Origin of the sequence: Paenibacillus paludis (assembly GCF_042610515.1) — a bacterium.
In the GTDB taxonomy this organism is placed as follows: Bacteria; Bacillota; Bacilli; order Paenibacillales; family Paenibacillaceae; genus Paenibacillus_AQ.
On record NZ_JBGJZP010000001.1, the window covers coordinates 57,672 to 173,014 of the forward strand.

Genomic DNA, 115,343 nt, shown 5'->3' on the forward strand with positions numbered 1-115,343 from the left:
TAATCAAGCAGCCAGATCTGCACAATGATGCCTATAACTGCACCTACCGTAATTATAATTGAGATTTTAGCGGCATCAAAACCGTACTTTTGTTCCACAAATAAGGCATACACCGTTTCATAATTCATCAAACCAAATGTCATGATCAGAATGAGTAGGAGATAGCGGAAATACGAAGTCCGGAATGAATTTAGGATCAGGTTGCGAAGGGGCTCCCGGCGTACCCGTTTACTAACGGATTTCCGTCTTTCCTTGGGAAGTGTCTCTGGCATAAAGATACTAAGCAGCGTCGCTGCAAGTCCAAGCCCACCCGCAAAAAAATAGGGGACACGTATGCCGAATTCAGCGATAATCCCCCCTAACCCTGGACCAAGTACCATACCCAAATTCATGGAAGCCCCCAATAATCCCATTCCTTTAGCGCGGGTTTCCTGTGTGGTAATATCAGCGACATAGGCCATATTGGAAGGAACCATTAATCCAATACCTATTCCCCCGATAAATCGGGCAATATACAGAAGCGGCAATGTCGCAGATACAGCAAACAGCAGATCCGCAATGACCGTTAAAAACAGACCGGATATGATCATTGATTTTCGGCCCCACCGATCCGAAAGCTGCCCGCCTATAGGTGAAAAAATAAACTGTGCGGCTCCAAAAGCAGCAATAAGATACCCGGCTGCAGCCCCTGAGGCATTAAATTGTTTTAAGTATTCAGGAAGAATGGGGATGACCATACCTTGTCCCAATAAAGCGATAAACAGATTCAGCATTAGAATGAAAAGTGGAAATCTGGCAGACTTAGGTAAGCTGCTCATATCAAAGCCCTCCCGCGAATGGTTTACACTAAGTAAATATTAACACAATGTAAATCATTCTAATTGAAAGAGAGAACATTGTAAATGATAAATGCAACTCTTTTAACTTGAATGAATAGTTGAGAAATTAGAAATTACCATATGACTCCGATGGGTACTTAAGCTATAATGAGTTCTAAAAAAAAGAAAATGGGGCGTTATGAAATGAATCAGTATAAAGGTGAAAAGAGCCTGCTCTCGGAGAAAAAGGAACGTTTCTCCTCCAGCGGCTTTATTTTCGCGGCCATCGGCAGCTCGGTGGGTCTAGGAAATATGTGGAAATTTCCTTATATTACAGGAGAAAATGGCGGAGCGGCTTTCTTCCTGCTCTTCATCGTCTGTCTGGTGCTGATCGGCTTGCCTGTGCTATTGGCCGAACTCGCCATCGGACGCAGTGGCCGCGGAAGCGCGGCGACGTCGTTCATCCGTGCCGGAGGCGGAAAAGGCTGGAAGGCAGCTGGAATACTGCAAGTGATTGCGCCTTTTCTAATCCTCTCCTTTTATATTATTGTTGCAGGTTGGACGCTGCACTATGCAATGATTGCCTTCAATGGACAACTGTTCAGCACGACTGATTATGCAGGTGAATTTGGTTCATTTATCTCAGGGTCCTTGCCGATTGTCTGGCAGGGTGTAGCCATCCTGATTACTGCGGGAGTAGTTATCCTGGGGGTATCGGGCGGGATTGAGAAATTTAATAAAGTATTGATTCCCGGCCTGGTTGTACTCCTTATTGTATTGATGATTCGTGCGCTAACCTTGCCGGGTGCAGATAAAGGGGTTTCCTTCTTCCTCAAACCGGACTTCTCGGTACTGACGGCAGAATCCGCACTGGTCGCCTTGGGACATGCCTTCTTCTCGTTATCACTCGGAATGGGGATTCTTTTGACTTACGGTTCATATGTGGATAAAAATCAGTCGCTTGGCACCGCTACACTTGCGATAGGAGCCGGAGATTTGATCTATGCGTTTATCGCCGGATTGATTATTTTCCCGACTACGTTCTCGTTTGGCATTGCGCCTGACCAAGGACCTTCGCTGATATTCATCGCTCTGCCGGCGGCTTTCTCGGCTATGCCGTTAGGTTCGTTCTTCGGCGGTCTGTTCTTCATCCTGCTGGCGATTGCCGCCTTGACCTCAGCTGTATCCCTGCTTGAAGTGCCTGTATCCTTCGCGATGGAACGCTGGAACTGGAGCCGTCAACGTTCGGTTTGGGTATTGTCTCTGGTCTGTTTTCTGCTCGGTATTCCTTCAGCAATGTCGCTGGGAATGTTCCCTGAACTTACGTTTGGCGGCAAAGCCCTGTTCGACTGGATGGATTTCATTACCTCCAACATTATGCTGCCGCTTGGCGGTCTGCTGATCACCATTTTTGCCGGTTATTTCTGGAAGGGGGCAGCAGAAGCGGCTGGACTACAGGCGCGCTGGTTCCGCATCTGGTTATTCATGCTCCGGTATATTGCGCCTATTCTGGTATTCCTGGTGTTGCTGCATACCTCGGGAATCCTTAAATTCTAATTCAATAACCATTCATTGCAGAATGAACAAAAGAACTCTACAACCCATGTGGTTGTAGAGTTTCTTTGTTTAGAGCATCACCTAAGACTCTTCCAGTTGTCGTGAGTTCCTGTGCCGCCAACTCATGCATACCAAAGACAATGCAATGACCGAGAGGATCAAACCAAGCAGTCGAAATCCCCCAGCGCTGAACTTACCTCCCATTATGATGCCCAGCAATAAGGAAGAGAGAATGGTTCCCAGATATCTTGATGTCATAAATACGCCGGATGCTACACCGATCATTTCTTTTGGCGAGCTTTTGAACAGAGCCACTTGCATACCGACATTGTTTAACCCGTTCCCAACACCGAATGCAGCCAACGACACACATACACTGATAACCGGTGAAGTTGGACTCATGGTCACCATCCATACCGATCCTAGTGTCATTAGTATTCCGGATGTCAGCAATGCGGGCCCTGGTCCTGATTTATCTATCCATCGTCCGGCTAGTGGAGAAACAATGAGCGAGCATAAGCCTAAGCTTAACATCAGAATCCCTGTATGGGATTCGCTGACATGACGTACCATTTGCAAGTAGGACGGAAGCCCGAAAAAGAGTGAGTAATAAAGTACGTTAACGAGCATGAATTCGATATTAACCCAAGTCATCTCAGGATATTTGGCGAATGTGCGCAAAGGAATAAAGGGTGATGCCGCTTTTAACTCATGGCGTACGAAAGCCCCCAGTGCAAAAAGGCCAATCAGTCCGATAATGACAGGACCCAACGAGACATAGCCAGATGATTTTGCTGACAGTAATCCCACCAGCAAGGCGACCAGACCCACGATAAAGAGCAGAATCCCTGTCGCATCAATCAAAGCACACCATTTACGGAACGACATCTGGGATGAAACGGATGTTGGCGGTTCGTCCTTAGGAATCATCCTCCAAGCTAACACAAAGCTCGTAACCACGAACGGAATATTAACGAGAAAAATCGCAGACCAATCCCACCATTGAATCAAAACTCCGCCTATAAAGGGGCCGATAGCTGCCGCACCGGATAGGAAAATGGACATCATGGACAGCGCAGCCGCCTGTTTCTCCGTAATATGAATTCGCACAATGGCCATTCCAACTGCCACCATCATGCTTGTTCCGATGGATTGCACAATGCGGAACACAATGAGCCACCCAAAGGTGGGGGATAGCGGAGCTAATAATGATGCAACGAAGGCTACAACAAGACCGGTTAGAAAGATCCTTCTGCGCCCGAATAGATCACTGGCCTTCCCCATGACAGGTTGAGCGATAGCACTCGCAATATAGAATGAGAAAATGATCCAGGATACCTCTGTAAAATCAAGCTGATACACCTTTTGCAGCCTTGCTATAGCCACGGAAATCATCGAAGAATTTAATGGGTTCAATAGGATCCCCAGACCCACGGAGATCATCAGCCACCTGCTGCGAGCATTCATTTTTGGTCCTCCCCAAGTGTATTGATATTATCGTACTTGAGATTTATTATTTATTCCAACGCCTTTTATGTTATGATTTCATAGACTAGAAGGAATGAGAGGGGTATGAAATGGAACTTCTTCAACTGCAGTATTTTCTCGTAGTAGCCCGGCTGGAGCATGTGACCGAAGCAGCACGTACTCTGCACGTTACCCAATCCTCACTAAGCAAAACAATTCAACGTCTGGAAGAAGATCTGGGAGTCCCGCTATTCGACCGGATAGGAAGGAAGCTACGCTTGAATGAGTTCGGAAGCCAATTCCTCCGCAGGGCAGAAAGGGCTTTGTTTGAACTGGAACAGGGAAAGCAGGAGCTGCGTGATTTATCCTCCCCGGAACAAGGCACACTTGAACTTGCGGTGACTGCCGCGAGCACGTTACCAAATATCCTTCGGGAGTTTCGAAAAAAGCGGCCTAATGTCCAATTTCATGTGCAAATGCTGACCACGCATGAAATGGTTAAGCTTCTTCACAGCGGAGAAGTCGATTTCTGCTTGTCCTCACCTGCCATAGAGGAGGAGGATATTGAATGCCAAATAGTCTTCATTGACCCCATTCTTGTAGCGGTTCCCAAAGGGCATCGGCTGGCAGGCCGAAGCAGTATTTCCTTGACAGAATTGAGGGATGAAGAGTTTATTGGTGTAAAGAGAGGTTATGGTACCCGCGATTTAGTGGACAATGTATGCAAATCTGTTGGCTTTGAACCTAGATATGTGTACGAGGGGGATGAACCAGCAAGGCTAAGTGCCCTTGTGGAGGCAGAAATCGGCATCGCTTTTATACCTAGCACGGCAAGGAATTCTAGGGAACAGATTCACTATCTCCAAGTGGAAAATCATGACTTGGCGCGTGAGATCGCATTATTGTGGCACAAAAGCCGCTACATTTCGCCGGCTGCTCTGGAATTCCGTGAAGTCGTTTTAAACTATTTTAAGCCATTGACCTGAAAAAACAGGCGATGGCTTTTTTTAAAATATAAAAATTTATATGCTTCAGGGTATAAATCATCCTTCTATTTCTCGCTGAAACGGAAACCGTCCTTTTGAGGACGGTTTCCGTTTCACTTGTTTGACACAGAAGTGTTTCTCTTCTCTATCGACGCCGCTCAGATGATATGTTATCATGATAAACTGATAACGTGTTAATGAGCTAAAGCGTAGCATACAGTGTGTCATTTACTAGGGGGATTAGAGAGATGAAGAGAAAAGGATTATTAATTTTATTCGTAGCTATGGCAATTGCAGTGATCGCAGGCTGCTCCGGTTCAAAAGGTGATGACGGCAAACTGGTGATCGGTATAGATGATAAGTTTGCTCCGATGGGCTTCAGAGATGACAACAATGAAATTGTCGGTTTTGATATTGACTATGCGAAAGCAGCAGCCGGGAAAATGGGCAAAGAGATCACCTTCCAGCCAATTGACTGGTCGGCCAAGGAATCGGAGCTGAACAGCGGACGCATTGATATGATATGGAACGGGTACACCATAACAGACGAGCGTAAAGAGAAGGTGTTGTTTACCAAGCCTTATCTGGAGAACAGCCAGGTTGTAGTCGTGCTGGCGGATTCGGCGCTGTCGAAGCTGAATGATCTGGCCGGAAAAGAAGTCGGACTGCAGAGTCTTTCGTCGGCTGCCGATGCCTTGAATGCCAGTCCAATCAAAGCAGAGATTGACAAGGTATCCGAATTTCCGGACAATGTGCTTGCCCTGACGGACCTGAAGTCGAAACGCCTGGATGGAGTGGTTATTGACGAAGTGGTGGCAAGATATTACATGTCTAAGGAGACTGGTACTTACAAGCTTCTGGATGAATCACTGGCTCCGGAGCAATACGGTATCGGGATTAAGAAAGGCAATGAAGCACTGCTTACTGAGCTGCAAAAGGCTCTGGATGAACTAAGCAGTGATGGAACGGCTGCCGAAATTTCAACGAAGTGGTTTGGCGAGAACAAAGTACTGAACTAGATTGTTTCCTTTAGGAGTCGGTTGAAGATATGAATATAGATTACATTATAAAAATTGCCGGGCCGATGCTTGAAGGTGCGCGGACGACCGCCTTGCTGTTTCTGATTGTCATCGTGCTGTCCATTCCGCTAGGGATGCTGGTCACACTGATGGCCAAGAGCTCAATTAAACCGCTAGCTTGGCTTGCGCACACTTATATTTACGTCATGCGCGGAACTCCGCTACTGCTGCAGCTGCTATTCTTCTGCTTCGGCTTGCCGCAGATTCCGGTCATTGGGGAATATCTGGTCATGGACCGCTTCGTTGCGGCCAGTCTTGGCTTTATCCTTAATTATGGTGCTTATTTTGCCGAGATCTTCCGTGGCGGGATGCTCTCGATTGATAAAGGACAACATGAGGCGGCTAAGGTTCTCGGGCTCAGCAAATGGCAGACCCTGCGCAAGGTAATTCTTGCCCAGATGTTCCGGGTTGCATTACCAGCGGTAGCCAATGAGTCCATTACTCTGGTCAAGGATACTGCGTTGCTCTATGCTGTAGCTGTACCAGAGCTGCTGAATTACGCAAAGACGGCGGTGAACCGCGATTTTACGGTGACCCCATTTGTAGTTGCCGGCGTTATTTATTTGCTGATGACATTAATACTAACGCTGTTCTTCAAGGCACTTGAGAAACGTTTCAAATTTGAGTAGAAGGGCTGTCCAATTATGAGTAGTATGATTGAAGTTAAGCAATTGCAGAAATCTTTTGGCAGTCTCGATGTGCTGAAGAAGATTACCTTTGATGTGAAACCGGGAGAAGTCGTGGCAGTGATCGGTCCTTCCGGTTCCGGAAAAAGTACGATGCTCCGCAGTCTTGTTCATCTGGAGGAGGTTACCGGCGGAAGTATCCTTATCCATGGCAAACCGTTGGTAGAGAACGGCAAATACGCCAGCAATGCAGATATTAGGGAGATTACCGCGACCATGGGCATGGTGTTTCAGCACTTTAATCTGTTCCCTCACCTTAGCGTACGGGGGAATCTGGAGCTTGCTCCACGAACGCTGAAGCGGGAGGGCACTCAGGATATTGCCGCCAAAAGTAAGGAATTACTCTCCAAAGTAGGCCTTGCCGATAAAGCGGAGGTGTACCCTTCCATGCTGTCAGGTGGACAGAAGCAGCGGGTAGCTATCGCCAGAGCGCTGATGCTGAACCCGGACATCCTATTGTTTGACGAGCCGACTTCGGCACTTGATCCCGAGCTGACCGGCGAGGTGCTGCGTGTCATCCGCCAGCTTGCGGACGAGAACATGACGATGATTATCGTCACGCATGAGATGAACTTTGCCCGCGATGTGGCGGACCGTGTATTCTTCATGGATAACGGGGAAATTGCCGAATCGGGAACACCGGAGCAGATCTTTGGCAGCCCGCAGCTGGAGCGGACCCGGACGTTTTTGAATCAGGATTAACAAGAGTATCAAACATGAAAGCAAACTAACACGTATGAATAAACGCAATATACAGCATCCTATTACTGTAGTATACATGATGCATTTCCAGAGGAGGCTACCCGAGATGAGCCAGCAGAAGCAAAGAAAAGAAGCTGGGTGGAAATCCCGAAAGCAGGACCAGCACCCCCATGGTAAAATCAAGTCGCTGAAAGAGCTTTCCAGCGAGTATGATGCGGAACATACTACGTCGTAATCTAGCACAAGGCGGTAGGTTGCCGATTCCCTTCGGCAGCCTATTCGGACCGCCCGCTGATCTGGAACATTTGCCAGAATACATAGTTCCAGACTGGGCTATTTTCTTCCTTTGCCTGGGATTGGAATATGCCTAATGGACTCAATGGGGTGGTACAGCAGCATCCATGGACCTGAGTAACGCATTACATCCTTAATTTTTTGACGGTAATCCTGTTTGTAACAGTGGATTGGGCACTTTGCGCAAGCTGTTTTCTCCTCACCGAATCGACAGAGCGATAGTCTGTTCCTCGCATATACATTTAACTCCTGACATTCCTCGCAGAAGGCTGTTTGATGATGTTTTTTCCTGCAATAGATATGAATCATTTTTGATACCAATTCTTGTTCTCTTCGAATTCTAGGACCCTCATTTAATTCCCGTTTCACTTCTCTTGTCATGTGTGAAAGATTCCTTTCAGTGTTATAAGAATACATTAACTCTATTTATTAATGAAAACGGGTATTACTCTTTACATTTTCAAGGCATTTTGCGAAGGCCAACATGCATTTGTCCTACTCAGGACAGGTGCTCAAGCAGGAAGTTAGAGAGAACGTGAGTGGCTATGGAAAAACGGGCTAAAGGTATACGATCATTACGGCATCAAACGAACGGACACCAAACCGGCTCCCGCGGAGGAGTTCAAAGTGAAGGGGATTCCGTATTTATGAAAAGGATGATAAAATCAGCAGGTATTGGAGCCTTTATGTGCCGGTAAAGCCGGGAACGACGCAATATAGCACCGTTATCGAGCATTTAAATCCAGAGCTCCAATTGCATTTATTTTGTTTGTTCATACTCCGTTCATATTACCGTTACAAGGAGTACATATTTGTCATGTAAACTTTGCAATAACGGCCCGCTTAAGGCAGTCCAATACACAGATAAGGACAGGAGAAGATGAGTATGAAACGACAAGAAGAGGGTATAAAAAAAAGGATGCGCAAACCACTTCGCATAATCCTTAAATCTATAGGAGCTTTAGCAGGATTAATGGTACTTTTTCTAGCCATTGTTTTTATTGTTAATCTGGTTTGCAACAAGGTGGAGCAGGGTAAAATAGAACCCTATGGCCAGTTAGTATCTGTAGACGGAAAACATATGAATGTGCTGATCCAAGGGGAAGGCGAAGAAACAGTCGTGCTCCTGCCAGGTTTTGGAACAGCATCTCCAGCACTTGATTTTAAGATGCTGGTAGATGAACTATCTCCGTTCTACAAAGTTGTCGTGGTTGAGCCGTTCGGCTATGGATTAAGTGATGAAACCGATAAGGAGCGGACCGCAGACAATATGGTAACTGAAGTCCATGAAGCTTTGCAGCAGCTCAATATTGACCGCTTCACGCTAATGGGCCATTCCATTGCAGGTATCTACGGATTGAATTATGTTAACAAATATCCAAACGAAGTAAATGCATTTATCGGAATCGACAGCAGTGTGCCAACCCAAGGCGGAATGAATGATGGATTCCCATTAAAAACGTTCAAATTCCTAAATAAATCAGGTCTCTTAAGATTGATCAAAAAAGTAGGGGAGGACCCCTATGCTTCGTTAGCATTTGATGCTCACACCGTAGAGCAATCGAAAATGATTGCAAATAAAAATAATAATAATGACACTACTTTAAATGAAATGAAGAATATTTCTTCTAATTTTAAAGCGGCTCAACAGTTGAAGTTCCCAAAAAATCTTCCTGTTCTATTGTTTATCCAAGCGGATAATAAATCTGTTGAAGGTTGGATACCACTGCATGAAGCGCAGGCCAAAGACTCTGTACGTGGAAAAGTCATAAAACTTGATGCAGATCATTATTTACACCACACCAAATCCAAAGAAATCGTTGAAGACTTCAGGGAGTTCATGGAGCAAGCAAGCTGAGACAAGTAGGGGGAACGGACATTTAGCGTAGATGCAAACCGAGATCACAAAATAATAACGGTCTTAAGTAAAGCTTCCCGCCGCAAGACGGGAAGCTTTTTAATTTGCCCATGAGCTAACCTGGGTAATCCCGATAAAACTTCCTGGGCAAATGAGCAGATATTTGGTGCATATAAAAAAATAAAATACCCTATTGAAACGTTTCCAAAATGGTGATAGAATAAATCCAACAAGTGAATGAAACGTTTCATTTAATAAATGAAACGTTTCCAAATAGAAAGGCAGGTGCAACATGGCTAGTATTAAGGAGGTTGCTGATATTGCCGGCGTTGCAGTTGGGACCGTTTCCAGAGTCATTAACAACCACCCTTCAGTAAAACAGGAGACTCGCGAGAAGGTACTAGCTGCGATCAAAGAAATAAATTATGTACCGAATGAGGTGGCAAGAAATTTTAAGATGCAGAAGTCTATGATGATTGCACTTTTGCTTCCTACAATAAGGCATCCCTTCTTTTCCGAGCTTGCCTACTATATTGAAGATGAATTGGATCGTCATGACTACAAATTGATTCTGTGCAACAGCAAAGGCAAGCCCGAAAAAGAACTATATTATTTTGATATCCTGAACCAGAATAAGGTCGCAGGGATCATAGCTATTACTTACAACGATATCGAACATAGTGTTGTGAAAGACATCCCGCTGGTTTCAATAGACCGCCATTTCAAAGATGAGATTTCCTGTGTCACCTCGGATAACTATAACGGCGGACGTATCGCGTTACAAGAGTTGCACAAGGCAGGGGTACGGCATCCGGCCTACCTAGGTTATATCGCGACGTCGATCCGGGGCGAAGTGGATTTGAGAAAAGTCGGTTTTATGGATGCTGCCAAGGAGTTGGGACTGCCCCAAGCCGATTATGAAATTCCTGATCTCGACGAGGATTTATTGAACCCCCATCTTGATCAGATCTTAACGGCTGCACAGTATAAAGAAGTTGACGGGGTGTTTGTGAATGGTGACATGCTGGCAGCTCGATATATTAAGCGGGCACGAGAACACGGAATCCAGGTTCCGGAAGACGTGAAGGTAGTAGGTTATGACGGAATTCAGAAAGATGATTTGTTTCATCCTTTCTTATCCACCATTGTACAACCTGTTGAAGAAATGGCCCGGACGGCAGTACGTCTACTAATCCAAAAAGTAGAGGGCGTGGAGCTTCATAAAGATCTCTACCGCCTACCGGTAACATTCAGACAAGGCGGGACCACTTAAGGTTACAACATTCGCTATAGAACTTTGTTCTTATGGCGAATGCAACAATAATTGTAAGTGCTTTATATGTTAAATATGCATAAAGGAGGAAACTTAGTGGTGGGGTCTAAACTGAAAAATATGCCATTAAGGCTAAAGAAAAATTCAGAGATTAAGCATTATTGGTTCATGCTCATTCCGGCTTTGGTTTGGTTGATCATGTTTCAAATCGTTCCTATGTTCGGTGTTGTAATGGCTTTCCAGGATTATAATCCGGGTGCCGGCTTTCTTCATTCAGAATTTGTTGGATTAGAGAATTTTCGGTACATGCTTGAGTTAGACGATGTGCGTCAGGCCTTAATCAATACGCTTATCATAGCACTGGGGAAAATTTCAGGGAATTTGCTCATTCCTCTCATTTTCGCTCTTATGCTTAATGAACTTCGCCAAAAATACATGGTTAAATTCGTTCAAACAAGCGTCTACTTGCCGCACTTCTTATCATGGGTTATTTTGTCAGGGATTATGATTCAAATCTTTGGCTTCAACGGCCCGTTCAACCGGGTATTGGAAATGTTCGGGTTTGAACCGGTTCAATTTTTCCAACAGGCTGGTTTGTTCAGAGGATTTATTATTGGTTCGGATGTGTGGAAAAACTTCGGCTACAACTCCATCATTTATTTGGCTGCCTTAGCGGGCATTGACGGTACTCTCTATGAAGCTGCAGGTATTGATGGGGCAAGCCGCTGGAGAAAATTATGGCATATTACTTTGCCGGGAATCCGCACAACTGTCGTTCTATTAGCCATTTTGTCACTCGGCAGCGTTCTTGATGCTGGTTTCGATCAAGTGTTTAACTTATATAATCCGCTAGTGTACAGTACGGGTGACATTATCGACACTTATGTATATCGCGCCGGTTTACAAGATTTGGACTTCAGCTTGGGTACAGCAGTCGGATTATTGAAATCGGTCGTCAGCTTTATTCTTATTGTTAACGGTTACTTGTTAGCCAAGAAGCTTTTAGGGTATCGGATATTCTAATTTAGGAGGGAGAAAGTTGGTAGAGAACAGATCACTGGGGTCGAGGGCGTTCGACATTTTCAATCTAGTATTCCTTTTGTTAATGACACTGCTTTGCCTGGTTCCCATATGGTATTGCTTAATGATCGCTCTGAGTGACAAGGCGGCGGTCCAGGCAGGCAATGTGTTTTTTTATCCTATCGGATTCAACTTGTATTCATTTCAAGTGATTCTGTCCGAAGCTAAGTTTTTTAGAGCGATATTTGTATCGTTCGAACGCGTTATTTTGGGCTCCGCTTTCACGATGCTGGCATTAGTACTTGCTGCCTATCCTTTATCAAAGTCGGGCAAGCTTTTTCCGGGACGCAATCTTCTAATGTGGCTATTCGTATTCTGCATGCTCTTTAACGGTGGGTTGATTCCTTGGTTCATTACTCTGAAAACATATAATCTGATCGATAACATCTGGGGATTAGTGTTATGTGGGGGAGTCCCGATATTCAACTTGATCCTGATTATGAACTTCGTTAAGAATTTGCCGGAGGAGCTGGAAGAAGCAGCCAAGATAGACGGGTCTGGTCCTTGGAGATACCTGTTCAGCATATTATTACCTCTCTTAAAACCCGTACTGGCTACCGTTGTTTTGTTTACCATAGTGGGATACTGGAATGACTTCTTCCAAGGCATGGTTCTCTCCACCCGGGAGGAAAGTTATCCGTTACAAACCTATATCCAGCAACTCGTAGTTTCCACAAATCTGCAGCAAATGGCTTCCATGTCTCTTGAGCAAATGAATCGTTTGTCCAAATTGAATAACGACTCGTTGAATGCCGCCAAAATTTTCGTAGCGATGATTCCGGTACTGATTATCTACCCGTTCTTGCAGAGATATTTCGTGAAAGGCATCACGCTTGGTTCCGTAAAAGGTTAACTTGTAGTCTAAGGATGTTGTCCGAGGAGGAATCCTTGAACATAAAAAACAAAAGGGGAGTTATATGCAGATGAAAAACAAAAAGGTTTATGCTGCAACTTTGTCGTTCGCTTTGCTACTCATGGGGTCACTCACGGCGTGTACTGGAAATGCTGACAATGGCAAGTCTTCTTCGGAAAACAGTTCTAATCCTGCTTCCAACAATAGCGCTGCAGAAGTACCGGCAGATCCGCTTGGAAAACAACCTCAGTTAACCACGCTTACAAGAGGAGTCCCGCTCGATCCGAACCAGAAGTACCCTGATGGCCAAGACGTAGATGACAATGCGTATACAAGAATGCTGAAGACAAAATTCAACATTGAAATTAAAAATGCTTTTACCGCATCCAATTCAGGCACGGATTATCACCAAAAGGTTGATCTTGGGATCGCTACCGGAGAAATTCCGGATTACTTGACTGAACTGACTTATACAGAATACAAAGCGATTGTTAAAGCAGGCTTGGCAATGGACATTTCCGAAGTCTGGGAAAAATATGCGAGCACGAAAACAAAAGAAGTGTACAAGTCTAACCAAGAACTCTTTGACAGCTTAGTAAAAGAAGATGGTAAAATGTATGCCATTCCTTCCTCGAATCCAATGCCGGATTTCCTGTCCGTGATGTGGGTTCGCCAAGACTGGTTGGATAAATTGAAATTGAAAGCGCCTACGAATTTGCAAGAGCTGGAAGCCGTTGCAAAAGCATTCGTTGAGCAAGATCCAGACGGAAACGGAAAGGCAGATTCGGTTGGACTTGCAGGACCTTCGATTGACGGTAAATTATATCAAGACATGACGAATTCCAACTTCGCTTATCACTTTGATCAAATTTTCGCTGCGTTCAATTCCTTCCCAGGCATCTGGGTCAAAGACAGTGAAGGTAAGGCCGTCTATGGATCCATCGTGCCTGAAACTAAAACAGCGCTGCAGAAATTAGCCGATATGTACAAGGCAGGGTTGATTTCACAAGGCATGCTCACTTCGAAGACGGAAGAATTGGTGTCGAACAATAAGGCAGGGTTGTTCTTTGGTCCTTGGTGGTTCCCGTTCGGGGATCTTGGAAACAGCTGGAAGAATGACAAAACCGCGAACTGGCAGCCTTATTCACTGGCTTCCGGTACTGATGGGATCTACTTGGCGAAGGGAGGCAACGCAGCCCGAACCTTCACGGTCATCAGCAAGGATAACAAAAACCCTGAAGCCGTCATCAAAATGCTTAACATTTATAAAGATGGTCTCTACAAACATGTTGATCCGGCAGAGCAAAAGGTACTAGGAGATGCTTCATTCCCGATGTACCAAACCTTCTCTATGGCTGATGGTCCTGCCATGGTCCTAAAAGAGACAACCAATTATCTCGAAGGCAAAAAGACAGCGGATGAGATTCATACGTATTTCCAAGACTTCGATGCTTACACAGATGATGCATTCAGTAAGATCATCGCTTCCAAAACGGAACCTTTTGATAATATGAGCATCTCGGGCTGGGATTTCTCCGGAACAAAAGCGGACGATTTCGGTACGGTTTGGGCATTTGGCGTAGGCTTGAAGCCGTACGTGGAAGGTAAATTCCAGTTCGTGAACACCTTGACCTATGAGCAAACCAAAACAATGGAAAAACGCTGGTCGAATCTAAGCAAGCTGGAGTATGAAACCTTTTCCAAAATTATCGTAGGACAAGCTCCAATCAGCGCATTTGATGAGTTCGTAAGCAAGTGGAAATCTCAAGGCGGCGATCAAGTCACGAAAGAGATCCAGCAATCGTTAGATAAGTAACACATTAAGAGAATATTGAACAACAATGAGTTCTGTCAAAAACAGAACTCATTGTTTCGATAAGACCCAGTACACTATAGAGATAAAACTAAGATGTGAGGAGAGAAGAGATGTCATCTGAAGTTATACAAGCAGAGAAATACAGACCCAAGTTCCATTTTAGTCCACCAGCGAATTGGATGAACGATCCGAATGGCTTGGTTTATTTTAAGGGGGAATACCACCTCTTCTATCAGCATCACCCTCATGGAACCAGCTGGGGGCCGATGCACTGGGGACATGCAGTGAGTAAAGACCTGGTCACTTGGGAGCATCTCCCTATTGCACTTGCTTCCGACGGGCTGGGAATGATTTTTTCGGGTAGTGCAGTGGTGGACTGGAACGATTCAACCGGTTTTTTCGACGGGGAACCCGGTCTTGTCGCTATTTTCACGCATCACGCCCATTCACCTGGAGGGATTTCAATAGAGAAACAAAGTATTGCCTTCAGTAGCGATGAAGGAAGGACTTGGATTAAGTATGAAGGGAATCCCGTCCTTACTTCGGATAAGCATACTGATTTCCGGGATCCTAAGGTGTTCTGGCACAAAGAAACTGAGCAGTGGGTGATGATTGTTGCCAGTGGTCAAACCGTTTGTTTATACCGTTCTCCGAACCTGAAAGAATGGAGCTTCAGCAGCGAGTTTGGGCAAGGGATGGGTTCGCATGACGGCGTTTGGGAGTGCCCGGATTTATTTGCATTACCCGTTGACGGAGAGGAGACGGCATTGAAATGGGTCATGTTCGTGAGTATTGGAAATGAGCCACATATTCCGGAAGGGTCTAGAACCCAGTATTTCACCGGACGCTTTGACGGGTTAGCTTTCATACCGGATCAATCCTCTCAAATGACTCGTTGGATCGATTATGGTAAGGACAATTACGCTGGCGTGAGCTGGTCTGACGTCTCTGCTAAAGATGGACGCCGGATTTATATCGGCTGGATGAACAATTGGAAATATGCAGGCGAAACTCCAACTGAAGGATGGAGGGGGGCCATGACATTTCCAAGGGTACTGACTTTGGAAACGAGGAACGGCGACATTGCATTGATTCAGCATCCCGTCAATGAATTGGAATCCATCCGAGTGCCTCAGATTGAATCGGAAGGGAATTCCTCTGCTATGCTCGATTCAATTTGCGAAGGTATGGAATTAGAAACCTATGAGCTTGTTGCCGAATTCAAATGGACTGAGACCGTGGATTCTATAGGCTTCAAGATCAGAGCCTCGGACCAGGAGGCAACAGTCGTCGGTTACTCCGTTAAAGATGAAAGCTTATTTATCGATCGTACCCGTTCCGGAAATATTGATTTTCATGATGATTTTTCGGGTAGACATCAAGCAAAATTACAGTCCAGCCAGCAGTGCGTGAAATTCCAACTTATAGTGGACCGGACATCCGTCGAAGTCTTTGCCAACGATGGAATCCTCGCGATGACGGATCTGATTTATCCTTCCTCCGACTCATTGGGTTTATCGTTCTTTTGTGATGGCGGGGAGTTACTGTCCTATAAAATTGCAATCCATAAATTAGGCTGAAAATTAGAACAAGGCGAACTCACAGGAGTTCGCCTTGTTCTGTTTCTAAGAGGAAAGCCATCGTTACATGACAGTTAGCATCGCAGGTCGATTTCAAAGGTTTTAATCTCATAAGGTTCAAGGACGAAGCAGATGCCAGCATCGTTATGCATTTCGCCATCTGGTTGTTCCATCAAGTTCGTTTCTCTCCATCCATGAATCTGCAGGCTGCTCGTTAGCTCCAGCATGTTGGAGCTTCCGGAGTAATCGTGAATACGCACGATGAGGCAGTCCGAATCCTCTGCTTTTTTGACAGCAGAGATCATAGCCGTATCGCCGGACAAGGCGAACATGGAGCGGCTTAGCTGCTCTGCATGTCCCTTCGTATAGCGAATCGGGGCATTCAGGAACCAGGCTTGCTTCACGGTCTGAGCGGTCAGCCAATCCCCTTGATGCGGTAGAAGGGCATAGGTGAAGCGATGCAGCCCCTGATCGGCATGCGGATCAGGATGTGTAGCGCTTTTGATCAACGTGAGCCGCAGGACATTGTTTTTAATATCATAACCGTATTTGGAGTCGTTCAACAGGCTGACACCATAACCCTTGTCGGACAAATCTGCCCATTGATGCCCGACAGACTCGAAGCGCGCCCAATCCCAGCTCGTATTCCAATGTGTCGGCCGTTTCACGTTGCCGAACTGAATGTCATAGGTTGCCTCAGTAGAGCGGATGCCGACGGGGAAAGCCACCTTCAGCAATTGCTGCTTCTCGTGCCAATCCACTTCGGTCACATAGTCGATGCGCCGTTTCCCGGCATAGACGATCAGGTTCTGCGTAATTGTAGAATTACGGTACTGCCAATTGAAGCGGATGACGGCCCGAAGCGGACCGGTCTCAATCACTTCGATTGCTGTGCAATCTCGAATCTCAGTCATTTTTTCCTGATAGAAGATATCAATATCCCAAGCTTCATGTGCCAGAGGTTTATCTTCAAACACCTGCAATAGATTGCCGTTAGCACCCTTGGCCAGTACTTCCCGTCGTGCTGCTTTATCGTAAATGCGGGTCAACTGCCCGGCTTCGTTCCATGCCAATTGATAAAAAGGGGTTTCGATTCCAAGTTCTGTATGGCTGAATGGAGACAACTCCGAATTGATAGATTCAGCTTCGCCATGGAAATGTATGGTTGTATACCCGAGCGAAGGAATATCTTGCACCTCAATATACCAAATGCCTGTATCCAGCTGTGCATTCAAGCGCAGCCCTGCATCGCTTAACCAATATCCCTGCTCCATCCCCGCAGAAGCGGGAATAGCGACTAGCTCCGTAATACTCCATGGTGAGGAATTCCACACCGAGAAACTGCCTGCCGTTTTTCCTGCTGCGATCGCAGTCCGGGCTTGTGTGTCGACTTGACTGCCGATCTGCCACGCTTCCTCGTATTCGACTGTACTGTCTTCGTACACCTCACGGATGGAGGAGCCTGGAATGATGTCATGGAACTGGTTGCGCAGAATGATTTTCCATCCTGAGGTCAGCGGTTTGGCTTGATACAGATTCCAGTCTTCCTGCACAATGCTTTGCAGGGCATTCAGCCACTCGGCTTCACGATAGGCCAGTTCGAGTTTGCGGTTCATCTGTTTGTTGTAAGCTTGGCTGGTATACGTCCCGCGGTGATACTCCAGATACAATTCGCCGTCCCAGGTATGGATGTATGAATCGGTATCCGCCACCGTCTGCTGCAGCTTTTCGAAATAGGCATCTGCACGTCCGGTAGTCACCTTTGGTAGTCCGGGCAATTGATCCAGCCGCCGCCGCATCTCGAGCATTTCGCGGTTTACGCCGCCACCGCCGTCACCATAGCCATAGGACAGCAGCAGTTCCTGATTCATCTCCTTGTCGCGGTAGGCATCCCATATTCCTTTGACCGTCTTGGGGATGATCTTCCCGTTATAGGTGTAGAACCATGAACCCGGCTCAGACCACGGTTCAGGAGTGGTAATGAAATGGGTCAATACCTCGGAGCCGTCTATGCCGCGCCAATGGAACGTATCGAATGGCATCCGGTTATACTGGTTCCAGCTGATTTTCGTAGTCATGAACGTATGAATGCCCGATTTTTTCAAAATTTGCGGCAGGGACCAGCTGTAGCCGAACACATCCGGCAACCATAAGTACCTGCACTCCGATCCGAACTCCTCCTTCAAGAAGCGTGTACCGATCAGCAATTGCCGAACCAGCGATTCACCCGAGGTCAGATTGCAGTCCGCTTCAAGCCACATGCCACCGCCGGCTTCCCAGCGGCCTTCTGCAATGCGCTCCTTGATGGATTCATACAGCTCCGGGTAGTCTTCTTTCACATATTCATATAGCTGGGGCTGTGTCTGCAGGAAAACATACTCCGGGAACATCTCCATCAGCCGCATCACCGTAGAGAAGGACCGTGCACATTTCTCGCGTGTATGCTTAAGCCGCCACAACCAGGCAACGTCAATATGGGTATGGCCAATACAAGTGATGGTCACATCGGATAGTTTGTCCATGGCTTCCAGGCAGGCGTTAAGATTGTCTCTGGCCTCGTAGACAGAGATGAAAAACGCCTCTGATTCGGAGTCTGCCCAGTCGATCATACGTAAGGATTGCTGAAGCGCCTGCAGCAGCTTCGTCCGCTCCAGTGCATTTGCATCCAGGATTTTTACGGTTTCGAGAATGGCCGTCCCGGTGAACACAAGATCGTCCATTTTCTCATCCAGCCAGCACAGCTCCGCCTGTTTGAAGGTATGCGTCTGATTACGCGGTTGTCCGCCTCCTTCAAGACCAGACCATAGGCGGAAGAGCAGCTCAGCTGAATTGCCTGCCGCCGAAGCAGGAAGGAATACTTCCTTATGATTGGAATCGACGCCTTGAAAAGGCTTGCCTTCCCAGTAGAAAAGGGATTCAAAGCCGGAGTTATTGCCGCCCCCGGTATCGCCGAAATCAAACAAGCCGACGATTCGCTTATTTTCCCAGGATAAAGGGATTTCAGCATCTGTACGCAGCCACAAATAGAGATCCCGGCCAGTCCAGGTCTCGTTAATATGCATTGGCTGCCAATTGGCTTCGGCACCTGGAACCGTAGGATTAATATCTTCCCGGCGGTCTTCACAAGCAAGAAATACGCTCAGGGTCTTCCGGTCCCGGTAACGGAGTGCGGATAATTCATGAATACGTGCCTGTAATTTGTTTTCGGTAAGAAACATCGTGTGGACCCCCAGTTCATATTATCGGAGGGTGAATGATTTATAGGGAAAGATCCAAATTGGGATAAAAAGTGAATAGCATAGGGGAATGCGCTCATTATAGCGCTTTCTTTTTCTTTTGACAATTGAAAGTTGAGGGGAAGGCACTGCATGTTCTATTTATTGCGTAAATTTAACGAACGGTGATACACTGAGTTGAAAATTGGCTCCGAAGGAGGCGGTCAGGCGCGAATGTCCAAGATCCGGACCTTTTATCAAAATCATTTGAAGAAAAAAATGTTTAACAAGATCCTCTTGTTCTACTCCATGGTCATGGTTCTCTTGTTTATTAGTGTCTCTATTCTCGCTTACCGCTATTATGAGCAGCGGCTCGTACGGGAGCAGATGGATGCGAGTCTTCAGGAACTAGACATCATCAGCATCAGTCTGAATCAGCAGAACGAACGGATGTATGGCGCGGTGCAGCAGATTTATACGGATGCGATGATTGGAGATGATTTGAAGTATTTCTTGACTCATGAATATGAGAACTTCCTCAAGTGGCGTCTGAATCAATATGCAAACAGCTACCGGACGGAGCGCAACAGCTTTGATTATCATTTACGCCTGCTGCTGAAGGAGGAAGCATCCATCTCGAACATCGTGCTGTACAGCTCGGACCAGGACTTTTATTACCTTCTAAACCGGGAAACGCAGCATTTTTACGATCAACCTACGTTATCCGCCGCACATCAGGACTGGTATGAAGGGTTCCGCAATCAGCCTTGGCAGTATATGGGCAACGAGCCGCTGTTCGAGGGGAAAGCCGCCGGGGAATCCACACCTTACAGCTACGTGAATGTCCTTAAGGACCCTGTGACGCTGAAGGAATACGGTGCCATCCTGTTCGAACTCAATACAAGCCGGATTAAAGGGCTGCTGCGGGAAAAATTAAACAATACGAGCAGTCGGATAATGCTGATCACGTCGCAGGGGCAAGTGATTTTTGACTCGCAGGGGCGTTACGATAATACCGTCTATCCGTATTGGAAGCAGATGACTAAGCCGGGGGATTGGGTGAATCTGGAGGAACGCTCCAAAGTACAATTACTGAATATCGGGAACACAGGGATGGTCGCTGCTGCCATCATTCCGGAGTCTCAAATCTTACAGAGCCTTCAAACCTTACGTTTTAGTCTCACAGGGATCGTGATCTTATGCATCATTATCAGCATCTCAGTGACGTTCACCGTTATCCGCCGCTACTCTAAAAAAATCCACAGAATTATCGTCTACATGCGGCGCTGGCAGGATGGCGATTTGAGCAAGCGGATCAAAATGGAGGGAGAGGACGAACTGCAGCAGATCTCGCAAAGCTTTAACTATATGTGTGACCGGCTGGAGTCCTATATCCAAACCGTCTACATCTCGGAGATCAAGCAGAAGAACGCACAGCTCGTGGCTCTGCAGGCGCAGATCAATCCGCATTTCCTGTACAATACGCTCGAGAGTATACGTATGAAGGCCATCAGTTCAGGGGCCAGGGATGTTGGTCAAATGATTTATATTCTCGCAACAATGTTCAGGCATTTGATCAAAAAACAAACACATGTAACTTTGGCCGAAGAAATCGAACTGTGCGGGATGTATTTGGCCTTGATCCAATACCGGTACGAGAACAAGCTGCAGGTGGAAACGAACATCGAGATGCCGGTCGCCGGAAGTATCGTGGTTAAACTGCTGATTCAGCCGATTATCGAAAATTACATCGTTCACGGCTTTCGGGCAAATGACGACGATAACCGGATTTCAATAATGGCTGCAAAACAGGAGAGACACATCATTATTCGTGTGAAGGATAACGGGAAAGGCATAACGCAAGAGAAATTAATAGAGCTACGCAAGGCGCTGCAAAGTGAGGGGGGAGCACCTTCGCGATCAAGTGATTCCCTGGGTCTAAAAAATGTACATGAACGCATTCGTTTGAATTATGGCAGCGAGTTTGGAATAAGTGTGATCAGCGAGCAGGATAAAGGCTGTGAGGTTATCATCGAAATTCCATTCACAAGGGAGGACTAACCGAATGAGGAACGTATTGCTGGTGGATGACGAGCCACTCATTGTCGAAGGAATGCAGTCCATCATCGATTGGAATGCGAATCATATGCAAATTGCAGATACAGCACGCAATGGGGTGGAAGCGCTAGCAAAACTGGACGGCTTATCCGTAGATCTGGTTATCACGGACATCATGATGCCTCAGATGACAGGACTTGAGCTGATCCGTGAGGTCAAAGTACGTAGTCCCCTCACTAAGTTCATCATTCTGAGCGGTTACGAGGAATTCAATTACGTGCGGGAAGGCATTACGCTGGGTGTCGAGAACTATTTGCTCAAGCCGGTCAATATCGACGAATTGGAAGCGACGATTAAGCATATGCAGCATGATTGGGAGCGCGAGGAAATCAGACAAATCCAAATGGATCAGAGCTGGAGGATTCTGAGGAATAATATATTGCAGCGGTGGGCTAATGAAACCATTGATGCCAAAGAGTTCCGGGAGCGCGCGCAGCTGCTGGAAATCCCCCTGACCAAGTCAAATTACAGCGCTGCTGCGCTGCGAATCGTAACTGATCATGATCACGAGATGGATGATCCGCAGTTTTACAGACCCGTAATTGCCGAGCAGTGTGAAATCATAGGGAGAAACCAATTACCACACGGCTGTGAGATCATCTGCTTCCCTGATCAGGAAGGGGATATCATCGTGCTGTTCGCTTCAACCGGCATGGAAGAAGAAGAATGGCAATATCATGCGCTTCGCGGGATGAAGCAGTGGATCGCGTCTGATACAGGCGCCTGTGTATGGGGCGTGAAAGGGCAGTCCGAGCAATCCTATCTGGGGTTTCCGCAAAGCTGCAAACAAGTGAAGCTGTGGCTTGAGAATCATTTGTTTGGCGAGTCAGAGACATTCATAGTGACATCGGACAACGAAGGAGAAGCCGATCCTGCATATGAGCAAAGGGAGCCAACTATGGATCAATTCCATAAGTTGCTACGAGACGGGAAAAGTCTTGAGGTTGACCGGTTCATCGACGACTTCTTTGATGTTCAGGCAGAGGATGGGCACTCGGCAAGAACGCCGTTCTTCAACTCCGCAATTCAGCTAATGCTGGCGGCCAAGACATTGGAAAAGACTCCGGATTACGGAGGCGTATTCGCTCCCTTATCCAGAATCCATACTCGCAGCGGGCTGAAGCGGCTGGTGAAAAGGGTGATCCATCAAACACTTGATACATACCATGCGACTGAAAGGGACTATAGCCCGCATGTGATGGCTGTACTGGATTTCGTGAAAAACACCTACAAAGAGGAGCTTTCGCTGAAGACGCTCAGCCAGAAACTGGACCTTCATCCCAACTATCTGGGGCAGTTGTTTCAACAGGAGGCGGGCACGAGCTTCTCCGATTATGTGAACCAGTACCGGATCGAACGTGCCACCCATCTGCTGCTGTACACAGACAAAAAGACGGCGGAGGTGGCAACGGAGGTAGGCTATTGGGATACTTCTTACTTTTACAGGCAGTTCAAAAAATATGCCGGCGTTTCCCCGACAGAACTGCGTTCGATGTATATGAAAAAGTAGGCACGACCTGTCGGTTCGAAAAAAACACACCTTACGGAGGTGTGTTTTTTAGTGAAATAAAGGCGCTATCTTTAATTAATCCATCATTTTATTGTATTTTTCAACTATCTCGGCGGCTGCCCGGCTTTCATAATAAAGACAGGGGTGAACGGGAAAATCCAATACACCAAGTGAGCTGAAGTCTACCATTGTTGATTATAGGGGATGAACAGTGGATGAACTCAGCTACAAGTGAATCAAAGGAGGGACAGCCGTGCTAGGCATCTTGAAGAAACTGATGAAGAATAGGGCGTTTCTTCTGCTGGTACTGCCGGGAGCAGCGTGGTTTATTATTTTTGCTTATTTGCCGATGTTTGGGACGATTATTGCCTTTAAGGATTTCCGGATTCATCCGGGAGGTTTTCTTGAAAGCGTTTTAAAAAGCGAGTGGGTCGGCTTCAAAAACTTCGAATTTCTGTTCTCGACCGACGATGCTTATATCATAACGCGCAATACGATTCTTTATAACGTCGGTTTGATCATGCTTGGACTGGTTCTCGCGGTTACGCTTGCCATCATTATGAATGAGCTGTTGAATAAACGGCTGGCGAAATTTTACCAAACCGCAATGTTTATGCCGTATTTCCTCTCATGGGTTATTATTAGCTATTTTGTATTCTCGTTCCTCAATGTCGAAAAGGGCGTGTTCAATCAGCTTCTTGTCTTCTTTGGCGAAGATCCGGTCAGTTGGTACAGCGAGACGAAATTTTGGCCGTATTTTCTTATCTTTCTGGGTCTCTGGAAAAATGCCGGATACGGGAGCGTCGTCTATCTTGCAGCAATTGCCGGCATCGACCGCTCTTATTATGAGGCAGCAATGATCGACGGCGCTACCAAATGGAATCAGATCAAGTTTATTACACTGCCGATGCTGAGGCCGCTTATGATCATTTTGACAGTTCTGGCACTCGGCGGCATCTTCCGCTCGGATTTCGGCTTATTCTACCAGGTTCCGCGGGATTCCGGCGCATTGTATCCGGTCACCAACGTTATCGACACATTCGTGTATCGGGGGCTGACGATCATGGGCGATACAGGTATGAGTACGGCTACAGGCCTTTATCAATCCGTTGTCGGTTTGATTCTCGTTCTGCTCGCGAATTACGCTGTACGCAAAATTGAAAAAGATTATGCCGTATTCTAAAAAAATCGGCAAGGGGGGGCCTGCAATGAATGACTTAAGCGAATCTATGGAGAGAACGTTGCTCTATGCTCCCAGGAAGAAGACCAGGGACATCAATGCGATTAGTCCATTATGGAATTTTATATTTAATGTGGGGGTGTGCTTATTCGCCCTATCCTGTATCTTCCCGTTTATTTTTATCATTATCATTTCCTTTACGGACGAGAAGACGTTGGCCATCGACGGATTCAGTATCCTGCCCAAGGTGCTCAGTCTGGACGCCTACCGGTTTCTGATGCGGTCCGGTGAGCAAATGGTCCAATCCTTGGGCGTGACTCTGGCCGTAACGGTCATTGGAACAGTTCTGACGCTGTATCTCGTTTCTACATATGCGTACGCAATTTCACGCAAGAACTTTGACCAGCGCCGGTTCTTCAGCTTTCTCGCTTTCTTCACCATGCTGTTCTCCGGGGGACTGGTCCCGGGATATATCGTCGTTACGCAAGTACTTCATTTGCGGGATTCCATCTGGGCGCTGATATTCCCATCCATTCTGAACGCATTCTATATTATCGTCATGCGCACCTTCTTTACGACGACTGTGCCGGATGCGATCATCGAATCGGCCAAGATCGACGGAGCAACCGAATTTGGCATCTACACACGTATTGTGCTGCCCATCTCGCTGCCGGGTATTGCGACTATCGGGCTTTTCAGTACACTTGGCTTCTGGAATGACTGGTTCAATGCGCTTCTGTATATTGATAATCCAAATTTAATTCCACTGCAAACACTTTTAATCCGGATTCAGAACAATATGGACTTCATCGTACAGAACAGCAGCCAGGTAGTATCTTACGACATTGCTGCGACCTTGCCGACAGAAACGGTCCGTATGGCGATGGTTGTGCTGGCTACGCTGCCCATCGCGCTGGCGTATCCGTTTTTTCAAAAGTATTTTATCCAAGGACTTACGATTGGTTCGGTTAAGGAATAAGTTGGATAAGTTGTAGCTGCCCGAAGCAGGGCAGTAACAATAGATATTTATATTGATTAGGGGGAGACATATGAAGTCCAAGAAAATTGTATTGCTAATGGTTGTGTTTCTGTTTGCACTTGCTTCCACGTTGGCTGGCTGTGGCAGCAACAACACGAAGGAGAACAGTAACGGGAATACGCCGTCCGAGACCCAATCGGCTAGTCCAACGGAATCCGGCGACCAGACCGGGGATAAGCTGGACCCGGTGAAGCTCAAGGTATACCTGATCGGTGGTCCACAGCGTGACCTGCCAAAGGTTCAAGAGGAAATGAATAAATACCTGACGGACAAAATCAACGCAACCGTCGACATCACAATGATTGACTGGGGCGACTACTCGAAACGGTTACCGGTTATCACTGCTTCCGGGGAGAATTACGATATCGCGTTCACCTCATCCTGGGCTTTTGACTACCTGCCGAACGCAACTCGGGGTGCATTTTTGCCAATCAATGATTTGCTGGAAAAATACGGTCAGGACATCATTAAAGAGCTCGACCCGCGTTTCCTGACTGGATCGCAGGTGAATGGCAAAAATTATGCCGTGCCGGTGAACAAGGAGCTGGCTTCGCAATGGGTATGGCGTTTTAACAAACAGTATGTCGACAAGTACAAGATGGATATTACAAAAATCCGCACCCTAGAGGATCTCGAACCTTATTTGAAACAAATCAAGGAAGGCGAGCCGGCTGACATTACACCACTGGCCGTACCGAAAGGCTTCAAGCCTTATATGCCGTTCGACTTCCTCCTGGGCGATGAGTTCCCGGTTGGTATGAATATGAATTCAACGGATGGCAAATACGTCAATATCCTTGAATCCGACGAACTAAAAAGCTCGCTCAAAACCATTCGCAAATATTATCAAGCCGGATATCTGCGCAAAGATGTTGCAACTCTGGAAGGCATTGATAACATCAAGACAGGCAAATGGTTTGCTGACCGCGAGCAAACGCAGCCTTATGCAGAATTGGGCTGGTCGAGAAGTGCGGGCTATGACATTGTGACCTCACCGATGCAGGATCCGGTTATCTTTACAGGCTCTGCAACCGGTTCTATGCACGCAATCTCGGCGAATTCCAAAAACCCGGAGCGTGCGATGATGTTCTTGAACCTGCTCAATACGGACAAATATTTGCGCAATCTGATCAACTACGGTATCGAAGGCACGCATTATAAGAAGATCTCTGAAGACGTTATTGAAGATCTGCCGGCCATGAAAGACGGGTACCAGATGCCGGGATTTGCACTAGGCAATCTTTTCCTGACCTACAGCCACAAGGAAGACCCTGCGGATAAATGGGAAGCGTTCAAGGAGTTCAACAATTCCGCCAAGGTTGCTCCAAGCTTCGGCTTCAACTTCAACCCTGATCCAGTAAAGACCGAAGTAGCGTCCATCTCGGCGATCGTAAAAGAATTCTATCCACCTATCATGACAGGTGCAGTCGACCCGGATGAACATCTGCCGAAGGCAATCTCCAAGATGAAGGCTGCCGGGCTGGACAAAGTCATAGCAGAAGCACAGAAGCAATACGACGAGTGGAAAGCAGCCAATAAATAAAGCTGGCATTATTCTACTATTAACAACACAGATTGATCAATTGGAGGAGGATGGCATGAAAAAGATAGGTGCAGGTTTTATCTTCTTAGTTATGATGTGCGCTGCATTATCCACTTCTGCGTTTGCAAAACAGCCTTATTCATCCTATTGGTTACCAGAGCAATTGCTTCAGTGGAGTCCGGCATCCGACCCGGATGCAGCATTCAACCGCAGTACAGTCCCGCTGCAGGACCGCTTTGTGGGAGCAGGAGTCAACTCGCATGCGACTAAAGCGCCGAAGGTTATGGCTTTATCGGCACTCAATTCGGGAACAAGTGGAGTACCCTCACAGGGCTCGGACAAATTCGGGGCAAACACGTTTACCTATTGGCAATATGTTGACAAACTAGTCTATTGGGGCGGCTCGGCCGGCGAAGGGATCATCGTGCCTCCAAGCGCCGATACGATCGACGCAGCTCATAAGAATGGCGTGCCGATCATTGGAACGGTGTTCTTCCCGCCAACTGTGTATGGCGGGAAATATGAATGGGTGAAGCAGATGCTTCAGCAGAACAGCGACGGCTCCTTTCCTGCCGCTGACAAGCTGATCCAGGTTGCGAAGTATTACGGATTTGACGGCTGGTTCATTAACCAGGAGACTGAGGGTGGTACGCCGGCTGACGCACAGCAAATGAAAGCTTTCCTGAGTTATCTTGAATCGCACAAGTCTACATCTATGCACATCGTATGGTACGATTCCATGACCAAAGAAGGCAGTATCAGTTGGCAGAATGCACTAAATGACAAAAATGCGATGTTCCTGCAGGACAATGGGAAGCAAATAACAGACAGCATGTTCCTGAACTTCTGGTGGAAGGATCTTAAAAGCTCGGCAGAGAAGGCCACAAGCTTGGGCAGAAGTCCGTTTGACCTATATGCAGGCATTGATGTTGAAGCCAAGGGTTACGATACGAAGGTGAACTGGAAGCTGCTGTTCCCGGAAGGAGAGCCTGCAGTCACTTCTCTGGGTATTTACCGCCCGGACTGGGCTTTTAACAGCGCAGAGAGTATGGAGGATTTCTTCATCCGCGAGAACAAATTCTGGGTGGGACCAAACGGAAATCCGGGCAATACCGCGAGCAGCCAAGCCTGGAAAGGAATCGCGAACGATGTGGTCGAAACATCCCCGGTAAATGAGCTGCCCTTCATCACCAGCTTCAATACTGGAAGCGGACAGAAATATTATGTTCGAGGGAAGCAGGTGCGCGATAAGGGATGGAACAACCGGAGCCTGCAGGATATCCTGCCGACATGGCGCTGGATCGCAGACAGCAAAGGAACACCGCTTACACCGGTACTCGATTGGTCCGATGCGTATTACGGCGGCAGTTCGCTGAAGGTATCAGGAGTGCTGAGCCATGACAATGCGACACATCTGAAGCTCTACAAGACAGATCTGAAGATCGAAGCAAGTACGAAGCTGGCGGTTACTTACAAAACGCAGAGCAAGCCGAGCCTGAAGGTTGGCCTTGCTTTCGCAGACCATCCCGACCAATTTGTCTTCCTTAACGTGAAGGATAAGACATCACCAGGCTGGACTACAGAAACATTGAATTTGACCCCTTATAAAGGGAAACGGATCATGGCGTTGTCACTGTATTTTGACTCCAAGGATACGATAAGTAATTATGCCATACAAATTGGCCAGCTCTCCATCCAAAATGCCAACGACCCGATTCAACAGCTCCCGGCGGTTCGAGAGTTTAAAGCCACTCAGTCCGATTTCCGCAATGGAATCTATGGAGATGCCAGATTGCAGTGGAAACCGCTTGATCAGCAGGTGAAGCAGTACGAAATCTATCGTGTACTGCCGGATGGCAATGAGGTGCTAATGGGTGCAACGCCAAATCATGTGTTTTATGTCCCTGAGATGAGAAGAATAGATAAAGAAGCGGTCACGGTATTGAAGGTCGTTGCGGTCAATGGAAGATACGAGCAAGGTCAGGCCACCAGCGTGAAGATCAGCTGGCCGGCCTATCCGAAGCCGGCTGCGGAGTTCAAAGCCGATCGGACGCTGGTGGCTCCAGGTGAGAGCGTAAACTTCACCGACCTGTCGACCGAAGTGACAGAAGGATGGTCATGGACCTTCGAAAGCGGAAGTCCTGCTATCAGCACCTCGAAGAACCCGGTGGTAACGTTCAATCAGGAAGGCGTGTATAGCGTGACACTGACTGCAACCAACAGCTCGGGCCAAGACACAGTGACGAAAAAGGCGCTCATCACCGTAAGCAAGGAAGCCGGTGCGGTGAAGAATCTGGCACTTGGCAAAACTGCAACAGCCGATCATGCCTGCGGGGAAAAGGAAGGAGCGCCTAATGCCGTAGACGGTAAAGTGTCGGACAACAGCAAATGGTGCGCACTTGGCAATCTGCCTCACTGGCTTCAAGTCGATCTGGGCGCCGAGCATCCTATCAGCACCTTTGTCATCAAGCAGGCTGAGAGCGGAGGAGAGTGGTCCGGGTTTAATACCAGCGATTATACCATTCAGGTGAGCAGCGACGGTACGAACTGGGCCGATGCCGTCAAGGTCCAAGGAAACACGGCAGCCGAGACGACTGATGCGATTGCGCTAGTTAAAGCCCGCTATGTAAAATTAATCATTACTAAGCCCTCGCAGGGTGCCGATACAGCCGCGCGAATCTATGAGTTTGAAGTTAAGGGACTGTAATATTACACTTAAAATATCATCTTTATAATGAAGCAAATAAACCGCACGCCCTTCATAAGGCGTACGGTTTATTTGCTTTGTCTATTGGATCAATTCATTCCGAAGAGAAGCGGCGTCAAAAAGAAATCTTCCGGCCGACACTGGCCGGGGCTATATTACCAGCGTCAGCATCTTGTACGAATTCTTGCGCCGTATTCCCGCCGGCCCGGGACAAGATGGTTACCAGCTCTTTATATCGTTTTTCTGTGGCATACTGCAGCGGCGATTTTTGATAAACATCTTGTTGATTGGGATTCGCGCCTAATTTTAGCAAGAGTGAAGCGATCGTTGGATTGTTTTCGCCAATAGCGTAATGAAGCGGGGTTCTCCCCATATAATCGCCCTGATTTATATCCATACCTTCCTGCACAAGAAGAGTGATCATCGCCAGGCGTTCCTGCTCCGCATATGTATCCAAGGAAGTGATGTCTTCCAACATAATATCGTTGTATGTTATGGCAAGACTGATCAAGTTCCGCCCCGTGCCATCTTGATAAGTTTTCTCAGCTCCATGTCTGATCAGCAGATGATAGACCGCATTTTTCGGGTACCATTTTAGGAGTTCTTCCATGAGATTCCCGAGTTCTGCGGGACGTCCGTTTGCTTTTAAAATAGTGATATATGTATCCAGAATCCCAACTTTCCCCGTATTGACAGCCTGCATGATGGGAGAAGGAATCCATACCTTTTGAGAGTAAGGATCTCCCCCCGCTTCCACGATTTTGCGTACCAAAGCCGGATCTGCATCGTTCCGGTTGCAAGCATACAGTGCAATGTCCAGAGAGCGAACGTTGGATTTCGGCAAAATCAGCTCGATGAGCTTCTCATTGCGGTTGATGATCGAGTAACTTAAGGCTGTTTCATTTTCCGAGTCTTCCGCATTGACATCGGCGCCCGCGCTGATTAGATATTCGACAAGAGCCGATTTGTTTTCGGAGGCGGCCACCAAGAGGGCGGTTTTTTTGTTGCGGTGTTTTGTTTCCAGATCATAGCCCTGCTGCACGAAGGTGGCTACAGTTTCGACTTTTGCCTGCTTGACTGCCTCAAGAAAGGCCCGCTTCTCATCCTTTGAGAATTCCCGCTTCGTGATGATGCCTTGTGGAGCTGTAGCTGGCGAAGACACGGACTGGACTGTTTCCGGGTTAGGCTCGTATTTGATGCCCAGATAATGAAGCATTAGCACAAGAAAAGCTTCACCTTGAGCTGCGCTACAATTGAGGTGACCCGTAAATTCTTCGACGAGTTGCTCGAACTCGCTTTGGGTTAAATTACTGTTTTGACGGACAAAAATTCTCTGAAACGTTTCGCTTCGGGTAATTCGTAGTAAGTCCCCGGCCGCTTGACGGTTAAAATCTTCAATCGTGAGTATCGCCATGATGCCCTCCTTAAAAATAAGCTTGCTTGGATAAATAATGGCTATATAGAATGAATTTAATAACTACACAAAAGGGCAAAAGTAGCGGAGGGGAATTTTGGAACTGTAGGAGCGATAGCGACCGCCTTTGTCCCCGGATTTCCACCGCAAATAGCGGGTTAAATCAAGAAATCCGGGGACAACAGCGGCCGGAAGTCCAAATATTCACCGTAGTTACGTCCTCGCCCAAATGGGGAAATCTTAAATTCAATCTATATAGAAAGCCCAGCTGAATGTATAATTATTATAGCTTTACTACGAATATTAGGAAATACACAAGTGAAAGGATAGACTTCAATGTTTGATATCACCAGTTACCTGCAAGCCGGTTACCCGACATTATGGATTCGTACATGGGAGGAAGCGCGGGCGTTAACGCAATTGGCCAAAGTAGCCCGAGATCAGTCCCTTAAACTGAAAGTGTGGTCAATTACCGAAGGCTGGATAAGCAAAGATACGGGGAAACGGCTGGAAGTAACAGACCCTGTAGAAGCGCTTAATGCGGTGAGGGACGGCGAGGATTCGAGTCTCTACGTGTTTCTCAGCTTTCATTTCTATCTGGGGAGTCCCGAAGTGCTGCAAAAGATTAAGGATCTTATCCCGATCGCCAAAAGCCGCGGCCGCCATCTTGTGTTTCTCTCCTGCCGCGTAGACCTTCCCCCAGAAATTGAAAAAGAAATTACACTAATCGATATTCCTCTACCCAAAATAGATGAATTATCCTCAGTACTGGACAGTGTTCTAGAATCTGTTCCTCAATCTATTCAGATAGATGATCGCAAGGCACTGTTGGAAAATGCACTGGGCCTCACTTGCGCGGAGGCGGAAAATGTTTTCGCTCTGTCACTTGTGCGCTACAAAAGCTTTTCGACCGACGCAATTCGTAACGTCCAGCTTGAAAAATCAAATGTCATACGAAAGTCGGGGCTGCTCGAGTTCATACCGGCAGAGCTTACAACGGAAGAAATCGGCGGTCTGGATTTGCTCAAGTCATGGCTGTCTGAGAGAAAGCGGGCTTTTTCCGAGGAAGCTCAAGCCTTTGGGTTGCCAAACCCAAAAGGAGTTCTGGTTGTAGGCGTGCCCGGCAGCGGTAAATCTCTTTCAGCCAAAGCGATCTCGAGCGCTTGGAACTTGCCACTGCTGCGCTTCGATATCGGGAAGGTATTCGGAAGCCTTGTAGGGCAGTCCGAGGAGCAGATGAGACGGGCGCTGAATTTGGCCGAGACGATATCGCCTTGCATTTTATGGATCGATGAACTGGAGAAGGGGATGGCCGGACTGCAGACATCGGGCTCCTCAGATTCCGGTGTAACGGCGCGTGTACTTGGAACCTTCCTCACATGGATGCAAGAAAAGTCGCGGCCCGTTTTTGTATTCGCCACGGCGAATAACGTGAACGCCCTGCCCCCTGAAATGTTGCGGAAAGGGCGGTTCGATGAACTGTTTTATGTAGATTTGCCCAACGAGCTAGAACGAAAGGATATTCTTCGCATTCATCTGAAAAAACGCAGGCGGAATCCGGACGTTTTCGATCTGGGACAGCTTGCCCGGGAAAGCGACGGTTTTGGTGGAGCCGAGATTGAGCAGGCAATCGTGTCCGGGCTCTATCGAGCTTTCAGTGAACATCGCGATTTGCAAACGGGTGACATCTTGGAAGCATATCGGGCAACCAAACCACTCTCGCAAATCATGAAGTCGCATGTCGAGCGTATCCGGGAATGGGGCATGGCGAATGCGCGTCCCGCCTCATCCAGCATGATAGAGATAAACGGCGACGATAATAAAAGACGCTTATTTATTTAAGCGGAGTTAGGAGGAACTGGTGTCACATTTTACAACTTTGCAGACAACCATTAAAAATATCGAGGCGGTCCGTATGGCGTGCCGGGAACTCGGATTAGAACTTGTGCAAGAAGGCCAGGCGCGGGGCTATGGGGGACGAACGATTAACGGAGATTATGTCATCAAATGCAAAGGACCGTATGACGTTGTTTTGAATAAGCAGCAGGACGGCCACTACGGGATTATCACCGACTGGTATCAGGGACATGTGGCCAAAGAAATCGGTGAGGGTGGAGGCCGCCTTCTGCAAACATACGGTGTAGTTCTAGCAACTATGGAGGCCCGCAAATTGGGTTATTCGGTAACCCGCCAATCCATGCCCGACGGGTCGGTGAAAGTGGTGTTAACTCAAGCAGTATCAGGCGGAGGAGGGGAGCTGTGAAATGAAGCAGATTGTCATAACGGTCGGCCCCGACGGTTCCGTTTCGATCGAGGCTCAGAACTATAAGGGTACTGAATGCGACGCCGCGACCCGGCCATTCGAGCTTGCATTAGGACAGATAACGAAAAAACAGCGAAAGCCGGAATTTTATTCTGCGAAGCATGGAACTATGAACAAGTACGAAAAACTTTTATGAATAGTAGATCACCATTTAATGAATCTGTTCAGGACACCGAAATTCAGCTCCTGCTTCATACTAGTGTCACTCCTTACTCCCTGGTGAACGGCCCGGGGTTGCGTTTGGTCATACATTTGCAGGGTTGTACCCTCGCTTGCATTGGGTGTTTTAATCCGGCTTCTCACCAACCAGGAATCGGTATCAAAATGAGCATTGATGAGCTCTGCAAGAGTATTCCAAACGACGTGGAAGGCATAACCGTAAGCGGCGGGGAGCCTTTTCAACAACAGGATGGCTTGCTGCTACTGCTCAAGAAGCTACGTCAACATGGATATTCCATCATCGTGTTCAGCGGGTATACCCAAGAGGAAATTTCCAAGTTGCCGAAAGGGAATAGTATTATGGAGTATATCGATGTGCTGATCGACGGCCGCTATGAGGCAGACCAGTCAGCTGATATTGGTCTGCGAGGGAGTAATAATCAGGTAATCCACCTTTTGACGGACCGTTATCGGATGGAGGATCTGCAGGTTCGCCGGACAGAGCTAACTTTCCTGCAAGATGGCACAGCTACGTTGACAGGGTTTCCAAGCGGGGCCTTACGAAAGATTTTTAGTCAAATAAGATAAGACGAATAATGGACTAAACCAAATAAATAGCTAAGAGCCGCGCTTCGCGCGGTTTTCTTAATTTAAAGGGACCAGGTATTTCAGTCAAGGAGGCTTAACAATATGACATTCCATACCCCTGACCGTATAAAGATCCCGCCAGGGTTCTGGGCTGGTTTGCGAGAGTTAGGAATTGCCGCTCACGATGTTGTTCGTCAAGCGCGGCTGCCGCTCACGATTATCAACGGACCTGCAGGAGTCACGGTCGCCCAATATTTTGCGGTCTGGCAGGCATACTCTGATCTCGTCGGCGATATCTCCCAAGGAATCATCAAGCTTTCTACTGCGTTTGATACAGCGCAATATCCGCCGTCCGTCATGGCGACATACCATGCTCGCGACTATCGCGATGCGCTTAACCGCATGGCCCGGTACAAGCAGTTGTGTCCTCCTGAGAGCTTACAGATTACCGAGGAAGGCGAAAGCTGCAGGATCGAACTGGATTGGCAGCGTACTGAGCAATCCGGTCCGGCGATGCTGGTCGGGATTACATTTGCCACACTTCTGGAGCTCGGGCGCCGGGGCAGCGAACAGCCTTTAACTGCAAAGCTCGTCGAATTCTCACAGCCAATGGGCGATGTAAAGTCGCTTGAAACTTACTTCGGCTGCCCGATACGGACCGGCACGGAATGCAACCGGTTGACGCTGCGTCGAAGAGATCTGGACTGCCCTTTTGTTTCGTACAACGAAGAGTTGTTGGAGATTCTGACTCCCGCTCTGGATCGTACGCTGGATGAACGGCAATACGGCCGCTCCATGACCGAAACAGTCAAATGGATCATGAAACGCAGCCTCACAGGAGGGCGGCCCGACATTCAGGCTGTCGCCAGGGAACTGGGTATGAGCGATCGCACCTTGCAGCGTCGCCTTACGGACGAAGGTACGAGCTTCAAGCAGCTGTTAATGCAAGCTAGACATGAGCAGGCGCTAGAGTATTTGGCTGACCCCACGCTAGAGATTAAAGAAGTAGCCTTCCTTATCGGATATGAGGATCAGAACTCATTCTACCGTGCCTTTCGCTCATGGCAAGGCGATACTCCATCCCATTGGCGTGCCGAACATATAGGTCCAAACATTCCGACAACCATAACATTGGCGCGTTAAGCGAGAACAATGGCGTAAAAGGCTAGTTACCGGTCGACCCAGACAAGGTAATATAATCCCTATCTCGAACATCTAGAGAAAAAGGAGACAGATAACATGGATATGGGACTAGCCAATAAAACCGCACTTGTGACAGGATCGACGAAAGGGATAGGAAGGGCTATTGCCATCGAACTGGCCCGAGAAGGAGTTAATGTACTAATAAACGGGCGGAACGATGAAGAGGTAGAACGAACAGTTCAGGAAATCAAGGCACAATTCCCGGCCACCTCTCCTCAGAATGCGACAGCTGATATCGTGGATATTAAGCAAAGGGAAGCTTTATTCAAGAAGTACCCCAGCGTGGATATTTTAGTAAACAATATGGGCATTTATGAAATCATGACATATGAGGATATTGACGATGAAGTGTGGGAGAAATACTTCCGTACGAATGTTCTCGCCGCAAACGGATGTTCTAAATTTTATCTTACTCAGATGTTAAAAAACGATTATGGCCGCATTATCTTTATTGCGAGCGAAGAAGCCATCATGCCTTCCGGTCAAATGCCTCAGTATTGCATGACCAAATCGATGTTATTATCCTTGTCCAAAAGTTTATCTAAACTAACGATAGGAACGGAAGTTACCATCAACACGATTATGCCGGGACCCACACTCTCCGAGAATGTCCATCAAATCATTGATAGCATTTACCCTAATGAAGAAATTAGTTTTGCGGAAAAAGAGAAAAAATTCATGGCGACAAACCTGCCTCAATCTGAAATCCAACGGTTTATCAGGCCGCAAGAGATAGGCAGACTAGCTGCATTTGTATGCAGTCCAGATGCCTCCGCATTTAAGGGTTCTCCAATCCGAATGGATGGGGGAATGGTGCCGACGATTTTTTAACCTTTATTATTATTGCCAGGCGCTTGAGCTTCCTCTTATTTTATATATTGTGAATTGAAGGCCCTACCCACACCGCTGCATGTAACAGTATAGGAAAATAATCCCTTTTGTCGAATGTATGTATGATGAGAGAGCTTGAATTATTTTCTGGGGAGAAGTGGACAGACATGATTAAACGTAAGAGGATTGTTCTTATTGTGGCCGTATTGACATCTATAATGCTAACCGGGGCAACTAGAATCGCTCCAAATCTTGAACAAGCACCCGAATTAAAAATTAGAGTCCAAAAAATCGATTACCCTAAACCCTTGGAACCGTTGACAATCTTTTGGGCAAAAGATAATGAGGGGCTGTATAAGACGATTTTCGGTCCGGGCAAGACGAAGACTACTATGGTCATGACCGGTATTTACAGCAATATCTTGTATGAAGATTACGAGACATTATATTTTCTGAAGCATGGGGTTAACCAGACAAGCGATATCTACAAGCTAGAAGTGTCCTCCAAAAGATTGACGCGCCTGACCAGCTTAGGGGGAATCGATCAATTTTCCCTCAAGAACAAGAGCATCTATTATGTCACCAATAGCATGACTATCGAACCTGGCGTGTACCGGATGGCGCTGGATGGAAAGTCGAAGGTCAGAGTTAGTTCAACCCTGTTGGATGCGCAGGATAAAAGGTATCGGTATTACATTGGCTCAGGAATACAAACTGATGGGTTGGACGTCTATTTTCCGCTTTTGCGACAGCCCTTGCCGTCTACTGGCGAGAAGTATATCGTGCAGAAAGACGATGAAATCGAATATAACTGGAAAACCGCGAAGAACAATGAGGAGCAACTCTCTACTTATTTTTTCTATATGACAGATTACATGGGTGATGCAGATTCCGATTCGTTCGTTTTTGTAGAGCATGATGAGGAGGCAGACACGACTTACCTTCATCTGTTTAAAAAAGGTAATCAAATTGTTCGTAAAATAATCGGTTGGGAACTTGAGCCTTTGGACATCTTGCACGGATGGGCGTATTTCACCGCAAAGGCTGAAAACTTGGAAGCGGGAGGGACTTTCGCCATTCGGCTGGACGGTTCAGGACTGCGTCAAATCGGTAACAATGAATTTTTACTATCCGACTACTTAGGAAGCATTAAGCGGAATCTTGTGTTCCAGAACCGTAACGACGGCACATTTACGATTATGAAGGAATTATGATTTCATTAGAAGTCGCCATATTGGCGACTTTTTTTATAGTAACGATATAAGCCGAAAGTGACAAAATGCTAATATCCCAACCTTTCTTCCTGTGATATGATTATTTAAATATATTTATTAGTAGGGGATGGTGCAAATGTTAGATCAGCGAGTGTACGTCCGGTTCCCGGAGGAAGCGGACGCCGAACAATTGACAGGAATGTTCAAGCGCAATCGGGAGTTTTTTGAGAAGTTTTCACCAACCAACCCGGATGAGTTCTATACGGAGGAGCAGCAGCTCCAAATGATTAAGAAGAGTAATGCCGATAGAGCAGAGGACCGGAAATATGATTTCATAGTATGCCACATGGCGGACGACCGGATTATTGGTAACGTAGGGTTGTCCTTTGTGGTGCGGGGTCCGCTTCAGTGCTGCATGATCGGATACTGTCTGGACCAGGATTATAACGGCAAGGGCTATATGACGGAGGCTGTGAAGCAGGTGGTGCGCTATGCCTTCGAGGAGCTGAAGTTTCACCGGATCACAGGGGAAGCCTCTCCCCGAAATCCCGGATCCATGCGCGTGCTTGAGAATGCCGGGTTCCACAAAGAAGGCATCGCTCAAAGCAATGTAAAGATCAATGGGGTCTGGGAGGATCATCAGGTTCTGGCCATTATCAATCCCTCCGAGCGCAGCTAGACATTACGCAGCTAACTTGAACAATTATGTAATCAACCTTGATTGGCTTTGTGCCTTTCGAGGTTTTTTTCAACAATCCATTATAAATAAAAAAATTATCGTATCATATCTTCGTCACTTCCTTCCGAAAGTAAATAGAAAGACTTTATTCAAAGTGTGATACATTTGTTTGACTATTATAAACAACAAAGAGCTTATTTGACATCAGAAGGAGCTGGCTAATTTATGGATCAAATCATTGTATTCAAACTCGGAAATGAAGACTTTGGACTCGATATCAATACTATCGGGGAAATCCAAGATTCTAAAAAATCCACACCACTTCTATTTGCCGAACCTTGGCATGAAGGATTCGCAACTATTTACGGAGAACTCTACACTGTCATTAACCTGAGAATAAAACTGAATATTTCTCGTCAGGAACGCCGTGAACAAGACAAGTTCATCATCTTGCATACACATAAATTAGCTTTTGTTGTTGATTCTGTTGAAGACATTGCCTCCGCTGCTGATTCTGTCGTTCATGAACCACCTGATAATCCCAATAAGCAAGTGATCGAGTGCAGGTATGAATCCAACAATCGTATGATTTCGGTCTTAAATGTCCAAGCACTCATTGATTCAACACTTCTTAAGGCAAGTGAGTAACGATATTCATACAATTTTCTGCTGAAGTAAGGGAAAGATCAATTTAAGTAGACTATTTATTTCATTTTGGACGTCCTAAGCAGTTAAGGGACGTCTTTTCTTCGTAAACGGGACGTCCAACCACGCTGGCTTCAAAACCTGTTGCCGATCAATTTATAGGAACCCAGCATATAACTGGGTCTCGCGCCTAATTGTTCTGCTTAGGAGGACAGGCTATGATAGAAAGTAACTTATAACAGCACTAAATAAAGGAGCACGTTATGGAAATGGAATCCACGTTAGAAACGATTCTGGACGAAATGAAACAGGAGATTGACAATTGGATAGCCTATATTAGCGATAAGGACGCAGAAAAAATCGTAAAACGTACCAAGCTGCAGGTGGGAATTCACGGTCATGCTTTGCTCGAATATGCCAAGGGCAGAGTTGACGTGACAGATGATGAACTCAATCTCACTTTGCCTGGAGGTAAGGCCATCCCCGGCGAGTTGCTGAGCGAGGAAGAAGTGCGAGAGCAGATTGTCCCTGAGCTTGCTTCTTATATGCAGCATAAATTGAATGCGCTGCCTCCGGCGCTAATCGATTATCAATTTACTTTTGACGGTAAGTTTCGGACGCGGGAGGGCGGAGTCAACGTTCGTATTCTCGAATTCGTTGACGAGACGAAGAAGCAACAATTGCTGGAACGAATCTCCATCTATATTGCGGATAAGCTCGAAGCGGGAAAATATCCAACCAAACCTTTGGAGACGTTTTTCCTCTCCAGGCACCTGTTGGACGAGAGACTCTTCCCTGACACAGATCCCGGTGTAATCATTTCTGTTTTCGAGAACATTCAACAAGTGAATAAAGGGAACAAGCATCTTGCTGAGCATCGGAATAATGTTACCGGGGCTTTGAGGAATTGGGTAGAGAGTCATTGGTTGCCCTGTTATTTCGATAATATAGGGACACAGTGGCAGAAAGAATTTAAGAAAAGAAGCGATGCCCGGCTGGAAAATACGGAGCAAGGTCCGATCGAGCTGGCCCTCTATGCTGCAATCCTGATTCTTAAATACGAACCTTCCTATAGTAGAAGTGTGGGGCTGGCCATTTTGAATTGCGCTATCGAATTGGGAAGCGCCCAGGCAAAACGTCTGACAAAGGAAGGCAGTGGAACGTTCGCCAAGGAGGACGTCAGCTTTCGCGATGAACTGGCGGAATGTACGGCCAACGATGTGTTTGCCGAGGTGACCATAGCCATTAAGCAAGAAACGGAGGAGAGCTACGCGCAGGCACTCCGGTTTCTGACTCACTTGCTAAGCCTGGGCTTCCCGAAAAGCTATCAAATCAAGCTGAAATCAAGCGTCAAGCAATGGCTACCGATGAAAGGATTGGCCAAGTCGAGCACGCACCGATTCTTTGCCAACGCCCTGGAATATCCGAATTTGCACCCCTTGCTGGAGGAGTACGCCCGGGTGGCGATGGAACCATTCGAATGGTATGCGGATACAGAAGGCGAAAAAAATTGCATGCCGGGCAGTTATGCGGTCTTCGGCCTTGGGCTTACAGATCAGGATTATTTTCCATTAGTAGAACAATACATTGGGATGGTTGACGAAGAACACCAGTCCGTCCAGAATCACTTCACAGTCGCGTTGGCCGAGCGGCATGGCATTCACTTGGAGACAATTCCTACGCTGGTGAAATGCATGCTGCATAGCACGGATTCGATGAAGCTGAAGATTCAAAACGATATGGAAGATGAGGCTCATCTCCGGCTGCTGCTCGATCAAGTACGCGGTCTGCAGAACTATGAGGTGGAGCATATCGTTTATTTGATCTGGGGCGGAGCGGACAAACTGAAGAAGATAGCCGCCAAAGCCGAAGGGGATCGGGGAAAATGGCTTTTTGAGCTGGCACAAGCCACCGGCCGCAGTTAGCCTTGGCGATCATCCTGCGAAGTGTTTTCTAATTGAGCGTTAGCTTATCTGGATGGCAAAAGTTTAATTTGGGGAGCATCTTCATTCTTATAAATCGGAATGAGCTGAACGAGACCTTTGTCTTCGTCAACCACCGGAACTTCAATCAGATTCCGATCTGAAGTTGGAAGGTGAGAATCAGAAACTAATTCCGAGCTAACGTTGTCTACTATTGGTGATTCTACAAATTGTTCATTGAGCTTATCCGACTTTCCAAAGATGAAGACAGCAGTAAATAGTATGGCACTCAAACTTATATACTTGATCCGTAATTTCATCATTCCTACCTCCGCAAACGATTAATTTGAAGATTTAACTATATTCTACATTAAAATGGGTGAGGACAAGTAGCGGAATTGGCAGACGCGCAAGGTTCAGGTTTTGGTGCGGCTACAATTAGTAAAAAGAACGTTCCCCACGCTGGCGCCTTCTTACCCATTCTTGCGGACAGACTTGCTCCAGCGCTGCAGATGATGCCTGATATATTTGGTGACCATGCAGGGGAAATAGATGTATATGCTGCTCTATTACAAATTGTCGATGCTGGCCAACTGCTCTATGGAAGCGACTATCCGTATACGCCGGAATCAGGCTGTATGGCCTTGGCTTCCGCCCTGGATACCACAGACCTGCTGACAGATGGACAGCGGCATGCTATTTATCTGGATAATGCCCTGCGGTTATTTCCAGAACTGTAAGGAAAGATGCTGCGCTTTTCCCATAGGAATGACAAGATCCCGGCTTCTTTTAGGAGCAAGCCGGGATTTTGTCATTTTTTGACGTGATGAATTATATTTCAGCAACAACCTGGCAGGGAAATCCTGAGAATCCATTCATATTGACGTTTCAGTTCGTCGTAGACGTTAAAGATCCCCTGCTTGGGTGTTCCGCTATCGCAAAAGATGACCTGGGGCAGCTGTTTCTGGCGTTCCCGGGAAATGGGGATTTTCTCAAACTGGCTATGGCTGATGATAAAGGCATCATAATTACCCATGGCAATACGGGAGACAAAGCGTTGACACATCAAAATCCTTTATTTGACTTTTGAAGTGAAGAAGCATATTATTAGTTCATCAAATGAACTGTATAAATAATGAACCATTTAAAAAGTGAACTAAAGGAGGCGGAATGGTTTGAAAGAGAGCAAACTAGACGCGGTTGCAGAAGGCATATTAAAGGTTTTTCCTGAAATTGTTAGATATTTTTTTCAACTAAGAGACGAAGCATCAGATTCCAGTTACACGTATCAGGACTATGTAACACTACATGTACTAGAGGAATTTGGAAAGGTCCCCATTTCAGCTGTTGGGAAAATTCTGTTGATATCCAAATCGAGGATGACGGCGCTTGTGGACAAACTAATTGAGGCAAAGCTCATAGAAAGAATTCCCGATTACGAGGATCGCAGAATCATCAATCTTGAATTAACGAGTAAAGGCAAGGAATTAGCCTTAAACAATCGGAGAAATTTAAAGATTGGGATTAGCAAACGATTTGTAAATCTCAGCGAAGACGAAATGGAGCAATTCATCCATTCCATGACGGTTATGCAGAAGCTAATGACTAAAACAGGGGAGAAAACATTGTGAATACCATTGAGACTTTAACGAATAAGCAAAAAAATGTAATTATGCTTGGTCTGACACTGAGTGTTCTGCTCGCTGCCTTGGATAGTACAATTGTTTCTACTGCTATGAAAAATATTACGAACGACCTGAATGGGTTGGATTTATTTGCTTGGCCGCTAACGATCTACATGCTTTTTTCCACCATAATTACTCCTATATCGGGAAAGCTTGCAGATACATTTGGCCGAAAGTTGTTTTTTATGATCGGTGCGATCACCTTCTTGGTAGGCTCTGTATTATGTGGGTTGTCGCAATCTATGATTCAGTTGATTATTTTCAGAGCAATTCAAGGGCTTGGTTGCGGAATATTAATGGCGAATACGTTCGCCATGATTGGTGATATTTTTCCTCCTGCTGAAAGAGCCAAGAACTCAGGCATCGCATACTCCGCATTCGGTTTGGCCAGTATCATTGGGCCGCTCCTTGGGGGAACCATCACCGACCACTTCGGTTGGAGATGGATATTCTACATCAATCTTCCGATAGGCTTCCTATTTATAACACTTATTCTAATTACAGTGCCAACAATAAAAAACGAGAGTACCGCTCGACGAAGTGTAGACTATGCAGGAACTGCCGTCTTAATTGCAGGGCTAATTCCTATGCTGCTGGCATTTACATGGGCTGGTAAAAAGTATCAATGGTCATCACCAGTGATCATTTACATGTTTGCCTTCTCAGCAATCATGCTAATAGTATTTGGTTTAATTGAAAGAAAAGCGAAGGAGCCAATCCTGCCCTTAGCCCTGTTTAAAGATAGAACCTTCCGCGTAGCATCGACATCTGTATTCTTGTCTAATGCCAGCATGTTTGGAGCGGTGCTTTTCATTCCCTTGTTTGTACAAGTCGTGCTTGGTAAGAATGCAACGAACTCCGGTATGGCGATGGCGCCACTCATGCTTAGCTTTGCAATCGCAAGTATGCTTAGCGGAAGAGTTATTTCCAAGACGGGGAAGCTGAAGATTTTCGCGGTCAACGGATTTATTATTACGGCCATTGGATTTTTTTTCTTGACAAGGTTTGATGCGAGTTCGACCATTTTGCAGATTAATATTGCTATGATTATTTCTGGTCTGGGAATCGGGTTGAATATGCCGGTTTTTACTCTGGCTGTCCAGAATGCATTCCAGCAGAACCAAATGGGAGTTGTTACTGCTGCGGTTCAGTTTTTTAGAAATATTGGAGGGACTATTGCATCAGCTGTTTTCGGGGCAATTATGTTGTCATCAATTACAAACGGAATTAAGAAAGTAGATCTAACCCAGTTTTCTTCCTCTAATCCTCCCTTTGATTTTAGTACAATGATTAGCAACCCTCAGGCTTTGACCAATGTAAACACGATAAATGCATTCAAAGAACAAGTGCCACCGTCAGCAATGGATGATTTTAATAAGCTATTGCTGCGGATAAACGATATCCTTTCAACTTCTATTCAACAGGTATTTATGGCAAGTCTGCTTATTGCCATTGCTGCAATTGCCATCTCGCTGCTGCTTCCGAACCATTCTATCCAAGAGAAGCAGAGACAAAATAAGTCTAAATTGAACATTGATCGATAAGCTGGCCTGTTGATTAGATCAGTCCATAGTCAATTATGCAAATAAAAAGCAAACGGAGGCCAACTGTTGGTCCGTTTGCTTTTATAATTATCTGGATCATTTAGAGGAGAGGATTAGCAATTCCTCGGATAGGCTCAATTCATGATTGTGAACAAATTGATGCTTGTTCAAAGTATATTCACAGGCATTTTCAGAATCGCATTCATTTAATCAGTAATTTTTTTAAGCTCAAAAATAGTTGCCTCTGATAACAAGATAAGCCTATCGTTATTAACAACAAAAAAGCTTACACTTACAGGTATGCTCATTTTTGTAGAAGGGTCACTTATATCTATTGCTTTTACTTCATCATTTATATTTAAGTCTGGGATATCTATTTTATATAATCTATAAAAAGAGTCAGAGTTATAGCATGTCGCTGTAATCTGATATAATGGATTTTTTAGTTCATATTGATATTTCTTATACTTTTTAATTCCTTTTGATGAAAAAAAGTCTTTTTCGATTATAATTTTATCTCCAATAAATTTTTGCCCTGTTGGATATTCAGAAGCATCATTATATGAATTTGCAAATCCTAAATGCTTCTCAACTTTCCAAGTTCCATAGAAATATTTTTCAGTTTCACTATCCAAACTTATACGTTCTACAGTACAATATTCGGATGTGTTTGTTGGAATAATAGACTCCTCCGTTTCAGGTTTAGGCTCACTAGAAGTATTTGGATTTGATGTCATTTCAACATTTCCACAAGCCGATGCTAGCATCAACATTATCATCATACAAGCCAATATTGTTTTTTTCATATCTCACACTCCTACTATAAAGTTATGTTTTCGCATGTTTAGTTGTTACTTGATTACTATACCGAGCTCATTTTTCAACACTATATTCCCTTTTCATCTACCTAGCAGAAATTATATCAGAGCAATTGAAGCGATGAATGACATAAAATTAACATTATTTATGAATAAGGTTAACTTTATGTTATCTAAATCACAAACAACAATACGCCCAAACATCCATGTCAGAGCCTCATCCCAAAGAAGGATTACGCGTTTGTTTGTGCAACTAATTCATTTACCTTCTTATACAAGGTATCTCCTCCAAAAGGCAAGTACCGACTTTGTTTTTGTAATCGGAACTTAAGTGCATTTTAGCTTTTAATTGCCCATTCTATCCAGCAAAAGTAAACTAGAATCGATACAAAAATTCTGATACTCAACATAATAGGAACTTTATCTGGGAGGGGTTATTGTGAAGCGAAATATTCGGAAGAAGCAGGTCTTATACAAAACCTTAGGCCACATAAACTACGCCACTTCCTACTAACCTGGCTGAAAAAGAAGGGCATTGACGACGCACTCATACAACCGTACTCCGGCCATGAAAGCCGCAAGTCATTAGAGGTGTATTCAAAGCTCGCCATTACCGAAGCACAAAACGAGTACAACGAGGTTATCAACAAATTCCCAATCTAACCCATACGCTTGCACTTGGTGACAGCGACGCTGGTATTACCCCAATAAGCGAAAATCAGATTGACAAAATAATCTATTAGATATATTGTGGATATTCGAAGTCTATTATTTATCTTAATTATAGATATATTGTATCTATAATGTATTTTATTAATCTTGAAAGGATGATTCATAACTCATTCAATCGAAAGGGATAACTGTATCCATACACGTCTTGCAGCAGCTCGCTGCATCCGATTAGTACTTCTGAAAGCGGTGAAGATAGCTTGACTAATAAACCCAGCATTATTGTTGCCTCCCTGGTGGTTGCCAATTTTCTAGCCCAATTGATGCAAACGATGTTAAATACGGCGTTGCCGCGTGTCATGCAGGATCTTGCAATTCATGAGAATCAAGCGCAGTGGCTGATTACAGTGTATTACCTGATGATAGGTATAACTGTTCCTGTTGCCGGATTTTTGATCGGAAAGTTTACCACGAGAGCCTTGTTCATGGCCTCTGTAGGAGCGTTCACAGCAGGAACATTGATTGCCGGGATCGCCTGGAGTTTCCCGCTAGTCCTGACGGGGCGTTTGGTTCAAGGCATCGGTGCGGGCCTGCTGTTTCCGCTGTTTCAGACGACAATACTCAGAGTCTTTCCGAAGGAGAAAATCGGTGCAGCGATGGGAGTAGTCGGTTTGGTCCTGGGGCTGGCTCCGGCGCTTGGGCCCACTCTGTCTGGGTTCGTGGTTCAGAACCATTCATGGAGACTGTTGTTTTACGCTGTGGCGCCGCTTGCAGCCGCCAATTTATTCTTAGCGCATTTCACGCTGCGGAATGTAGGAGAGACTCATCAGACCAAACTCGACACCAGGTCCATTATCTATTCTTCACTCGGATTCGCTGGTATTTTGTATGGATTTAGCATTGTCGGGGAAGAAAAGGGAAGTCCCGCTGTCGCTGGGGTCATCCTTCTGGCCGGATTCCTGATCGTGGCGGTGTTTATTAAAAGACAGCTCAAGCTCACAGCACCTTTGCTCGATTTCAAGCTGCTTCGGTACCGCTCCTTTACCCGATCTTCCATTGTGGGGGTGATCTTGTTTGCGGTGATGGTGGGGGTTGAGATGCTTCTTCCTCTGTATGCACAGACGATAAGAGGCTTAACACCTCGGGAGTCCGGGCTTATGCTGTTGCCGGGTGCATTGCTGATTGGTGTCTCCGGTCTGATCTCAGGCAGGCTATATGACCGGTTTGGGGTTAGCCGCGTAACTCAGGGAGGATTTCTGCTCATTCTGATCATGGCATTGGCTCTTGCCCTCACGTTATCAACAGAGACGTCCTTTAATCTACTGGTTATAATGTATGCCCTGCTTATGTTTGGGGTAGGGGCAGTAATGTCTCCAATTACGGCCTATGCCATGGCAAGTATCCCAAACACTATGGTTGCTCATGCTTCTCCAATGACGATTACGCTGCGCTCGCTCAGCAGTTCAATAGGAGGTGCCTTGCTTGTAACGATAATGACTTCAACTGCGAGTGCCAGTTCCTTATCCTTTCCGCTGGATATGCTACAAGGCGTCCACATTGCATTCTGGACATTGACGGCTTTTGCCGGATTAGGATTATACTTGTCTTTTCATCTGCAAGAAGCGAGAAAGCTCAAACCTGCTAATATTTGATTTCTTAAATCTTTCCTGTGTTAGTTTTCGGATATGTATTCTGTAATTTCAGACTTTAGAAGGATGTGCACGATGATGAGGTCAGTATAATTAGGAATTGAAAGGAGAGTCATTCGATTCATTAAGATAAGTACTTTAGACAAATTGGGGGTTGAAAAGATTGAATAGGCACGAAAATAGCTCCAATGCACCAAGCCTGTTTCGCAATCGGTTCCTGCAGACGATTCTATTATCAAGTGTGCTCCTGCAGATCGGCATCTGGGTACGTAATTTCGCTATTCTCCTATACGTTGCAGATAGAACAAACAATGACCCCTATGCCATTTCGCTAATCAGCGTAGCTGAATTCGCGCCTATTTTTGTTTTTTCTTTCATCGGAGGTACTTTTGCCGACCGTTGGAGGCCGAAGCGAACGATGATCTGGTGCGATTTATTATCCGCGGTATCGGTATTCGTAGTACTTCTGACCATCCATTACGGCTCCTGGCACTCCGTCTACCTTGTCGCCTTCATCTCAGCTATTCTTTCGCAGTTCTCGCAGCCTTCAAGCATGCGATTGTTTAAGTATCATGTGCGGGAAGAACAGCTGCAGCAAGGAATGGCTTTATTCCAATCGCTGATGGCTATCTTCATGGTGCTTGGCCCTATGCTTGGCACCTTCGTTTACAGCAAGTTTGGTCTTGAAACCTCGATCGCTGTAATGGGCGTGGTATTTCTGCTTTCTGCACTCGTCCTTATTCGGCTGCCTGAGGATAATATGGAACCTCAGACAGCTGCTGTAAAAGGGCAGTTCCGAAAAGACTTCATAGAAGGCTTTCGTTATGTCTGGCAAAGCCAAGTGCTACGTATGCTTGGACTTGCGTTTATTCTTGCGGGACTCTCAGTTGGCATAGCCCAAGCTCTCAACCTGTTTATTGTAACGGAGCGGCTAGGCAAAAGTGAGGAATTCCTGCAATATCTGCTGATGGTGAATGGTGCAGCCATGCTGATCGGTGGCGGGATCGTAGCCGTATTCGCAAAGCGGGTTCCGCCGCAGCTTCTTCTAGCGATAGGGATGCTGGCAGGCGCGGTCTGTACAGTGATTGTCGGGTATTCGACGAGCGTTCCGGTCACGCTGACTGTTCAATTTCTGAATGGGCTAGTTTTCCCTTGCATTCATATTGGGATTAGCACAATGATTCTGAAATGGTCACATGCTTCCATTGTCGGCCGGGTGAATGGGGTTCTGAATCCGATGTTCGTTGGGATGATGGTCGTTTCCATGTCTTTCGCTGGTGTGTTAAAAGATGCCTTCTCGCTGGGTACGATCTATAGCGGAGCAGGATTATTATTTCTTCTTGGCGCACTGGTCATGTTGCCGATCATGAACCAAAAAGCACCGGATCACGCACATACCGCACAAAAGACATAATATCGAGACCTCTATAAGGTTGAAATGAAAAAGAACCGGCCATCAAAAAGTGGCCGGTTCTTCTTCATTCCATGGTGGTTAACCTTCAGGGAGTACCGGTAAGAATCGGGATGGTTGTTCTGCTGGAAATGGCCTTGGAGACGAGTATGTAAAAGAGGACAAGAATATGATCCTATGACCACGATCCGCAGCCGTTTTAGTCGGCCATCTGACTGGCCAGGCGGTGCCCAGTGTGACTTACCCTTTGGATTCTGTTCTTTTCTTTGACCATAGTTTTCGTATCACATGAATACAGAGCAGCAGTAAAGGCAAAAGAAGCCCTATAGATAACGTATAAGATAACCATACTGTCCCATCCCACGTTTGTTGGTAAGGGACATTCGGATATATGACTACCGACATGACAACCAAGATCATTCCGAGTGGTGAAACTAGAGGCCGATAATCTTCTAAATTAAAAACCTGTGCTATGGCCAACACAATTACGTATATGTATATAGTGGCCCTAAAATAGAGCGAAATAAACCACATGATGGCCATGATGGCTTCAATGCGCTGCAGAAAATTGCCGATATTGATTTTCTGGGCTAACGAATAGCTTGGAAATAAACTTTTTGCCGTTAAATCAGGTCCTAAAACCAAAATCGACAATGCAACAATCAGGATCATCATCAGCCCGCCAAACATGCTTCCGCTGAAAAAAGCTTTACGGGCGTTATCGATACGATTCACAGCCGGAAAAATCATTAACAAAACGATATGGGGTAGAAACAAAACACTGATAAAGGATAGTGCAGCAGGCCAGATCGGTCCTAATCCTGCCTCCAACACGGGCTCGACATTTTCCAGTTTGATCTCGGGTGCAATTAAAATAACTAAAGAAATATAAAGAAGGATAAATAAGGGGAACAATAGTTCAGCAGAACGGGCAAATGTTTCAATTCCAAGCCGTGCCCCCATGACTATAATGACCGCAAAAAGAATATTTACGGATTGAGCCGGCGTTTCCGGCATGATTTGGGTAGTTAGAAAATTTCCTACATCATACAACGCTGAGGCAGGACCACTCAAGAAAAGAGTAACGATAAATAGAAGAGAAATGGTTTTGCCCAACCATTTTCCGAGAAGGGCTTCAATGATCTCAACCAATGTCATCCGTGGATAAAGGGTCGCTATTGTGTTGTAAATCCATACGAGGAAAAAACCGGAGCCCACGCCAACGAACGCGGCGATCCACGCATCCTGTTTGGCTAGGAAGGCCATACCTGAGGGAATGACCAGGATTGCGCTTCCGATCGTAAATAAAGTCGTTAAGACCATAAATTGACGTCCGGAGATTTTGACTTGCTTTAACACATCTTTCACCTCGTTTTTATGTTATTAGACCGATATGGGTTAGAAAATCAGTGAATGGTTTATACACAAATGTAATCCAATCCAAAGGGGTGGGAATAGCCCATTGCAATGCCTCGGCGCTGCTGATTCCCACCCCAAGGAGTAGCAGAAGGGAAAACACCCATAGCTCCTTTTTCAACCTTTTTCTCAACATGTAAGGGACTTCGAGAATCATGATCGCAGCAGCGGACAGGATTATTCCCAGTATGACCGCCATCTCGGTTAGCATCGTTAATCACCTTCTTTCGCATGGTAATATGATACCTATTGGTAGCCTACTTCTTCATTTCATTCAGGAATGAGCTTCCAGTCGTACCTAAGCGTCGAATCTTGAAATCGACTTTGATGTTCACCGGCAGTTCTGCAAAGTACTCATTATCCCAATTTTGTTTCAGTGACTTCCAGGCTCTCGGGTTACTGCGGTGAAGAGCTTCACCGAATCCGAAAATGTCAGCTTTGTACGATTTTTGTGCCTTCTTGATCGCAGACTCCATAACTCCTGCTATCTTTTCTTCACTTTTCTTCTGTAGATCATAAATCGTGTTCGTCTTAGTCAGATCCAGTTCGCTACACTCAACTTCCCCCACGTTGGCTTCAATCTTGAGGTGAATATTGATCCGGGGCTCACCCCTATAAATGTACCCTTTCATGGAGGCATGGGTCCGGATGATTTCCATTACGACTTTGCCACCTTTGGGACAGGTTACAAAGCCAACAGAGCTTTTCACTTTGCTGAGGATGAAATTGTAACCCTTGCTTTCACTTTCATTTAACCAGCCAATCAATCTATCTTTTTTAAATACAGCAAGCCCAGAATACTGTAGGCGAGTATGGGGGGATATCATTTCGACATTTTTTTTTGTTTCTCCAGATTCTTGATCTCCAACGATCTGAAGTCCAGTCAAGATGGGCTGCTTTCCTTCACTTGTGAGATCGGCTATAAATTGATCTAAGGTTACCGTAGCACTGGGGGACCAGCTTTTTTCCGACGATTCCAGGGATGAGAACAGCTTGTCGGCAGGAATAGGATCCAAGGGCGTCATGATTTTGAGCGTATCCTCCGCACTTGAGCGTTTCGTTACTACAAGGTAAAAATCGGAGCGAAATTCATGGTCCCTGGACAGGAAGTCCAGGGCTTTTGCTATTCCTTCCGTGGCCATCGACTCGCCGATCACGCATATGCGAAGGTGGGAAAAATAGATTTTTCTAGGACTTAGTGTTGTTAGTTTTCGGACCGCTTCAAATAGGGTATCGGCTTCCGATGTATACAACGTGGCGGGGGCCCGCCCGCCCACCCCTTTCTTGGTAGATACTTCTCCAGGATCTACGACTTGGACAGAAACACGGAATTGATCTCCTTGCTTATCTATTCCCATACCGACGGCGATTGCAAGCTCATTTAACTCTTTGCGGTTCCAACAGCCAGTCAGAAGCGTGCCAAGTGTAAGAATTAGAAATAGAAAGGAAGTTTTCCGTTTCATGCTTGTCCACTCCTTTCAATCCGTATCTGTCTCCTCTGGTTTATTTCCGTGATTTTCGGGGTGAAGCGATTCGCGATTCACGTTCTTCTGATTAAGTAGTCGGGGACGAGAGACCATCAACCAGTGCGGAAGCCGTATGAGCGTATCCTTGGTGTCTGCCGGGATTAGGGGCGCAAGCGGACTCATATACGGAACGCCGAAAGAACGAAGACTGCACAGATGCAGAATGAGGGCAATGCCTCCGACGATGATCCCGTACAGCCCAAATGAAGCGGCTAGTCCCATCAAAGGGAACCGCAGCATACGAAAAGCGATGGACATATTATAGGCAGGGAGAACAAAGCTGGAAATCGCGGTAATAGATACGACAATAACCATTGCTGCAGATATGATGCCCGCCTCGACGGCTGCTTGCCCGATGACGAGTGTGCCTACGATAGAGACGGCTGCTCCGATGTACTTCGGCATGCGAACGCCAGCTTCCCGCAATATTTCAAAAGTCAATTCCATCATGAGTGCTTCGATAAAGGCGGGGAAGGGAACAGCCTCCCGCTGTGCTGCCAGACCGATCAGCAGTGAGGTCGGCAGCATTTCCTGATGGAACGTAGTGATGGCAATATATAAGGACGGACCGAGCAGGGAGATAAAAACCCCGGTGTAACGAAGAATCCGGATAAAGCTGCTGATGTCCGCACGCTGATAATAATCCTCCGCTGCATGCAGGAAGGAAACAAACAACGCGGGTACGATAAGCACAAACGGGGTTCCATCCACCAGGATAGCGATTTTTCCTTCCAACAGTTCGGCGGCGATGACGTCTGGACGTTCGGAGTTGTACACTGTTGGGAAAGGGGTGAAAGTTTTGTCCTGGATAAATTCCTCGATATACCCGCCTTCGAGAATACCGTCTACATCAATGCGATTCAACCGCTCATGCACTTCCTCGACCAATTTATGGTTCGCGATCCCATTGATATACATGAGAGCGACATCGGTCTTAGTCACACGACCGATTTGTTTCGTTTCCAGCCATAGATTCGGATCTTTAATCTTGCGCCGGATTAAGGCCGTATTCGTGCCCAGTGTTTCCGAAAATCCTTCCCGTGGTCCACGGACGACATTTTCTGAGGCTGGTTCGGTGACACCGCGATCCTTCCATCCTCCTGCGCTGACCACTATTCCCTTCGTCTCACCGTCAATCAGGATGATTGCATCCCCGGACAACAGCGCGTTATATAAAGTTTCAAAGTCGGTAATATCCCGGATGTCACCGATGGTCAGAGTGTAATCTTTCAAAATCTGCAAGACATTGGAGGAAATTTGAATCCTGCGGTTCACGTCCTCAGACAGGCTGCTATCGAGCATCATCGATTTCATGATAAAGTCGGATACTATATTTTTATCCACTAAACCGTCGGTATAGAGGATCGCGATGGTTTGGCTCCCGTCCTTGCCAATGCGAACTTCTCTGATGATAATGTCGGTGCTGTTACCGACGGTTTGTCTGATCTGCTGAAGGTTTTGTCCAAGACATGCACTGATCGGTTCCTCTGAATGTGCAGGTTGACTCTCGCTGTGCTGGACCTGGGGCTTTTTAACTTTGTTTCTTTTACGAAAACGCATGAACGTTCTCCCTCTCCTTAAGGATTCTTTTAATCCAGTATGGGCCCAGAGGTCTCTTGATAAACTTATTGTTGGAATTATCATATAAAACCATTTATTTTTGCTTTTTTGTGGATTATACGAACATGTAGTTGGGGAATTGTCAGAAGTGAAGGTACCTCCATTATAAGGGATCAGTATGGACCCGGGGGGGGCCTAGTATTTTTATTGAACACCCTGACTGCACCTTTATTGAATATGTAGAACCTGAAGGACCATTAAGGATTCGATAAAATAACAGCCTGCTTTCAGTGAGTCGCCATCACCGAAATCAGGCTGTTATTTTAATGTAACGAAACAGAAGATAAGCTTGTTCCAGAGCTTTCTGTGCCTGTACCATCTCCGTATGATGCACCTCTTCAATATGTTTTCCCATATAGCAGTCCTGAGCAGGGGACTTATGGAAATTGAAGAGATCTCCTAAAACTGCAGCTTCCACGGCTCTGGATTTGTTGTTCCAAAACTCTATTTCTTCATACTAATCTGAAAAACATCTCCTGCCTCGCCGCCGAAAACAATCATCCCGCCTTTTGGGAGGGCGACTGGCTTATCTTTATTAAAGATAGAGGAGAACACAAGCATTCCTTTCTCATCGTAAACGACGTATCCTCCGGTTGCCGGAGCATCAACGCTCATCGTTTTAGCAGCCGAATTGTCACCGATTTTGAACCATACAGCATGACCGTTATCCTCAATCGTGCAGATCGACGTTTTTCTGCCGTAGATCGGATTAACAGCATCCTCACTTAGATAAGACTGCCCATCTATTGTCAAATACTCCTTGTTGTTCACGGTATGGAAGCTCAAATTGAAGGCATCCCTTCCGTTCATAACCGGAATTTCAACGGCATTTACAGCTGTATGCTCATCAACAATTTTAGTACCTGATGCATAGCCGTTTTCACTATCCACAGCTATATTTTTGACTAAGATAGCAGGGGAGAGATAGAATAGCGAATTGATCTTTTCTCCCAACTCATAGTAATTTTTACCGTTTCTTTTTTCCCATGCGGCTTTGGTTGCCTGCTGCAGAGGATTGGCATCAAGCTTCTGATATTCATAAGTGACCATAATCGTTTGCCCGATTCCAGGAATATCCACATATGAATCAAGCTTAATATAGGTATTTCCATTCGATTGTTTGTCAAAGCTTATCGTCACATTGCCATCGTTGTTTTTGAATTGTCCTTTGCCTGTATACACATAGGTTTGTGGCGGGATAATCCCCCCGACCAGAGCGGAAAGCTTCATCTCTCCGTTCTTAATCTCCACATCGATCGTTGTGCCAACTGCGCCGTATAATCCAGAATAAGCGAGCTGCTCTTCCGGCATGTTGACCTTCACGGATGGTTCAAAGGTTCGATCCGGCAAAACCTCTTTGATCTTGCCTTTGTCCTGCAAATATTCCAGTAGAACGTTAGATGCAAAAATACTATTGTAGATCGAACTCCCTCCTGATGACAGGACAGCGATTGAAATATTATGCTCAGGCAATGAAGTTAAGGCAGCATGATACACAATGGTATCCCCGCCTTTGGATAAGGCCTTGATGCCGTAATCATCAAACGGAGCCAAGCTGACAGCATCCCAGCCTAAACCATAGTTATAAATGTTTGTCTCCTCAGGTACCCACACGCCATTTCTATATTCAGGATTTTGCATCGCGGTGGATGACTTCTCTGATAAAATATTCGTCCGATTACCGATCAATAAATCCCCGAAAATTGTAAGCTCTTCAGCAGTGGAGTAGAGTCCGCCTGCACCAATGACGTTGGCATTCTCAACTGGCAAAGCCTGTTCCATTGTAGGGTAATAGGTTTTCGCCAGTTTTTCTCTGTCAAAAACACTAAGCGGCGTTTTGGTGGAGATTAATTTCAGCGGCTGGATAACCTTTTGATCCAGAAATTCGGTATAGCTTAAGCCGCTTACTCGTTCCACGAGGATTTCCAGCAGCTGAAATCCATCGTTACAATACACCGAATATTCGCCCGGGTTGGACTTTAAACGCTCAGATTGAAGCCTCAGCAATAACTCATCATGACTGCGGGTATCATTGTCATCGAACAGCATGCTATTTGCATAATGAGTTCCGTAAAGCCCCGACGAATGATTCATAAGCATGCGTGGTGTAATTTTCTTATATCTTTCATCGGCCATGGTAAAATCCTTGATATACGTGACAAGCGGTTGATCGATATCGATTTTGCCCACATCAGCCAGCATCATCGCTGCAGCCGTTACATGCATTTTGCTGACGGAGCCGATACCGAACATCGTGTCCTTCGTAATTGGAGCGTTAGTGGCTTTATTGTGGACACCCGCGCTGTCCGATAATACAATCGAGCCCGAATCCATAATGGCGTACTGCAAGCCGGTTACCCCATAGTCGGACACTATTTTTGCTGCCAGGTTTTGAGCCTTCTCCTGTACGGTTTCCTTGCTGATTTGTGCTGAAGCCGAACTCATGGGTATGACCACAAGCATAGCTGCCATTACTACAGCAATGATTTTCTTCATGCTAACTTCCTCCTTAGGTTCCTTTACCGGAATTCACCGGGGTTTAATGGTCTGTATTCAGCATACAAGAGAGGAGGCTGGTATATGCAAAAACACCCCGAAACGCTAAAAAACAATCCCTAAACAACAGCTTGTTTAGGGATTGTCCGTTCAAAAGGGCAGCATGACCATATTATGAAAGGTTTTTTGCTTGGTTTCAATAGTCATATGTCCGCCGTATTTATCACAGAGTCTGGCGATATTCGTGAGCCCGATGCCATGATTCTCCGGGTTAGGCTTTTGGCTGCGCAAAGGAACGACTTCATTATCCATATGGTTAAGAATGTGTATGAACAGTGCGGATTCATGGGAAAATATCTTGATCACGACGTAGCGGTCCTCTGCGATTTTCACATGCTTGGAAGCTTCAATTGCATTATCCAGCATATTTCCGAGTACGACACATAAGTCATAGCGATCTATCAATATCTCAGGAGAATACAAGTTCAGCTTCGTATCTATCCGAATGCCATTCGCTTGTCCGATGTTAAGCGTGTTAGTAACGAGGGCGTCTATCACCAAATGGCCTGTATTTACCCGCTGATAAGCGCCTTCGACTTTATTTAACGTCGTTCGGATATGCTCTAATGCTGCCGCTGGCTCATTTCGCTTAATACACTCCTCGATATAGAGAAACTGCTGGTTCGTGTCGTGAATTATTCTTTTGATCGATTTAAAGCTGTGTACAGTCTTTTCATAATTTGCATCCTGGTAGTCCATCTGCTGCTGCAGCTGGGCATTCTCATGCTTGAACTGGAATTTATCAATAATCGTATCAAAAATGTAGATGATCATCACGTTTATAAAAAGAAATCCAATAGCAGAAAGGAAATAATGGATGTTCATCTCATTGTAATTCGTGAGCACATTCAGCTGGTAGATGCTGATGATAGGGACAAGTATAAATAATATATAGTAACGATAATGCAAAGAGAAGCTTCTGCGTTTCGCAATCAGCCGGATAATCTGAATGACGGCAAACATAATCGTGAAGCTGAGCAGGGTGGCCTTGAATAACAAGTTCTGATTCTGTTCATTTACTGGCTCAAGACTGGTAAGGTCAACCGAATCTAACAGATAAAAAAAATAGATCGAAATAAAATTAACAATAGACATTAACACACCATACAGCACAGTAAAAATGATCTTTGTTTTCAGTTCCACAGTATAGGCTAGCGCCAAACTAAAGATGACCACTAAAGCCAGGATCGAAGAAATTACAAAGGAAACCGGAACGGAAATATAAACGTAACCAAGCACCCCGAAAATAATAAAGTAAATCCACCGCTTTTGCTTTTGGGCAGATTTGTCGAACACCGAGTTAAAGAAATAAATGATCTGAAGGCACATCACAACCTCAACACACAACCCAAACATCCAGTTGTTCGTAATCATCTCAATGGACCTTCATTATCATAAATTTGGTGTAACAATCCTTAACCTCTTTCAGTTTAGAGCGGCCGATCGGCAGCTGAGTCCCACCCGACATAAGCACAACTCCGCTGGAGAACTTCCGCACATGAAGCAGATTAATAATGACAGAACGGTGGATTTGCAGGAAGTTGTTGTCCTTGAGTGCCAGAGCATAATCGGCAAGGATGCCTTTGCTTTCATAGGTTTGATTGAGGGTAATAAAATTCAGCTTACTTTTTATGGTTAGGCTTTTAGCCGCTTCGATCGCAATGATATCATCATGCTTCAGCACAACTTCTTCAAAGGCCGACTTGATGATTATAAATTTTTTATCAAGGGCTTGGAAGTATTGGCATAGCTTGATCATTTTCTCCTCCAACACCTGGGGAGTAATAGGTTTGATTAAATACTGGAAGGTCATTACGTCAAAGCTTTCCACCATATATTCCGGGTAGCTTGTCAGAAATACAATTTGTTCATCCAGGTGTTTTAAACTCCGTATTTGGCGGGCAGTCTGAATCCCGTTTATACCCCCCATTTCAACATCCAATATTAATATGTGAAAAGGGGGTTCATTACGCTCATAATGAGAGACAAGCTGCTCCCCCGAGCTGAATTCCTCAATTTCAAAATCAATATTCACCTTGATCGACAACGAAATCAGCAAGCCTTTGACAATCTCTCTTTGTTTGTCCTCATCATCGCAAATAGCCACTCGATACATAGTGGATCACCTCTCATTTTTAATGCCGCTGTTCTAGAGCTTGATCTAACTATCATACAAGCTTTCGGGCTTGAATAAATCATTTTTGGATGAAATGCAGATTTAAATCCCTCAAGTGCATACGGAAACGAACCCTTTCAATTTCCTATGTATCAGAACTGCAGTTTAAAAAGCGCACTGCCAGCAATTGCAGAACGCTTTTATTATTTCAACAGAATTTAACGAAAAGTGATTTGAGTCTTTGCATAATTTACAATTCAGCTATTTTGAATATAACAAAGCTGCTCATATTTACCTGCTGATTTCCGGCAAATGGTAGTAATACAGCATTTGTAGTACCTGTATTTGTAAGACGTATTGCATCACCGGCATTAATTGGAATGATCCCTTGCCCAACCAGATGTACATCATTTGCCGTGCTTGTGTTATTTCCAGAAATGGTTATGGATTGTTCAAAATTATTCACTGTAACTACAAAAGCAGCACCTGGTAGTACAGCATCCCCTTGAATGTACAAAATGTAGTTAACATAATATAATCCTGATTGTTCTGCTATTGCCGCTCTTGCACCAGCATCGAAAGTAAATCCTCTTTTCGGATCTGATATTAGTGAAGATAATGGTATAGAAACATTTGGAGGTATAACTGTTGGGGCTGTAGATACTAACACCAAATCTGCAAAAGCGCTGGATAAGGTTCCTTGAGGGCCAGTAGATCCTGTTGGGCCTGCTGGACCAGGTAATCCTTGGGGTCCTGTTGGTCCTGCCGGGCCAGGTAATCCTTGAGGTCCTACTGGGCCTGGTACTCCCTGAGGCCCCGTTGAGCCTAGTAATCCTTTAGGTCCAGCTGAGCCTGATAAGCCTTGAGGTCCTGTTGGTCCTGTTGGTCCTTGAGGTCCTGCTGGTCCTTGAGGTCCCGTTAGTCCTTGAGGTCCCGCTGGTCCCTGAGGTCCCGTTGGTCCTTGAGGTCCCGCTGGTCCATGGGCTCCTGATAATCCTTGAAGTCCCTCGGGACCCTGAGGCCCGGGTACTCCTTGGGGGCCTGGTAATCCTTGAGGTCCTTGGGGTCCTTGGGGTCCCTGAGGGCCCTGAGGTCCTTGTGGACCTTGAGGACCTGCTATTCGGTTTTTCACACCCATAATATCATCCCCTCTGATCGATATGCCGTTAGTATATATACCCAGGAGTTTATTTGTCTGGGCATATTTATAATTGGGCTAATAACTGATTTTTTAAATGTGATGTTTATTTACCGTAATTAATCATATTGTGGGTTATCACCTTAAATGGGGGCATCCTGATGTGGATAAAATGGTCTAATGATTCAGAACATATTGTTTTACCTAATAAATATAGTTTACAATTTGGCGCGCAGATTCCTCCAATAATAAAATTTCACTTTGGTTCGTTTGAAACAGAAAAAGAATTGACACTAAGTACCCTATTAACAAAGGATACAATCGTTTTACCTATATCAATTAAACTCAATTTTATGATTCCTGATACACTTCCTTATGATTTAAGAATAGATGAGAATGGTCTGCATCTCGGCCCGGTAATTGCTATTTTAACTTCGAGAGTACATGTTTCCCCAGGCATTAGAACAAAGTACCTTGAATACCTGTGGGATTATAAGAATTTACATGGATTAATTTACCTTTGTCCCTTAGAGGGGATTAATCCTGCGAAAACAGGAATAGAAGGTTACTACTACCAACCAGATGAATTAGGAAGCGCAGGAATTTGGAAGAAAGGGGTATTTCCATACCCTAATGTTGTCTATCGCAGGATTGGAGTAAACAGAAACGATAAATACGACCACTTGCTGGTTACTGTTGGCCAAAAGATCTTTAATCCAAGCTTTTTAGATAAATGGGCAGTGTGGAAGGCTCTTCAGGATAATCCTAAGATAAATCCCCATCTACCTAAAACAGCATTATTGAGAAATGCAAAAGAGGTTATTTGCATGTTAAAAGACTATGGTTCAGTTTATCTTAAACCGGTGAGCGGCTCCTTCGGCAGAGGTATAGTAAAGATCGAATTAACCAACAAGGGTTACCTTTGGAAGCATAAAAATACAAAAAAAAAGTTGAGTCAAAAAAAATTAATAAAGATATTGTGTTACTACAAGAGGCGGCGGGCTTACTTATTTCAGCAGTCAGTAAGTTTGAAAGTCCATAATAAACACGTCGACTTTCGAGTGATAATGCAGAAAAACAATACACAAACCTGGAACTGTACTGGCATTATTGCTAGATATGGTATGAAAGGAAAGCATTACACCAATGATGTAAGTGCGCTGAAATTGGGAGTGGATGGTTTAAAAAATGCATTACATTTAAATGATCTACAGACTAAACTCAAGACTCAGGAAATTCTGTCTTTATGTACTTTGGTTTGCGAAAACCTGGATGAGTTACATGGACCCTATGCAGATTTAGGTTTAGATGTGGCAATTGATACTAATTATAAGGTGTGGTTACTTGAGATCAATTTTAGGCATATGCATAACATTGCTGCACTAGTTGGCCAACAGAGTAGTATGTATAGTAAGGTAATAACACGCCCGTTAGAATTTGCAAAAGCATTTGCTGGATACAGCACTCCATAAACATAGTTTATTTCGGACAACGTTTTTTAGCTTTATCAACTGAATATATCTTTAGATTACCGGTTTATTCTAACCGGTTTTTTTACGTACAGTAAGAACTAACGATGATACCCGAGTTAGAGTTTCATTCTCTAAAGATAAGGGTATATAAGCTATATTTTCGAAATATAACCGCAAGCAAGTCACAAGTTGGGAAGTGAGGGGCGTCATGGATTCTGCAGTCAACATCCTGCTCGTAGACGATCACCCGGAAAACTTGGTTGCCATTGAGGCCGTTCTCAGCGGAGAACCTTATCGTCTGGTTCGGGCATATTCCGGTATTGAGGCTTTGCGCTGTTTATTGGAAGAGGAGTTTGCCGTCATTGTCATGGATGTGCAAATGCCGGAAATGGACGGGTTAGAGACAGCCAGCATCATCCGGACCCGGGAGAAAACCAAATTCGTCCCCATCATCTTTATGACAGCCACCAGCAATAAAATGGAGCATATCTTCGCAGGCTATTCCGTTGGTGCTATGGATTATATGACGAAACCCTTCGTTCCACAAATTTTTAAATCCAAAATCGAGGGGTACGTCAGTATGTATGAAGCTAACAAAACCCTTCAGATCCAAAGTGAAATGTTGAAGAAGCAAACGAGGCAGTTAGAGAAAACCAATCAGGAGCTGATCCAAGCCAAGGAAACGGCGGAGATCGCTTCCCGTGTGAAATCAGAGTTTCTGGCCATGATGAGCCATGAAATCCGGACTCCGCTGAATGGGATCATAGGCATGTCTGATCTGCTTCTTGCCTCCGATTTGCCGGAAGAATATTCAGAGATGGCAGGGATTATCCATACTAGCAGCAATGCACTGCTTTCTGTCATCAACCATGTCCTCGACTTTTCAAAAATTGAATCCGGAAAAATGGAATTGGAGGAGGAACCCTTCTCCCTTCAGCACTGCCTGATTGAAACGATTGATTTGTTTACAGCCAAAATCAGGGAACGGAATCTGGAAGTGGTGGTGCTGGTTGATCCTTCGCTGCCGCCATGTATAAAAGGGGACATGAATCGCCTCCGTCAGGTGTTGAATAATCTGGTGGGTAATGCCGTAAAGTTTACGCATGAAGGCAGTGTATACATAATGGTAAACAAGCTCGCGGAGACGGAGAATTCGCTAACGCTTGAGTTTATGATTAAAGATTCCGGGATCGGAATCCCTCCGGATAAGATAAACGAACTGTTTCAGCCGTTCTCCCAGTTGGATGCCTCAACTACACGTAAGTTCGGAGGCACGGGGCTCGGATTATCGATCAGCAAATCCTTGGTTGAACTAATGGGCGGCACGATCCGGGTAGAACCATCGAATGAACCCGGCGCAACATTCATTTTTACAATTGCAGTCAAGACGCTCATGAGCCCAATTCAACCTCCAGACGAGTCAGATCGGAAGCCGCTGCATACGGATGCTACAACCCAGAGCCATACGCCGGCTCCGATTCGTGTCTTGGTTGGAGAAGATGACAACGTAAGCCGGAGGCTAATGAAACAAATGCTGGAAGCACTCGGCTTCTTTGCCGATTTGGCGGAGAACGGCACAGAGGTACTGGCAGCTTTGGAACAAACGCCTTACGATCTGCTTTTCCTCGATCTCCGAATTCCCTTCAAAGAGGGCTGGGAGACTGTACAAGAAATCAAAACGAAAGTTAAAGACAAACAAACTGTGATCATTGCCATGACGGCTAACGTTTCTAAGCAAACGATGCAGTGCTGTTTGTCCTCGGGCATGGATGATTTTATCGCCAAGCCTGTTCGATCAGAAGAGATAAAACAGGTCATTCAAAAATATGTGATGGAAAAGGGGCAGTGTTGAGTTTATGAGCAATCAAGACCAAATCAACGAAACGAACGACGATCAAATTGGCGTCGGCGAACTGCTCAACGCCTTAATGGCGATGAAGAAAGGCAACTTCTCCTACAGGATGCCCTATGACCGTACGGGTATGGCTGGAAAGGTAGCGGATACATTTAACGAGATTATGGATATTCAGGAAGCTCTGGTGTCTGAAGTCCAGACAGTAGCCAAGGTTGTCGGAAAAGAAGGGAATCTTTCGAGAAGGTTTGTGCAGAAGAATCTGGGTGGATCATGGGAAACGATTACTGATTCGTTGAATGGTCTGGTCATCGACTTGATTCAACCGACGAGTGAGATGGTCCGGGTTATTAACGCCGTAGCCAAAGGCGATCTGTCCCAGAAGGTGGAACTTGAAATCGAAGGACGAGCTCTTACGGGTGAATTCCAGAGAACAGCAAGCAACATTAATATGATGGTGAATCAGCTCAGCACCTTTGCCTCCGAGGTTACTCGTGTGGCGCGCGAGGTCGGTACGGAAGGAATCTTGGGCGGCCAGGCAGACGTCAAAGGGGTATCGGGCACATGGAAAGATCTTACGGACAGCGTGAATTATATGGCGACAAACCTCACGGATCAAGTGCGTAATATCGCGGCGGTAACCACTGCTGTCGCAAATGGTGATCTGTCAAAGCAAATCACGGTTAATGCGCGCGGAGAGATTCTCGAACTCAAGAATACGATTAACACGATGGTGGACCAGTTGTCCATGTTCTCCTCCGAGGTTACTCGTGTGGCGCGGGAGGTTGGCACAGAGGGCAAACTCGGCGGGCAGGCGGATGTCAAAGGCGTATCCGGCACTTGGAGAGATTTAACCGAAAGCGTTAACTACATGGCGTCCAATCTGACTAACCAAGTGCGTAACATCGCAGTTGTTACGACTGCGGTCGCAAATGGCGACCTGTCGAAGAAGATTACTGCTGATGTGCAAGGCGAAATCCTGGAGCTTAAGAACACCATCAACACGATGGTGGACCAATTGTCCACCTTTGCTTCCGAGGTTACCCGGATGGCGCGTGAGGTCGGTACGGAAGGGATACTCGGCGGGCAGGCGGATGTTAAAGGCGTATCCGGCACATGGCGGGATTTAACGGAAAGCGTTAACTACATGGCGTCTAACTTAACCAACCAGGTGCGTAACATTGCGGAAGTGACCACCGCCGTTGCCAAGGGCGATTTGTCGAAGACAATTACCGTTGATGCGAAAGGTGAAATCCTCGAATTGAAAAGCACAATCAACATCATGGTGGACCAGCTCAGCAACTTTGCCTCCGAGGTTACCCGTGTGGCGCGGGAGGTTTCAACAGAAGGAATCCTCGGCGGGCAAGCGGATGTTAAAGGGGTATCCGGCACTTGGAAGGATTTAACTGACAGCGTTAACTTTATGGCTGGTACGCTGACCGATCAGGTGCGCAATATCGCTGAAGTGACGACTGCGGTTGCGAAAGGGGATCTATCCAAACAGATCACGGTTAATGCGAAAGGCGAAATCCTTGAGCTTAAGAACACAATTAACACGATGGTGGAGCAGCTTTCCACCTTCGCTTCCGAGGTTACACGGGTGGCGCGCGAGGTTGGTACCGAGGGCATGCTGGGTGGACAAGCCCAAGTTAAAGGCGTTGCGGGTACATGGCGAGATTTGACCGAGAGTGTAAACTATATGGCTTCGAACTTGACCAACCAAGTGCGCAACATCGCCGTCGTGACGACGGCCGTCGCAAACGGAGACCTGTCTAAGAAAATCACGGCGGATGTCCAAGGCGAAATCCTCGAGCTCAAAAATACCATCAATACGATGGTGGACCAACTCTCGATGTTCTCCTCCGAGGTTACGCGGGTAGCGCGTGAGGTAGGTACGGACGGGAAACTGGGCGGACAAGCACAGGTTAAAGGGGTTGGAGGGACCTGGAAGGATTTGACTGAAAGCGTTAATAACATGGCCCGGAATCTGACGGACCAGGTGCGGAATATCGCGGACGTTACGACGGCGGTAGCAAAGGGTGACCTGTCCAAGAAAATCACCGTAGATGTCAAAGGCGAAATCCTTGAACTCAAAAATACGATTAACACAATGGTGGACCAGCTCTCGACCTTCGCCTCCGAGGTTACACGCGTAGCGCGCGAGGTTGGCACAGATGGAAAACTTGGCGCGCAAGCGGAAGTTAAGGATGTTTCCGGTACGTGGAAAGATTTGACCGATACGGTTAACTATATGGCCAGTAACTTGACCATTCAGATGCGCAACATTGCCGGCGTTACAACGGCAGTTGCGAACGGGGATCTGTCCAAGAAAATCACCGTCGACGTAAAAGGTGAACTATTGGAACTGAAGAACACGATAAACACGATGGTGGATCAACTAAATTCGTTCGCATCCGAGGTTACGCGGGTGGCGCGGGAGGTCGGTACGGACGGCAAGCTGGGCGGACAAGCTCAAGTGCGCGGCGTCGGCGGAATCTGGAAAGACCTCACCGATAACGTTAACATCATGGCGACCAATCTGACGGATCAGGTGCGCGGGATTGCCAAGGTCGTGACCGCAGTTGCAAACGGCAACCTGAAGCAGAAACTGACTGTTGAAGCCAAAGGCGAAATTGCCGAACTGACGGATACCATCAACAATATGATCGAGACGCTGGCCACCTTCGCCGACCAGGTGACCACCGTGGCGCGGGAGGTAGGTGCCGAAGGGAAACTGGGTGGACAAGCGAACGTGCCTGGCGCAGCCGGTACTTGGCGCGATCTCACCGACAATGTTAACTACATGGCGAGTACGCTGACCACTCAGGTGCGTGCGATCACCAATGTCGCCACAGCGGTGACGAACGGTGATCTGTCACGTGCCATCGACGTATCCGCATCCGGAGAAGTCGCAACGCTGAAAGACAACATTAACGAAATGATACGGAACCTGAAGGAAACAACCCGGATCAATACGGAGCAGGACTGGCTCAAAACCAATCTCGCCAAATTCTCACGGCTGCTTCAAGGACAAAGAGACTTGTATGCGGTCAGCCGTATGATCCTGTCCGAGCTGGCTCCGCTCGTGTCCATGCAGCATGGTGTCTTCTACATCAATGAACCGTTTAACGGCGAACCGGTGCTGAAGCTGTTTGCCAGCTACGCTTACCAAAGCCGCAAACATTTGGCGAACGAATTCCGGGCCGGGCAAGGGTTGGTCGGCCAGTGCCTGATCGAGAAACAGCGGATCCTGCTCACTAACGTGCCAGGTGACTATGTCGTGATATCGTCCGCTTTGGGAGAAGCCGCACCTCTCAACATCATTTTGCTGCCGATCATATTCGAAGATCAGGTGCTGGCGATTCTGGAACTTGCATCCTTCCGCCCATATAGTGATATCGACATCGCCTTCTTGGATCAGCTTACGGAATCCATCGGAATCGTGATTAACACGATGCAGGCGAACCAACGTACGGAGGAGCTGCTGATCCAATCGCAGTCACTCACCGAAGAGCTCCAAAAACAGCAGATGGAGCTGCGGAATACGAACGACGAGCTCGAAGATAAAGCAAAGTTGCTCGTGCTGCAGAAGGCGGAAGTGGAAAGCAAAAATCATGAGGTAGAGGTGGCCAAACGATATCTGGAGGAGAAAGCGGAACAGCTTGCCCTCACGTCCAAGTACAAATCCGAATTTTTAGCCAATATGTCGCACGAACTTCGTACCCCGCTGAATTCCTTGCTGCTCTTGGCAGAACAGCTTGCCGAGAACCCGGAGGACAATCTTCACGAGATTCAGGTGAAGTTCGCGAAAACCATTCAGGACTCTGGACTCGAATTACTTAATCTTATTAACGATATTCTCGATCTGTCCAAAATCGAATCAGGCACAATCACACCAGATTACAGCGATGTATCTTTGGCCGAACTGACAGGCGGGCTCGACCGTACTTTCCGCCACATGGTGGACGCTAAGAAGCTTGACTACAGAATCAAAATTGATCCCGGTGTTCCGGCAAGCTTAGTGACGGACTTCAAGCGGCTTCAGCAAATTTTGAAAAACTTGCTTTCGAACGCCTTTAAGTTCACGGAGCAAGGGCAGATTATGCTTCAGATCCGGAAAGCAAGCGAGGGCTGGCACCAAGAAAATGAATCACTGAATCGTGCTAAAACGGTCATTTGCTTCTCCGTCAGCGACACGGGAATCGGCATCCCTCATGAGAAACAGCAGATCATTTTCGAAGCCTTCCAGCAGGCGGACGGCAGCACGAACCGGGAATATGGCGGAACGGGCTTGGGACTTGCAATATCCCGGGAAATTGCCGAGATGCTGGGTGGAGAAATCACTCTGTACAGTGAAGTGACCAAGGGAAGCGTATTTAATTTGTACCTGCCAACTGAAGCGGAATTCACGGAACCGGAGATCAAGAGAACACATGTACCAGAGGTGATTGATATCACCCCGCCCAAACGCAGAAGCAGCCTAGTCAGAGCGGCGGAAGACACTTTGATTGACGACCGGGATAACATTGAACCGGGTGACCGTGTATTCCTGATTGTGGAGGATGATCAGAAGTTCAATGAAATTATTCTCGACCTCCTCCATAAAAAAGGAATCAAAGCTGTCATTACGGCCAGCGGGTGGGATGTCCTGGAACTCGTTCAAAAGTACAATCCGATCGCCATAACGTTGGATCTGCATCTTGGTGGGGATACGAACGGTTGGCTGGTACTCGATCAGCTGAAGAACGATATCCATGTGCGGCATATTCCGATTTGCGTCATGACCGTTGACGAGGACGAGGTGCTTCTGCTGCAGAAGGGTGCTCACGATTATTTCCGGAAACCTGTGACGAACGAAGAGTTGGAGAATGCTTTGGATCGTCTGAACCAATTTGCGGACAAGAAGGTTCAAAATCTGTTGGTGATCGTCCATGATGAGCAGGAGCGCAAGCAAATTGTCGACCTGCTAAGCAATCAGGATCTCAAGATCACGGCAGTGGACACGGGGCGCAAAGCGTTGAACCAGATCAACACGAAAGATTTTGATTGCGTCGTGCTGGACAACAGCTTACCGGATATGAATCTTATTCGATTCGCCCGAGATATGTACAAAAATGCCAAAAACAAAAGAGTTCCCGTCGTAGCCCGCCTGAGCAAGAAGTTAACACCGGCGGAGGAGAACGAGTGGGATGAGTTAGTCAAAATGGTGGTTCTCAAAGAGGTGAAGTCGAATCTCCAATTGATCGATGAAACGACTCTCTTCCTGCACAGTAAGGCGGAGAAGCTCCCTTCCGGCTCAAGGGAAAAGCTGGTCAAACTGCATAATTCGGATGAAATGATCGAGTATAAGAAAGTGCTTGTGGTGGATGATGATATCCGGAACATTTTTGCACTAACGTCAATTTTGGAACGCCATCAAATGAAAGTCATTCCTGCGGAGAACGGCCAGGATGCCATTAACCTTCTGGAACAGAGTCCGGACATCGAAATCGTGCTGATGGATATCATGATGCCGGGTATGGACGGTTACGAAACAACCCGCGCTATCCGGCAGAAAGAGCAATTCAAGAACCTGCCCGTTCTTGCACTCACAGCGAAAGCCATGAAGGGAGACCGGGAGCTGTGCCTCGAAGCCGGCTGCTCGGATTACATCACCAAACCGGTCAACAGCGCACAGTTGTTATCAATGATGCGCACATGGCTAGACCAATAACCCATACGTTCGATAAGAAAGCCCTCGTCCTAAAGACGGGGGCTTTTAGACGTTATCTAAACGATTTCCAAGAACAACAGACCGATTAGCCCATGGATAGACCAGCTATCGGAATAAACAGGCGATTATCGGAGGCTATCACTCCTCTAAATTTATATTTCCTGAAGCTGAATGCACACTCAGCGTGGAAGCTTCCGTATTAGCCGTGCCTACCGTGCCCTTTAGGCTTTGGCCGCCGCCGTCCGTCTGAATCTCTGTGGATGCCTCGACGCCTAAGTTGATCTTGCCCGATTGGGTAGATGCATCAACCTCCCCCGTGAAGCCGTTGACGGTGATATTGCCTGAATCGGCGTTCAGCGAGATTGTCTGTGCCTGGCCTTCAAAGGTTATATTGCCGGAAGCTGTGGCCAGACGGATGGATTCATAGCTTTGTTCCGGCAGTTCCAGGTAGAGGGTCTCATTCTTTAAATGGATGAATCCGGATGCCGGTTCAGTGTTAACGGTAAGCACCCCCGCCTCCAGCCCCGCCGGCAGCTCACCGCTTGTTTTCATACGGAGCTTTACTTCTGAATCCTTGGAACGGCTCACCTTAATGGATTGTCCTTCAGTTTTCACTTCAATCTGCTGTACCTTGGATCCCTCGAAAGAAGCTGTTTTCTCCACAGCTTTGTCCCCGCAGCCTGCAAGTACGAGGATAACGAACGCTGCCGCGATGAGGACAAACCATTTCTTGCCTTTATATTTTGTCATATGGATCTCCTTCTTATTGATAAATTACCGGTCTGCAAAAGCCGGGTGGTTATGCCTGCAGCGAATAAAAGAATGGTCAAGATGAGATAAAGCGCAGGGTTCCTTTCGAATATCCCCAAAAAGTCAAGTGAGGGAACATGATTGAGCGGTCCCACATACCACCAGAGCAAATAAATGACCTCAAACAACTTTTTTGAGCCGCCTAATGTGCCCAGTGCAAGCGCCAAAGTTGGAATAAAGAGGATAGCCGTTCCCAAAGCCAACAACGAAGACATCTGACCCTCCACGATGAAGCGAAGGATTGCACCCGTCGAAAACAGCAAGGTGATGAAGACGCCGGAGAGCCATTCTGTCAACCACTTTGCCAGCGGCGAACTGCTGGACAAGATAAGTTCAGTGGTGAAATTATGTTTATCCCGCGTGCCTAACTGCGACCATAAAGCTAGGGGCCATATCATAATAAAAGGCAGCCAGTCGTTTATGGAGTTTGACGTAATCAACATAGGTCCTGAAATGAGCACTATGGCGGGCAGCTTCCACCACAGGGACATGCCTTTCAGCATAAGCTTCAGCTCGGCTTTGACCCGCCCGGGCAACCTTGTACTCTTCACTTTTATTGCCGGAGACAGCTTCAGCGAGACACTGTGTTCTATGCCCGCAAGCGGAAAAGGTGTTGTTTTTCCCTTGCCCGATGCAAGCAGCGGATGAGCTTTGGATGAGCTTTCCGAGTTTTCAAAACGCCGAAACAGCAGGGCTGAAAGGACGATACCCACTATACCCGCAGCTATCCAGACTAGCCGGATTAGGACAAGCGAACGATCCCATGCTGCGCCTTCCCACACAAACGTGGAGATCGGGCCCTGTGTCGGATAATACCCAAAGCTTCCGCTCTCCTCAAGACTGGAGAGGGTAGGATAATGCTCCGCTGCACTGTGGGCCATCGTTTTCAGAATACCGTTGATGCCGAACAAATCCCCCCAATCGCTTGGCGCGGCAATGGACACCGCACCGACAGCGATCCACAGGCAGAAGAACAACACATTTCCCAAAACTCCCTTCAAACCGGGAAACACATCAAACAGGATGGTTAAGGAAGAGAGCAGAAACAGGGAGGGGAAGGTTACATAAAAAAAAGGAGCCATATAATCCATTAGCCGGAGCTGGGAATCTTCTCCCCGAAGCAGCTGCATGGCCATAAATGCCACTACCAAAACAGCTCCAATCACCAGCAGTACCACAAAATTCGCCGCCGCCTTACTAGCGATATATCTGATTTTCCGGACAGGGGCGGAGGCGATTAACGGCCCGAGCTTCAGGCGGGCATCTCCCGATATTTGGCTTCGAAGCATGAAAAAACCGAACAGCCAGAGCAGCATTGTGGACAGCATCGCCGCAAGTCCGCCCAGCCAGGCCGAATTATAGATGCCTCTGACCCCGCCGATATAAAAGATTTCATACCCGGAAGCAGCATCCGGTACGCAGGCATAACCGGCAAACACGCTGATTCCTATGACGAGCAGGAAGGAATAACTGCGCATCTGACTTTTCAAATTGCTTTTGATAATATAAAAGTAGGCTGAGAGAGTACGGATCATGGCTGAACTCCTAACGAGGACACAGTATACAGGTAAGCATCCTCCAGTGAAGCGGGCAGCAGGGTGGCATTTGCGCTGGGGCGCAGATCGGAAACGATCCGGGTATGGATGCCGTCGCTGCGCTGAATGGCGCTGCTTATCGTGTATTTGGCCTGCATGTCCGGCAGGGAGGAGGCAGGCAGGATGCAGTTCCAGACCTTCTGCTCCACACTCTGAATCAAGTTCTCCGGCGCCGCATGCTTGACAAGCCGTCCCTTCGCCATCAGGGCGATGGAGGGAGCGATGGACTCAATGTCGGTCACAATATGCGTTGATAAAATAATGATTCTATCTCCTGACAAGCTGGACAATAAATTGCGGAATCCGATTCTTTCTCCGGGGTCCAGTCCGACCGTAGGTTCGTCGACAATGAGCAGCGACGGATCATTAAGCAGAGATTGGGCAATGCCCACCCGCTGTCTCATGCCGCCCGAGAATCCGCCGAGCAGCCGTTTCCGGTCGTTTGAGAGATTTAAAATTTCCAGCAGCTCGTTGATTCGGGACCGGGCGGACCGGGCGGACAGACCTTTCATTGCCGCTATGTATTCCAGAAATTCAAGCGGGGTCAGATTCGGATACACGCCGAAATCCTGCGGCAAATATCCCAGCTCCTTCCGCAAAACCTGCGGCTGCTTGGCAATATCCACACCGTTCCATTTGATGCTCCCTTGACCCGGTTTCTCAATAGTCGCAAGCATCCGCATTAATGTGGATTTACCGGCACCATTTGGGCCGAGCAGTCCGGTCACACCCTGTTTGAGCTTCAAGGTAATGCCGCTAAGGGCCTGCTTTGCGCCGTAACTTTTCGATACCTGTTCAATCTGTAGTTCCATCTCTATTCCTCCGTCACAATCCAATTACCATACCATTCCTTGGCGGCGTAACATAAGATTAGCCCACAAAAGTAAAAACAAAGCAAAATTGCGGTTAAAAGGAAACAGCTGGCAAGAGAAATTCCAAAAGGAATGATAAACTGAGAGAGAACTTATGCACTCAGGGAGGAAATACTGTTGCTGAATGACAATATGAATGCAGAGAAAATTCTACTGGTCGATGATGAGCTGGGGATTTTGACCTTGCTGGAGATTACGTTGAAGAAAGAGCGCTACCATAACATCACAAGCTGCTCAACCGGGGAACAAGCATTATTTTTCGTGAAAAATCATACCTATAACCTGATCCTGCTGGATGTAATGCTGGGGGATGTGAATGGCTTTGACCTGTGCCGTGAGATCCGCAAGCATACAGACACACCAATTATTTTTATCACCTCCTGCGCAAGTGATTTCGATAAATTGACCGGGCTAGGGATTGGCGGGGATGATTACATTACGAAGCCTTTTAATCCGCTTGAGGTCGTTGCCCGGATCAAAGCTTTGTTCAGAAGGCAGAACCTCACCCAAGCCTCTTCTTACGGGAACTCGGAAAGTGAAAGGAACAAAGAATACAATTACGGGCGTTTTATCCTGAGGCCTGCGGACGCTGCATTGATCGTGAATGGACAGACTGTGGAATGTACGGCCAAGGAGTTGGAGCTGCTCAGCTTCTTTTGCCGGAATCCAAACCGGATCTATACGACATCTCAAATCTATGAACTGGTATGGGGCAGCCCCGGGTATGGCGATGAGAAAACAGTCACTATTCATATTTCAAAGATCCGGAAAAAGCTGGACGACAATCCGAAAGCCCCCGAGCTGATCATTAACCTGAGAGGGATCGGTTATAAATTTGTGCCACCGGTCAAGGGAACCTGAGATGAAAACGGGATTTCGGTTCAGTGTCCATTTTGCCATCGGATTAATTGCCTGGATGCTTGGACTCGGCATTACCATGATGATTACTGTGGATGTGCTGTTTCCTCTGCTGGGCCTGCTGGAAGGACAGGAGTATTATGATCTGTACATTCTGGCGGTATTTGTACTTAATATTACCGGATGCAGCGTGCTGTTCGGCTGGTACTTCGGGAGTCCGTTAAGATTCATGATGTCTTGGATTGCTTCCTTATCGGGCGGGAATTTCGAACCTCCGACTGCAGCAAAGGGCATCTTCAAACGGAACCAGAAACTGAAATCCCGCTACCGGCTGTACAGCGAATTGATTGTGAACATTGAGTCGCTGTCCGCCAGCCTGAAGAAGTCCGAACTCGAACGCCGTAAGCTTGAAGATAACAAAAAAGATTGGGTGGCCGGCATCTCGCATGATCTCAAAACACCGTTAACATATGTCACGGGATACTCAGCTCTACTGCTGAATGAAGAGTACAGCTGGAACGCGGAGGAACAGCGAACGTTTCTGCAAGAAATCCAGTCCAAAGGGCTGCATATGGAGGAATTGATCAGCGACATCAACCTCTCTTTTCAGATAAATGAGGATCATGCCTCCTTGCCCATGCAGTTTGGCACTCTGGAGTTGATCGGCTTCCTGCAGCGGCTGATCGCCGATGTCGGCAACGATCCAAGAGCAGTGTCCTACCTGATGAGCCTGGATGCAGAGATAGAGTCGCTGGAGCTTGTTGCTGACGAGAAGGTGCTCTACCGGGCGCTGCAAAATGTGCTGATGAATGCCGTGCTTCACAATCCGGAAGGAACTGCCATTCACGTTACTGTGCGGCGGGAGGGAGAGGAAAGTGCGAATATCATGATTTCCGACAATGGCACTGGTATGGACGAAGATACGCTGAACAATCTGTTTCAAAAATATTACCGCGGAGCAAAAGGCAGCTCCCATAAGCTGGGTACAGGACTAGGTATGGCTATTGTAAAAAACCTGATCCTTGCACAGGGCGGCTTCCTGACTGTAGATAGCGAAGTAAGTAAAGGAACCACATTTCATATCCGTCTACCTGTCCGGGTGCATGAAAAGTCTACTTGAGCTTGAGAGATCAGTTGAAATTTTGAACAAGATATGAAAAAATAAGTTGCTGTATCAAATCCGGAACTTTCATGAACAGTACTATCTGGTTTCGGACAAACGGATAAAATTGGACTAGGGGTGAATTTGATGTTTTGGACTCCATTATTTGAAAACGACGTACCAGTAGCACACTTCTGCTCTTAGTGGAGTGAGTGTGACTACATCTCTCCGTTAGGGGCATTTGTGACCTAATTAAAAAACGGAGGGTATAAAAGATGAAAAACACCTTATTAGGTTCTTTATATTTAACTTTAGCTTCCATGATCTGGGGCGGTATGTACGTTGTTGTTAAAATTGTAGTATCGGTCATACCTCCATTAGAACTTGTATGGATGAGATATTTAGTAGCCATTGTTGCACTTCTAGTTATCGGCTTCATCACACGACAGAACTGGCGAATTGAGAAACGTTATTTTATCTTAATCGTAGCTATTGGGCTCATCGGTAATACGATTTCAATTGTTGCACAGGAAACGGGTACCATGTTATCCACAGCACAAATGGGAGCCATTATAACTTCTTCAACACCAGCATTCATGGTTATTTTTGCTCGCCTTATCCTTAAAGAACAGTTGACATTAAAAAAGGGAATCTCTGTTTTATTAGCGACAATTGGGGTGCTTTTCATTGTTGGAATTGGTGATGTGAATTTATCCAGTACACTTGGAGGTATTGCCCTGCTTATTGCTGCATTAACATGGGCCCTCATGTCTGTACTTGTAAAACGTTTGCCAAGTGATTACTCACAAATTGTGGTAACCACCTATTCCATCTTAGTAGCCCTAATCGTGTTGACTCCTTTTGTATTGCCGCGGTTACACGAGATTAGTATCTCTCAACTGGCTCACCCGACGATTTGGGGAGGACTCTTATATTTGGGTATTGTTTCAACAGCAGGCGGATTTCTACTTTGGAATCGCGGATTACAAATGCTTAATGCCTCAAGTGGAGGAATATTTTTCTTCTTTCAACCCCTGGTTGGAACATTACTTGGATGGCTTGTTCTAGGAGAGAACATAGGTGTAGCGTTTTGGATCGGCTCTATCCTAATTTTTACAGGTGTTCTATTCGTTATTAACGAGAAAAAATAGTATTTAAGAAACTTCATTCGAATGTATGAAATGCACCCTTGAGAATAGACATTGGAATAACCCCCTGGTTAACCAATAAAATTCTAGGGGGTGCATTTACAGCCATGCTGATCATCACACTATCCTTTTGGATAGTACCTATCAATAAAGTGCGTACTACTTTTTTATGTGTGCTCTGTTTATACTAACCTTACTTTGAAGTAAGGGAGACGATAAAATGACTTAAAAAACAATACGCCTGTTAATGCCGCAATGGCAAGGGGGAAACAACCCTAACTACTCTTTTGGAGCCGAGCTGCTTGCTTGGTTAGCTCCAGACAATGATCAACCTCTTATTGATGTACCTGTTCAGGCTTATGATGGAACTCCGCTTGAGAATGAGAACGGTATGAATGGAAGAAAACAGCTACTTAAACAATTAGAGGCAGCTTATCATATCATTGATGCTCATAAGCTCCTAAGTGAGAAGATTATTCGCTGATATGTACTTGCAGCCACTGTTGATTTCTCTCCCTATACAATTGCCGGTATGCCCTCAATTATTATTTCCTGCTTCATCATTTAGTGGAAGTTGAATATACTTATCCCATCGCCGAGCGAATTCAGGAGATATTCCTGAAATTGCCCGGTTTTTTCATAGAAAGATGCTACATTCAACAGTATAATAGTTTCTGTTATTCAAGTTATATTTATGGAGGAAAATGGATCATGAAATACGACTGTTTAATTGTTGATGATGAAGAAGCGCTGTCAACAAGCACCTGTAAATACTTTAATATGCTTGGCGTGAAGACCTATTGGGTAGCAGATGAACAGGCATGTTTTGATTTTTTTACGCAAAACAAGGCCGATTTGATCCTGCTCGATATTAATTTAGGGCAGCAATCCTCCGGATTTGAAATATGCAAAAAACTGAGAAAAGCCACCAATATCCCTATATTGTTTATAAGTGCACGAACCAGTGATGATGATGTTCTGCTTGCACTAAATATCGGTGGAGACGACTATATCCAAAAGCCGTATGCACTCAGTATTATTTTGGCTAAAGTAAAAACGGTATTGAAAAGATATGGGGGCGATGTTGATGTTTTAAGCTTTGGCAGCTTTACAATGGATCTGATCTCGGAAAAGCTGATGAATGATGGCTGCGAGATTAAATTGAAGGCTATGGAATATAAGCTGCTGTCCTATTTAATCCAGAACAAAAATCGCCCTCTCGCCAAAGAGGAGCTGTTCTCTAACGTCTGGAATGACGCAATCACCAGTGACGGAACCTTAAATGTCCACATCCGCAAACTGCGTGAAAAAATTGAAGAAAACCCTAATGAGCCGCATTATATTAAGACGATTTGGGGGACCGGTTATGTATTTGAGACCGATTAGGGGTGAAAGATGAGCATCAAGAAGGTAACATTCTTGGCGGCAGCCATTCTATTCTTTGGCATTAGTGTAATTCTTTTTGTTTTTCGAAGCTTAACTGCAACAGGAACGGATGTTGTTGCTGTAAATGATATTACACAAACGATTGTTGAACATTGGGACACTCTGGATCAGTCTGCCTTGCCGGGTCGTCAATACAGCTTGGAATATACAGTACTGGATAGCCACGGGGAGCTGGTTGGGGCCACAAGACGTGGATTAAGTGAGAATATAGACTCTGCTATCTATAATCGGGATACGATTGTGGATATTACGCGCAATGACACGGTATTGGGGAAAGTGATTTTTTTTAATAATACAAGTGAACGATGGAAGCATCACAGGGATAAGCTGCTTGTTTTTTTTGGAGTTAATATCATTTTTATCATTTTGTTTTGTTTAATCTATGCAGTATATATCGACAGATCTATTTTTCGTCCTTTTCGTAAGCTGCAGGCATTTGCCCGTCATGTGGCAGAGGGCAAGCTGGATATGCCGCTCGAAATGGAAAAGGGCAACGGGTTCGGTGCATTTGCAGAAAGCTTTGACTTAATGAGAGAGGAACTCGCGAAAGCGCGCGAGAACGAAAGATTGGCAAATCAGAGCAAAAAGGAGCTGGTAGCCTCACTTAGCCATGATATAAAAACGCCTGTCGCCTCCATTAAGGCTGTCTCCGAAGTTATGATTTTGAATTCTGTTATTGAGGATGACATAAGCCAGCTGGAAGTGATTAATGCAAAAGCTGACCAGATAAATACATTGATCACGAATATGTTTAGTGCAACATTAGAAGAGTTACAGGAGCTAACTGTCACAGTAACGGAAGAGTCGAGTGTATTACTGGGGGATCTAATCAAAAATGTTGACTATAATAATAGAGCTACTATATCGCCTATCCCCGAATGCATTGTGCTAATAGATATGCTTCGGCTTCTGCAGGTAATTGACAATATCATAAGCAACTCTTATAAATACGCGGGTACATCCATTGGTGTATTAGTAAACATCAAAGGACAATATCTGGAGATCGAATTCAAAGACTATGGACGCGGGGTCTCTCCGGAGGAAATCCCACTTCTATTCAATAAATTCTATCGTGCCCGAAATTCAGTCGGCAAAAGCGGAACAGGACTGGGATTGTATATTTCCCAATATCTGATGGACAAAATGTCCGGTGATATCATTTGCAGGAATATAGATGGCGGTTTTGTGGTGATCTTAAGATTACATATCGCGTAAAAAATTTTAGAATTGGTTAAGAACTGTCTAAAGACCCGCTAAGAATTAAAAAGCTAAGATAAGACTGTAAATAAAACTTTAACTGCTTTCCAGGCAGTAAGTTTTAACAGTCTTTTTTAATAGGGGGCCACGTAATGAGTCAAGTAATTATCACAACCGATAAGCTTAGTAAATCGTTTTCTACTGGGGGTGTGCAGCAGCACATTCTTAAAAATCTTGATCTGGAGATATTATCCGGGGATTTCACCGTAATCATGGGTTCTTCCGGTGCGGGAAAATCTACGCTCATGTATGCCCTATCAGGTATGGATAAGCCGACGCTAGGCTCCGTTACATACTTTGATCAGGAAATCGCAAAGCTGTCCAATGATAAGCTGGCGGTTTTTCGCAGATTAAATTGCGGATTTGTATTTCAGCAAATGTTCCTGCTCGATAATATGAGTATATTGGATAATGTTATTGCCGCAGGCCTGCTTGTCAGTAATGACAGAAAAGCCATCGCTGCACGAGCAAAAGATCTGTTTGCGCAGGTAGGATTAACTGAAATGATTTGGCGGAAATTCCCTACCCAATTGTCCGGTGGGGAAGCTCAGCGTGCTGCAATTGTGCGTGCATTAATAAACCAGCCAAAGGTTGTTTTTGCCGACGAACCCACAGGCGCTCTTAACTCCGCGGCAGGTAAAGTGGTACTTGATGTGTTGACCGATCTTAACAGCAAGGGGCAAAGCATCATCATGGTTACCCATGATCTGAAATCTGCAAGAAGAGGAAACCGGATTTTATATATGCGTGACGGTGTTATTCATGGCATATGCAACTTAGGCAAATACGTAAGCGGCGACAGGGAGCGGCACGGCAAGCTCCAGGCCTTCCTCACTGAAATGGGGTGGTAAAGTTGCGGAAATTAGCTATGCTCAGCTTTGCAAATATACGAAAAACCAAAGGACACACGGTTTCACTGTTGCTATTGTTCCTCATTGCCGGATTGCTGCTAAATGCGGGCTCGCTAGTGTTTGTGAATTTTGGCAGTTATTTTGAAAAAGTCACCAAAGAGCTTAAGACAAACGATGTGTACTACCTCTTGCCAAATCAGTTATATACCGGAGAGGTAGATGAGTACATCAGAAATAATAAAAATGTATCAAACATGCACAAAGCGGATGTGATATGGGCTTCGGCATCCATCCCCTATAATGGTGAAACACGTAAGACCAGTTTTATTCTCAATGATATGGATAAAAAACGTGATTTCTCTAAATGGAGATTTGTTGAAAAGCATTTACCGCCTGATTCCATGTCCATATATGTGCCGTATATATTGAATATTGACGGTGGTTACAAGCTGAATGACAAAATTGAAGTTACCTTGGAAGATGAAGTTCTTACATTTACAGTAAAAGGGTTTACAGAAGATGCCTTTTTCAGTTCTTTTGATACCGGAACTTTAGGGGCTTATCTTCCTCATGAAACCTATGAAAAGCTTGTACAGAAGCTGGGTAACAAATATAGTTCAACACTTGTTTTTGCTGATCTTGATAAAATAAATAATGAAGTTGAAACAGGGATAGGACAATTAATACAAAAGAATCAAAAAGTTGCTGTTTCTACTTTAGCTGCAGCAACCAGTACGGATACATTATCCACCATGGATTTAGATACGTTGAAATCAACCCGTGTTACTATGGCAAATATAGTATCGGTAATGTCCATGGCTTTCGCTATTATTATCGCAGTTGTATGCTTTATCGTAGTGCGGTTTAGAATTGGTAACAGCATTGAAGAAGACATGACCAAAATCGGGTCTTTAAAGGCGATCGGATATACCAGCAGACAAATTATAGGGTCTATTGTAATGCAGTACATGCTTATTGCCTTGGTTGGCAGTATAGCAGGCATATCGTTGTCCTATTTAGCTACGCCAGTACTTTCTAATATGTTTGCCCATCAATCCGGACTTATGTGGGTGCAAGGCTTCGATGGAGCAATCAGCAGTGTTATTCTATGTACAATTTTATTCATTGTTATCATTGTTTCCTTCATTTCCTCGGGACGAATTCGTAAGCTTAATCCGATTGTAGCCTTAAGAGGCGGAATCACAACCCATAACTTCAGAAAAAACCATTTACCGCTTCATAAGTCAATAGGCAGTCTGCCGGTCGTTCTCGGGTTCAAATCCATGCTGCAAAGCAGGAAGCACACCTTCATGATGGCAGTGATCCTTGCCGCTGTATCTTTTGCCAGTACCTTTGGCTTTGTGATGTTTTATAACACTGTTATTGATACAAAGGCATTTGCAGAGACTCCCGGAGTCGAACTTTCAAATGTGATGGCTGTTTTGAATTCGGATAAGGATCAACCAAAGCTTGTTGAAAACATTAAAAACATGAAGAATGTAAGAAAAGTGCTGTATCTTGATGAGGCTAAGATTAAGATAGAGAGCTATGATGTAACTGCTTATGTGATGGAGGATTATTCTGCAAAAGAAACAGATACCGTCTATAAGGGCAGATATCCGCTGCATAGCAACGAAGTTGTGCTTGCCGGTATCTTAGCTGACAAGCTGGATAAAAAGGTCGGAGACCGTGTCACGATAAATGTCGGCGCTAAGCAGGCTGAGTATCTGATCACTGGCTTATCTCAAGGTGCAAATATGGGCGGAATGAATGCGTCGATACGACGGGACGGCTTCCTTAAGCTTAACCCGGACTTTAAACAGCAGAGTCTGCAAATCTATTTAAACAAAAATAGTAAATCTGATGTATTTATAAACAAGCTTAAAAGCGACTATGGAGATTCTATCTCGGCAACAGTAGACATGGATAAAACCCTGGAACAGGGTATGGGCACTTACTTATCAATTGTCTCGAAGCTTGGGATTGGCATGATGGTTATAACCTTAGTTGTCGTGATTCTGGTTCTGTATTTTGTAATTAATTCATCGGTTATTCGTAAGAAACGTGAACTGGGTATACAAAAAGCAATTGGTTTTACAACCTTCCAGCTAATGAATCAGCTCTCGCTTGGATTTCTGCCGCCTATCATGATAGGCGTATTGCTCGGAAGCGCAGCTGGAATTACCCTAACCAATCCATTCATGTCAGTGGCTATGAGTGCTATGGGGATTATGAAGGCGAATTTTATTATCATGACGTCGTGGATTACTTTGCTTGGTGTGGCACTTGTCATTGTTTCTTACTTTACTTCGATGCTGATCACATACCGCATCCGTAAAATATCCGCATATGCTTTAGTAAGTGAGTAAATTCGATAGGGTGGGGACGTGGATAATCACGTCCCTTTTTTTGCTTTAATTATTTGTAATATTTTATATATAACGCTCGGTGCGATACTAATGTGAAAATATCTATTTAAGAAAAATTTAAGATCTACACACCTGGATTTTTTAGTTGTTCAATCTATACTTTGTACCAAGAAGAAATAGGAGGAACATCAAGCCATTTACGAAGACAGTGCAGAAGCCAAGGTGTTCCTGCTTCACTGACAAAAATTATGGCCGGATTTCGCGAAGATGAGGAGGTTACATATTAAAAACGGAGGTGTCTTAGTGAAAAAAATCTTCATGATTGCATTAACTATAACCATTTTAATTGGAGGAAGTCTCTACTTCCAAACTCAAAGCAGCTACTCAGAATATGTAAGCATGCAGGCTGACAAAACCATCTCAGAGGAATTAAATGCCGTAGATAACAATCCGAAGAATGTCAAGACAGAGAATGAGAAGCTGGGCAATGAGGAGCCCCCAGAGGAGATTTCTTTGGATGTTACGCCAGATGTTGAGAGAACTCCTGAGGATATCGCCTTGGACAAACGACTTGATGCAGATAGAAAAAGTAATGAAAGAACTTATCGGGAGGAAGGAAGAACAGGGTCATCAATTAGGCCAACGATAGAAATTCCGACTTTGTCTATCGATGATTATATAGGTATCTACAAAACTGTTGATGCATACATGAGAGAAAATTCGGATCGGTTTCCCGAGCCGGCAGACAATGGCACCAGAGGAAGCACTTCTGATCCGAGAATCCAAAATATTCTATATGCAGAAGAAAAATCAGGTATCATAGCAGGATTTGAAGATGAAAACCTGGTGGCATGGGCAGTGAAAAAGCTGGACGGAGCATATACCAACCTCTTGCTAGGGAGAACGTCTGCGGGAGAGGACTGGCAAGTTCTCTCAGAAGGAGACGTATATCAGTTGAGAAAGGAAATTAGCGATGGAAATTAAAGCGGAAAATGTAACAAGAACATTTGGAACGAAACGGGCCATTGATGAACTGAATTTTATTTTGCCTGAAGGTGTGTACGGACTTTTGGGAGATAATGGGGCAGGGAAAAGCACCTTGATGCGAATTCTTGTGGCAATCGACCATCAGACCAGCGGCAAGGTTACCTTTAACGGCAAGGATATCTTCCATATGAACGACGACTACCGGAATCTTGTGGGATATATCCCTCAGGATTTCGAGGTGTATCCCGCGTTCACGGCAACAGAATATCTGGAATATATGGGAGCACTGAAGGGGTTGTCAAAAAAGGAACTGAAGCACAAAGTTCCAGAGGTATTACAGTTTGTCAATCTGGAGAAAGTTGCTAATAAAAAGGTCAAAACCTTTTCCGGAGGGATGAAAAGGCGGGTGGGCATTGCCCAAGCCATCATTAACGATCCAAAGATATTAATTTTTGACGAGCCCACCGCTGGGCTTGACCCCCATGAGCGAATCCGTTTTTCAAACATCATAAGCGAAATGGGACAGGACAAGATCATCTTGTTTTCTACCCACATTATTTCGGATATCGAAGCAATCACCACCAATGTGATTATCCTAAATCAGGGCAAAATTAAAGAGCAAGGTAATGTGCAAAAGATGTTATCCGGGATTAAAGGAAAAGTGTTCACCGAGGAGATGGACAGAGAGCGGCTTGCCTCCTTTAAGAAGGAACACCTCATCGTACGAATACGGCAGGAAGAAAACGCTGTCAGTGTACGGTACTTGGGAGAAAAGGAATCAGGCGCAATCGTATGCGAGCCCACGCTGGAAGATTACTACATCCACTTAGGGAGTGGGAGCCATGCGTAATTTCATTCCATTAGAACTGAAAAAAATACGAAATAAAAGTACGGTGATTATCAGCCTACTCTTTCTCACAATTATTCTGATCCCTTTGGTTCAAACCGCCCGGAGTATCGATGTCTTGGATGATGAGGGAACCATACATAGCGGCATTGGGGGCTGGGATATTTTAAGGGAGCGAACGGTTGAGGGCACGATGACGACAGATTATTTATTACAAATGAAACAGAACTACGAAAACAGTGTGGACAAACCTTATATTGAGGGGGAAGTGGATACAGACCGCAAGCTGGGCAAAAAATTGATGTTTCCTCACGATATGCTGAACTGGGAACTGAATTTCCCATATGAAAAGTACCGTGTGCTCGATAACAGCTTAAATTTAACCAATGAGCAGCTCGCCAGTTTTTATGAGGATTGGAAGGGCAGTTTTACCGAATATTTATCCAATGAACAAAATCTATTTCCTTATACAAAGGAACAAATCGAAATCATATCCCAGAAAATGCAAAAAGTACACACCCCATTTTTATTCAAATACGATAGCGGCTGGGAGTACCTGAAAATAGGTTTATTAAATACGATCTACCTTTTCTTTATGTTCTTGGCCTTTATCCTATGTGAGGGATTCTCCAAAAACAGCAGCAAAGGAATTGACAAGGTGACCTTATCCACCAAAGAGAGCCGGAGGAAGCTGATCAGCTATAAGCTTGGCGCCGCCAGTGTGTTTTCTACGATAGCCTATTTTGTGTATATTGTGATCGTACTGCTGTTTGTTGCTGTAGTCTACACGCTGCACGGCTGGGACTCTTCGGTTCAAATCGGAACGACTACATTTTATTCGATGAATCAGCTTCAAGAGGCGTTACTCTATATTGCCATGGGATACTTTTCCACCCTCGTCGTGACTCATCTTATCCTGTTTTTGTCCGTGATTTTTAAAAGAGGGAGACTGGTATTAGCAACTTCACTGATTTATTTTTATCTCGTCAATACTTATCAAATGGGGAGGGGGGCGCTGATTGAAAAAGTGATGGTCTTCATGCCCCAGAACTTTATCAATAATCTTATAGGCATAGAGAAATTATATTTTGTGGGTAATACCGTGTTTCCTTATGTTTTTGTCGCCCTGTTTCTGGGTACTGTGTACATTCTCTTATCTCGAATCGGTATCTCTATATGGATGAGAAGATATTATTTACAGTAGAGGAAGGTAGGTGAAATCATGAGCTACTTATCAAAATTAAACAGAAGTAAAATCCTAAACACAAACGTATTCGGTTTTTTGTTGGCATTGTTTCTGATACTTACCTTTTACAACTTAGACACCATCAAAACTGGTTATTTAAATCAGGCAAGATATGAGGTAACAGATGGGACGGAATACCGGTATTTCTATCAGCCGGAGGTATTGGATGAAGTTGAGATTAACAAAATTTTGGAAAAATACAGAGAACTTAGCCTACCAGAAGACAGGAATACAGCGGATGTTGCAGATTTGCCAGCCTTGGATATGATTATCCAAGTGTATGGCTGGGACTGGACTGGAATACGGGATGTCTCAGCAGAACAATTCTATCAGGACAGGGCAGACATCATCAGAAGTGCACAGGAGGAAGCGGGGAGTTCCAGGAAAGGAAACAGCAACGGGACTTTTGCAGCGGCTTCTCTCTCCGAACCTATCCGGATGGGTTATGCTGAGGGCTGGAAGAACGTTAATTCAGGGATGAGCCAGTGTGTTTTTATTGTCCTGGTTCTCATTTCCATTGTACTGGTCCCAATTTTTAATGAAGACGAGACCTTGGGCGTGGACGGACTGGTGAAATCCACGAGGTTTGGGAAACGTAAGCTGAGTAGGGTACGGATCATCAACGCCTTCCAACTCTCTTCACTGCTTTATCTGGCGGCGGTGGCGATTTACATTACGCCTATATTCTTTATGTACGGTTTACAAGGAGCGGATTTGCCTATACAAAGTAGTCCACAATTTTTTTTATCAATGGTTGAGGTGAATTATTTCGAGCAGTTTTTGATCAACCTGGTCATTGGATATGTGGCAATCTCACTGATGACAGGGATTACCTTATTGATCAGCGTATTAGTCACACAGGTTTATACTGGCTACGCCCTGTTATTATTCACCATAGCCATATCTTACGCCATTCAGATGAGCGAGGTATTCTTTCTGAAACATTACGTGGGCAATTTTCTGCCCATGCAGATAGCCGAGTTCAACAGCTATTACACAAGTTTTGAACCCTATGGAGGTATTTCTACAATCATTGCCGTTCCTTCCATTACTGTTGCAGTTTTATTTATGCTCCTACTATTTTTGCCAAGATGGATTAATAAAATGAGGTTTACTTCTTAAATTGAGCATTATACATAAAGTTAAAAACAACTTGATCGATTCCATCCGAGAAGATTTCATGAATCTGATGCCATCAATTTTTGGTATTCACGAGGTGCATAGCCTGTGATTTGGCGGAACTGCCGACTAAAATGCTCAATATTCATGTATCCGCAAATTGCGGCGATTTCGGAGATCCGATGCGGACTATGAAGCAGCTTTTCCTTGGCAAGATGGATTCGGCATTGAATGACGTCGTCCATGCACGAAATGCCAAAGGTTGACTTATAGATGGCCTGTAAATAGCCAGAACTGAGATGCACATGTTCGGCCATAGCCGGTACGGCCCAAGAATGACCCGGGTTGTTGTATACCGCTTTGCGCAGATTCAACAGATTTTGATAGTGAGGAGTATTATTCGTACTGTGCGAAGCTTCAATAAGCTTATTGATGATAATCCGGAATAAGTAATCCATAGACAGCTCCCGGTAAGCGCAGGAAAAGAAATGTTCAGCCGTAAGCAACTGAAACAATTGGTGGAAATATTCCGGGTCGGGCATGGGAAAGGGAACTCCATGTAATAGCTTTGATTCCTTCAAATGAATTTCGTCTGAATCAAAATGAATCCAGTCATTCCCATAGCTACCTGCACAGGCCCGGTAGAGTATCTTTTGATGTGGTTGGAAGACTACCGCGCAGTTAGCAGGATATTCCTTCATCTCGCCCTCAACCCAGAATTGGGCGGGTGTTCTGGTGAGAAGGAGCAACCATGTATTATGTCCTTCAGGGACGTCACAAACAAAATCTGCGGTATGGATGGCATCATATCCGGCATAGTATATTGTTATCATATCATTATCCTTTCTTAGAATAGATCAAATATACGACAGTATACATCATTCAATAGAGCCGTGTCATTAACTTATAATTTCATGTATATAATTGAACTGAAATTCTTCTACTTCGGGATTGGCCGTGACTCCAGAGAATGTTTGGACTTCCGGCCGCTGTTAGGTTTGGATTTCCTGAATTTAACCGCGAATCGCGGTAGAAATCCAAACCTAAAGGCGGACGCTATCGCTCCTCCAGTTCCAAAATTCCCCTCCGTCACTTTTCCCTAAATGTAATTCTCAAGTTCAATCTATTTCTCACCATATGAGAAATAATCAATCAATAACATTCAATTATGAGGTGAAATCATGAAGTACAGCAATCCCGTAATTAAAGGTTTCTATCCCGATCCAAGTGTTTGTAAAGTAAATAATAAGTATTATCTCGTCAGCAGTTCCTTTCAATATTATCCTGGCGTACCTTTGTTCGAAAGCGATGATTTAGTGAATTGGAGACAAATTGGACATTGCTTAACAAGACAATCACAAGTTCATCTTGAGAAGATAGACAGTTCTGGAGGAGTATTCGCATGCACCATCAGATATCATAACGGTCGTTTTTACATGACCACCACTAATAATTCTACCGGGCAAAATTTCTACGTTTGGACAGATGATATCTACGGCGAATGGTCGGAGCCCATCTTTGTGGACCAAGGGGGGATAGATCCCTCATTTTACTTTGAAGGAAATTCAATCTACTTTATGAGCAACGGCACTGATGACACTGGAAGGAACAGCATCTTTCAATGTGAGATAGATATCGAAACTGGTGAAAAGCTTACACCAAGCCGCGTGATCTGGCATGGAACAGGGGGACGTTATCTGGAAAGCCCTCACCTGTATAAAATCAATGATCTCTATTACTTAATGGCAGCAGAAGGAGGAACCGAATATGGACATATGATTGTATATGCAAGAGGCAATTCCCCTTACGGACCTTTTGAAGCGTATCCCAATAACCCCGTTTTAACAAACAGGAATCTGGGGGGATATGAGATACAGGGTGTAGGCCACGGAGATTTAATTCAAGATCACGATGGAAATTGGTGGATCGTTCATTTGGGATTTCGGCAAATCGGCAGATGGGTTATGCATCATCATCTGGGGCGGGAAGTGTTTTTGATGCCAGTTACTTTCCAAGAAGATCATTGGTTTACGGTGGGAGACGATGGTACGACTCAGGGGGAAGTTGAAACAAACTACATTCCCAATTCGGCTAAACAGATAGAACAGACGGAATATACTTTTCATAACACAAGCTGGGATATAGATTGGTGTTACTTACGTTATCCCGATAAACAGAATTATTTGCTGGGTGATGGGGAATTGAAATTAAGAGGTTCACAGATTTCATTAGATATGGCGGATTCTCCGACCTTTATCGGTTTGCGTCAAAAGGATTTCCATGTGGAAATCTCCTGTGAGATTAGAGTGAATGATGGTGAAGCGGGAATAACGTTATATATGGATGAGCATCATCATTATGATTTCGCTTTGAGAAGAATAGGGGAGCGAATTGAAGCCGTTAAGCGTCTGAACATCGGAGACATTAAGACCATACACGAACAATCCGATCTAAATTCAAATGTAGCCATATTAAAGATTATTTCAGATCATGACACTTACTCTTTTCAGGTAATAAGCGATGGCATAGCAATTGATTTGGGCTCTGCGCAAACCAGATACCTCTCCTCAGAGGTTGCCGGAGGTTTTACCGGCGTTGTGATCGGGTTATATTCCCAGGATGGAAGCTGTTCGCAATTCAATGACTTTAGCGACTTCAAATGTATGTATTTAAATTAACAATATGTATTTTGGCGAAAAACCCTCATTGGTGACGAGGGTTTTTTCAATGTTGTGTTGGACGAATAATGTATGGGTTTTGACCATATCAATTTGGATTGATACAATAAGGCAAACTATGTCGAATGACTTTAAAATCAGGTGGGGTGATTTAAGCTTGCAACATGAAAATGAACTTTTGGAGGTATGGTTGACTTGGTCCCGCATCAATTCAAATTTAAGTGAAAAGTTGGAACAAGCTCTGCTGAACAATTATAATTTATCTTTGAAGGAGTTCTATGTTTTAAATTTCATATCCAATGCTGAGGAAAAAAAATTACGGCTACAGCAACTTCAAGAACTTGTGGGACTAAGTCAAAGTGCTATATCGAGACTCGTCGTTAGAATGGAAGCTAAAAACTGTGGTGCGTTAGAAAGACATATATGCGAGGATGACCGGCGTGGTATTTATACTCGAATTACAGAGTTAGGCGAAAATAAATACCAGCGGGCACTTCAGACCTTTAATCAGGTCTTACAAGCAGAACTAAAAAAAGATGGATTTAATTCAGAAGTAAAGAATCTGACGAAAAAATTGTTTTTGTGACCAGTGTAGAGATCTTGTAAGTAGAGTTGAGATGATTGTTAAGTTTAGGATTACGACTTGACATAATTATTTTTCTCCGGTAAATTATATGCATGCGCATGCTTTATTCATTGTTGCTGTAATTCAATTCAGCTGATAAGGAGTGGATAGCTATGAAGGTGTTAGTAGTCGGATCGAATGGACAAATCGGACAGCACCTTATTCAACAGTTGAAAGCAAGCAACGATCACACCGTCCGGGCGATGGTACGGAATAAAGAACAAGCCGATACATTTGTACAACAGGGAGTCGAAACTGTTCTCGCGGATTTGGAAGGGACAGTAGACTCCATTGCAACGGCCGCCAAGGGTTGTGACGCTATTGTGTTTACGGCTGGATCAGGTGGAAAAACGGGTGATGACAAAACACTGTTAATTGATTTGGACGGTGCAGGAAAAACTATTGAAGCTGCTGAAAAAGCAGGCATTGACAGATTCATCATGGTCAGTGCAATTCAGGCGAATAACCGGGACAACTGGCACCATAATATTCTACCGTATTACGCAGCTAAGCATTATGCAGACAAAGTGCTCGAAAGCAGCAGTCTGACATACACGATTATACGTCCAGGAATTTTATTGAATGAACCAGGAACGGGAAAGGTGTCTGCTGCGGAAAATATCACTGTTGGCAGTATCCCTCGTGAAGATGTAGCGCGTACCATTGTGGCTGCTTTGGAAGAGAAGCACACCTATAAGCGTGCCTTTGATCTGATTGCTGGTTACGATCCGATTCCTGATGCATTGCAAAAGTTCTGAAAAAACCATAACCTGAAAGTACATACATGCTTGCGCATGCATGATAAATTTAATATATAAGAGCAAAAAGGGGAGCGTTTATCCATGATAGATTTGTTTAGCCCATATTCTTTTAAAAGTTTAGAATTGAAAAACCGTGTTGTGATGCCTCCAATGTGTCAATACTCCGTCGACAATAAAGATGGTATTGCCACAGATTGGCATTACATGCACTATGTTAGCCGTGCTGTAGGCGGAACTGGTTTAATCATAATTGAAATGACTGATGTAGAGCCCGATGGGCGCATTTCCGATTTCGATCTTGGTCTTTGGTCAGATGATCAGATTCCGGCTCTGAAACGGATTGTAGATGCTTGTCATAGTCACGGTGCCAAAGTGGGAATCCAAATCGCGCACGCTGGACGCAAGGCGGAAGATGCTGAAGTTCCAGTAGCCCCTTCAGCTATCGCTTTTGATGAAAATTCTAAACAGCCCCGGGCACTTACCACCGCAGAAGTAAAAGGAATGGTTGAGAAATTCCGCACTGCTGTAGCTCGCGCTGTCCAGGCTGGATTCGATACTATCGAACTTCATGGTGCGCATGGCTATTTGATCCATCAATTTCATTCTCCACTAACGAACAAACGGGATGATGAATATGGTAAAGATCTTACCTTGTTTGGCCGGGAGGTTATTCAGGCTGCAAAGGCCGAGATGCCGGAGGACATGCCACTAATCATGCGTATATCAGCTAAAGAATACGTTGAAGGTGGTTATGGGATTCAGGAAAGCATTGCTTTTGCCAAGGAATATCAAGTTGCAGGAGTAGACATGTTTGATATTTCATCAGGTGGCGAGGGAGCTATTGCTGCATGGGGCAGACCAGGAACTCACGCAGCTTATCAAGTACCGCTCGCTAGAGATATCAAACAAGCACTCGATATTCCAGTGATCGCTGTTGGAAGATTGGATGATCCAATTTTGGCGAATGCAGTTATAGGAAATGAAGAGGCAGATTTGATTGCAGTCGGAAGAGGAATGCTGAGAAATCCATATTGGGCCTTAGAAGCTGCATCAAAGCTGAGAAAAGAAACAGCAGTTCCTAAACAGTATACTAGTGGATTCTAAGCTCAATTTGTCGAGAAATTAATGAGTATTATACGAAAAAAACTTAGGAGGTTTACGATGTTTAATACCGAATCAGTACAACCATTACTCCGTCCTTTTACTTTAGGAAATCTTAATCTGTCTAATCGGACAGTAATGGCGCCAATGACCCGGAATCTGTCTCCCAATGGGGTTCCTGGAGCAGATGTTGCTGCATACTATCGCCGGAGAGCCGAAAATAATGTGGGTCTGATCGTAACAGAAGGCACGGTTGTTGATCATGCAGATGCATCCAATCAGGAGAATGTCCCTTTCTTTTATGGTGAAGAAGCATTGAATGGCTGGGCAAATGTTGTGTCTGAGGTTCATGAAGCCGGCGGCAAAATTATTCCTCAAATCTGGCACATGGGTGCACGGGGCAACGTCAATGATTATTCCGAGTCCGAAATCAGTGGCATCGTTGATGCTTTTGCACAATCGGCAGCTGAAGCCAAGCGCATTGGATTTGATGGAATTGAAATCCATGGAGCTCACGGCTATTTGATTGACCAGTTCTTTTGGGAGAAAACTAATGAGCGTACTGATCGTTACGGAGGCAGCATGATTGCACGTACCCGCTTTGCGGAAGAAGTCATCCAAGCTTGCCGCCAAGCCGTAGGTCCTGACTTTACCATCGTGCTGCGCATCTCACAGTGGAAAGGAACGGAATATACAGCCAAATTAGCGAAAACACCCGACGAGCTTCAGCAATTTCTGCAACCTTTGGTTAACGCTGGAGTGGATATTTTCCATTGCTCGACACGGCGTTTCTGGGAACCGGAATTTGAAGGCTCTGACTTGAATCTTGCTGGTTGGGTTAAAAAACTTACAGGCAAACCAACCATTACTGTGGGTTCGATTGGCCTTGATGGTGATTTCATGACTCTTTTCACTGAAGGAAAAGGTGCAGAGAATGCAAGTATCGAGAGATTGGTTCAAAAGCTCGAAAATCAAGAATTCGATCTGGTTGCTATCGGTAGAGCATTGCTTGTAGACCCTGCATGGGTCAGTAAAATTCGGGATGGGAAATTGGATGAATTGATTCCATTTACTCCTGAAGCACTCAAAACACTTTATTGATAGGTAGGTTTGGATTTCCCGAATTTAACCGCGAATCGCGGTAGAAATCCAAACCTTGCCCATGCTTCCGAAGCGAGCTTTCCTGCGGAAAGCTTTCAGGCGGACGCTCTCGCTCCTCCAGTTCCAAAATTCCCCTCCGCCACTTTTCCCTAAATGTATATTCTCAAGTTCAATATAGAAAACAAAAGACTGGTATTATACCGGTCTTTTGTTTATTTTTCTTTTGTACGTCTACCCATGTAACAGAATATGCAGCCCCAATGATAAATTAACGGGTACACAGGTGGAAGTTGGGGCTGCACGACTATCTATACACGTTGAATGGTACAATGTGTATATAAGCAGAAATTAACACTACCCGGAGGGATGTTTGGCATGAGCGAATCGAATCAGGAGTATATCGTAATTTCGGGTGCGAGGGAAAACAATCTCAAGAACGTATCCTTGCGCATTCCGAAGCGGAAGATCACGATCTTCACCGGGGTGTCCGGGTCCGGCAAGTCATCGATCGTCTTCGATACGATCGCCGCAGAATCCACGCGATTGCTGAACGAGAACTTCAGCATGTTCGTGCGAAATTTCCTGCCCCGTGTTCCGCAGCCGGATACGGATGCGATTGAGAACCTGAGCATGGCTGTTATTGTGGATCAGAAGCGGCTGGGTGGGGGATCCCATTCCACATTGGGCACGATTACTGATATTTCTCCCATTCTCCGTCTTCTTTTCTCCCGAGTAGGCCAGCCCTATGTTGGACAAGCGCACATGTTTTCGTTTAACGATCTGCAAGGCATGTGTCCCGAGTGTAACGGACTTGGCCGGCGGCTTGGTGTCGACATGAGCATGGCGCTGGACAAGTCAAAGTCGCTCCATGAAGGGGCTATTATGCTGCCGGACTATTCAGTGAACGGCTGGGAATGGAACATGATCGTGCAGTCAGGAGACTTCGATCTCGACAAGAAGCTGAGCGATTATTCGGAAGAGGAACTGGAGCAGCTGCTGTACGCCAAGGCAAGAAAAGTTAAGATGGATTTCGCCGGCAAGGCAACAAATATTACAGTGGAAGGCGTCATTGAGAAGTTCACCAATAAATACATCAAGCAGGATGTGAAGATGAAGTCCGAGCGCACACAGAAAGCTGTTGCGCCGTATATTTCCGAGGGGCCTTGCTCCAGCTGCCACGGTGCGAGACTCAGCCAGGCCACGCTCAGCTGCAGGATCAATGGTCTCAACATTGCGGAGCTATCCTCCATCGAGGCCGGACAGCTCATCCGCGTCATTCGTGAGATTAATGATCCTGTCGCCGGCTCCGGTAAGAGCACGATGATTAACGAAGTATTCCTCAGTCAGCATCCGGACGCCATCGTCATCGACCAATCGGCAATAGGAGTGTCAACACGTTCGAATCCCGCAACTTACACAGGCATTATGGATGATGTGCGCAAGGCCTTTGCATCCGCGAACAAGGTGAGTCAAGGCTTGTTCAGCTTCAACTCCAAGGGAGCTTGTGAGAACTGCCAGGGACTGGGTGTTGTGTACACAGACCTTGCCTTCCTCGATAGCGTGAAGCTGCCCTGCGAAGTATGCGGAGGCAGACGATTCAAAGAAGAGGTGCTCGCGTACAAGCTGAACGGCAAGTCAATAGCAGAAGTGCTGGAGATGAATGTGGAGCAGGCATTGGCGTTTTTTCAGCTAAAAGAGGTTGTGCGCAAGCTCCAGGCGATGAGTGATGTGGGGCTGAATTATATTACACTCGGCCAGCCGCTCAGCACGCTTTCAGGCGGGGAATGCCAGCGCATCAAGCTGGCCAGCGAGCTGCATAAGAAGGGCAGCATCTATGTGATGGACGAGCCGACGACCGGCCTCCACATGTCAGATATCGGTCACCTTCTGGAGATCATAAACCGTCTCGTGGATACCGGCAATACGGTGATTGTTATCGAGCACAACCTCGATGTGATCAGCCAAGCGGACTGGATCATTGATATGGGACCGGACGGAGGCAGCAAGGGCGGCCAGGTTGTGTTCGAAGGTACACCTCCGCAGATCATCCATGCGGAGCAGTCGATCACGGGAAGATACCTGATGTAATTAATGGCCGGAAGTGTTAACGAATTAATTTATGATGATGGTAACTAAAAATACCGCCCTCGAAAAGGGCGGTATTTTTAGAAACATATAAGGTTAGAATTGAAAGTCTTCATCCTTCAGCGGTTCCACGTTAAGCGCCCGGATATATCCGTTGCCTTTCTTCGAGAAAAAGTCATGCTGCTTGGTGTGGGTACTGATGCCGTTCTGGACAATCGGATTGATCTCTTCCTCGTCGAACAGAGGATCATGGCCCAGATTCATCATCGCTTTGTTAGCGTTGTATCTGAGGAAGGTCTTGACCTCGTCCACCAGTCCGATGGGAGCATAGATCTGCTCCGTATAACGTTCTTCATTCTCATGCAGCAGGCGGAGCAGTCCCACCAGTGTCTGGTGCAGGTCTCGCTGATCGTCTTCCGCAAGTCCGTCAAAGATCTCCTGCGCGAGCACCCCGACATATACCCCGTGAATGCTCTCATCCCGCAAAATAAGGTCGATGATCTCACCGCTGCAGGTCATTTTACCCTGGCCGGCCAGATACAGCGGGTAGAAGAAGCCGCTGTAGAACAAGTAGCTCTCCAGCAGCACGGAGGCCGCCATAGCGAGATACAGGTCTTTAGGCGAGTCTATATTTTTGTAATATTGTGATATGGTCTCCGCCTTGAACTGCAGGTACGGGTTCTCTTCCACCCAGCGGAATACACTGTCTATCTCCTCTGTGGAGGCTAATGTGGTGAAGATGCTGCTGTACGACTTGGCATGAATCTGTTCCATCATGCCCATGAAGCCCAGCACGGCCTTGCGCTGAAGGCCTTCAACATGCTCCATAATCTGGGGCATACCGACTCCGCCTTGAATTGTATCCAGCAGTGTCAGGCCGCCCAGCACCTTCATATAAGAGTCCTTTTCCTGCTCACTGAGCGTGAGCCAGGACATTTTATCATCGGACAATGGAATTTCATCATCTGTCCAGAATTGCATAATGTTCTGATTCCAGAACATCAATGAGAAATCGTCATCGGGACGGTTCCAGTTAACGGCTTGAATAGCGCTCATAATCGTGCAATCTCCTTTTTTTGCGGCCATAGCCTTCCATTTAAATCGAGCAGGTGAGGCATTCCTCGACGGACAGTTTTTTGGTCCGGGTGTAATACAGCGACTTCAGTCCTTTATGCGCCGCATACAGGTATGAGCGGGCCAGTTCCCTGGTGGATACATCGCTGTTGACATGCAGCACGGTCGATATGCCCTGGTCGATATGAGGCTGAATTTCCGCGATCAGGTCAATGACCTTGAACTGATCCATCTGGTAAGCCGATTTATAGAAGAACACATTGTCCGGACGCAGGTACGGCATCGGATAGTATGTGGTTGAATTGGCATAAGTCCGGGTCTCAATCTGCTCCACAATCGGCATAACGCTCGAAGTGGCATTCTGGATATAGGAAATACTGGCTGTTGGCGCAATCGCCAGGCGGTAAGCATGGTACAGACCGTTGGCCATTACTGCATCCCGCAATTGTTCCCAGTCTGCAGGTGACGGGATATACATATCCCCGAACAGCTCCTGCACTCTTGGTGTAGCCGGACGGTAATCCGTTGTCAGGTAACGCTCAAAATAAACGCCGGTGGCGTAGTCTGATGCCTCGAAGCCATGGAATGAGCGGCCGGTTGCAGCAGCGATCTCCATGCTCTTCTCCAGGGAATGGAAGTTCATTGTCATGAAGAAGGTCCGGGCAAAGTCGCGGGCTTGCTCGCTTTCATAAGCGATGTTGTTCTTCGCGAGATAGCCGTGAAGATTCATGACGCCTAGACCAACAGAGTGCATCTCTTTGTTCGCTTTAGCTACGCCAGGGGCATTGGAGATACTGGTCATGTCGCTGACAGCAGTCAGGGCGATCATACCTTCATGCACGGATTCGCGGATCTTGCCGTGTTCCATCACGTTGACAATATTCAGGGAAGCCAGATTACAGCTTACATCGCGGCGGATGGTATCCTCCTGTCCGTAATCGGCAATCTCGGTGGTCTCCTGGAGCTGGAAGATTTCGGTACAGAGGTTGGACATTTTGATCTGTCCGACATTTTTCAGGGCATGGGCCGCATTGGCGTTGCTCTTGTTCATGATATAAGGGTAGCCGGATTCCAGCTGGATCATGGCAATTTTGGTCAGCATATCCCGTGCGCTCATGGCCTTCTTCTTCTTAACACGCGGATCGGCCAGCAGCTTATCGTACATGTCATCCAGATCCATATCGTCGAGATGCGTGCCATAGGCTTTGTACACAGTGTATGGGGCAAATACATGCAGCGGTTCATTGTCCTTCGCCAGCTTATAGAAGCGGTTCGGAATGATCAGCCCAATGGACAGAGTTTTGAGCCTTGTTTTCTCGTCGGCGTTAATCTTCTTGCTGTCGAGGAATTCCAGGACATCCCAGCCAAAAATGTTGTAGTAGGCTGCTCCGGAGCCTTTGCGTTGACCCATCTGATCAGCATAGGAGAAGCCGTCCTCCATGAGCTTGAGCACAGGCATGATGCCCTTGGCTGCATCCTCGACACCCTTGATCGTCTCCCCGCGCGAGCGCAGCTTGGACAGGTTGACTGCCACACCGCCGCCGATCTTTGACAGCTGCATGCAGGTATTGAGCACGTAGTTGATCGAATTGAGCGAGTCGTCCATTTCGATAAGGAAGCAGGAGACGAGCTCACCGCGCCGGCTTTTACCGGCATTCAGGAAGGTTGGAGTTGCCGGCTGCAGACGCTGCTCCATCATCGAACGGGCAAGCACTCCGGCAGTATCGGCGTTGCCGCGTCCCAGGTGGAGGGAGACTGCCGCCACACGGTCCGGGTAGTGCTCCAGATATTGCTTGCGGTCATTGCTTTTTACAGCGTAGTCCATGTAGAATTTCGAAGCTGCCATATAGGATGGGAAGCTGAAGTTGTAGCTATGGGCAATCTGGTAGACTTGCTCAATTTCCTCTACGCTGTACTGCCCGTAAAAGTTCTCGTAGAAATCCTGTTCAATCATGTAATCGACCTTGGCTTTTGTATTTGCAAAAACCAGGCTCCGCCGCTCTACATCCCGCATAAATTCGGCTACTGCCTCAAGGTCTTTGTCCAGTTGAAAGAAGCCGCTCTCGTCCCGCTTCATTAACATGTTGTTCAGTTCAATATGCCGCAACCCGGCTCACCTCCTGTTTAATTCGTTCCACATCGCCAAAAGTACCCGATAACTCAAATTTACCGATAACTGGCACATTGTACTGGTCTGCAATCAAGTCTGCACTGTTTGCGAACAGCTTGCCCCAGTTCTTGTTGCCGCTGGCAGCGATGCCTTTCAGATTGGCATAATTGTTCCCCAAGAAAGCAGACACCTTCTCTGGAATCTGTCCAAAGCCGGTGGTATATGTAATTAGCACATAGGGCTCGTCAATCGTCATATGCTCCTCAATCTGCACAGCCGGCAGCTTCAGCTTGCCGATGAAGCGTTTGACGTTTCCTGTTTTTGAATCATACGCGACTAGCATGGTGTCAGTCCCCCTGTAAATATTGAAACTACTCTTAAAATTGTAAAGATTGAATTGCTTAGTTTTAAATACTGAAAAATCATATTAACACTATATTTAGTGTGCGTTGTTTATTTTAATCACTATATGTTGGAAAGTCAATATTGACAAACCACCTTATTCGTTATAAATCTGTCTAGTAAGCGCTTTGCTAGAGTATCGGAATCCCATAACTTCAGGCGGTGCAAGCACTTTTCCACTTCTGAAGAAGCTGACACATTTGTAGGGGGGCTACCCATTACCTTATTATCTGTCTTTATACGGTCCGTTGACTGAATATTGCTATAATCAGTCAAAATATAGCAAGATCCGATGAAAGAATATCAATATTATTATATTTGTGTTTCGATTCGAAGTTGGATCAGATGACAAATACCCAAATAGAGGAGAACCCTAAGATGGTTACGTTATTACTAATGATTATTTATCTCGCATTTATGGGTCTGGGATTGCCAGATGCTTTACTAGGCAGCGCTTGGCCCATTATGCAACACGATATTGGTGCCACAACAGAAATGGCAGGTTATATATCGTTAATAGTCTCATTCTGTACGGTAATATCGAGTTTATTTGCCAGCAGATTGTTGCACAGATACGGTACGGGGAAGGTAACCTTGTTCAGTATACTCTCTACGGCTATTGCTTTGCTTGGATTCTCTATTTCATCAGATTTCATATTTCTAATTCTACTTGCTATTCCTTTGGGCTTAGGAGCAGGTTCCGTGGACGCCGCATTGAGCAACTATGTAGCAATGCATTTCAAAGCCAAGCATATGAACTGGTTGCATTGTTTTTGGGGAATTGGAGCATTTACGGGTCCAATTATAATGTCGTTTTGGCTGAACCGTGATAACAACTGGCGTGCAGGATACGTTACAGTAGGCTTACTTCTGCTTACTATAGCGATGATATTACTGGCGTCTTTGTCTTTATGGAAGATTTTTGAGAAGGAGAGTATAGAGGAAGGAAGCGACGAAAAGAAACTGATCAGCAACAGAGAGGCTTTACGAATCCCAGGGGTGAAAATATCCATGGTTACTATGCTCTGTTACAATGGATCGGAAGCTGCTGCAGGTCTATGGATGGCATCTTTTTTTATAGGGAATAAAGGGGTTTCTCCTGGCACAGCAGCAGCTTTATCTTCCTTATTCTATATTGGAATCATCATTGGACGAATCATATCAGGATTTCTGTCGACCAACGTATCCAGTAAAAACCTGATAAGATATGGTGGGATCGTGGGCTGTTTTGGACTTTTGATTCTTGTTATGCCAGTCCATTATTGGATTTCTGCAGGTGCTCTATTTATTGTGGGGTTGGGCGGAGCACCAATCTATCCAAGCATTGTTCATTCAACACCGGAACGTTTTGGCAAAATAGCTTCCCCAAGTGTCATTGGACTTGCAATGGCAAGCGCTTATACGGGTTCAACCCTAATACCATCATTGATGGGGATATTTGCAAGTCATTTGGGAATGATTATGGTTCCTGTAATACTGCTCATTCTTTTTTGCATCATGCTGATATCTTCTGAAATGGTTAACATAGTTTACAAACGTAAGGTTCGATAGGACAAGAGCATTTTGGAACTGCAGGAGCGATCCTTTTATAAAGCTCAAATACAAAGTCGCCTAAATGGCGGCTTTTTTTTGTTTTGTGAACTTGATTTGGAGAATGTTACTATTAACCATTCGTTAAAGGGAATGTGCACAGTTTGGCACACAGAGTAGCGTTATGCTATTGGGATTCTCCGCGCATATCTCCAATAGTCACCTAAAGGTAACTCTATTATAAAAAGGTGCCTACTTCCAGTAAGTAACTATATAACTTATGATTTATTGGGCACTAGAAAATGCAATCAGTAAAGGCGGGGTTCAGCTTGGGCAGCAGCTTATGGGAGCAGATTACGAATTATTTCACAACCGACATAGATGCTTACTTGCTCTCCGTAAAAGAGCACATCGCCATCAGCATCTTGGCTTTAGGGGTCTCAGCTATACTTGGAATCATCCTGGGATATTTGTGCGCGGAACGCAAGAAATACGAAAAATGGATCGTCTCCCTCTTTCAGGTTTTGCGGATCATCCCAAGCCTGGCGATCCTCTTTCTGTTGATCCCGCTGATGGGGACAGGATTCCAGCCGGCTATGACAGCACTGATATTACTAGCCATTCCGCCGATTCTGTTGAACACAATAACCGGACTTGAAGAAGTGCCTGCGTTTATGCTGGAAACGGCTTACGCGGTGGGGATGTCGGACTGGCAGGTGCTATTGAAGGTGAAGCTTCCGTTAGCCGCGCCGCTCATTCTGACCGGAATCAAGACGGCTGCCATTGAGATCGTGGCAAGCGCGACATTAGCCGCAAAGATCGGCGCCGGAGGTCTCGGGAGCATTATTTTTACAGGCCTTGGTCTAAACCGGATCGATTTGCTCCTGATTGGAGGTGTATCGGTTGCGGTGCTGTCCATCGCCTCCGCGCTCATCCTTGATGGGGCAGAGAGATATTTGTTTAAATATAAATTCACCGGAAAGTAGGGATTGGATATGAAGAATACAACAAAGTCATTCACAGCGGTTGCAATTGTACTGCTATTGCTGCTTACACTGGCCGCCTGCGGCAGCAAAAACGAGGAAGGAAGCGGCAAACCAACCGTACGTGTCGGGAGTAAAGATTTCACTGAAAATTTACTCGTAGGTGAATTGTATGCCCTGGCTCTGGAGGATGCAGGATACAAGGTCGAGAGAGTCTTCAACATTGCAGGGTCTGTCATTCATACCTCGCTTATTAATAATGAGATTGATCTATATCCGGAATACACAGGGACAGGCTTGTTAACCATTCTCAAGAAGCCGCTGATGACCGACCCTGAGGAAGTTTACAATACGGTGAAAGATGAATATAAACAACAGTTCCAAGTCACTTGGCTGGATTACTCCAAAGCCAATGATGGAGCAGGGCTGGTTGTCCGCACAGCTGTATCTAAGGAGTTGGGGATTACAACGATTTCCGATCTGCAGAAGCATGCAAGTGAGCTGCGGTTTGCCTCCCAAGGTGAAGTCGATCAGCGTGAAGACGGCATCCCGGCGCTGGAGAAGATCTATGGTCCGCTAAAATGGAAGTCGTCAAAGGTCTATGATAACAGTTTGAAATATGAGGTTCTCTCTAATGACGAAGCGGATGTTGCACCGGGGTATACAACAGAAGGCATGCTGGTAAATACGGATAAATTCACACTGCTAGAAGACGACAAACAGGTATGGCCGCCTTATAATTTGGCTCCGGTTGTCCGTGACGAGGTATTGAATGCCCAACCGGACATTGCGGAGAAGATTAATAAGGTAAGCGCTGCGCTGGACACCGCAACCATTACAGCCTTGAATGCAAAGGTGGATGTGGACAAAGAAGAATATGAAGATGTGGCCAAGGAGTTTTACGACTCCATTAAATAAACGGGATTTCTGGAGGAGAATATGGCACAGACTGCGATCGAACTCAGCAATGTGAGCAAGAAATATAATCAGGCCGGCTATTTCGCGGTGGATCATGTAAGTCTGTCCATTGAAGAAGGGGAGTTCATTACCATTTTGGGCTCCTCGGGTTCCGGCAAAACTACATTGATGAAAATGATTAACCGTCTGTACGAGCCGGACGAAGGGAGCATTACGCTTTTTGGTGAAGATATCAGAGCCCTAGATCCAGTTACAGTAAGAAGACGCATCGGTTATGTCATTCAACAGGTAGGTTTATTTCCGCATATGACCATCAGACAGAATGTCGCCGCCGTACCTAAGCTCTTAAAGTGGAGCAAAGCAAAGATTGAAGCTAGAGTAGATGAATTATTAACACTCGTTGGTCTAGAGCCGGGTGAGTTTAAGAACCGCTATCCTTCCCAGCTGTCAGGCGGCCAACAACAACGGATCGGATTGGCAAGAGCGCTGGCGTCAGACCCCAAGATCATGCTGCTTGACGAACCTTTTGGTGCACTAGATGCCATCACCCGGATGAATTTGCAGGATGAACTACTGCGCATTCACGGAGGACTTAAGAAAACCTTTCTGTTCGTGACCCATGATATCAATGAAGCATTTAAATTGGGGCACCGGGTTATTGTTATGGACAAAGGACGGGTCTGTCAATTCGATACTCCAAAGAATATTGCGTCCTTCCCTGCAGATGGCTTCGTATCCTCCTTAATCGCTTCATCCCGCGGGCAGGAGAAGTTCTGGGAGGGGTTAACTTGATCGAATATATCATGAACCACCCCGATAAATGGGCAAAGGCGCTGGTGGAACATTTGGAGATTGTGGGCATGACACTACTGGCATCGCTTTTACTCGCCTCGATTCTGACCCTAATCTCCATGACATCTAAAATGCTGTCCAGGTTCTTGGTTCATTTGTTCTCAATCATCTATTCGATACCCAGTGTGGCTCTGTTCGCGATGATGATTCCTGTAACGGGACTGGGCAAGACCACGGCTATTACAGTGCTTGTAGTGTACAATCAATATCTGCTCCTGCGAAATTTCTTTGCAGGTCTGAATGGGGTTGATCCCGCCATCATCGAAGCGGCTACAGGCATTGGCATGTGTAACCTGCAGGTGCTGTACAAGATCAGACTGCCGTTATCCATAAGAGCCTTTTTTACCGGAATACGGCTTGCGGTAGTATCTACGATAGGCATGGCTACGATCGCTGCGTTCATCAACGCAGGAGGATTGGGTGATATCTTGTTTGACGGACTTCGGACAATGAACGTATATAAAATCGTCTGGGGCAGTGTACTATCCGCCGGAATGGCGGTTGGTGTCAATGCGCTGCTCGTTAGGGTAGAAAAAAGCATATAGATTGTACCTTGGAAGAATAAAAATTGGGGAAAGTGACGGAGGGGAATTTTGGAACTGGAGGAGCATTAGCGTCCGCCTTTGTCTTCGGATTTCTACTACTAGTAGTGGTTAAAATCAAGAAAATCTGAAGATAACAGTGGCCGGAAGTCCAAACATTCTCTGTAGTCACGGTCATCCCAGAATAGAAAAATCCCAAGTTAAATCTAACAAAAGGAGAGTTGCAGCATGAAAGCAGTAGTATTGGAGCATCCGTGTGAGCCGCAGGAGCTGAAGGTGCGGGAGGTACCATTACCTGAAGTGAAGCCAGGCTGGGTCCTGGTCAAAATCCAGGCTTTTGGCATTAATCGTTCGGAGATTTACACCAGACAGGGGCATTCGCCTTCTGTTCAACTTCCGCGTATTATCGGGATTGAATGTGTGGGTGAAATTGAAGATCCTTCGGATAGCGGCCTAGTCAAAGGACAACGGATTGTATCGTTAATGGGCGGGCTTGGACGCGATTTTGACGGCAGCTATGCGGAGTATACACTAATTCCATCAGACCAGGTGTACCCTATTGATATTCAGCTGGACTGGGCTGAGCTCGCTGCGATTCCGGAAATGTACTACACGGCTTATGCTTCGTTATTTGACACCCTGAAGCTGACTGGGGGAGAGGCACTACTGATTCGCGGAGGCACCAGTTCTGTAGGACTCGCAGCATTACAGCTTGCCAAGAGTATTGGAGCAACGGTGATCTCAACGACAAGAAATCCGGACAAGATGGAGCTGCTTAAGCAGTTTGGCGCGGATCATATCTTGCTTGACGACGACAGCTTGTCCGAGAAGCTATTTGCTATTGCCCCAGGCGGAGTAAATAAAGTATTGGAGCTTGTAGGAACCGTTACGCTTAAGCATTCACTTGGACTTGCCGCCGAATATGGCATCGTGTGTGTCACGGGGATTTTGGCAGGCGAGTGGGTATTGGACGGGTTCGAACCAATGGTTGACGTTCCGACTAACGTGTATCTGACATCGTTCACAAGCACGCCTGTCAAGAGACACTTGCTCGTAGAGCTGTTCCAGCATATCGAACGGCATGAGATCAAAGTACCTATCGCCAAAGTTCTGCCGCTCGAACACATCCATAAGGCACATCTCTTAATGGAGAGCAACTCAGCTAACGGTAAAATTGTAATCGTAAATAAATAGTTACAAGTAACGCTTGGAACAGGCAAAAAAAGCGCTTGAAGGAGCCGGACACATTTATTGAGGATTCAATAATGTTCAGCTCTTAGAAGCGCTTGATTGCGATGATTAGAAGACAGGATTAATCGGCCGACGCTTTATTTTCAGCTGCTGTCTGATTGTCCTTGTATGTCTCTTGATAACCATTACCCCATTGCTCCATAGCGGAGATGATCGGACGCATCGTGTGCCCTATTTCGCTTAAGGAATATTCGACCCGTGGCGGAACTTCGGCGAATACCTTTCTCACGATAATCCCGTCTTGTTCCATAGAACGAAGATTATCCGTCAGCACTTTCTGGCTGATTCCGGGGATTGTATTTCGCAGTTCAGTAAAACGATTCGGTCTAGCCAAAAGGTTCCTCATAATGAGCAGCTTCCACTTATTACCTATCAATCCCACAGTAACGGCAACAGGGCAAAAGGGAAGTTCATCTTTAGTCAGCATGTTCTGATCCTCCAATAGTTCCAAAAAGAATGTTATATCATCTAAGGGATACTAATTCCGAAAGTGATATTGCACCATTATCATAGTGTTGGAAGCTAAATAAAGCAAGCTGCAGCCTCACAGCCCCCCTCAGTTTAAATATTTCAGTCTCCCTTAGTAATCTCAATGAACTTGCTGGCCGCGGTCGTCAGCGGCATGTTGCGCATGGTCATCATGCCCACCCTGGCAGGGGGAAGCTGAACATCCAGTTGAATCTCGAAGAGAGAACCTTCCTCCAGCTCCTTGGACACGAATTCCCGGGTCACAAACGAGATGCCGAGTCCTTTGCGGGCAAACTCGATCAGCAGGCCAACGCTGCCAACCTCGAATTCAGGCTTCAGCTCATATCCGTAGCCTTGGAACAAGTCCGTAATCGCCATACGTGCGCGGCTGCTGCGGGAGAAGAGGATAATGGGGTACTGTAGCAGCTCCTCAATAGAGAGCACCTTCTGGTTCAGCTCGGCATAGTGGCTGCCCGCGATGAAGCAGTCCTGCAGCTGAAGTCCCTGCCGCACCTCAAGCTGGGGATCGGTGATCGGCATGCGCACTACGCCCAGATCGACGAGGCCTTCTTTTAAATATGAAATGACCTCGGGTGTCGTTCCGTGGATCAGATGAAGCCGGATGCCAGGGTAGCGCTGGTGAAAGATTTCGATAAAAGGCAACAGATAATGCTTGAACAGTGAATCACTGCCGCCAATTCGCAGTTCGCCGTTGTCAAGGTTTTTGAGCTCGGCCATTTTCTTCTCGGCTTGGGTGATAAGGATATGGGATTGTTCAATATAGGAGTACAAAGTGGCCCCCTCAGGTGTCAGCACGACGCCCTTGGAATTCCGGGTGAAGAGGGTAAGGCCGAAGCTGTCCTCCAGTTGTTTAATCGCATGACTGACGCTTGGCTGGGTAATGTACAGGGATTTGGCGGCTTGGGTCAGGCTTCCAGTCTTGGCTGCCCAGTAAAAAACCTTGTATAGCTCGAAATTGTTCATAGACATGGTCTATAGCTCCTGTGAAATATATTAATTACTTGTATGGATCGTATTTGTATTATAGTGTAACCAGGAAAGATAAACCAGAGCAAAAGGAGAATGGAGATGGAGGCAACCACATTTGTTTTATTTGGAGCGACAGGGGATTTAGCCCGAAGAAAAATCTACCCCGCGCTGTATAATCTGTTTCTCGACCACAAGTTGCACCATTCATTCTCTGTGATTGGTCTTGGCAGAAGAGAACTTGCTGATGAAGCCTTTCAGGCTATGGTGGAGCGGTCCATCCGGGATTTCTCCCGGCGGGAAGTGTATGATTCTGCGTCCGTGCGCCGCTTCCTGAAGGCCTTCCGATATAATGTGCTGGATGTGGGGCATACAGAGGATTATCTTAAGCTGTTGCAGCGGGTTGAGAAGCAGGAAGAGAGCATGGGCAGTTCCCCGAACCGGATGTTCTATTTATCCGTCGGTCCTGAGTTTTTTGAGCCGATTGCCTTGAACATTAAGGAAAGTGGCCTGGGTGCTGCCAAGGGCTGGAAACGTCTGGTGATTGAGAAGCCCTTCGGACATGATCTGCTGTCTGCGCAGGCACTGAATCTGAAGCTGAGTGAAGCGTTTAGTGAGGATGAAATTTTCCGGATCGACCATTACCTGGGTAAGCCTATGGTGCAGGAGCTGGATGTATTCCAGCAGACGAATCCGGTGCTTCACGCACTCTGGAACAACCGCTACATTGCCAACGTGCAGATTACTGCGGGGGAAACGGTGGGCGTGGAAGAAAGAGCGGGTTATTACGATCATGTGGGTGCACTCAGAGACATGTTCCAGAATCATATGCTGCAGCTGCTGATGATGCTTGCGATCCGCTTGCCGAAAGACAGCTCCGCAGATGAGGTGCGCTACAAGAAAAAAGAAGTTATGGAAGCCCTGGAGCCGTTGGAAGAAGCGGATATCCAGTTTCAAGTGATCCGTGGGCAGTACACTGCAGGCACCATCAAGGGCAAGCCGGTTCCAGGCTATCTCTCTGAACCGGGAATTCCGGCAGGTTCGATGAACGATACATTTATTGCAGCCAGACTTACGATCGATGATCCATTCTGGAAAGGTGTGCCGTTCTATATCCGAACCGGGAAGAGAATGAAAGAGAAATCGACACGGATTGTGATTGAATTCAAAGAGCCGCTCAAGCAGAACTCGTCAGCCGCCGAGGATGATATCCCCAATCTTCTGGTGTTCGAGATCAGCCCGAACGAGGGGATTACGCTACAGCTCAAGGCAAGAGATCCCCAGCACAAGGGGAAGTTCAAGGCCATGCATATTGACTTCCATACCAGGTCTATTGAGGTCCCGGAAGCTTATGAGAACCTGATTTATGATGCCTTACACGGAGATCCGTCATTCTTTGCGCATTGGAATGAGGTGGAGCTGTCCTGGAAATGGGTGCAGCCGATCCTGAATGCTTTTGACAAGAATACGGTTCCTCTTCATTCCTACGCTGCGGGTACGTTCGGACCTGTAGAATCGAATCAGCTGCTGGCGAAGGATGGAAATCACTGGTGGCTCGACTCTGCCATTGAAGAAGTAAGCGAGCTAGCTTTGCCTGATGCTTCAAATTTTTAATACTAATATTAGTTCAACTAAAAATGGAGGTTTACGAACATGAAATTTTTTATCGATACTGCAAATGTGGAAGACATCAAAAAAGCATACCAAATCGGTGTACTGTCCGGAGTCACAACGAATCCATCTCTGGTAGCCAAAGAAGGCGTGAAATTTGAAGACCGCATTGCAGAAATTCTGCGCACTGTGCCTGAGGTAGAATCCGTATCCGCCGAGGTGACACCGGATGCCGTCACTGCGGAAGAAATGATCGCACAGGCAAACGAGCTGATCAAGATCAATAACTATGATAAAAACATTACGATCAAGCTCCCGATGACGCTCGCAGGTCTGGAAGCCTGCCGGTATCTGACTAAAAAAGGCGTGAAAACAAACGTGACGCTGATCTTCACAGTGAACCAAGCGCTGCTCGCTGCCCGTGCAGGAGCTACTTATGTATCGCCATTCCTGGGCCGTCTGGATGATATTTCGGAGGATGGAGTGCAATTGATCGTAAAAGTTGCCGAGCTATTCCGCATTCATAACCTGGATGCGCAGATTATCGCCGCTTCGGTCCGCCATCCGGACCATGTGACCCGCGTTGCCATGGCCGGTGCGCATATTGCCACCATTCCGTTCAGCGTGATCGAGCAGATCTCCAAACATCCGCTCACCGATCAGGGGCTGGAGAAGTTCGCTGCCGACTGGAAGAAAGCGCCGCAGGTCTAATACTGTTAATAAAAAACCAAGATTTCTCAAGAGGCTGAAGTGACGGAGGAGAAGTTTGGAACTGTAGGAGCGATAGCGACCGGAAGTCCAAACATTCTCCGCAGTCACGACTAAGCCCCTTGATCTCATTCTTGGTCCAGCACATATCATAGGGAGGTTTATTGACGATGGGTAAACAGCAGATTGGTGTGGTCGGCTTAGCCGTCATGGGTAAGAATCTGGCCTTGAATATGGAGAGCAAAGGGTTCTCGGTGGCCCTGTACAACCGTTCCCGGGAGAAAACCGATGAGCTGCTTGCAGAAGCGGCGGGCAAAAATTTCGCAGGTGCCTACAGCATTGAAGAGTTCGTCCAGTCTCTGGAGCTGCCGCGCAAAATCATGATTATGGTCAAGGCCGGTAAGCCGACTGATGATACGATTCAGCAGCTGGTGCCGCATTTGTCGCCAGGGGATATCCTGATTGACGGTGGGAACGCCTTTTTCCCGGATACGCAAAGACGTAACAAAGAGCTTCAGGCTCAAGGTTTCCGCTTCATCGGTGCAGGGGTATCGGGCGGTGAAGAAGGGGCGCTGAAGGGACCCGCCATTATGCCGGGCGGACAAAAGGATGCTTATGAGCTGGTGGAGCCAATCCTGACTGCCATTTCGGCCAAAGTGGACGGCGATCCGTGCTCCACTTACATCGGAGAAGATGGAGCCGGTCACTATGTCAAAATGGTCCATAACGGCATCGAATACGGCGATATGCAGCTTATTGGCGAAGCGTATCAGTTGTTGAAGGATGTACTGGGACTGGATACCGATGAGCTGCATCAGATTTTCTCGGAATGGAACCGCGGCGAGCTAAGCAGCTATCTCATTGAGATTACAGCCGACATCTTTGCCAAAGCAGACCCGGACACTGGCAAGCCGATGGTCGATGTGATCCTGGATTCCGCCGGACAAAAGGGGACAGGCAAATGGACGAGTCAAAATGCGCTCGATCTGGGCGTACCGTTGTCCATCATTACTGAATCCGTCTTTGCACGCTTCATCTCGGCCATGAAGGAAGAACGTGTGGCTGCAAGCAAGCGCTTGAAGGGACCTGAGGTCAAGAGCTATGACGGAGACGCCAAGGCATTCATCGAGGCGGTCCGCAAAGCGCTCTATGCCAGCAAAATCGCCTCGTACGCCCAAGGCTTTGCCCAGATGAGAGTGGCTTCGGATGAATATAACTGGAACCTGAACTACGGCAGCATTGCGATGATTTTCCGCGGAGGCTGCATTATCCGCGCAGGCTTCCTGCAAAATATCAAGGACGCCTATGACCGCGACCCTGAGCTCAAAAACCTCTTCCTGGATGAGTATTTCAGCAGTGTGGTTCATAACTACCAGGAGGCGTGGAGAGATGTAGTTGCGATTGCCGTCAAAAGAGGGATTCCGGTTCCGGCCTTCGCTTCCGGACTGGCTTACTACGACAGCTACCGTTCCGAACGTCTCCCGGCCAACCTGCTGCAGGCACAAAGAGACTACTTTGGAGCGCATACCTTTGAACGGGTGGATCAGCCGGGAAGCTTCCATTTTCAATGGATGAACAACAACGAATAATAAGTTATTATTAGATATATATTTCTTTGCAGAAGTCCGGGTGAATAAGCCCGGGCTTTTTTAGCATCTGAGGGATTGCGGAGTAAAAAGCCGCTCAACCTTCATTGAGTTCTTCATTTAGTAGCTCGATTTCAATGATTATGATATTCTTTAACCGATGTTAAAATTTGGGTAATAAGAGGAGGGGCATGGTTGAAAAGATTATTAGGTGTATTATTGATTTTTAGCTTACTTATAGGGTTAAATACGGATTCGTGGACTGCCGCATCACCAGCAGGAACAAAGCAGGTCCTCCGGATCGGTCTTGAGAAATTACCGGCATCACTCGATCCCGCCATATCCTCAGACGTCATTACATCGACAATCGTCAATGGATTGTTCGAAGGATTGGTTCGGCTGGATAAAACAGGTCAGGCTGTACCGGGCATCGCTAAAGCATGGACAATCTCATCTGACGGCAAAACCTATACGTTCACGCTACGGTCCGACGCGAAGTGGAGCAATAAGGAGAGGATTACCGCCGCGGATTTTGAATACGCATGGAAAAGGGCGTTAGCGCCTGAAACCGGGAGCATCTCTGCATTCAATATGTATACAATTTCCAATGCGAAGGATTACAATCAAGGCAGGCTAAAGGATTCTTCAAAAGTGGGAGTGAAAGCACTGAACAGCAATACCCTACAGGTGACGCTGAACGAAAAAACAGCCTATTTCATTCAGTCGCTGGCAGAGAATGTTTATTTGCCGGTAAATGCGGGGAATGTGAAGGCGAACAAAAAATGGGCTTACTCTGCAAATACCATAATCACGAACGGTCCCTTCACATTACAGTCCTGGGAAAAAAATAAAATGACTCTGGTTAGCAACCCGAAATATCATGCAGCTGCTGATATTCATTTCTCAGAAGTCCAATTTCTTCGGCCAAAGCCGGGAACAGCTAACACTACTGCTGCTTACATAAATAATGAAGCAGACTGGGTTGTTGCGGAATTCGATAAGCTGGATAATTCTACTCTTGCTAAGACATCTTCTATCCGTACCGTAGAGATGCCTCTTGGCTCAACTTATTATTATCAGTTCAATCTGCAGCAAGCTCCCTTTAACAACGTAAATATAAGAAAAGCCTTAGCTATGGCAATCGACCGGGAGGCTCTCCGGTATGGATCACCTGCATTCGGATTTATACCTCCGGCTATCCGTAGCACTGATCTCAATTTTCGTACCGCAGTTGCAGATACGTCTTATTTTAAAGAAAATGTGAAGCTGGCCAAGGAATTGCTGCAGAAAGGCTTGAACGAAGAAGGGCTTAACGAGTTTCCAAGCTTTTCGGTCATCGTTAACGAAGGACCTGGGCATTATACTATCGCAGAATCCATCATTAACGACTGGTACAACAATCTGGGTATCAAAGCAAGTCTCGAGGTCCAGTCCTGGGAAGAGCTGATCAGCAACAAGGTCAGCCGGAATTTTGCCGTGGTAAGAGCTGGCTGGGGAGCAGACTATAATGATCCTTCGGCTATGATGGAGATACTGTCTTCCACGAATGAGAACAACGATTCAGGCTGGAGTGATCCGTTGTATGACAGCTATGTAACTCAAGCAAAACATACCTTTGATCCGAAAGAACGCATCAATCTTTATGCCAAAGCCGAAAAGCTGCTTATCGACCAGATGGCGATCATTCCGCTGTATTATTATGTTGCAGATGTTCTGCAAAAACCCAATATTCATAATGTATACCTAGACTATGATGGAAACATTGCCTTCACGAGGGGATATATAAAATAAAGTAAACAGCCAGCAAATCCACCACTTTTAATGAGTCGGTGATTGCTGGCTGTATTTATGAAGAACTATCCTCCTCATTATGCACCGATCTGCGTCCGCAAGTGAAATCGCCCCTAAGCTAAGGCTTTAGCCCAGTTGAGAGTTCCTCTGATAATATGTTGTAAATGCAACAATAATATTATAAACTATTAATCATAACGACAACAAGAGAATATATTAATCTTATATAAAGGAGCTTCCTAGTATGTCAGTAATAATAAAGAAATGCAGCCGTGAAGATTTACAAATACTACAGCAAATTAGCGTTGAGACATTCAATGATACGTTTAAACAGCAAAATTCACCTGAAAATATGAAAACCTATTTGGAAAAAGCATTTACCTATAAACAGTTGGAAAAGGAATTGAGCAATGTTTTTTCAGAATTCTTTTTCATCTTTTTTAATGAAGAACTTGCCGGGTATCTAAAAGTAAACATCAATGATTCCCAATCTGAAAAAGCAGGTGATGAGTCACTAGAAATTGAAAGAATCTATATAAGAAACAATTTTCAAAGAAAAGGGCTTGGAAAGTATCTAATAGACAAAGCAATGGAAGTAGCGGTGATCCAAAATAAAAAGAAGATCTGGCTAGGAGTTTGGGAAAAGAATGAGAAGGCCATTGATTTTTATAAGAAAATCGGTTTTGTTCAAACGGGAGCTCACTCTTTTTATATGGGTGATGAAGAACAAACTGATTTTATAATGACCAAAACATTCGCCTGAAGTTATTCCTAACTGTGCGATTCCCTTCATTTTGCCTCTTACAAGGTGCTGAACACGATATTACGCAGCTTGCGCGTAATTGTCGTCGTTCCGGCATCTTTTTTTTGGATCATAAATAGTATAGTCAGACTTTCTTGAGGACTGTTACTGAAATACGCCCCCAACCAGCCGTCCCAGCCGTATTCACCTTGGCTGCCGATAAATCCGGCTTTTCCGCTGTCGGTCATGATGCGCATCTGATTGCCGTAGCTATGTCCGCGCAATGTATGCCACGTATCGAAGCCTTTTTGCTGCCAATCGGTTAAAGCTGCAGACGTTAAATATTTAACTGTTCTGGGCTTCAATAGTTGAACACCTTTTAAGCTGCCTTGATTCATTAGCATTGTTGTAAATTTGGCGTAATCGTCAATCGTAGACACAAGTCCCGCTCCGCCCGACTCAAATGCCGGATCAAGGTCCATCTGATGGCCAATGCCCAGGTGGCTTTCCGCATACAGCTTCAAACCGCCTTCACCATCATCCTGATAGGTTTTCACAAGGCGTTCTCTTTTTCCTTCAGGCAGCCAGAAACCGGTATCTTTCATTTCCAGCGGCTCGAAGATTTCCTTTTTCAAAAATTGCCCATACCGCATGCCGCTAACCGCTTCCACAATCGCGCCAAGGACGTCTGCCGATGTTCCGTATTGCCAGTACGTTCCCGGCTCGAACGAAAGGGGGACTTTACCTAGGCAATTTGCAAATTCCATTGTGCTCATCGCGTTTTCACTGTACAAACGGCTGCCCAGTTCTTGAAACAAAGCATCCGTTTGCTGTCCGGCTTTGTCCGTTCCGCCATATACCAATCCCGATGTCATGTTCAGCAAATCGTGAATGTTGACCTCCCGGCTGACAGGCACCAGTTCGCCGTTTTTCTCGACCTGTTGGTTTTGGAAGCCCGGAATATAGCGGCTAACAGGATCGAATAAATCGATATCCCCACGCTCAAGCAGCATCATGACGGAAGTGGCGGTAATCGGCTTCGTCATCGAATATAAACGAAAAATCGAATCCCTTGTAATAGGACGTCCCGACTCGAGATCGGCCAAGCCGTCTTCATGGTAAAAAACTTCGTCGCCGTTCTTGATCAGCATGAAGTTTGCTCCTGCGATTTCCTTGTTGCCGATACTTGCTTTCAGCGTTTTTTTCAATTGGTTGGTTAAGTTTGACTCCAGCATGTCACTTATGTCTCCTTCTCGAATAACTTCACTTTAACTAAAGCGGATGTTAACCATTCGTTATAGAAAATATTAAGCGCTTTCGGACAGATTGTATAGTGCCACGGTGGAACACAATCCGGTTAAACGGCAAAACGAATACAATATAAATCTTTTGCCACCGGATAGTTTGTATAAGATATGGTGTCTCCAAGGCATTATTTGGGGTATATTGGAAGGAGTAAATTATGGAGGAGAAAAACAAATGTCAGATGTAGTGGTCCGGATACCCGTTGAATCGTGGTCAATAACGGAATTGACGAAGGAGACATATTGCTGCTGTTTCCAGCCTGTACAGATTTGGGAAGACGATGTTGAGGTTGAAATATTCCTGCCCACGGCAATCGGAAGTAAGGAAATGGCAAAAGATGCAGCCATAAGTGCCGTTCCGTTGCTGGAGGAGGAGCTTGCCTGGCTTCAGATGAACAAGGGAGAACTCGGTAAGGCGCTGGAGTGGGCTAAAGAGCGGGCCGAGGAATGGATTTGGGATGACCCGGATTTTGTTGAGTTATCTGACAATGAAGGCTATGTGGAGCTGGACGGGCAAACTGTTTGCGTCCCTATTTCGGATGAAGCTTTTTTAAACAGCTTGTTTCTATGGAGTGTTGTTTTTGAGCAGGTAGATGGTGCCGGTTCGTTTAAGATGTCAATTGAGCTTGGGAACAAACCGGATTATTTTGCCGGACATCGGATACATATGGACATAGATGAACATAAAAATTTTGTAAACCAAGGTTTATAAGGAGGATGAGAGCATATGACAGAGAAGGCAGAGACACTGTGGCAGCGTATTATTGCAAAAGGCAGCCGGAATACTCCGGGGTACGAAGCGAATTTGAATTTACAGCCTGGCGCTAGCGTGGAAGAACTTGATGGGCTTGCCAGTACGCTGGAGGTTGTACTTCCCCAGGAGTTGAGGGACTTCTACAGCATATATAATGGTCAGGATTGGGAAGCAGGCTCGGAGTGTTTTGTCCGAAATCTAACGCTGTCGCCGCTTGAACAGATTCTCGAGGATTGGGAATTTCTAAATGAAGAGTTTGATCCGGATGACATGGAACCGGAGATTGCCCCGCAGATCAAGCCGTCACTGTGGAATCCACGGTGGATCCCTATTGCCAGCAACGGGGGTGGCGATCATCTCTGTATAGACACGGACCCTACAGCAGAAGGGACCTTTGGGCAGTTGCTCTATTTTTATCATGACTGGGGAAACCGGTCTGTTGAGGCGGCAGGCTTGTTTGACTTTATTGAACAATGCTTGAGTGAAGAGGAGTGAGGAGATAGAGGTATATTCTGCATGAACCATAAAAAATGGTATCCTCCAAAAGTGAAGGGGCAGCATAGCCTAATGAAACTAGGACATATAATGATTTTCGTCAATGACATGACAAAGGCGAGATGGTTTTATTCTGAATTACTGGGTTTGCAAACACTGTTAGAGCAAGAAAATAAGCTTGTATTTGCCCTTGACGGCTGTCAGCTTATAGCTTTCAAGTGTGAAAAGACCAAAGAAATTGGAGATTATTCGAACGAGGCTAGAACAGTTTTGGTGTTTGAGGTCGTATCCATTGAGCAAACTTATAAGGAAATGAAGGATAAGGGTATTCAATTTTTGCATGATAAACCTACACAAGGGCGATATGCTGCTTTCGTCGATCCGTTTGGTAACGTGCATGAAATCGCTGAATCGTTCGATTGAAAGTCGTTAAAGTATCGGCAGTCTAAAACTTTATATTCTCGTCCAAGACTGCCGCTGTTTCTATTATTGGGCTCAGTCCCCAGTGAACGAGTCGCCACACACCTTGGCGAACAGCTCTTCCTTGGGAACTACGCGGTTTTTGTGCCGGGCCATTTAACGGACACTTAAATTTCTGTGAATTGAACACCCATTAGTGTCATGGTGGCAATATCTAAAGCGGTGTCAGTTGCTTCTTCTGGGAAGCTGACTCCCCGTTTAGGTGAGATTCTTCCATTTAACTCGAAAATTCGCTCAAGTTGAGTCAATGTACTGGCTGCAGTAAGATGTGCTTGACCTAGCGGGTCAGTAACACGGATTCTATGTATCTTTGAATTAGTTTTTATAGAGAGAATAAATTCCTGCGGTGCGGTTGAAGTATTGAAGCTGCTATGAAGTATGGACGTACGTCTCTTTAGGGACAGGCGCGCCCAAATACCACAGTTCACCAATGCAGCGAATGCACGGTTTGTAAAACGGCTGTCGAAGGCCAGACGTATGGACACCCCTTTGGCAAGTCCATTACTGACCAAGGTCATACTCTCAGGACTGCTTATGCGTCGGCACTGGAAGACTTGTTCTCTGCTGAAGGTGACAGTCTTGGGATCAGAGAAGCCGAGAACGGTGCGTGCATTGCTTTTCTCCCATATTTCAAAAGGCAAATGAGCGTCAACGAAATGAGCGAAAGAATCTAGGCCGCTTTTGTCTTTTAAAGAAAGGAGAATATCGATATCGATGTTTTCCGCCGGCTCCTTACCCATCAGTATGGATGAAGCGGCAATCGTTGCGGCACTTGCCATCCAGCCAGAGGCAAGTACAACGGGAGAATGGCCTTTTTCTTCGGCTACCACAGCGTGGGCATCATCAATTCGTTCGATCCAGCGGGTGATATCAATGAGTGGAATCCCCCGTTTCACGGCTGCTCGCAGCAATCGATCTTCCTGATCATTGACCGACACGATAATAGCATCGGGCATATATTTCATATCTGCCAGCGGATCGGCATCAAGGATGTCGATCCGTACTCCATCAGCTTTGGGTAGAAGACGTGCTGCTGACTGTGCTTTATGAAGGCGTCGTCCCCCAATAATGACATGTATCTCGGGATAATGAATCGAAATCAACTCGCTTAACACTGTTCCTACCGTGCCGTATCCACCAGCGATAAGAATAGATATATTACTTTTCTTGAAAATATGCTTACTTGATTTGTTTTCCTGAACAGCTGTTGTCATTTGATGCACCTCATTCATTTTTGCTGAAAAAATAATAAACACTTGTATTTATTTGAACATGTGTTTATTGTAAAGATGGAGTTTGAACATTTCAATCTTCAATATCGCAGGAAGTGTTCAAATATGAACATATTATAAAAAATTGTTGAGGAGATATTGAATGAAGGATAGAAGGACAAGCAAAACGAAGCGGGCTATTCGTTCAGCTTTTTTACAGCTGTTAGAACATAAACCCTTAAATCAGATTACAGTGGCAGAAATATCGAGGGAAGCTGATCTGGGGAGAGGCACATTCTACTTACATTATAAGGATATCCGCGATTTGTCGGATCAATTAGAAAATGAAATATTGCGTGAGCTCGAAGAACTATATAATGCTTCTCTTCCCTGCGATACGATGGAGAATTTAATTAAGCTTACGGAAACGCTGACGGAATACATGGAGTCTAACCGTGAGCTGTTTATTCTGCTGGCACGCAGGGAACAAGAAGCAGCGACATTTCAGAAGATCAAACAGTTTTTTGTGAAAAAGTTGATCCTGGAGGACAGGCGCCCGTTTGATGAATACAAACAGACGGAGGCTATTTTCCTTGTCGCTGGGGTAGTAGGTGTATTGGAGGTGTGGATCAGTGAAGGTATGAACAAGCCGCGTCAGTTGATATCCAAGTGTCTTTATGAGGTATTAATGAAGATGGATATTTAACAGTTGGGAAGCATAAAAATAGTGAGATCGGGATACCGGACGCAGAATTCACAAAAAACAACTCGAAAGGGAGTAGGTTATGGACATCGAAAAAATCAAACAGATTATAAATTCTGGGGAGATGTATGATGACGCAGGTGATGATGTAGCAGCAGTTAGGTCACTCGCTTTAACCATGTGCCGGGAATATAATCAAAAAGTAAATACAAATGAAGGCTACGATATGTCTATATTGAAAGAATTGTTTTCAGACGTTGGTGAGAATGTATATATTGAATCTAACTTCCGTTGTGAGTTTGGATTCAATATCTCTATGGGGCACGATGTGTATATTAATCACGACATGATTATTCTTGATTGTAACGAAGTGAAAATCGGAAATGATGTCTTTATTGGGCCACGTGTGGGGTTATATGCAGCAAATCATGCGGAAGATCCCTTTGAACGGGCGGATAA

At 45.8% G+C, this 115,343-nt stretch carries 96 protein-coding genes and 1 pseudogene (2 of these 97 cut by a window edge); 72 read left to right on the plus strand and 25 right to left on the minus strand.

Translation table 11 applies throughout. The features are described from left to right. A protein-coding gene (locus ACAN56_RS00240) for an MFS transporter (RefSeq protein WP_379139611.1) crosses the window boundary here: on the minus strand, positions 1 to 818 show its 5' portion. It extends 385 nt beyond the left edge of the window; 818 of the gene's 1,203 nt are visible here — the first part of the coding sequence; its start codon is at positions 816 to 818; its stop codon lies beyond the left edge, outside the window. Positions 819 to 1,022: 204 nt separating this feature from the next. Between ACAN56_RS00240 and ACAN56_RS00245 the strand changes: the two genes are divergently transcribed. Continuing rightward, entirely contained in the window at positions 1,023 to 2,375 is a 1,353-nt protein-coding gene (locus ACAN56_RS00245; RefSeq protein ID WP_379139613.1) for a sodium-dependent transporter, read from the plus strand. An 81-nt stretch (positions 2,376 to 2,456) separates the two neighbouring features. Here the strand turns inward: ACAN56_RS00245 and ACAN56_RS00250 are convergent, their stop codons facing one another. Next, the gene (locus ACAN56_RS00250) at positions 2,457 to 3,842 is read right to left on the minus strand and encodes an MFS transporter (RefSeq protein ID WP_379139616.1); all 1,386 of its coding nucleotides are present in this window, start codon (positions 3,840 to 3,842) and stop codon (positions 2,457 to 2,459) included. A gap of 110 nt (positions 3,843 to 3,952) precedes the next feature. Here ACAN56_RS00250 and ACAN56_RS00255 point away from each other — a divergent pair, with 110 nt between their 5' ends. The 5 genes from ACAN56_RS00255 to ACAN56_RS00275 all read left to right on the plus strand — a co-directional run bounded on the left by ACAN56_RS00255 (position 3,953) and on the right by ACAN56_RS00275 (position 7,530). Continuing rightward, the gene (locus tag ACAN56_RS00255; protein ID WP_379139618.1) at positions 3,953 to 4,828 is read left to right on the plus strand and encodes a LysR family transcriptional regulator; all 876 of its coding nucleotides are present in this window, start codon (positions 3,953 to 3,955) and stop codon (positions 4,826 to 4,828) included. 248 nt (positions 4,829 to 5,076) lie between these two features. Beyond that, positions 5,077 to 5,847, plus strand: coding sequence for an amino acid ABC transporter substrate-binding protein (locus tag ACAN56_RS00260; RefSeq protein WP_379139620.1), 771 nt, complete (start codon positions 5,077 to 5,079; stop codon positions 5,845 to 5,847). A 29-nt stretch (positions 5,848 to 5,876) separates the two neighbouring features. Beyond that, positions 5,877 to 6,536 (plus strand): amino acid ABC transporter permease, encoded by a 660-nt coding sequence (locus ACAN56_RS00265; RefSeq protein WP_038592058.1) that lies wholly within the window; start codon positions 5,877 to 5,879, stop codon positions 6,534 to 6,536. Between the two features lie 15 nt (positions 6,537 to 6,551). After that, positions 6,552 to 7,295, plus strand: coding sequence for an amino acid ABC transporter ATP-binding protein (locus tag ACAN56_RS00270; RefSeq protein WP_038592061.1), 744 nt, complete (start codon positions 6,552 to 6,554; stop codon positions 7,293 to 7,295). A 106-nt stretch (positions 7,296 to 7,401) separates the two neighbouring features. Beyond that, positions 7,402 to 7,530: a DUF6254 family protein gene (locus tag ACAN56_RS00275; protein WP_231578275.1), complete on the plus strand. Its 129-nt coding sequence runs from the start codon at positions 7,402 to 7,404 to the stop codon at positions 7,528 to 7,530. 98 nt (positions 7,531 to 7,628) lie between these two features. Here the strand turns inward: ACAN56_RS00275 and ACAN56_RS00280 are convergent, their stop codons facing one another. Continuing rightward, entirely contained in the window at positions 7,629 to 8,006 is a 378-nt protein-coding gene (locus ACAN56_RS00280; protein ID WP_379139623.1) for a nitrous oxide-stimulated promoter family protein, read from the minus strand. A gap of 469 nt (positions 8,007 to 8,475) precedes the next feature. Here ACAN56_RS00280 and ACAN56_RS00285 point away from each other — a divergent pair, with 469 nt between their 5' ends. From ACAN56_RS00285 to ACAN56_RS00310, 6 genes are all read left to right on the plus strand, one after another. Continuing rightward, the gene (locus ACAN56_RS00285) at positions 8,476 to 9,447 is read left to right on the plus strand and encodes an alpha/beta hydrolase (protein ID WP_379139625.1); all 972 of its coding nucleotides are present in this window, start codon (positions 8,476 to 8,478) and stop codon (positions 9,445 to 9,447) included. Positions 9,448 to 9,739: 292 nt separating this feature from the next. Further along, positions 9,740 to 10,720 (plus strand): LacI family DNA-binding transcriptional regulator, encoded by a 981-nt coding sequence (locus tag ACAN56_RS00290; protein ID WP_038592066.1) that lies wholly within the window; start codon positions 9,740 to 9,742, stop codon positions 10,718 to 10,720. Positions 10,721 to 10,840: 120 nt separating this feature from the next. Continuing rightward, positions 10,841 to 11,743 carry an ABC transporter permease gene (locus ACAN56_RS00295; RefSeq protein WP_340899813.1) on the plus strand — a complete coding sequence of 301 codons (903 nt, stop codon included), beginning with the start codon at positions 10,841 to 10,843 and terminating at the stop codon, positions 11,741 to 11,743. 16 nt (positions 11,744 to 11,759) lie between these two features. Next, complete coding sequence (locus ACAN56_RS00300; RefSeq protein WP_038592069.1) at positions 11,760 to 12,653, plus strand: carbohydrate ABC transporter permease; 894 nt, start codon at positions 11,760 to 11,762, stop codon at positions 12,651 to 12,653. Positions 12,654 to 12,723: 70 nt separating this feature from the next. Then, positions 12,724 to 14,469 (plus strand): type 2 periplasmic-binding domain-containing protein, encoded by a 1,746-nt coding sequence (locus tag ACAN56_RS00305; RefSeq protein ID WP_379139628.1) that lies wholly within the window; start codon positions 12,724 to 12,726, stop codon positions 14,467 to 14,469. A 110-nt stretch (positions 14,470 to 14,579) separates the two neighbouring features. Further along, a complete protein-coding gene (locus tag ACAN56_RS00310) occupies positions 14,580 to 16,049 on the plus strand; it encodes a glycoside hydrolase family 32 protein (protein ID WP_379139630.1) in 1,470 nt (489 codons plus the stop codon). A 74-nt stretch (positions 16,050 to 16,123) separates the two neighbouring features. On the opposite strand, the gene ACAN56_RS00315 is transcribed toward ACAN56_RS00310, so the two are convergent. Further along, on the minus strand, positions 16,124 to 19,267 hold the full coding sequence (locus tag ACAN56_RS00315) for an alpha-mannosidase (protein WP_379139632.1): 3,144 nt from the start codon (positions 19,265 to 19,267) through the stop codon (positions 16,124 to 16,126). Positions 19,268 to 19,498: 231 nt separating this feature from the next. Here ACAN56_RS00315 and ACAN56_RS00320 point away from each other — a divergent pair, with 231 nt between their 5' ends. From ACAN56_RS00320 to ACAN56_RS00345, 6 genes are all read left to right on the plus strand, one after another. Further along, entirely contained in the window at positions 19,499 to 21,325 is a 1,827-nt protein-coding gene (locus ACAN56_RS00320) for a sensor histidine kinase (protein WP_379139634.1), read from the plus strand. 4 nt (positions 21,326 to 21,329) lie between these two features. After that, positions 21,330 to 22,892, plus strand: a complete 1,563-nt coding sequence (locus tag ACAN56_RS00325) for a response regulator (protein ID WP_379139636.1) — start codon at positions 21,330 to 21,332, stop codon at positions 22,890 to 22,892. A gap of 253 nt (positions 22,893 to 23,145) precedes the next feature. Continuing rightward, on the plus strand, positions 23,146 to 24,075 hold the full coding sequence (locus ACAN56_RS00330) for an ABC transporter permease (RefSeq protein WP_038592086.1): 930 nt from the start codon (positions 23,146 to 23,148) through the stop codon (positions 24,073 to 24,075). 25 nt (positions 24,076 to 24,100) lie between these two features. Next, entirely contained in the window at positions 24,101 to 25,051 is a 951-nt protein-coding gene (locus tag ACAN56_RS00335) for a carbohydrate ABC transporter permease (protein WP_038592089.1), read from the plus strand. Positions 25,052 to 25,121: 70 nt separating this feature from the next. Beyond that, the gene (locus ACAN56_RS00340) at positions 25,122 to 26,654 is read left to right on the plus strand and encodes an ABC transporter substrate-binding protein (RefSeq protein WP_379139639.1); all 1,533 of its coding nucleotides are present in this window, start codon (positions 25,122 to 25,124) and stop codon (positions 26,652 to 26,654) included. Positions 26,655 to 26,709: 55 nt separating this feature from the next. Then, positions 26,710 to 29,361, plus strand: a complete 2,652-nt coding sequence (locus tag ACAN56_RS00345; protein ID WP_379139641.1) for an endo-beta-N-acetylglucosaminidase — start codon at positions 26,710 to 26,712, stop codon at positions 29,359 to 29,361. Between the two features lie 115 nt (positions 29,362 to 29,476). Here ACAN56_RS00345 and ACAN56_RS00350 read toward each other — a convergent pair whose 3' ends face one another. Further along, complete coding sequence (locus ACAN56_RS00350; RefSeq protein WP_379139643.1) at positions 29,477 to 30,775, minus strand: ankyrin repeat domain-containing protein; 1,299 nt, start codon at positions 30,773 to 30,775, stop codon at positions 29,477 to 29,479. Between the two features lie 336 nt (positions 30,776 to 31,111). On the opposite strand from ACAN56_RS00350, the gene ACAN56_RS00355 reads away from it, so the two are divergent. The 10 genes from ACAN56_RS00355 (at position 31,112) to ACAN56_RS00400 (ending at position 40,342) form a co-directional block, all read left to right on the plus strand. Beyond that, entirely contained in the window at positions 31,112 to 32,617 is a 1,506-nt protein-coding gene (locus ACAN56_RS00355; protein WP_038592097.1) for an AAA family ATPase, read from the plus strand. A 19-nt stretch (positions 32,618 to 32,636) separates the two neighbouring features. Next, a complete protein-coding gene (locus tag ACAN56_RS00360; RefSeq protein ID WP_379139646.1) occupies positions 32,637 to 33,038 on the plus strand; it encodes a DUF1257 domain-containing protein in 402 nt (133 codons plus the stop codon). A gap of 1 nt (position 33,039) precedes the next feature. After that, a complete protein-coding gene (locus ACAN56_RS00365) occupies positions 33,040 to 33,234 on the plus strand; it encodes a DUF2997 domain-containing protein (protein WP_038592106.1) in 195 nt (64 codons plus the stop codon). Beyond that, complete coding sequence (locus tag ACAN56_RS00370; RefSeq protein ID WP_379139648.1) at positions 33,231 to 33,845, plus strand: 4Fe-4S single cluster domain-containing protein; 615 nt, start codon at positions 33,231 to 33,233, stop codon at positions 33,843 to 33,845. The genes ACAN56_RS00365 and ACAN56_RS00370 overlap by 4 nt, the downstream gene beginning before the upstream one ends. A gap of 102 nt (positions 33,846 to 33,947) precedes the next feature. Beyond that, a complete protein-coding gene (locus ACAN56_RS00375) occupies positions 33,948 to 34,988 on the plus strand; it encodes an AraC family transcriptional regulator (protein WP_379139651.1) in 1,041 nt (346 codons plus the stop codon). A gap of 96 nt (positions 34,989 to 35,084) precedes the next feature. Next, the gene (locus ACAN56_RS00380) at positions 35,085 to 35,879 is read left to right on the plus strand and encodes an SDR family NAD(P)-dependent oxidoreductase (protein ID WP_379139653.1); all 795 of its coding nucleotides are present in this window, start codon (positions 35,085 to 35,087) and stop codon (positions 35,877 to 35,879) included. A gap of 167 nt (positions 35,880 to 36,046) precedes the next feature. Next, positions 36,047 to 37,093 carry a hypothetical protein gene (locus ACAN56_RS00385; protein ID WP_379139655.1) on the plus strand — a complete coding sequence of 349 codons (1,047 nt, stop codon included), beginning with the start codon at positions 36,047 to 36,049 and terminating at the stop codon, positions 37,091 to 37,093. A 136-nt stretch (positions 37,094 to 37,229) separates the two neighbouring features. Next, a complete protein-coding gene (locus ACAN56_RS00390) occupies positions 37,230 to 37,772 on the plus strand; it encodes a GNAT family N-acetyltransferase (protein ID WP_052092089.1) in 543 nt (180 codons plus the stop codon). Positions 37,773 to 37,997: 225 nt separating this feature from the next. Next, on the plus strand, positions 37,998 to 38,420 hold the full coding sequence (locus ACAN56_RS00395) for a chemotaxis protein CheW (RefSeq protein ID WP_038592128.1): 423 nt from the start codon (positions 37,998 to 38,000) through the stop codon (positions 38,418 to 38,420). Between the two features lie 266 nt (positions 38,421 to 38,686). Then, positions 38,687 to 40,342 (plus strand): DUF6138 family protein, encoded by a 1,656-nt coding sequence (locus tag ACAN56_RS00400; RefSeq protein ID WP_379139658.1) that lies wholly within the window; start codon positions 38,687 to 38,689, stop codon positions 40,340 to 40,342. A 44-nt stretch (positions 40,343 to 40,386) separates the two neighbouring features. On the opposite strand, the gene ACAN56_RS00405 is transcribed toward ACAN56_RS00400, so the two are convergent. Next, complete coding sequence (locus ACAN56_RS00405) at positions 40,387 to 40,662, minus strand: hypothetical protein (RefSeq protein WP_379139660.1); 276 nt, start codon at positions 40,660 to 40,662, stop codon at positions 40,387 to 40,389. Positions 40,663 to 40,737: 75 nt separating this feature from the next. Here ACAN56_RS00405 and ACAN56_RS00410 point away from each other — a divergent pair, with 75 nt between their 5' ends. From ACAN56_RS00410 to ACAN56_RS00425, 4 genes are all read left to right on the plus strand, one after another. Then, a complete protein-coding gene (locus ACAN56_RS00410) occupies positions 40,738 to 41,079 on the plus strand; it encodes an amidohydrolase family protein (protein ID WP_379139662.1) in 342 nt (113 codons plus the stop codon). A 68-nt stretch (positions 41,080 to 41,147) separates the two neighbouring features. After that, on the plus strand, positions 41,148 to 41,429 hold the full coding sequence (locus ACAN56_RS00415; protein WP_379139665.1) for a hypothetical protein: 282 nt from the start codon (positions 41,148 to 41,150) through the stop codon (positions 41,427 to 41,429). Positions 41,430 to 41,514: 85 nt separating this feature from the next. Then, positions 41,515 to 41,970, plus strand: a complete 456-nt coding sequence (locus ACAN56_RS00420; RefSeq protein ID WP_038592138.1) for a MarR family winged helix-turn-helix transcriptional regulator — start codon at positions 41,515 to 41,517, stop codon at positions 41,968 to 41,970. Beyond that, complete coding sequence (locus ACAN56_RS00425; protein WP_379139668.1) at positions 41,967 to 43,568, plus strand: MDR family MFS transporter; 1,602 nt, start codon at positions 41,967 to 41,969, stop codon at positions 43,566 to 43,568. Before ACAN56_RS00420 ends, ACAN56_RS00425 begins: the two co-directional genes overlap by 4 nt. A gap of 206 nt (positions 43,569 to 43,774) precedes the next feature. Here ACAN56_RS00425 and ACAN56_RS00430 read toward each other — a convergent pair whose 3' ends face one another. Next, positions 43,775 to 44,374, minus strand: coding sequence for a hypothetical protein (locus tag ACAN56_RS00430; protein WP_379139670.1), 600 nt, complete (start codon positions 44,372 to 44,374; stop codon positions 43,775 to 43,777). Between the two features lie 423 nt (positions 44,375 to 44,797). On the opposite strand from ACAN56_RS00430, the gene ACAN56_RS00435 reads away from it, so the two are divergent. The 3 genes from ACAN56_RS00435 (at position 44,798) to ACAN56_RS00445 (ending at position 48,118) form a co-directional block, all read left to right on the plus strand. Then, positions 44,798 to 45,049 (plus strand): tyrosine-type recombinase/integrase, encoded by a 252-nt coding sequence (locus ACAN56_RS00435; RefSeq protein WP_269322568.1) that lies wholly within the window; start codon positions 44,798 to 44,800, stop codon positions 45,047 to 45,049. 266 nt (positions 45,050 to 45,315) lie between these two features. Further along, a complete protein-coding gene (locus ACAN56_RS00440; protein ID WP_038592144.1) occupies positions 45,316 to 46,707 on the plus strand; it encodes a DHA2 family efflux MFS transporter permease subunit in 1,392 nt (463 codons plus the stop codon). Between the two features lie 160 nt (positions 46,708 to 46,867). Continuing rightward, on the plus strand, positions 46,868 to 48,118 hold the full coding sequence (locus tag ACAN56_RS00445) for an MFS transporter (protein WP_038592147.1): 1,251 nt from the start codon (positions 46,868 to 46,870) through the stop codon (positions 48,116 to 48,118). A gap of 237 nt (positions 48,119 to 48,355) precedes the next feature. Here ACAN56_RS00445 and ACAN56_RS00450 read toward each other — a convergent pair whose 3' ends face one another. From ACAN56_RS00450 to ACAN56_RS00480, 7 genes are all read right to left on the minus strand, one after another. Further along, the gene (locus tag ACAN56_RS00450) at positions 48,356 to 49,474 is read right to left on the minus strand and encodes a GerAB/ArcD/ProY family transporter (RefSeq protein WP_379139673.1); all 1,119 of its coding nucleotides are present in this window, start codon (positions 49,472 to 49,474) and stop codon (positions 48,356 to 48,358) included. Between the two features lie 314 nt (positions 49,475 to 49,788). Further along, positions 49,789 to 50,994 (minus strand): Ger(x)C family spore germination protein, encoded by a 1,206-nt coding sequence (locus ACAN56_RS00455; RefSeq protein ID WP_379139675.1) that lies wholly within the window; start codon positions 50,992 to 50,994, stop codon positions 49,789 to 49,791. A gap of 15 nt (positions 50,995 to 51,009) precedes the next feature. Then, complete coding sequence (locus ACAN56_RS00460) at positions 51,010 to 52,617, minus strand: spore germination protein (RefSeq protein WP_052092092.1); 1,608 nt, start codon at positions 52,615 to 52,617, stop codon at positions 51,010 to 51,012. Between the two features lie 504 nt (positions 52,618 to 53,121). Next, the gene (locus ACAN56_RS00465; protein WP_379139678.1) at positions 53,122 to 55,173 is read right to left on the minus strand and encodes a serine hydrolase domain-containing protein; all 2,052 of its coding nucleotides are present in this window, start codon (positions 55,171 to 55,173) and stop codon (positions 53,122 to 53,124) included. Positions 55,174 to 55,323: 150 nt separating this feature from the next. Then, positions 55,324 to 56,607, minus strand: a complete 1,284-nt coding sequence (locus ACAN56_RS00470) for a GHKL domain-containing protein (protein WP_379139680.1) — start codon at positions 56,605 to 56,607, stop codon at positions 55,324 to 55,326. A 1-nt stretch (position 56,608) separates the two neighbouring features. Beyond that, positions 56,609 to 57,349 (minus strand): LytR/AlgR family response regulator transcription factor, encoded by a 741-nt coding sequence (locus ACAN56_RS00475; RefSeq protein WP_379139682.1) that lies wholly within the window; start codon positions 57,347 to 57,349, stop codon positions 56,609 to 56,611. Between the two features lie 250 nt (positions 57,350 to 57,599). Next, entirely contained in the window at positions 57,600 to 58,019 is a 420-nt protein-coding gene (locus ACAN56_RS00480) for a hypothetical protein (RefSeq protein ID WP_379139684.1), read from the minus strand. A gap of 629 nt (positions 58,020 to 58,648) precedes the next feature. Between ACAN56_RS00480 and ACAN56_RS00485 the strand changes: the two genes are divergently transcribed. The 3 genes from ACAN56_RS00485 (at position 58,649) to ACAN56_RS00495 (ending at position 67,524) form a co-directional block, all read left to right on the plus strand. After that, the gene (locus ACAN56_RS00485) at positions 58,649 to 59,959 is read left to right on the plus strand and encodes a YheC/YheD family endospore coat-associated protein (protein WP_038592164.1); all 1,311 of its coding nucleotides are present in this window, start codon (positions 58,649 to 58,651) and stop codon (positions 59,957 to 59,959) included. A 208-nt stretch (positions 59,960 to 60,167) separates the two neighbouring features. Beyond that, positions 60,168 to 61,811: a response regulator gene (locus tag ACAN56_RS00490; RefSeq protein WP_038592167.1), complete on the plus strand. Its 1,644-nt coding sequence runs from the start codon at positions 60,168 to 60,170 to the stop codon at positions 61,809 to 61,811. A gap of 4 nt (positions 61,812 to 61,815) precedes the next feature. Next, positions 61,816 to 67,524 (plus strand): HAMP domain-containing protein, encoded by a 5,709-nt coding sequence (locus ACAN56_RS00495; protein WP_038592170.1) that lies wholly within the window; start codon positions 61,816 to 61,818, stop codon positions 67,522 to 67,524. A gap of 138 nt (positions 67,525 to 67,662) precedes the next feature. Here the strand turns inward: ACAN56_RS00495 and ACAN56_RS00500 are convergent, their stop codons facing one another. The 3 genes from ACAN56_RS00500 to ACAN56_RS00510 are packed head-to-tail and all read right to left on the minus strand — an operon-like array spanning position 67,663 to position 70,741. Beyond that, on the minus strand, positions 67,663 to 68,274 hold the full coding sequence (locus tag ACAN56_RS00500) for a DUF4097 family beta strand repeat-containing protein (protein ID WP_038592173.1): 612 nt from the start codon (positions 68,272 to 68,274) through the stop codon (positions 67,663 to 67,665). Next, complete coding sequence (locus ACAN56_RS00505) at positions 68,271 to 69,869, minus strand: hypothetical protein (RefSeq protein ID WP_379139688.1); 1,599 nt, start codon at positions 69,867 to 69,869, stop codon at positions 68,271 to 68,273. The genes ACAN56_RS00500 and ACAN56_RS00505 overlap by 4 nt, the downstream gene beginning before the upstream one ends. Beyond that, entirely contained in the window at positions 69,866 to 70,741 is an 876-nt protein-coding gene (locus tag ACAN56_RS00510; protein ID WP_038592175.1) for an ABC transporter ATP-binding protein, read from the minus strand. Before ACAN56_RS00510 ends, ACAN56_RS00505 begins: the two co-directional genes overlap by 4 nt. 192 nt (positions 70,742 to 70,933) lie before the next feature. Between ACAN56_RS00510 and ACAN56_RS00515 the strand changes: the two genes are divergently transcribed. The 12 genes and pseudogenes from ACAN56_RS00515 (at position 70,934) to ACAN56_RS00570 (ending at position 84,034) form a co-directional block, all read left to right on the plus strand. Next, the gene (locus tag ACAN56_RS00515) at positions 70,934 to 71,662 is read left to right on the plus strand and encodes a response regulator transcription factor (protein ID WP_379140397.1); all 729 of its coding nucleotides are present in this window, start codon (positions 70,934 to 70,936) and stop codon (positions 71,660 to 71,662) included. A 1-nt stretch (position 71,663) separates the two neighbouring features. Further along, complete coding sequence (locus ACAN56_RS00520) at positions 71,664 to 72,779, plus strand: sensor histidine kinase (RefSeq protein WP_379139690.1); 1,116 nt, start codon at positions 71,664 to 71,666, stop codon at positions 72,777 to 72,779. Positions 72,780 to 73,036: 257 nt separating this feature from the next. Continuing rightward, on the plus strand, positions 73,037 to 73,912 hold the full coding sequence (locus tag ACAN56_RS00525) for a DMT family transporter (protein WP_038592181.1): 876 nt from the start codon (positions 73,037 to 73,039) through the stop codon (positions 73,910 to 73,912). Between the two features lie 244 nt (positions 73,913 to 74,156). Further along, positions 74,157 to 74,366: pseudogene (locus ACAN56_RS00530) on the plus strand (arginase family protein); the annotation flags it as partial. 254 nt (positions 74,367 to 74,620) lie between these two features. Continuing rightward, positions 74,621 to 75,295, plus strand: a complete 675-nt coding sequence (locus tag ACAN56_RS00535) for a response regulator transcription factor (RefSeq protein WP_379139693.1) — start codon at positions 74,621 to 74,623, stop codon at positions 75,293 to 75,295. A gap of 9 nt (positions 75,296 to 75,304) precedes the next feature. Beyond that, positions 75,305 to 76,570: a HAMP domain-containing sensor histidine kinase gene (locus ACAN56_RS00540; protein ID WP_379139695.1), complete on the plus strand. Its 1,266-nt coding sequence runs from the start codon at positions 75,305 to 75,307 to the stop codon at positions 76,568 to 76,570. 134 nt (positions 76,571 to 76,704) lie between these two features. Further along, the gene (locus ACAN56_RS00545) at positions 76,705 to 77,463 is read left to right on the plus strand and encodes an ABC transporter ATP-binding protein (RefSeq protein ID WP_038592197.1); all 759 of its coding nucleotides are present in this window, start codon (positions 76,705 to 76,707) and stop codon (positions 77,461 to 77,463) included. Between the two features lie 2 nt (positions 77,464 to 77,465). Next, positions 77,466 to 79,832: an ABC transporter permease gene (locus ACAN56_RS00550; protein WP_379139697.1), complete on the plus strand. Its 2,367-nt coding sequence runs from the start codon at positions 77,466 to 77,468 to the stop codon at positions 79,830 to 79,832. 303 nt (positions 79,833 to 80,135) lie between these two features. After that, positions 80,136 to 80,816, plus strand: a complete 681-nt coding sequence (locus ACAN56_RS00555; protein WP_038592203.1) for a hypothetical protein — start codon at positions 80,136 to 80,138, stop codon at positions 80,814 to 80,816. After that, positions 80,806 to 81,669: an ABC transporter ATP-binding protein gene (locus ACAN56_RS00560; RefSeq protein WP_038592206.1), complete on the plus strand. Its 864-nt coding sequence runs from the start codon at positions 80,806 to 80,808 to the stop codon at positions 81,667 to 81,669. The genes ACAN56_RS00555 and ACAN56_RS00560 overlap by 11 nt, the downstream gene beginning before the upstream one ends. Further along, entirely contained in the window at positions 81,662 to 82,870 is a 1,209-nt protein-coding gene (locus tag ACAN56_RS00565) for a hypothetical protein (protein ID WP_379139700.1), read from the plus strand. The genes ACAN56_RS00560 and ACAN56_RS00565 overlap by 8 nt, the downstream gene beginning before the upstream one ends. 18 nt (positions 82,871 to 82,888) lie before the next feature. After that, the gene (locus tag ACAN56_RS00570) at positions 82,889 to 84,034 is read left to right on the plus strand and encodes a hypothetical protein (protein ID WP_379139702.1); all 1,146 of its coding nucleotides are present in this window, start codon (positions 82,889 to 82,891) and stop codon (positions 84,032 to 84,034) included. Between the two features lie 56 nt (positions 84,035 to 84,090). Here ACAN56_RS00570 and ACAN56_RS00575 read toward each other — a convergent pair whose 3' ends face one another. Further along, entirely contained in the window at positions 84,091 to 84,732 is a 642-nt protein-coding gene (locus tag ACAN56_RS00575; protein WP_379139704.1) for a helix-turn-helix transcriptional regulator, read from the minus strand. A 480-nt stretch (positions 84,733 to 85,212) separates the two neighbouring features. On the opposite strand from ACAN56_RS00575, the gene ACAN56_RS00580 reads away from it, so the two are divergent. The 6 genes from ACAN56_RS00580 to ACAN56_RS00605 all read left to right on the plus strand — a co-directional run bounded on the left by ACAN56_RS00580 (position 85,213) and on the right by ACAN56_RS00605 (position 92,385). After that, on the plus strand, positions 85,213 to 86,709 hold the full coding sequence (locus ACAN56_RS00580) for a glycoside hydrolase family 43 protein (protein WP_379139706.1): 1,497 nt from the start codon (positions 85,213 to 85,215) through the stop codon (positions 86,707 to 86,709). A gap of 118 nt (positions 86,710 to 86,827) precedes the next feature. Next, the gene (locus tag ACAN56_RS00585) at positions 86,828 to 87,295 is read left to right on the plus strand and encodes a MarR family winged helix-turn-helix transcriptional regulator (protein WP_379139708.1); all 468 of its coding nucleotides are present in this window, start codon (positions 86,828 to 86,830) and stop codon (positions 87,293 to 87,295) included. A gap of 152 nt (positions 87,296 to 87,447) precedes the next feature. Next, a complete protein-coding gene (locus ACAN56_RS00590; RefSeq protein ID WP_038592219.1) occupies positions 87,448 to 88,092 on the plus strand; it encodes an SDR family oxidoreductase in 645 nt (214 codons plus the stop codon). An 84-nt stretch (positions 88,093 to 88,176) separates the two neighbouring features. Further along, complete coding sequence (locus ACAN56_RS00595) at positions 88,177 to 89,199, plus strand: NADH:flavin oxidoreductase/NADH oxidase (RefSeq protein ID WP_379139711.1); 1,023 nt, start codon at positions 88,177 to 88,179, stop codon at positions 89,197 to 89,199. A gap of 57 nt (positions 89,200 to 89,256) precedes the next feature. Continuing rightward, on the plus strand, positions 89,257 to 90,297 hold the full coding sequence (locus ACAN56_RS00600; protein ID WP_038592224.1) for an NADH:flavin oxidoreductase: 1,041 nt from the start codon (positions 89,257 to 89,259) through the stop codon (positions 90,295 to 90,297). A 375-nt stretch (positions 90,298 to 90,672) separates the two neighbouring features. After that, positions 90,673 to 92,385 carry an ATP-binding cassette domain-containing protein gene (locus tag ACAN56_RS00605; RefSeq protein ID WP_379139714.1) on the plus strand — a complete coding sequence of 571 codons (1,713 nt, stop codon included), beginning with the start codon at positions 90,673 to 90,675 and terminating at the stop codon, positions 92,383 to 92,385. Between the two features lie 93 nt (positions 92,386 to 92,478). Here ACAN56_RS00605 and nrdF read toward each other — a convergent pair whose 3' ends face one another. From nrdF to nrdI, 3 genes are read right to left on the minus strand one after another with little or no spacing between them, the layout of a single operon-like run. Further along, positions 92,479 to 93,438, minus strand: a complete 960-nt coding sequence (gene nrdF / locus ACAN56_RS00610; RefSeq protein ID WP_038592228.1) for a class 1b ribonucleoside-diphosphate reductase subunit beta — start codon at positions 93,436 to 93,438, stop codon at positions 92,479 to 92,481. A 40-nt stretch (positions 93,439 to 93,478) separates the two neighbouring features. Then, on the minus strand, positions 93,479 to 95,563 hold the full coding sequence (gene nrdE, locus ACAN56_RS00615) for a class 1b ribonucleoside-diphosphate reductase subunit alpha (protein WP_038592231.1): 2,085 nt from the start codon (positions 95,561 to 95,563) through the stop codon (positions 93,479 to 93,481). Beyond that, the gene (gene nrdI, locus ACAN56_RS00620) at positions 95,550 to 95,909 is read right to left on the minus strand and encodes a class Ib ribonucleoside-diphosphate reductase assembly flavoprotein NrdI (protein WP_038592234.1); all 360 of its coding nucleotides are present in this window, start codon (positions 95,907 to 95,909) and stop codon (positions 95,550 to 95,552) included. The genes nrdE and nrdI overlap by 14 nt, the downstream gene beginning before the upstream one ends. Positions 95,910 to 96,346: 437 nt before the next feature. Between nrdI and ACAN56_RS00625 the strand changes: the two genes are divergently transcribed. From ACAN56_RS00625 to ACAN56_RS00650, 6 genes are all read left to right on the plus strand, one after another. Further along, a complete protein-coding gene (locus ACAN56_RS00625) occupies positions 96,347 to 97,519 on the plus strand; it encodes an MFS transporter (protein ID WP_038592237.1) in 1,173 nt (390 codons plus the stop codon). A gap of 308 nt (positions 97,520 to 97,827) precedes the next feature. Then, a complete protein-coding gene (locus ACAN56_RS00630; RefSeq protein ID WP_038592238.1) occupies positions 97,828 to 98,484 on the plus strand; it encodes an ABC transporter permease in 657 nt (218 codons plus the stop codon). 9 nt (positions 98,485 to 98,493) lie between these two features. Then, positions 98,494 to 99,399, plus strand: a complete 906-nt coding sequence (locus tag ACAN56_RS00635) for a glycine betaine ABC transporter substrate-binding protein (RefSeq protein ID WP_038592240.1) — start codon at positions 98,494 to 98,496, stop codon at positions 99,397 to 99,399. Between the two features lie 21 nt (positions 99,400 to 99,420). Then, entirely contained in the window at positions 99,421 to 100,191 is a 771-nt protein-coding gene (locus ACAN56_RS00640) for an ABC transporter ATP-binding protein (RefSeq protein WP_038592241.1), read from the plus strand. After that, entirely contained in the window at positions 100,188 to 100,796 is a 609-nt protein-coding gene (locus ACAN56_RS00645) for an ABC transporter permease (RefSeq protein ID WP_038592243.1), read from the plus strand. Before ACAN56_RS00640 ends, ACAN56_RS00645 begins: the two co-directional genes overlap by 4 nt. A gap of 225 nt (positions 100,797 to 101,021) precedes the next feature. Further along, positions 101,022 to 101,987 carry a zinc-binding alcohol dehydrogenase family protein gene (locus tag ACAN56_RS00650; protein ID WP_038592244.1) on the plus strand — a complete coding sequence of 322 codons (966 nt, stop codon included), beginning with the start codon at positions 101,022 to 101,024 and terminating at the stop codon, positions 101,985 to 101,987. Positions 101,988 to 102,105: 118 nt separating this feature from the next. On the opposite strand, the gene ACAN56_RS00655 is transcribed toward ACAN56_RS00650, so the two are convergent. Further along, the gene (locus tag ACAN56_RS00655; RefSeq protein ID WP_052092095.1) at positions 102,106 to 102,471 is read right to left on the minus strand and encodes a winged helix-turn-helix transcriptional regulator; all 366 of its coding nucleotides are present in this window, start codon (positions 102,469 to 102,471) and stop codon (positions 102,106 to 102,108) included. A gap of 143 nt (positions 102,472 to 102,614) precedes the next feature. After that, on the minus strand, positions 102,615 to 103,502 hold the full coding sequence (locus tag ACAN56_RS00660) for a LysR family transcriptional regulator (protein WP_038592247.1): 888 nt from the start codon (positions 103,500 to 103,502) through the stop codon (positions 102,615 to 102,617). Between the two features lie 99 nt (positions 103,503 to 103,601). On the opposite strand from ACAN56_RS00660, the gene zwf reads away from it, so the two are divergent. The 5 genes from zwf to paiA all read left to right on the plus strand — a co-directional run bounded on the left by zwf (position 103,602) and on the right by paiA (position 109,958). Then, entirely contained in the window at positions 103,602 to 105,113 is a 1,512-nt protein-coding gene (gene zwf / locus ACAN56_RS00665; protein ID WP_038592249.1) for a glucose-6-phosphate dehydrogenase, read from the plus strand. 39 nt (positions 105,114 to 105,152) lie between these two features. Next, positions 105,153 to 105,821 carry a fructose-6-phosphate aldolase gene (fsa, locus tag ACAN56_RS00670; RefSeq protein WP_038592252.1) on the plus strand — a complete coding sequence of 223 codons (669 nt, stop codon included), beginning with the start codon at positions 105,153 to 105,155 and terminating at the stop codon, positions 105,819 to 105,821. A 167-nt stretch (positions 105,822 to 105,988) separates the two neighbouring features. Continuing rightward, complete coding sequence (gene gndA / locus ACAN56_RS00675) at positions 105,989 to 107,407, plus strand: NADP-dependent phosphogluconate dehydrogenase (RefSeq protein WP_379139722.1); 1,419 nt, start codon at positions 105,989 to 105,991, stop codon at positions 107,405 to 107,407. 192 nt (positions 107,408 to 107,599) lie between these two features. Next, positions 107,600 to 109,195, plus strand: a complete 1,596-nt coding sequence (locus ACAN56_RS00680) for a peptide ABC transporter substrate-binding protein (RefSeq protein ID WP_379139724.1) — start codon at positions 107,600 to 107,602, stop codon at positions 109,193 to 109,195. A 244-nt stretch (positions 109,196 to 109,439) separates the two neighbouring features. Further along, positions 109,440 to 109,958, plus strand: a complete 519-nt coding sequence (paiA, locus tag ACAN56_RS00685; protein ID WP_379139726.1) for a spermidine/spermine N(1)-acetyltransferase — start codon at positions 109,440 to 109,442, stop codon at positions 109,956 to 109,958. Positions 109,959 to 109,996: 38 nt separating this feature from the next. Here paiA and ACAN56_RS00690 read toward each other — a convergent pair whose 3' ends face one another. Further along, positions 109,997 to 111,172, minus strand: coding sequence for a serine hydrolase domain-containing protein (locus tag ACAN56_RS00690; RefSeq protein WP_379139728.1), 1,176 nt, complete (start codon positions 111,170 to 111,172; stop codon positions 109,997 to 109,999). Between the two features lie 244 nt (positions 111,173 to 111,416). Here ACAN56_RS00690 and ACAN56_RS00695 point away from each other — a divergent pair, with 244 nt between their 5' ends. The 3 genes from ACAN56_RS00695 (at position 111,417) to ACAN56_RS00705 (ending at position 112,913) form a co-directional block, all read left to right on the plus strand. Then, positions 111,417 to 111,953 (plus strand): DUF2262 domain-containing protein, encoded by a 537-nt coding sequence (locus ACAN56_RS00695; protein ID WP_379139730.1) that lies wholly within the window; start codon positions 111,417 to 111,419, stop codon positions 111,951 to 111,953. Positions 111,954 to 111,968: 15 nt separating this feature from the next. Then, on the plus strand, positions 111,969 to 112,490 hold the full coding sequence (locus tag ACAN56_RS00700) for an SMI1/KNR4 family protein (protein WP_379139732.1): 522 nt from the start codon (positions 111,969 to 111,971) through the stop codon (positions 112,488 to 112,490). 72 nt (positions 112,491 to 112,562) lie between these two features. Continuing rightward, complete coding sequence (locus tag ACAN56_RS00705; protein ID WP_038599835.1) at positions 112,563 to 112,913, plus strand: VOC family protein; 351 nt, start codon at positions 112,563 to 112,565, stop codon at positions 112,911 to 112,913. A 164-nt stretch (positions 112,914 to 113,077) separates the two neighbouring features. On the opposite strand, the gene ACAN56_RS00710 is transcribed toward ACAN56_RS00705, so the two are convergent. After that, positions 113,078 to 114,184: a saccharopine dehydrogenase family protein gene (locus tag ACAN56_RS00710; RefSeq protein ID WP_379139734.1), complete on the minus strand. Its 1,107-nt coding sequence runs from the start codon at positions 114,182 to 114,184 to the stop codon at positions 113,078 to 113,080. A gap of 160 nt (positions 114,185 to 114,344) precedes the next feature. Here ACAN56_RS00710 and ACAN56_RS00715 point away from each other — a divergent pair, with 160 nt between their 5' ends. Next, positions 114,345 to 114,887 (plus strand): TetR/AcrR family transcriptional regulator, encoded by a 543-nt coding sequence (locus ACAN56_RS00715; RefSeq protein ID WP_379139736.1) that lies wholly within the window; start codon positions 114,345 to 114,347, stop codon positions 114,885 to 114,887. Between the two features lie 79 nt (positions 114,888 to 114,966). Further along, positions 114,967 to 115,343, plus strand: the 5' portion of a protein-coding gene (locus tag ACAN56_RS00720; protein ID WP_038592278.1) for a sugar O-acetyltransferase. It continues 211 nt past the right edge of the window; only the first 377 of its 588 coding nucleotides appear in the window; the start codon lies at positions 114,967 to 114,969; the stop codon falls past the right edge of the window.

Coding starts and splice junctions, on each gene's coding strand:
- ACAN56_RS00295 (WP_340899813.1), top strand. CDS start 10,841: ATGCCATTAAGGCTAAAGAAAAATTCAGAGATTAAGCATTATTGGTTC.
- ACAN56_RS00260 (WP_379139620.1), top strand. CDS start 5,077: ATGAAGAGAAAAGGATTATTAATTTTATTCGTAGCTATGGCAATTGCA.
- ACAN56_RS00485 (WP_038592164.1), top strand. CDS start 58,649: ATGTGGATAAAATGGTCTAATGATTCAGAACATATTGTTTTACCTAAT.
- ACAN56_RS00525 (WP_038592181.1), top strand. CDS start 73,037: ATGAAAAACACCTTATTAGGTTCTTTATATTTAACTTTAGCTTCCATG.
- ACAN56_RS00705 (WP_038599835.1), top strand. CDS start 112,563: ATGAAACTAGGACATATAATGATTTTCGTCAATGACATGACAAAGGCG.
- ACAN56_RS00250 (WP_379139616.1), bottom strand. CDS start 3,842: ATGAATGCTCGCAGCAGGTGGCTGATGATCTCCGTGGGTCTGGGGATC.
- ACAN56_RS00465 (WP_379139678.1), bottom strand. CDS start 55,173: ATGAAGAAAATCATTGCTGTAGTAATGGCAGCTATGCTTGTGGTCATA.
- nrdI (WP_038592234.1), bottom strand. CDS start 95,909: ATGCTAGTCGCGTATGATTCAAAAACAGGAAACGTCAAACGCTTCATC.
- ACAN56_RS00345 (WP_379139641.1), top strand. CDS start 26,710: ATGAAAAAGATAGGTGCAGGTTTTATCTTCTTAGTTATGATGTGCGCT.
- zwf (WP_038592249.1), top strand. CDS start 103,602: ATGGAGGCAACCACATTTGTTTTATTTGGAGCGACAGGGGATTTAGCC.
- ACAN56_RS00335 (WP_038592089.1), top strand. CDS start 24,101: ATGAATGACTTAAGCGAATCTATGGAGAGAACGTTGCTCTATGCTCCC.
- ACAN56_RS00305 (WP_379139628.1), top strand. CDS start 12,724: ATGAAAAACAAAAAGGTTTATGCTGCAACTTTGTCGTTCGCTTTGCTA.
- ACAN56_RS00270 (WP_038592061.1), top strand. CDS start 6,552: ATGAGTAGTATGATTGAAGTTAAGCAATTGCAGAAATCTTTTGGCAGT.
- ACAN56_RS00430 (WP_379139670.1), bottom strand. CDS start 44,374: ATGAAAAAAACAATATTGGCTTGTATGATGATAATGTTGATGCTAGCA.
- ACAN56_RS00405 (WP_379139660.1), bottom strand. CDS start 40,662: ATGATGAAATTACGGATCAAGTATATAAGTTTGAGTGCCATACTATTT.
- ACAN56_RS00320 (WP_379139634.1), top strand. CDS start 19,499: ATGTCCAAGATCCGGACCTTTTATCAAAATCATTTGAAGAAAAAAATG.
- ACAN56_RS00545 (WP_038592197.1), top strand. CDS start 76,705: ATGAGTCAAGTAATTATCACAACCGATAAGCTTAGTAAATCGTTTTCT.
- ACAN56_RS00490 (WP_038592167.1), top strand. CDS start 60,168: ATGGATTCTGCAGTCAACATCCTGCTCGTAGACGATCACCCGGAAAAC.
- fsa (WP_038592252.1), top strand. CDS start 105,153: ATGAAATTTTTTATCGATACTGCAAATGTGGAAGACATCAAAAAAGCA.
- ACAN56_RS00600 (WP_038592224.1), top strand. CDS start 89,257: ATGTTTAATACCGAATCAGTACAACCATTACTCCGTCCTTTTACTTTA.
- ACAN56_RS00290 (WP_038592066.1), top strand. CDS start 9,740: ATGGCTAGTATTAAGGAGGTTGCTGATATTGCCGGCGTTGCAGTTGGG.
- ACAN56_RS00575 (WP_379139704.1), bottom strand. CDS start 84,732: ATGAAGGAATATCCTGCTAACTGCGCGGTAGTCTTCCAACCACATCAA.
- ACAN56_RS00310 (WP_379139630.1), top strand. CDS start 14,580: ATGTCATCTGAAGTTATACAAGCAGAGAAATACAGACCCAAGTTCCAT.
- ACAN56_RS00635 (WP_038592240.1), top strand. CDS start 98,494: ATGAAGAATACAACAAAGTCATTCACAGCGGTTGCAATTGTACTGCTA.
- nrdF (WP_038592228.1), bottom strand. CDS start 93,438: ATGAGCGCTATTCAAGCCGTTAACTGGAACCGTCCCGATGACGATTTC.
- ACAN56_RS00585 (WP_379139708.1), top strand. CDS start 86,828: ATGTCGAATGACTTTAAAATCAGGTGGGGTGATTTAAGCTTGCAACAT.
- ACAN56_RS00385 (WP_379139655.1), top strand. CDS start 36,047: ATGATTAAACGTAAGAGGATTGTTCTTATTGTGGCCGTATTGACATCT.
- ACAN56_RS00400 (WP_379139658.1), top strand. CDS start 38,687: ATGGAATCCACGTTAGAAACGATTCTGGACGAAATGAAACAGGAGATT.
- ACAN56_RS00695 (WP_379139730.1), top strand. CDS start 111,417: ATGTCAGATGTAGTGGTCCGGATACCCGTTGAATCGTGGTCAATAACG.
- ACAN56_RS00455 (WP_379139675.1), bottom strand. CDS start 50,994: ATGAAACGGAAAACTTCCTTTCTATTTCTAATTCTTACACTTGGCACG.
- ACAN56_RS00540 (WP_379139695.1), top strand. CDS start 75,305: ATGAGCATCAAGAAGGTAACATTCTTGGCGGCAGCCATTCTATTCTTT.
- ACAN56_RS00315 (WP_379139632.1), bottom strand. CDS start 19,267: ATGTTTCTTACCGAAAACAAATTACAGGCACGTATTCATGAATTATCC.
- ACAN56_RS00605 (WP_379139714.1), top strand. CDS start 90,673: ATGAGCGAATCGAATCAGGAGTATATCGTAATTTCGGGTGCGAGGGAA.
- ACAN56_RS00640 (WP_038592241.1), top strand. CDS start 99,421: ATGGCACAGACTGCGATCGAACTCAGCAATGTGAGCAAGAAATATAAT.
- ACAN56_RS00570 (WP_379139702.1), top strand. CDS start 82,889: ATGAGCTACTTATCAAAATTAAACAGAAGTAAAATCCTAAACACAAAC.
- gndA (WP_379139722.1), top strand. CDS start 105,989: ATGGGTAAACAGCAGATTGGTGTGGTCGGCTTAGCCGTCATGGGTAAG.
- ACAN56_RS00265 (WP_038592058.1), top strand. CDS start 5,877: ATGAATATAGATTACATTATAAAAATTGCCGGGCCGATGCTTGAAGGT.
- ACAN56_RS00520 (WP_379139690.1), top strand. CDS start 71,664: ATGAAAACGGGATTTCGGTTCAGTGTCCATTTTGCCATCGGATTAATT.
- ACAN56_RS00715 (WP_379139736.1), top strand. CDS start 114,345: ATGAAGGATAGAAGGACAAGCAAAACGAAGCGGGCTATTCGTTCAGCT.
- ACAN56_RS00475 (WP_379139682.1), bottom strand. CDS start 57,349: ATGTATCGAGTGGCTATTTGCGATGATGAGGACAAACAAAGAGAGATT.
- ACAN56_RS00280 (WP_379139623.1), bottom strand. CDS start 8,006: ATGTATTCTTATAACACTGAAAGGAATCTTTCACACATGACAAGAGAA.
- ACAN56_RS00275 (WP_231578275.1), top strand. CDS start 7,402: ATGAGCCAGCAGAAGCAAAGAAAAGAAGCTGGGTGGAAATCCCGAAAG.
- ACAN56_RS00375 (WP_379139651.1), top strand. CDS start 33,948: ATGACATTCCATACCCCTGACCGTATAAAGATCCCGCCAGGGTTCTGG.
- ACAN56_RS00660 (WP_038592247.1), bottom strand. CDS start 103,502: ATGTCTATGAACAATTTCGAGCTATACAAGGTTTTTTACTGGGCAGCC.
- ACAN56_RS00565 (WP_379139700.1), top strand. CDS start 81,662: ATGCGTAATTTCATTCCATTAGAACTGAAAAAAATACGAAATAAAAGT.
- ACAN56_RS00580 (WP_379139706.1), top strand. CDS start 85,213: ATGAAGTACAGCAATCCCGTAATTAAAGGTTTCTATCCCGATCCAAGT.
- ACAN56_RS00355 (WP_038592097.1), top strand. CDS start 31,112: ATGTTTGATATCACCAGTTACCTGCAAGCCGGTTACCCGACATTATGG.
- ACAN56_RS00500 (WP_038592173.1), bottom strand. CDS start 68,274: ATGACAAAATATAAAGGCAAGAAATGGTTTGTCCTCATCGCGGCAGCG.
- ACAN56_RS00470 (WP_379139680.1), bottom strand. CDS start 56,607: ATGATTACGAACAACTGGATGTTTGGGTTGTGTGTTGAGGTTGTGATG.
- ACAN56_RS00655 (WP_052092095.1), bottom strand. CDS start 102,471: ATGCTGACTAAAGATGAACTTCCCTTTTGCCCTGTTGCCGTTACTGTG.
- ACAN56_RS00590 (WP_038592219.1), top strand. CDS start 87,448: ATGAAGGTGTTAGTAGTCGGATCGAATGGACAAATCGGACAGCACCTT.
- ACAN56_RS00245 (WP_379139613.1), top strand. CDS start 1,023: ATGAATCAGTATAAAGGTGAAAAGAGCCTGCTCTCGGAGAAAAAGGAA.
- ACAN56_RS00495 (WP_038592170.1), top strand. CDS start 61,816: ATGAGCAATCAAGACCAAATCAACGAAACGAACGACGATCAAATTGGC.
- ACAN56_RS00690 (WP_379139728.1), bottom strand. CDS start 111,172: ATGCTGGAGTCAAACTTAACCAACCAATTGAAAAAAACGCTGAAAGCA.
- ACAN56_RS00510 (WP_038592175.1), bottom strand. CDS start 70,741: ATGGAACTACAGATTGAACAGGTATCGAAAAGTTACGGCGCAAAGCAG.
- ACAN56_RS00285 (WP_379139625.1), top strand. CDS start 8,476: ATGAAACGACAAGAAGAGGGTATAAAAAAAAGGATGCGCAAACCACTT.
- ACAN56_RS00595 (WP_379139711.1), top strand. CDS start 88,177: ATGATAGATTTGTTTAGCCCATATTCTTTTAAAAGTTTAGAATTGAAA.
- ACAN56_RS00365 (WP_038592106.1), top strand. CDS start 33,040: ATGAAGCAGATTGTCATAACGGTCGGCCCCGACGGTTCCGTTTCGATC.
- ACAN56_RS00535 (WP_379139693.1), top strand. CDS start 74,621: ATGAAATACGACTGTTTAATTGTTGATGATGAAGAAGCGCTGTCAACA.
- ACAN56_RS00325 (WP_379139636.1), top strand. CDS start 21,330: ATGAGGAACGTATTGCTGGTGGATGACGAGCCACTCATTGTCGAAGGA.
- ACAN56_RS00560 (WP_038592206.1), top strand. CDS start 80,806: ATGGAAATTAAAGCGGAAAATGTAACAAGAACATTTGGAACGAAACGG.
- ACAN56_RS00350 (WP_379139643.1), bottom strand. CDS start 30,775: ATGGCGATACTCACGATTGAAGATTTTAACCGTCAAGCGGCCGGGGAC.
- ACAN56_RS00370 (WP_379139648.1), top strand. CDS start 33,231: ATGAATAGTAGATCACCATTTAATGAATCTGTTCAGGACACCGAAATT.
- ACAN56_RS00625 (WP_038592237.1), top strand. CDS start 96,347: ATGGTTACGTTATTACTAATGATTATTTATCTCGCATTTATGGGTCTG.
- ACAN56_RS00505 (WP_379139688.1), bottom strand. CDS start 69,869: ATGATCCGTACTCTCTCAGCCTACTTTTATATTATCAAAAGCAATTTG.
- ACAN56_RS00700 (WP_379139732.1), top strand. CDS start 111,969: ATGACAGAGAAGGCAGAGACACTGTGGCAGCGTATTATTGCAAAAGGC.
- ACAN56_RS00340 (WP_379139639.1), top strand. CDS start 25,122: ATGAAGTCCAAGAAAATTGTATTGCTAATGGTTGTGTTTCTGTTTGCA.
- ACAN56_RS00395 (WP_038592128.1), top strand. CDS start 37,998: ATGGATCAAATCATTGTATTCAAACTCGGAAATGAAGACTTTGGACTC.
- ACAN56_RS00380 (WP_379139653.1), top strand. CDS start 35,085: ATGGATATGGGACTAGCCAATAAAACCGCACTTGTGACAGGATCGACG.
- paiA (WP_379139726.1), top strand. CDS start 109,440: ATGTCAGTAATAATAAAGAAATGCAGCCGTGAAGATTTACAAATACTA.
- ACAN56_RS00255 (WP_379139618.1), top strand. CDS start 3,953: ATGGAACTTCTTCAACTGCAGTATTTTCTCGTAGTAGCCCGGCTGGAG.
- ACAN56_RS00650 (WP_038592244.1), top strand. CDS start 101,022: ATGAAAGCAGTAGTATTGGAGCATCCGTGTGAGCCGCAGGAGCTGAAG.
- ACAN56_RS00515 (WP_379140397.1), top strand. CDS start 70,934: ATGAATGCAGAGAAAATTCTACTGGTCGATGATGAGCTGGGGATTTTG.
- ACAN56_RS00710 (WP_379139734.1), bottom strand. CDS start 114,184: ATGACAACAGCTGTTCAGGAAAACAAATCAAGTAAGCATATTTTCAAG.
- ACAN56_RS00460 (WP_052092092.1), bottom strand. CDS start 52,617: ATGCGTTTTCGTAAAAGAAACAAAGTTAAAAAGCCCCAGGTCCAGCAC.
- ACAN56_RS00390 (WP_052092089.1), top strand. CDS start 37,230: ATGTTAGATCAGCGAGTGTACGTCCGGTTCCCGGAGGAAGCGGACGCC.